Annotated in this window: 99 protein-coding genes, 3 tRNA genes and 1 pseudogene (2 of these 103 cut by a window edge); 33 read left to right on the forward strand and 70 right to left on the reverse strand. The window is 69.2% G+C overall.

Annotation, left to right across the window (positions count from 1 at the left end; translation table 11 throughout):
* From gyrA to murJ, 19 genes are all read right to left on the reverse strand, one after another.
* Positions 1 to 1,103, reverse strand: partial view of a DNA gyrase subunit A gene (gene gyrA / locus EV148_RS05260; RefSeq protein WP_131994603.1) — the start only. Its footprint begins 1,558 nt before the window's first position; only the first 1,103 of its 2,661 coding nucleotides appear in the window; its start codon is at positions 1,101 to 1,103; its stop codon lies off the left edge, out of view.
* Positions 1,104 to 1,288: 185 nt separating this feature from the next.
* A complete protein-coding gene (locus EV148_RS05265; protein ID WP_131994606.1) occupies positions 1,289 to 1,729 on the reverse strand; it encodes a GtrA family protein in 441 nt (146 codons plus the stop codon).
* Between the two features lie 22 nt (positions 1,730 to 1,751).
* On the reverse strand, positions 1,752 to 2,780 hold the full coding sequence (gene mtnA, locus EV148_RS05270; protein WP_131994609.1) for an S-methyl-5-thioribose-1-phosphate isomerase: 1,029 nt from the start codon (positions 2,778 to 2,780) through the stop codon (positions 1,752 to 1,754).
* A gap of 94 nt (positions 2,781 to 2,874) precedes the next feature.
* Entirely contained in the window at positions 2,875 to 4,617 is a 1,743-nt protein-coding gene (recD, locus tag EV148_RS05275) for an exodeoxyribonuclease V subunit alpha (RefSeq protein ID WP_131994612.1), read from the reverse strand.
* Positions 4,614 to 8,231 carry a UvrD-helicase domain-containing protein gene (locus tag EV148_RS05280; protein WP_241987987.1) on the reverse strand — a complete coding sequence of 1,206 codons (3,618 nt, stop codon included), beginning with the start codon at positions 8,229 to 8,231 and terminating at the stop codon, positions 4,614 to 4,616. Before EV148_RS05280 ends, recD begins: the two co-directional genes overlap by 4 nt.
* On the reverse strand, positions 8,228 to 11,671 hold the full coding sequence (gene recC / locus EV148_RS05285; RefSeq protein ID WP_131994615.1) for an exodeoxyribonuclease V subunit gamma: 3,444 nt from the start codon (positions 11,669 to 11,671) through the stop codon (positions 8,228 to 8,230). Before recC ends, EV148_RS05280 begins: the two co-directional genes overlap by 4 nt.
* A gap of 144 nt (positions 11,672 to 11,815) precedes the next feature.
* Positions 11,816 to 11,890, reverse strand: a tRNA-Val gene (locus EV148_RS05290).
* A 57-nt stretch (positions 11,891 to 11,947) separates the two neighbouring features.
* A tRNA-Thr gene (locus EV148_RS05295) sits at positions 11,948 to 12,023 on the reverse strand.
* A 75-nt stretch (positions 12,024 to 12,098) separates the two neighbouring features.
* The gene (locus EV148_RS05300) at positions 12,099 to 12,509 is read right to left on the reverse strand and encodes a type IV pilin protein (RefSeq protein WP_158287332.1); all 411 of its coding nucleotides are present in this window, start codon (positions 12,507 to 12,509) and stop codon (positions 12,099 to 12,101) included.
* 50 nt (positions 12,510 to 12,559) lie between these two features.
* A complete protein-coding gene (locus EV148_RS05305; RefSeq protein ID WP_131994621.1) occupies positions 12,560 to 16,804 on the reverse strand; it encodes a pilus assembly protein in 4,245 nt (1,414 codons plus the stop codon).
* Between the two features lie 23 nt (positions 16,805 to 16,827).
* Positions 16,828 to 17,508 (reverse strand): pilus assembly PilX family protein, encoded by a 681-nt coding sequence (locus EV148_RS05310; RefSeq protein ID WP_158287333.1) that lies wholly within the window; start codon positions 17,506 to 17,508, stop codon positions 16,828 to 16,830.
* 10 nt (positions 17,509 to 17,518) lie between these two features.
* Positions 17,519 to 18,853 carry a PilW family protein gene (locus EV148_RS05315; RefSeq protein ID WP_158287334.1) on the reverse strand — a complete coding sequence of 445 codons (1,335 nt, stop codon included), beginning with the start codon at positions 18,851 to 18,853 and terminating at the stop codon, positions 17,519 to 17,521.
* A gap of 23 nt (positions 18,854 to 18,876) precedes the next feature.
* Positions 18,877 to 19,389, reverse strand: coding sequence for a type IV pilus modification protein PilV (pilV, locus tag EV148_RS05320; RefSeq protein WP_158287335.1), 513 nt, complete (start codon positions 19,387 to 19,389; stop codon positions 18,877 to 18,879).
* A gap of 14 nt (positions 19,390 to 19,403) precedes the next feature.
* Positions 19,404 to 20,042: a GspH/FimT family pseudopilin gene (locus EV148_RS05325; RefSeq protein ID WP_158287356.1), complete on the reverse strand. Its 639-nt coding sequence runs from the start codon at positions 20,040 to 20,042 to the stop codon at positions 19,404 to 19,406.
* 128 nt (positions 20,043 to 20,170) lie between these two features.
* Positions 20,171 to 21,118, reverse strand: a complete 948-nt coding sequence (ispH, locus tag EV148_RS05330; RefSeq protein WP_131994635.1) for a 4-hydroxy-3-methylbut-2-enyl diphosphate reductase — start codon at positions 21,116 to 21,118, stop codon at positions 20,171 to 20,173.
* Positions 21,119 to 21,125: 7 nt separating this feature from the next.
* Positions 21,126 to 21,626 carry a signal peptidase II gene (gene lspA, locus EV148_RS05335; protein ID WP_131994638.1) on the reverse strand — a complete coding sequence of 167 codons (501 nt, stop codon included), beginning with the start codon at positions 21,624 to 21,626 and terminating at the stop codon, positions 21,126 to 21,128.
* On the reverse strand, positions 21,626 to 24,505 hold the full coding sequence (gene ileS / locus EV148_RS05340; protein ID WP_131994641.1) for an isoleucine--tRNA ligase: 2,880 nt from the start codon (positions 24,503 to 24,505) through the stop codon (positions 21,626 to 21,628). The genes lspA and ileS overlap by 1 nt, the downstream gene beginning before the upstream one ends.
* A 104-nt stretch (positions 24,506 to 24,609) precedes the next feature.
* Positions 24,610 to 25,554 (reverse strand): bifunctional riboflavin kinase/FAD synthetase, encoded by a 945-nt coding sequence (locus EV148_RS05345; RefSeq protein ID WP_131994644.1) that lies wholly within the window; start codon positions 25,552 to 25,554, stop codon positions 24,610 to 24,612.
* A 49-nt stretch (positions 25,555 to 25,603) separates the two neighbouring features.
* Entirely contained in the window at positions 25,604 to 27,211 is a 1,608-nt protein-coding gene (gene murJ / locus EV148_RS05350) for a murein biosynthesis integral membrane protein MurJ (RefSeq protein WP_131994647.1), read from the reverse strand.
* A gap of 224 nt (positions 27,212 to 27,435) precedes the next feature.
* Here murJ and rpsT point away from each other — a divergent pair, with 224 nt between their 5' ends.
* Positions 27,436 to 27,699, forward strand: coding sequence for a 30S ribosomal protein S20 (gene rpsT, locus EV148_RS05355; RefSeq protein ID WP_131995482.1), 264 nt, complete (start codon positions 27,436 to 27,438; stop codon positions 27,697 to 27,699).
* A 152-nt stretch (positions 27,700 to 27,851) separates the two neighbouring features.
* Here rpsT and cgtA read toward each other — a convergent pair whose 3' ends face one another.
* From cgtA to rplU, 3 genes are all read right to left on the reverse strand, one after another.
* Positions 27,852 to 28,895, reverse strand: coding sequence for an Obg family GTPase CgtA (gene cgtA / locus EV148_RS05360; protein WP_131994650.1), 1,044 nt, complete (start codon positions 28,893 to 28,895; stop codon positions 27,852 to 27,854).
* Between the two features lie 258 nt (positions 28,896 to 29,153).
* Positions 29,154 to 29,411 (reverse strand): 50S ribosomal protein L27, encoded by a 258-nt coding sequence (gene rpmA, locus EV148_RS05365; RefSeq protein WP_131994653.1) that lies wholly within the window; start codon positions 29,409 to 29,411, stop codon positions 29,154 to 29,156.
* A gap of 11 nt (positions 29,412 to 29,422) precedes the next feature.
* On the reverse strand, positions 29,423 to 29,746 hold the full coding sequence (gene rplU, locus EV148_RS05370; protein WP_131994656.1) for a 50S ribosomal protein L21: 324 nt from the start codon (positions 29,744 to 29,746) through the stop codon (positions 29,423 to 29,425).
* 365 nt (positions 29,747 to 30,111) lie between these two features.
* Here rplU and uvrA point away from each other — a divergent pair, with 365 nt between their 5' ends.
* Together uvrA and EV148_RS05380 are read left to right on the forward strand one after the other, a co-directional pair.
* The gene (uvrA, locus tag EV148_RS05375; protein WP_131994659.1) at positions 30,112 to 32,979 is read left to right on the forward strand and encodes an excinuclease ABC subunit UvrA; all 2,868 of its coding nucleotides are present in this window, start codon (positions 30,112 to 30,114) and stop codon (positions 32,977 to 32,979) included.
* Complete coding sequence (locus tag EV148_RS05380; RefSeq protein ID WP_131994662.1) at positions 32,976 to 33,443, forward strand: acyl-CoA thioesterase; 468 nt, start codon at positions 32,976 to 32,978, stop codon at positions 33,441 to 33,443. The genes uvrA and EV148_RS05380 overlap by 4 nt, the downstream gene beginning before the upstream one ends.
* On the opposite strand, the gene EV148_RS05385 is transcribed toward EV148_RS05380, so the two are convergent.
* Complete coding sequence (locus EV148_RS05385; RefSeq protein WP_158287336.1) at positions 33,404 to 33,850, reverse strand: copper chaperone PCu(A)C; 447 nt, start codon at positions 33,848 to 33,850, stop codon at positions 33,404 to 33,406. The genes EV148_RS05380 and EV148_RS05385 overlap by 40 nt on opposite strands.
* A 61-nt stretch (positions 33,851 to 33,911) precedes the next feature.
* On the opposite strand from EV148_RS05385, the gene EV148_RS05390 reads away from it, so the two are divergent.
* On the forward strand, positions 33,912 to 35,339 hold the full coding sequence (locus tag EV148_RS05390; protein ID WP_131994668.1) for a DUF4139 domain-containing protein: 1,428 nt from the start codon (positions 33,912 to 33,914) through the stop codon (positions 35,337 to 35,339).
* 38 nt (positions 35,340 to 35,377) lie between these two features.
* Positions 35,378 to 36,133: an enoyl-CoA hydratase/isomerase family protein gene (locus EV148_RS05395; RefSeq protein WP_131995485.1), complete on the forward strand. Its 756-nt coding sequence runs from the start codon at positions 35,378 to 35,380 to the stop codon at positions 36,131 to 36,133.
* Positions 36,134 to 36,223: 90 nt separating this feature from the next.
* Here EV148_RS05395 and EV148_RS05400 read toward each other — a convergent pair whose 3' ends face one another.
* The 8 genes and pseudogenes from EV148_RS05400 to EV148_RS05435 form a co-directional block, all read right to left on the reverse strand.
* Positions 36,224 to 37,075, reverse strand: a complete 852-nt coding sequence (locus EV148_RS05400; protein WP_131994671.1) for a sulfurtransferase — start codon at positions 37,073 to 37,075, stop codon at positions 36,224 to 36,226.
* Positions 37,072 to 37,865: pseudogene (locus tag EV148_RS05405) on the reverse strand (CoA pyrophosphatase). The gene EV148_RS05400 and the pseudogene EV148_RS05405 overlap by 4 nt, the downstream one beginning before the upstream one ends.
* Before the next feature lie 175 nt (positions 37,866 to 38,040).
* A complete protein-coding gene (locus tag EV148_RS05410) occupies positions 38,041 to 38,691 on the reverse strand; it encodes an FKBP-type peptidyl-prolyl cis-trans isomerase N-terminal domain-containing protein (protein ID WP_131994674.1) in 651 nt (216 codons plus the stop codon).
* A 202-nt stretch (positions 38,692 to 38,893) separates the two neighbouring features.
* Positions 38,894 to 39,802, reverse strand: a complete 909-nt coding sequence (locus EV148_RS05415) for a DUF1684 domain-containing protein (RefSeq protein WP_131995487.1) — start codon at positions 39,800 to 39,802, stop codon at positions 38,894 to 38,896.
* Positions 39,803 to 39,936: 134 nt separating this feature from the next.
* Positions 39,937 to 41,721, reverse strand: coding sequence for a DNA mismatch repair endonuclease MutL (gene mutL / locus EV148_RS05420; RefSeq protein ID WP_131994677.1), 1,785 nt, complete (start codon positions 41,719 to 41,721; stop codon positions 39,937 to 39,939).
* Between the two features lie 87 nt (positions 41,722 to 41,808).
* Positions 41,809 to 43,152 (reverse strand): N-acetylmuramoyl-L-alanine amidase, encoded by a 1,344-nt coding sequence (locus EV148_RS05425; protein ID WP_131994680.1) that lies wholly within the window; start codon positions 43,150 to 43,152, stop codon positions 41,809 to 41,811.
* 107 nt (positions 43,153 to 43,259) lie between these two features.
* The gene (gene tsaE / locus EV148_RS05430) at positions 43,260 to 43,730 is read right to left on the reverse strand and encodes a tRNA (adenosine(37)-N6)-threonylcarbamoyltransferase complex ATPase subunit type 1 TsaE (RefSeq protein ID WP_131994683.1); all 471 of its coding nucleotides are present in this window, start codon (positions 43,728 to 43,730) and stop codon (positions 43,260 to 43,262) included.
* The gene (locus tag EV148_RS05435) at positions 43,727 to 45,208 is read right to left on the reverse strand and encodes an NAD(P)H-hydrate dehydratase (protein WP_131994686.1); all 1,482 of its coding nucleotides are present in this window, start codon (positions 45,206 to 45,208) and stop codon (positions 43,727 to 43,729) included. Before EV148_RS05435 ends, tsaE begins: the two co-directional genes overlap by 4 nt.
* 111 nt (positions 45,209 to 45,319) lie before the next feature.
* On the opposite strand from EV148_RS05435, the gene queG reads away from it, so the two are divergent.
* Positions 45,320 to 46,378: a tRNA epoxyqueuosine(34) reductase QueG gene (gene queG, locus EV148_RS05440; RefSeq protein WP_131994689.1), complete on the forward strand. Its 1,059-nt coding sequence runs from the start codon at positions 45,320 to 45,322 to the stop codon at positions 46,376 to 46,378.
* A 126-nt stretch (positions 46,379 to 46,504) separates the two neighbouring features.
* Here queG and panD read toward each other — a convergent pair whose 3' ends face one another.
* The 5 genes from panD to pcnB form a co-directional block, all read right to left on the reverse strand.
* Positions 46,505 to 46,885: an aspartate 1-decarboxylase gene (gene panD, locus EV148_RS05445; protein ID WP_131994692.1), complete on the reverse strand. Its 381-nt coding sequence runs from the start codon at positions 46,883 to 46,885 to the stop codon at positions 46,505 to 46,507.
* A gap of 300 nt (positions 46,886 to 47,185) precedes the next feature.
* Positions 47,186 to 48,040 carry a pantoate--beta-alanine ligase gene (gene panC / locus EV148_RS05450; protein WP_131995491.1) on the reverse strand — a complete coding sequence of 285 codons (855 nt, stop codon included), beginning with the start codon at positions 48,038 to 48,040 and terminating at the stop codon, positions 47,186 to 47,188.
* Positions 48,041 to 48,042: 2 nt separating this feature from the next.
* Complete coding sequence (panB, locus tag EV148_RS05455) at positions 48,043 to 48,858, reverse strand: 3-methyl-2-oxobutanoate hydroxymethyltransferase (RefSeq protein ID WP_131994695.1); 816 nt, start codon at positions 48,856 to 48,858, stop codon at positions 48,043 to 48,045.
* Between the two features lie 106 nt (positions 48,859 to 48,964).
* Positions 48,965 to 49,462: a 2-amino-4-hydroxy-6-hydroxymethyldihydropteridine diphosphokinase gene (gene folK, locus EV148_RS05460; protein WP_241987988.1), complete on the reverse strand. Its 498-nt coding sequence runs from the start codon at positions 49,460 to 49,462 to the stop codon at positions 48,965 to 48,967.
* Positions 49,455 to 50,825, reverse strand: coding sequence for a polynucleotide adenylyltransferase PcnB (pcnB, locus tag EV148_RS05465; protein ID WP_131994701.1), 1,371 nt, complete (start codon positions 50,823 to 50,825; stop codon positions 49,455 to 49,457). The genes folK and pcnB overlap by 8 nt, the downstream gene beginning before the upstream one ends.
* A gap of 72 nt (positions 50,826 to 50,897) precedes the next feature.
* Here pcnB and EV148_RS05470 point away from each other — a divergent pair.
* Positions 50,898 to 50,973, forward strand: a tRNA-Glu gene (locus tag EV148_RS05470).
* Positions 50,974 to 51,351: 378 nt separating this feature from the next.
* On the forward strand, positions 51,352 to 51,675 hold the full coding sequence (gene fdxA, locus EV148_RS05475; protein ID WP_131994704.1) for a ferredoxin FdxA: 324 nt from the start codon (positions 51,352 to 51,354) through the stop codon (positions 51,673 to 51,675).
* Between the two features lie 60 nt (positions 51,676 to 51,735).
* On the opposite strand, the gene EV148_RS05480 is transcribed toward fdxA, so the two are convergent.
* Entirely contained in the window at positions 51,736 to 52,371 is a 636-nt protein-coding gene (locus tag EV148_RS05480) for a hypothetical protein (RefSeq protein ID WP_131994707.1), read from the reverse strand.
* A 62-nt stretch (positions 52,372 to 52,433) separates the two neighbouring features.
* Positions 52,434 to 53,336 (reverse strand): 4-hydroxy-tetrahydrodipicolinate synthase, encoded by a 903-nt coding sequence (dapA, locus tag EV148_RS05485; protein ID WP_131994710.1) that lies wholly within the window; start codon positions 53,334 to 53,336, stop codon positions 52,434 to 52,436.
* Positions 53,337 to 53,537: 201 nt separating this feature from the next.
* On the opposite strand from dapA, the gene EV148_RS05490 reads away from it, so the two are divergent.
* The 3 genes from EV148_RS05490 to EV148_RS05500 all read left to right on the forward strand — a co-directional run bounded on the left by EV148_RS05490 (position 53,538) and on the right by EV148_RS05500 (position 56,171).
* Positions 53,538 to 54,119 (forward strand): glycine cleavage system transcriptional repressor, encoded by a 582-nt coding sequence (locus EV148_RS05490; RefSeq protein ID WP_241987989.1) that lies wholly within the window; start codon positions 53,538 to 53,540, stop codon positions 54,117 to 54,119.
* Between the two features lie 2 nt (positions 54,120 to 54,121).
* Positions 54,122 to 54,583 (forward strand): peroxiredoxin, encoded by a 462-nt coding sequence (locus EV148_RS05495; protein WP_131994713.1) that lies wholly within the window; start codon positions 54,122 to 54,124, stop codon positions 54,581 to 54,583.
* 187 nt (positions 54,584 to 54,770) lie between these two features.
* A complete protein-coding gene (locus tag EV148_RS05500; RefSeq protein WP_131994716.1) occupies positions 54,771 to 56,171 on the forward strand; it encodes a PhoH family protein in 1,401 nt (466 codons plus the stop codon).
* Here EV148_RS05500 and EV148_RS18395 read toward each other — a convergent pair.
* Positions 56,150 to 56,317, reverse strand: coding sequence for a hypothetical protein (locus EV148_RS18395; protein WP_158287337.1), 168 nt, complete (start codon positions 56,315 to 56,317; stop codon positions 56,150 to 56,152). The two genes, EV148_RS05500 and EV148_RS18395, sit on opposite strands and share 22 nt — an antisense overlap.
* A gap of 80 nt (positions 56,318 to 56,397) precedes the next feature.
* A complete protein-coding gene (locus EV148_RS05505; protein WP_131994719.1) occupies positions 56,398 to 57,510 on the reverse strand; it encodes a hypothetical protein in 1,113 nt (370 codons plus the stop codon).
* 267 nt (positions 57,511 to 57,777) lie between these two features.
* On the opposite strand from EV148_RS05505, the gene thiD reads away from it, so the two are divergent.
* Entirely contained in the window at positions 57,778 to 58,578 is an 801-nt protein-coding gene (gene thiD, locus EV148_RS05510) for a bifunctional hydroxymethylpyrimidine kinase/phosphomethylpyrimidine kinase (protein WP_131994722.1), read from the forward strand.
* A gap of 21 nt (positions 58,579 to 58,599) precedes the next feature.
* Here the strand turns inward: thiD and EV148_RS05515 are convergent, their stop codons facing one another.
* Positions 58,600 to 59,610 (reverse strand): isocitrate dehydrogenase, encoded by a 1,011-nt coding sequence (locus EV148_RS05515; protein WP_131994725.1) that lies wholly within the window; start codon positions 59,608 to 59,610, stop codon positions 58,600 to 58,602.
* Between the two features lie 233 nt (positions 59,611 to 59,843).
* Here EV148_RS05515 and EV148_RS05520 point away from each other — a divergent pair, with 233 nt between their 5' ends.
* Positions 59,844 to 60,914, forward strand: a complete 1,071-nt coding sequence (locus tag EV148_RS05520) for a hypothetical protein (RefSeq protein WP_131994728.1) — start codon at positions 59,844 to 59,846, stop codon at positions 60,912 to 60,914.
* Here the strand turns inward: EV148_RS05520 and EV148_RS05525 are convergent.
* Together EV148_RS05525 and grxC are read right to left on the reverse strand one after the other, a co-directional pair.
* The gene (locus EV148_RS05525) at positions 60,903 to 61,301 is read right to left on the reverse strand and encodes a carboxymuconolactone decarboxylase family protein (RefSeq protein WP_131994731.1); all 399 of its coding nucleotides are present in this window, start codon (positions 61,299 to 61,301) and stop codon (positions 60,903 to 60,905) included. The genes EV148_RS05520 and EV148_RS05525 overlap by 12 nt on opposite strands.
* Positions 61,298 to 61,561: a glutaredoxin 3 gene (gene grxC / locus EV148_RS05530; RefSeq protein WP_131995497.1), complete on the reverse strand. Its 264-nt coding sequence runs from the start codon at positions 61,559 to 61,561 to the stop codon at positions 61,298 to 61,300. The genes EV148_RS05525 and grxC overlap by 4 nt, the downstream gene beginning before the upstream one ends.
* Before the next feature lie 193 nt (positions 61,562 to 61,754).
* Between grxC and EV148_RS05535 the strand changes: the two genes are divergently transcribed.
* The 7 genes from EV148_RS05535 to EV148_RS05565 all read left to right on the forward strand — a co-directional run bounded on the left by EV148_RS05535 (position 61,755) and on the right by EV148_RS05565 (position 71,208).
* On the forward strand, positions 61,755 to 63,500 hold the full coding sequence (locus tag EV148_RS05535) for a beta-barrel assembly-enhancing protease (protein ID WP_131994734.1): 1,746 nt from the start codon (positions 61,755 to 61,757) through the stop codon (positions 63,498 to 63,500).
* A 215-nt stretch (positions 63,501 to 63,715) separates the two neighbouring features.
* Complete coding sequence (gene phoB, locus EV148_RS05540) at positions 63,716 to 64,405, forward strand: phosphate regulon transcriptional regulator PhoB (RefSeq protein WP_131994737.1); 690 nt, start codon at positions 63,716 to 63,718, stop codon at positions 64,403 to 64,405.
* 60 nt (positions 64,406 to 64,465) lie between these two features.
* Complete coding sequence (gene phoR, locus EV148_RS05545) at positions 64,466 to 65,782, forward strand: phosphate regulon sensor histidine kinase PhoR (protein WP_425479841.1); 1,317 nt, start codon at positions 64,466 to 64,468, stop codon at positions 65,780 to 65,782.
* A 58-nt stretch (positions 65,783 to 65,840) separates the two neighbouring features.
* Positions 65,841 to 67,919 carry a polyphosphate kinase 1 gene (gene ppk1 / locus EV148_RS05550; RefSeq protein WP_131994740.1) on the forward strand — a complete coding sequence of 693 codons (2,079 nt, stop codon included), beginning with the start codon at positions 65,841 to 65,843 and terminating at the stop codon, positions 67,917 to 67,919.
* Between the two features lie 75 nt (positions 67,920 to 67,994).
* Positions 67,995 to 69,527, forward strand: coding sequence for an exopolyphosphatase (ppx, locus tag EV148_RS05555; protein ID WP_131994743.1), 1,533 nt, complete (start codon positions 67,995 to 67,997; stop codon positions 69,525 to 69,527).
* A gap of 85 nt (positions 69,528 to 69,612) precedes the next feature.
* The gene (locus EV148_RS05560; RefSeq protein WP_131994746.1) at positions 69,613 to 70,299 is read left to right on the forward strand and encodes a peptidylprolyl isomerase; all 687 of its coding nucleotides are present in this window, start codon (positions 69,613 to 69,615) and stop codon (positions 70,297 to 70,299) included.
* 168 nt (positions 70,300 to 70,467) lie between these two features.
* Positions 70,468 to 71,208, forward strand: a complete 741-nt coding sequence (locus EV148_RS05565; RefSeq protein WP_131994749.1) for a UDP-2,3-diacylglucosamine diphosphatase — start codon at positions 70,468 to 70,470, stop codon at positions 71,206 to 71,208.
* Positions 71,209 to 71,211: 3 nt separating this feature from the next.
* On the opposite strand, the gene EV148_RS18400 is transcribed toward EV148_RS05565, so the two are convergent.
* The 5 genes from EV148_RS18400 to EV148_RS05585 all read right to left on the reverse strand — a co-directional run bounded on the left by EV148_RS18400 (position 71,212) and on the right by EV148_RS05585 (position 75,098).
* Positions 71,212 to 71,355, reverse strand: coding sequence for a hypothetical protein (locus EV148_RS18400; RefSeq protein ID WP_158287338.1), 144 nt, complete (start codon positions 71,353 to 71,355; stop codon positions 71,212 to 71,214).
* Positions 71,356 to 71,754: 399 nt separating this feature from the next.
* Positions 71,755 to 72,153 carry a hypothetical protein gene (locus tag EV148_RS05570; RefSeq protein ID WP_131994752.1) on the reverse strand — a complete coding sequence of 133 codons (399 nt, stop codon included), beginning with the start codon at positions 72,151 to 72,153 and terminating at the stop codon, positions 71,755 to 71,757.
* Between the two features lie 162 nt (positions 72,154 to 72,315).
* The gene (locus EV148_RS05575; RefSeq protein ID WP_131994755.1) at positions 72,316 to 73,683 is read right to left on the reverse strand and encodes a hypothetical protein; all 1,368 of its coding nucleotides are present in this window, start codon (positions 73,681 to 73,683) and stop codon (positions 72,316 to 72,318) included.
* Between the two features lie 101 nt (positions 73,684 to 73,784).
* A complete protein-coding gene (locus EV148_RS05580) occupies positions 73,785 to 74,288 on the reverse strand; it encodes a hypothetical protein (RefSeq protein WP_131994758.1) in 504 nt (167 codons plus the stop codon).
* 51 nt (positions 74,289 to 74,339) lie between these two features.
* Positions 74,340 to 75,098: a hypothetical protein gene (locus EV148_RS05585; RefSeq protein ID WP_131994761.1), complete on the reverse strand. Its 759-nt coding sequence runs from the start codon at positions 75,096 to 75,098 to the stop codon at positions 74,340 to 74,342.
* A gap of 394 nt (positions 75,099 to 75,492) precedes the next feature.
* Here EV148_RS05585 and EV148_RS05590 point away from each other — a divergent pair, with 394 nt between their 5' ends.
* From EV148_RS05590 to EV148_RS18865, 3 genes are read left to right on the forward strand one after another with little or no spacing between them, the layout of a single operon-like run.
* Entirely contained in the window at positions 75,493 to 76,236 is a 744-nt protein-coding gene (locus EV148_RS05590; protein WP_241987990.1) for a glycosyltransferase family 2 protein, read from the forward strand.
* Entirely contained in the window at positions 76,230 to 76,610 is a 381-nt protein-coding gene (locus EV148_RS05595; RefSeq protein WP_241987991.1) for a DUF2304 domain-containing protein, read from the forward strand. Before EV148_RS05590 ends, EV148_RS05595 begins: the two co-directional genes overlap by 7 nt.
* A 14-nt stretch (positions 76,611 to 76,624) precedes the next feature.
* Positions 76,625 to 77,782, forward strand: coding sequence for a glycosyltransferase (locus EV148_RS18865; RefSeq protein WP_131994764.1), 1,158 nt, complete (start codon positions 76,625 to 76,627; stop codon positions 77,780 to 77,782).
* Here EV148_RS18865 and EV148_RS05605 read toward each other — a convergent pair.
* From EV148_RS05605 to EV148_RS05665, 13 genes are all read right to left on the reverse strand, one after another.
* Entirely contained in the window at positions 77,737 to 79,155 is a 1,419-nt protein-coding gene (locus tag EV148_RS05605) for a hypothetical protein (RefSeq protein WP_131994767.1), read from the reverse strand. The two genes, EV148_RS18865 and EV148_RS05605, sit on opposite strands and share 46 nt — an antisense overlap.
* Positions 79,152 to 80,354 carry a hypothetical protein gene (locus tag EV148_RS05610; RefSeq protein ID WP_131994770.1) on the reverse strand — a complete coding sequence of 401 codons (1,203 nt, stop codon included), beginning with the start codon at positions 80,352 to 80,354 and terminating at the stop codon, positions 79,152 to 79,154. Before EV148_RS05610 ends, EV148_RS05605 begins: the two co-directional genes overlap by 4 nt.
* Positions 80,351 to 81,169, reverse strand: a complete 819-nt coding sequence (locus EV148_RS05615) for a ferritin-like domain-containing protein (protein WP_131994773.1) — start codon at positions 81,167 to 81,169, stop codon at positions 80,351 to 80,353. Before EV148_RS05615 ends, EV148_RS05610 begins: the two co-directional genes overlap by 4 nt.
* 126 nt (positions 81,170 to 81,295) lie before the next feature.
* A complete protein-coding gene (gene purF, locus EV148_RS05620) occupies positions 81,296 to 82,774 on the reverse strand; it encodes an amidophosphoribosyltransferase (protein ID WP_131994776.1) in 1,479 nt (492 codons plus the stop codon).
* A 15-nt stretch (positions 82,775 to 82,789) separates the two neighbouring features.
* On the reverse strand, positions 82,790 to 83,407 hold the full coding sequence (locus EV148_RS05625) for a CvpA family protein (protein ID WP_131994782.1): 618 nt from the start codon (positions 83,405 to 83,407) through the stop codon (positions 82,790 to 82,792).
* Positions 83,408 to 83,516: 109 nt separating this feature from the next.
* Positions 83,517 to 84,446: an SPOR domain-containing protein gene (locus EV148_RS05630; protein ID WP_241987992.1), complete on the reverse strand. Its 930-nt coding sequence runs from the start codon at positions 84,444 to 84,446 to the stop codon at positions 83,517 to 83,519.
* A gap of 74 nt (positions 84,447 to 84,520) precedes the next feature.
* Positions 84,521 to 85,822 carry a bifunctional tetrahydrofolate synthase/dihydrofolate synthase gene (gene folC / locus EV148_RS05635; RefSeq protein WP_131994784.1) on the reverse strand — a complete coding sequence of 434 codons (1,302 nt, stop codon included), beginning with the start codon at positions 85,820 to 85,822 and terminating at the stop codon, positions 84,521 to 84,523.
* Between the two features lie 9 nt (positions 85,823 to 85,831).
* On the reverse strand, positions 85,832 to 86,461 hold the full coding sequence (locus EV148_RS05640; protein ID WP_131994786.1) for a rhomboid family intramembrane serine protease: 630 nt from the start codon (positions 86,459 to 86,461) through the stop codon (positions 85,832 to 85,834).
* A 111-nt stretch (positions 86,462 to 86,572) separates the two neighbouring features.
* Positions 86,573 to 87,643, reverse strand: a complete 1,071-nt coding sequence (locus tag EV148_RS05645; protein WP_241987993.1) for a M35 family metallo-endopeptidase — start codon at positions 87,641 to 87,643, stop codon at positions 86,573 to 86,575.
* Between the two features lie 135 nt (positions 87,644 to 87,778).
* Positions 87,779 to 88,162 (reverse strand): cupredoxin domain-containing protein, encoded by a 384-nt coding sequence (locus EV148_RS05650; protein WP_158287339.1) that lies wholly within the window; start codon positions 88,160 to 88,162, stop codon positions 87,779 to 87,781.
* A gap of 4 nt (positions 88,163 to 88,166) precedes the next feature.
* Positions 88,167 to 89,690 carry a DUF1501 domain-containing protein gene (locus tag EV148_RS05655; RefSeq protein WP_158287340.1) on the reverse strand — a complete coding sequence of 508 codons (1,524 nt, stop codon included), beginning with the start codon at positions 89,688 to 89,690 and terminating at the stop codon, positions 88,167 to 88,169.
* Positions 89,691 to 89,736: 46 nt separating this feature from the next.
* Positions 89,737 to 91,626 carry a DUF1800 domain-containing protein gene (locus tag EV148_RS05660; protein ID WP_158287341.1) on the reverse strand — a complete coding sequence of 630 codons (1,890 nt, stop codon included), beginning with the start codon at positions 91,624 to 91,626 and terminating at the stop codon, positions 89,737 to 89,739.
* Between the two features lie 95 nt (positions 91,627 to 91,721).
* Positions 91,722 to 92,117: an MGMT family protein gene (locus EV148_RS05665; RefSeq protein ID WP_131994795.1), complete on the reverse strand. Its 396-nt coding sequence runs from the start codon at positions 92,115 to 92,117 to the stop codon at positions 91,722 to 91,724.
* A 47-nt stretch (positions 92,118 to 92,164) separates the two neighbouring features.
* On the opposite strand from EV148_RS05665, the gene EV148_RS05670 reads away from it, so the two are divergent.
* A complete protein-coding gene (locus EV148_RS05670) occupies positions 92,165 to 92,569 on the forward strand; it encodes a hypothetical protein (protein ID WP_131994798.1) in 405 nt (134 codons plus the stop codon).
* Between the two features lie 62 nt (positions 92,570 to 92,631).
* Here the strand turns inward: EV148_RS05670 and EV148_RS05675 are convergent, their stop codons facing one another.
* Both EV148_RS05675 and EV148_RS05680 read right to left on the reverse strand, forming a co-directional pair.
* Complete coding sequence (locus tag EV148_RS05675; protein WP_182517919.1) at positions 92,632 to 93,765, reverse strand: inorganic phosphate transporter; 1,134 nt, start codon at positions 93,763 to 93,765, stop codon at positions 92,632 to 92,634.
* 31 nt (positions 93,766 to 93,796) lie between these two features.
* Entirely contained in the window at positions 93,797 to 94,426 is a 630-nt protein-coding gene (locus EV148_RS05680; protein ID WP_131994801.1) for a DUF47 domain-containing protein, read from the reverse strand.
* Positions 94,427 to 94,659: 233 nt separating this feature from the next.
* Here EV148_RS05680 and EV148_RS05685 point away from each other — a divergent pair, with 233 nt between their 5' ends.
* Positions 94,660 to 95,973: a hemolysin family protein gene (locus tag EV148_RS05685; RefSeq protein WP_131994804.1), complete on the forward strand. Its 1,314-nt coding sequence runs from the start codon at positions 94,660 to 94,662 to the stop codon at positions 95,971 to 95,973.
* A gap of 116 nt (positions 95,974 to 96,089) precedes the next feature.
* On the opposite strand, the gene EV148_RS05690 is transcribed toward EV148_RS05685, so the two are convergent.
* Complete coding sequence (locus EV148_RS05690) at positions 96,090 to 96,857, reverse strand: RNA methyltransferase (protein ID WP_131994807.1); 768 nt, start codon at positions 96,855 to 96,857, stop codon at positions 96,090 to 96,092.
* A gap of 145 nt (positions 96,858 to 97,002) precedes the next feature.
* Between EV148_RS05690 and EV148_RS05695 the strand changes: the two genes are divergently transcribed.
* A complete protein-coding gene (locus EV148_RS05695; protein ID WP_131994810.1) occupies positions 97,003 to 97,803 on the forward strand; it encodes an inositol monophosphatase family protein in 801 nt (266 codons plus the stop codon).
* Positions 97,804 to 97,867: 64 nt separating this feature from the next.
* On the opposite strand, the gene EV148_RS05700 is transcribed toward EV148_RS05695, so the two are convergent.
* From EV148_RS05700 to EV148_RS05720, 5 genes are all read right to left on the reverse strand, one after another.
* Positions 97,868 to 99,022, reverse strand: a complete 1,155-nt coding sequence (locus EV148_RS05700; protein ID WP_131994813.1) for an OmpA family protein — start codon at positions 99,020 to 99,022, stop codon at positions 97,868 to 97,870.
* Positions 99,023 to 99,278: 256 nt separating this feature from the next.
* Positions 99,279 to 100,496: a 2-methylaconitate cis-trans isomerase PrpF gene (prpF, locus tag EV148_RS05705; protein WP_131994816.1), complete on the reverse strand. Its 1,218-nt coding sequence runs from the start codon at positions 100,494 to 100,496 to the stop codon at positions 99,279 to 99,281.
* Between the two features lie 61 nt (positions 100,497 to 100,557).
* Positions 100,558 to 103,167, reverse strand: coding sequence for a Fe/S-dependent 2-methylisocitrate dehydratase AcnD (gene acnD / locus EV148_RS05710; protein WP_131994819.1), 2,610 nt, complete (start codon positions 103,165 to 103,167; stop codon positions 100,558 to 100,560).
* A gap of 191 nt (positions 103,168 to 103,358) precedes the next feature.
* Positions 103,359 to 104,897, reverse strand: coding sequence for a right-handed parallel beta-helix repeat-containing protein (locus EV148_RS05715; protein WP_131994822.1), 1,539 nt, complete (start codon positions 104,895 to 104,897; stop codon positions 103,359 to 103,361).
* Positions 104,898 to 105,002: 105 nt separating this feature from the next.
* Positions 105,003 to 105,944, reverse strand: coding sequence for a LysR family transcriptional regulator (locus tag EV148_RS05720; RefSeq protein WP_131994825.1), 942 nt, complete (start codon positions 105,942 to 105,944; stop codon positions 105,003 to 105,005).
* Between the two features lie 98 nt (positions 105,945 to 106,042).
* Between EV148_RS05720 and EV148_RS05725 the strand changes: the two genes are divergently transcribed.
* On the forward strand, positions 106,043 to 107,272 hold the full coding sequence (locus EV148_RS05725) for an MFS transporter (protein WP_131994828.1): 1,230 nt from the start codon (positions 106,043 to 106,045) through the stop codon (positions 107,270 to 107,272).
* Positions 107,273 to 107,298: 26 nt separating this feature from the next.
* Positions 107,299 to 108,333: an aldo/keto reductase gene (locus EV148_RS05730; RefSeq protein WP_131994831.1), complete on the forward strand. Its 1,035-nt coding sequence runs from the start codon at positions 107,299 to 107,301 to the stop codon at positions 108,331 to 108,333.
* A gap of 6 nt (positions 108,334 to 108,339) precedes the next feature.
* Here the strand turns inward: EV148_RS05730 and EV148_RS05735 are convergent, their stop codons facing one another.
* Positions 108,340 to 109,281 carry a LysR family transcriptional regulator gene (locus EV148_RS05735; protein WP_131994834.1) on the reverse strand — a complete coding sequence of 314 codons (942 nt, stop codon included), beginning with the start codon at positions 109,279 to 109,281 and terminating at the stop codon, positions 108,340 to 108,342.
* A 149-nt stretch (positions 109,282 to 109,430) separates the two neighbouring features.
* Between EV148_RS05735 and EV148_RS05740 the strand changes: the two genes are divergently transcribed.
* The 5 genes from EV148_RS05740 to EV148_RS05760 form a co-directional block, all read left to right on the forward strand.
* Entirely contained in the window at positions 109,431 to 109,832 is a 402-nt protein-coding gene (locus EV148_RS05740) for a DoxX family membrane protein (RefSeq protein ID WP_131994837.1), read from the forward strand.
* 41 nt (positions 109,833 to 109,873) lie between these two features.
* Complete coding sequence (gstA, locus tag EV148_RS05745) at positions 109,874 to 110,482, forward strand: glutathione transferase GstA (protein ID WP_131994840.1); 609 nt, start codon at positions 109,874 to 109,876, stop codon at positions 110,480 to 110,482.
* 135 nt (positions 110,483 to 110,617) lie between these two features.
* Positions 110,618 to 111,634: a zinc-binding alcohol dehydrogenase family protein gene (locus EV148_RS05750; protein WP_131994843.1), complete on the forward strand. Its 1,017-nt coding sequence runs from the start codon at positions 110,618 to 110,620 to the stop codon at positions 111,632 to 111,634.
* Between the two features lie 46 nt (positions 111,635 to 111,680).
* Entirely contained in the window at positions 111,681 to 112,967 is a 1,287-nt protein-coding gene (locus tag EV148_RS05755) for a PP2C family protein-serine/threonine phosphatase (protein WP_158287342.1), read from the forward strand.
* Positions 112,968 to 113,059: 92 nt separating this feature from the next.
* A protein-coding gene (locus EV148_RS05760; RefSeq protein ID WP_131994849.1) for an NADPH-dependent 2,4-dienoyl-CoA reductase crosses the window boundary here: on the forward strand, positions 113,060 to 114,331 show its 5' portion. Its footprint extends 741 nt past the window's final position; only the first 1,272 of its 2,013 coding nucleotides appear in the window; its start codon is at positions 113,060 to 113,062; the stop codon falls past the right edge of the window.

Consider the following 114,331-nt stretch of genomic DNA (forward strand, 5'->3'; position numbering starts at 1 on the left):
TCGAAGATCGTGCGCCGCGTGACGACCTCGCGCCGATGGCGGATGAACGCGTCGAGGATCTCGCGCAGGCCGAGCGTGCGCGGCTGGCCGTCGACGAGCGCGACCATGTTGATGCCGAACGTGACCTGCAGCTGGGTCTGCTGGAACAGGTTGTTGAGCAGCACGTCGGCCGAGGTATCGCGGCGCACTTCGATGACGACGCGCAGGCCGTCCTTGTCCGACTCGTCGCGCAGCTCGGAGATGCCCTCGATGCGCTTTTCCTTGACCAGTTCGGCGATCTTCTCGATCAGGCGCGCCTTGTTGACCTGGAACGGGATCTCGGTGACGACGATCGTCTCGCGGCCGTTGTCGTCGCTCTCGATCTCGCACTTCGCGCGCACGAGGATGCGGCCACGGCCGGTCTTGTACGCTTCGACGATGCCGGCCGAGCCGTTGATGATGCCGGCGGTCGGGAAGTCCGGGCCGGGCACGAGGCGCAGCAGCTCGTCGAAGCCCAGCTCCGGATCGTCGATGAGCGCGATGCAGGCCGACAGGACCTCGGACAGGTTGTGCGGCGGCACGTTGGTCGCCATGCCGACCGCGATGCCGGCGGAGCCGTTGATGAGCAGGTTCGGTATGCGCGTCGGCAATACCGTCGGCTCGAGTTCCTTCTCGTCGTAGTTCGGCTGGTAGTCGATCGTTTCCTTGTCGATGTCGGCAAGCAGCTCCGAGCTGAGCCGCTCGAGGCGGCACTCGGTGTAACGCATCGCCGCCGCTTCGTCGCCGTCGACCGAGCCGAAGTTGCCCTGGCCGTCGATGAGCGTGTAGCGCATCGAGAAATCCTGCGCCATGCGCACGAGCGCGTCGTAGATCGACGAGTCGCCGTGCGGGTGGTACTTGCCCATGACGTCGCCGACCACGCGCGCGCACTTCACGTACGGGCGGTTCCACGTGGTGTTCGATTCGTGCATCGCGTACAGCGTGCGGCGGTGCACGGGCTTGAGGCCATCGCGGACGTCGGGCAGCGCGCGGCCGACGATCACGCTCATCGCGTAGTCGAGATAGCTCTTCCTGACTTCGTCCTCGATGTTGACGCGAATGATTTCTTTGGCCAGCTCAGCCATCCGGGAACCTCAAAAGTCCAATTTCGGGAGGCGCGCACCGCGCCGGAACGCTGCCGTCCGGGGCGCCGGGAACGGCATTCGGCACGGCAGTGGAAGGACCCCGGGGCGAGGTCGTTCCGCGAGCGCGAAAGCAACGTGAAATGATACCACACGGGGGCCGACGAACGGGCGTTTTTTCCCTGATTTCAACGGGACTTAGCGTCGTCGTCGGCGTCCCCGGCAGGGGCCGGCCGGAGCGGCCGGAATATCCAGTATTTGGAGCTGAGGAAATTGACGAGGGCGCCAGCGACCGACCCCGCCGCGACGCCGATCGCCGGCCACTGCCGCACGAGCGGCCAGAGCAGCACGCAGGCCACGTAGGCTCCGTAGTTGAGCGCGAAACCGAACGCCATCGCGACCAGGTAGCGCACGAGCTGGCGCCGCCGGCTGCCGCCGCCGTGTCCGGCGAAGGTGTAGGTGCGATTGAAACCCCAGGTCGTCGTCGCCGCGGCGAGGAACGACACGACGCGCGCGCCGTACGGATTCGCGCCGAGTTCGCGCACGAGGAACTGCACGATGCCCGCATCGACGACGAAGCCGAGTACGCCGCTGACCGCGAACAGGAGGATCTGCCGGCGCAATGCCATCCCGGGCGCCTTCGCGGGCCGCTCAGGCGGCGCCGAACACGGCGGCCATGCGCGCGGTGTCCGGACGCTCGACCACGCCGCGTTCGGTCACGATCGCGTCGATGAGCGCGGCCGGCGTCACGTCGAACACGGGATTCCACGCGCTCGCGCCCTCGACCACGGTGCGCTGTCCCGCGTAGCCGAACAGTTCGTCGGGCGATCGCAGCTCGATCTCGATGTCGCGGCCGCTCGCCGTCGCCATGTCGACCGTCGAAGACGGCGCGACGACCATGAACTTCACGCCATGGTGGCGCGCGGCGATGGCGAGCTGGTAGGTGCCGATCTTGTTCGCGGTGTCGCCGTTCGCAGCGATGCGGTCCGCGCCGACGACGACCCATTGCACCTGCCCCGTGCTCATGAGGTGCGCCGCCGCGGCGTCGGCGACGAGGGTCGCCGGGATCGCATCGCGCAGCAGTTCCCACACGGTCAGTCGCGCGCCCTGCAGCCACGGCCGCGTCTCGCCGGCGAACACGCGCGCGATGCGCTCGGCCGAAACGCCGGCGCGGATCACGCCGAGCGCGGTGCCGAAGCCCGCGGTCGCGAGCGAACCGGTGTTGCAATGGGTGAGCACGCCGCTGCCGGGCGCGATCAGGGCCGCGCCGAGTTCACCCATGCGGCGGTTCGCGGCGAGATCCTCGTCCTGGATCGCCTGCGCCTCCGCGGCGAGTGCGTCCGCATCGGCACCCCGCGCGGCCACGCGCTGCATGCGGTCGAGTGCCCACATGAGGTTCACTGCGGTCGGCCGCGCGGCGCGCAGGCGGGCGAGCGCAGCCGCAAGCCCGGCGCGATCCTGCCGCGCCGCGAGTACGACGCCCCAGGCGGCGGCGATGCCGATCGCCGGCGCGCCACGCACGACGAGGTCACGGATCGCCTGTGCGACCTCGTCCGACGTGCGGCAGTCGACGTACGTCTCCTCGCGCGGCAACAGCCGCTGGTCGAGCAGGCGCAGGCGGTCGCCCCGCCAAAGCACGGCGCGGATCGTGTCGTGGGAACGTTCGGGGGATGGATTCATGCGGCTGCGGCGGCGCGGACTGCGCTGCCTGGTCATATCGGCGGGGGAAACGAGGTTAGCAGCGCAGCGCTCCGCGCTCCAGATGCCGCCGCGGCTAGAACAAGCTGCCCTGCAGCGGCCGCGCCGGCCCGCCAAGGCGCGTGCGCAGGCCGCCGTGGCGCTCGACGCGTCGTGCGAGGGCCGCCTGCAACGCCGCCGCCGTGGTCCACAGCTCGGCGCGGCGGCGCGCGCGCGAGATCGCGGTGTAGACGAGTTCGCGGCTGAGCAGCCGATGCGCGGGGTCGGGCGGCAACACCACGGCGACCTCGTCGTACTCCGACCCCTGGCTGCGGTGGATCGTGATCGCCCATGCCGTCTCGCACGCGGGCAGCACGCGCGGCGAGAAACCGCGCAACGCGCCTCCGTCGCGGCCCGCCGCCTCGAACCATACGCGCAAGCCATCCTCGCCCGCGATCGCGATGCCGATGTCACCGTTGAACAGTCCATGCGCGTAATCGTTGCGCGTGACGATGACCGGGCGACCGTGGTACCAGGCCTGCGTCGCGTCGAAGCCGTGGCGCAAGCCGAGTCGCTCGCCGATGCGCGCATTGACGCCAGCGGCGCCGAAGCGTCCATCGCGCAGCGCGCACAGCACCTGGCTCTCGCGCAACATGGCGAACGCCGAAGCCGGCTCGATCGACCTCGAGAACAGCCGGGCGTGCGCCGGCGCATGCCGGTCCAGCCAGGCGTCGATGCACGCATGCAGGGCGGCGGCGTCCGCACAGGTGCGCAGCGACGCGCCTGCGGCGGCGTCCGGGGACCGCGCGGCCCAGCCTGCCTCGCCGTCACGCAAGGCCTGGATCGCCTGCTGCAGGTCGCCGCCTGCGCGCCACACGTGACGCAAGGCCGCGACATGGCCGCGCAGCGGCGATGCGGGCGCGGCGGCCCCCGCGACGACGTCGGCGAGCACCGATCCGGCATCCACCGAGGCGAGCTGGTCCGGGTCGCCGAGCAGGATCAACAGCGACGACGTGGGCAACGCCTCGGCGAGCTGGCGCATCGTCGCGAGATCGACCATCGAGGCCTCGTCGACGACGACGATGTGCGCCGGCAGGCGATGGCCGGCGTCGTAGGAGAAGCGATTGCGCGTCGGCTGGTAACCCAGCAGGCGATGCAGTGTCTGTGCCTGTTCGTGCGGAATCGCCTCGAGCAGTCCGTCGAACGCGGTTCCGGCGAGGTGCGGCGCGAGGTCCTCCTTGCCGCGCGCGATCGCCTGCGCGAGGCGTTGCGCCGCCTTTCCGGTCGGCGCCGCGAGTGCGACAAGCGGATGCGCGGGCAGGCCGCAGGCGGTCGCGTGCCGCAGCAACATGAGCAGCATGCGCACGACCACCGTCGTCTTGCCCGTGCCGGGCCCACCGGTGAGCACGAACAGCCGCGTACCGGCGACGGCGGCCACCGCTGCGCGCTGGTCGGCCGTGGACGCCGCGTCGCTGCCGGCGAACAGGATGCCCGCGTCGCGTGCGAGCGCCGCGTCGTCGAGCGGACGTGACCGCGCGGCGCAGCGCGCGAGCAACGCGTCGGCGAGGCGCTGTTCGTGGCGCCAGTTGCGCCACAGCCAGAACCGCCGCTCGCGATCGAGCACGAAGGGTTTGAACGCGCTGCCGTCGCCGACCCAGGCGTGGGCACGCAGCGTGCCGATCTCGCCGTCGTCGAATTCGACGAGCCGCGCGCACGCGTGCCCGTCGCCTTCGGCGGCGCTCGCCGCCTGCGCGGCGCGTGCGAGCACCTCGCAACCGGTGCGGTCGCGCACCCACTGGGCGAGGCCGAGATCGAGCGCCCGTTCGGCCGGCGCATTCATGCGATCACCTCGTCCGCACCGGCGAACGCGTCGTCGAGTGCCTCGACGAGTTGCGCGGGCCAGTGTCGGCGCCAGACGCCGCTGCCGGGTTCGAAGCCGAGCGCGCGCACGAACAGGTACCAGCTGTGGCCGAGGTCGCGCGCGGCGTCATAGCCGCGCAGTCGCTGGCGCAGGTAGCGGTGCAGCGCGACCGTGTACAGCAGCGCCTGCAGCGGATAGTGATGCGCGCGCATCGCCTCGTCGAGCGCGACACCCGCGTAATCGGCGAGCGACGCACCGAGCCAGTTCGTCTTGTAATCGAGCACGTGGTAGCGGCCGTCCCGGGCGAACACGAGGTCGATGTAGCCGTTGAGCATGCCGTTCAGCACCGGTCGTTCTAGCAGCGCCGGCACGACGTCCGCGGCGCCGTGCTGCACGCACAGCTCGCGCAGGCGTGCGATCGACACGTCGTTCACCGGGAACTGGAACTCGAATTCGGCGACGCGCTGGCCGTCCTGCAGCGCGGCCAACGCGAACCCGCCACCGAGATCGGCGCCGCGGCAGCGGTCGACCATGCGCGCGATGCGCTCGACCGCGACGGCGTCGCCGGCGACGGTGCGCAGCCCCTGTGCGAGCAGTTCGTGTTCGACGAGGGCGCGCTGCGCCGGCCACAACGGGTGCGGCTCGGCGCGTTCGAACAGCTTGTGCACGGCATCGCCGAAGCGCGGGCCGCGCCATGCCTGCAGCGCGGACAGGCGCGGATCCTCGACCGGCGACGACTCGACCTCGTCCGCCGCGACCGGCTCGTCGGCTGCGCCGGCCTCGTCGAGCACGCGCGCGGCGACCCCGCGCACGATCGAGCTGAAGCTGTGCTGCCACTCGAAGCGCCGCAGCTGCGGCGCGGGACCCTGCACCGCGCGCGCGACGGGCTTGGCCTGTTCGGCGCGGAACACGGATGCGCCCCCCGCACGGGGGCCGGCAACCTCGATGACCCCGGTTCGCCGCGCGAACTCGTGCAGCCCCTGCACGCTGCGGACGATGCCCTCGCGGCGCAGCGCCGCGTCGATGAGCAGGTCGATTGCAGGCACCTCCCATGCCTGCGCATCGTCGACGCGGCCGTCGGCGGGAAGGCAATTGCGATCGACCCAGTACACGTGCAGCGCATGCACCGCGCGCGTCAATGCGACGTAGAGCAGGCGCAGGCGCTCGTCGAGCGCGTCGCGATGATGGCGCGCGCGATGGGCGATGAATCCGGCCGAGCCGAGGTCGATGCACAGCCGACCCGCGTCGTCGCGGAAGCGCAGCACGCGCGGCGCGCGCGGCCCGGAAAGGTCCTGCACGCGCCACGCGAGCGGCAGGTAGACGACCGGGTATTCGAGGCCCTTGCTCGCGTGGATCGTGGCGATCTGCACGCGCGCGGCGTCGCTTTCGATGCGCAGCTGGCGCGCGTCGGTCGCCGCCGTGTCGTCGTCGCCCTTGTCGCGGCGGATCGTCGCGAACCAGGCGAGCAGACCCTCGAGGCCATGCACGCGCGTTTCCTCGGCGGCGAGCAATTCACCGAGATGGCGCAGGTCGGTCAGCATGCGCTCGCCGTCGACGCCGGCGAGCAGCGCGCCCGCGCGTCGTTCGAGCACGGCTCGCAGCAGGGCGAGCACCCCACGGCGGCGCGCGAGCTCGCGCCACTCCGCGAAGCGTTCGATCTCGCGCTCGAATTCCGCCGGCTGCTCGTTCCATCGCTCCAGCATGGCGAGATCGGCGCCGAGCAGGCGCGTCGCGAGCGCCGCGCGCACCGCGCGCTCGTCCTCCGCGTCGATCACCGCGTGCAGCAGCAACTCGAGGTCGGACGCGGCCTCGCTGTCGAACACGCTGCCACGTCCGCCGCCCGCGCACGGCACGCCACGCTCGCGCAGGCGGCGGCGCATCGCGATCACGTCCTGGTTGGTGGGCACGAGCACGGCGATGTCGCCGGGGACGAGCGGCCGGCCGTCGATCGTTTGCGAACGATCGCCGAGGCGCGCGGCGATGTCGTCCGCACAGTCGTCGAGTGCCTGCTCGTGCAGGCGCGTGACCTTCGGCAACCCGCCTTTCGCGTCGGTGGTGGCGAACAGATGCAGGGTGAGCGGCCGTGCCAGCGGTTGGCCATCGATGCAATACGGCTTGCGGTCGGCGCGGCCGGCGGCGCTCACCGGCTGGTAGTCGATGCCGGCCGTGCCGAAACCGCCGCGGTCGCCGTACAGCGCGTTGAGCGCATCGACGAGCCGGCGCGCGGAGCGCTGGTTGGTCGCCAGCGAATAGCGCGCGCCTGCCTGCCGGCTTGCCGCGAGATAGGTACCGATGTCGCCGCCGCGGAACCCGTAGATCGCCTGCTTCGGGTCGCCGATCATGACGAGGCTTCCGCGCACGCTGCCGCTGGCGTCGCGGTAGATGCGATCGAAGATCGCGTACTGGCGCGCGTCGGTGTCCTGGAATTCGTCGATGAGCGCCGCCGGGAAGGCGTCGAACAGCCGGTCGGCGAATACGGCGCCGTGCACGGGGTCGGCGAGGCGCGCGTGGATGCGGTCGATCAGCATCGCGAACGTCGCCACGCCGCGGCGCTGCGCGCGCTCCGGCACACCGCTGCGGCAGGCCTCCGCTGCCGCCGCGAGCACGATGCCGCGGGCAAGCGTCGTGCGTGCGCGGAGCATTCCGCGCAGCGCCAGCAGTTCGCGCACCAACGGATGCTCGCGCAGGCGCAGCGGCGCCGTGGCCGATTGCTGCTGCTCGATCTTCGCCTCCGTGAAGTACTCGTCCAGGGTATCCGCCAGGGCGTCGGGGGAAACGGGCGCGGCCTCGAGCACCGCTGCCACCTTTTGCAATCGCTCGGCCAGCGCGCGCTTGCGGCCGTCATAAAGTCGTTCGTCGCCGGCGAGCCGGCGCAGTTCTTCCACGTTGCCCGCGGTCGCGATCCGTTCGACGCGCGGGCCGATCGCGGCAAGACCGTCCGGCTCGATCCACGCATCGCCCGAGGCCGCAATCGTGCCGAGGTCGCGCAGCAGCCCCTCCGGGCCATCGCGGAACAGCACGGCATCCTCGCCTGTGTCCAGGGCATCGTCGAGGTAACGGCGGCGCCAGAAGTCCTCCACGCATTCGCGCCGCAGGTCCTCGTCGACGACGAGGCGCTCCTCGCCGAATGCGGCGCCGCTCTCGAGCGGGAAATCACGCTGGATGCGCTGGCACAGCGCATGGATCGTCGAGATCGGCGCGCGGTCGATGTCGGCTCGCGCGACGCGCATGCGACGCAAGGCGCGCTCTGCCCAGCCCGCTTCGCTGCAGCATTCGCGCAGATAGGCGTCGAGCGGCGACTCGGCCATCGCTGCGTCGTGCGCGCCGTCGACGTGGCCTTGCAACCATTGTTCCGCCTGCACGATGCGCTGGCGCAGCCGCTCGCGCAGCTCCTGCGCAGCGGCCACCGTGAACGTCGCGACCAGGATGCGGTCGACGCCGACGTCGCGTTCGAGCAGCAGGCGCAGGTAGACGAGGCCGATGCTCCAGGTCTTGCCGGTGCCGGCGCTGGCCTCGATCAGCGCACGGCCATCGAGCGCCATCGTGCGCCAGTCGAGCGGTTGCAGCGGCGCATGCACGGGCGTCGGCATCATGCGGCGCGTCCACGTCGTGGCGGCGCGAACAGCACCGCGTGCGCGGGATCGAGCACGTCGGCGACCGCGGTGACGGTCGCCACGAAGACCGCATGCTCGCGTGTTTCCTCCTCGAACAGGTCGAGGTCGCGCGCGAGCAGGCGTGCATGGCCCGGTGCGTAGTCGCGTTCGCCCTGGCGCACGTTCTCGGTTCCGAGCCAGCACTCGCGTGCGACCTCGAGGCGCTTGTCCGGCAAGCTGGTCGCGTAAGCCCAGGCGGTGCGCGGGAAGAACAGCAGCGGCTGTCGTTCGCTGCTGCGCCACAGCCCGATGAGGCGGCGCAAGCCGGCGCGCAGGCGGGCCGGATCCTGGCCGAGCATCGACGCAAGCCAGTCCGGCGGCGTCGCGCGGCGATCATCCTTGTCGTAATCGAGGAACATGGCCGTGGCCTGCTCGTCGCAGGCGAGGCGGAACGCGGCCCAGTCGATATGGAACGCGAGCCACTCGCGCAGGCCGGATTCGCCGGACGGCTTCACGTCGAACAAGGCGAGGCGGCCATCCGGGCGGCGGAACAGGCGATCGATGCGACCGGCGAGGCGGATGCCGTCGCCGAGGTCGAGATCGACCGCGAGTGGATCGGTGCGCACAGCCCCCGCGAGCCAGTCACGCGCGGTGCCGAGCATCGCGTTCACCGCCTCGCGCACCGCGGCATACGTCGCGGCGCCGATCGCGCCGACCGGCAACTGGCCCGAGCCGGCGAGCCAACGCGGCGGCGCGTCGGGCAATGCGGCGTCGCCGGCGGCAAGTGCGTCGAACAAAAGGCGTCGGTCGAATCGCTCGAGCGGAGCGACGCGCGATTCGAGCGGCTCGCGATCGGGCCATGCTTCCTGGTCGAGCACGTCGAGGCCGATTCCCGCCGCGTCGAGTGCGCCACGCGCGGGATCGCGCCAGAAACGCCGCAATGCCTGCAGCGAGACCTCGGCGTTGCTGATCGCCGCGCCCGCCGGCGGCGCCGGCTCGATGAACGGCGAGCGCGCGAGCGTCGCTTCGTCGCGCGCGGGCACGAGCCACGTCCGGTCGTACGAAAAGAGGCGCTCGTCGTGCGCAGGCGCCCCGCGCGCATCGCGTTCGTAGTAGCGCGCATCGAACGGCTGCAACGGATGCGCAACGTGCCACGGGCGGGCGACCTCCGAGGAAACCGGGATGGCGTGCTGCTCGTCGAGGAACTGCAGCAGCTCCGCCAGCGGCGTGGCCGGGTTGCGCCGTTTGCCGTCGTGCACGCCGATGCCGACGTAGCTGACGTGCAGGCGCTCGCGCGCGGCCATGAGCGCCTCGAGGAAAAGATGGCGATCCTCGTTGCGCGTGTCGCGATCGCCGCGACGCGGCCGGGTCGCCATGGGGTTGAGGCCTGCATCGCTGCCACTGCGCGGGAATTCCCCCTCGTTCATGCCGAGCAGGCAGACGACCTTGAACGGGATGGATCGCTGCGGCACGAGGCCGCAGAACGTCACGCCACCTAGCAGGAAGGCCTGCCGCTCGGGCAGTTCGGCGAGCATGCCGAGCAAGGCTTCGCGCACGACCGGCCAAGGCTGCGGCGTGGCCACACCGGCGTCGCGCGCCTGTCGCGCGAGGTCGGCGATGCGTCGCCGCAGTGCCTCGCCCGCGGCGCGCTCCGCGTCGTCGCGCGGATCGACGAGGAACAATGCATCGACGCGCTCGGCGAGCCATGCCGACCAGTCCGCGAGCGGCCTCACCTGGGTGAAGCCCGTGCGCAGCCGGCGCAACTCCGCCAGCAAGCGGTCGAGCTGGCCGATGGAGCTGGTCGCGCCGCCGGAAACGCCGTCGAGCGGCAGCACGCCGTCGACGAGTACGTCATCGCCCTCGTTGCCGACGACGAGGCCGGCGTACAGGCGGTCGAAGCCGAACTGCCACGAGTTCATGGCAACCGCGGCACCGCCCACCTGCGCCTTCATGTCCGCATCCAGCCCCCAGGCGACGCGCGCGCGGCGCAGCCATTGCTCGAGCACCTCCCTGCCCGCCTCGTCGAAGCCGTGGCGGCGCGCGATCGCCGGCACGTCGAGCAGGCCGAGTACGTCACTGGCCGCGAACCGCCCCTCTGCAAGGTCGAGCAAGCGCGTGAATGCGCCGATCAATGGGTGGGAACCGGCGAGGCCGATGTCGGCGATGTGCCAGGGCACGTGCAGCGGATCGTGCACCTGGCGCGCCGGCTCGCCGAACACCGCAGGCAGGTACGGCGCATAGGCGGCCATGTCCGGGGCCATCACGACGATGTCGCGGTGACGCAGCCGCGGGTCGTCGGCGAGCGCGCGCAGCAGCGCGTCCTTGAGCACTTCGAGTTCGCGCAGGCGCGTATGGCACGCATGCACGCGCAGGCTCGCGTCCGCGCGGAGGGGCCGCAGCCTCGCCTCGAGCAGCGCGTCGCGGGCAGACGCATCGTCCTCTTCCGCCGCGGCGGGCAGCGATTCGCGGAACGCGGCTCCGACCTCGTCCGGCTGCATGCAGCGGATGCTCGCCTGCAGCCGATCGAGCAGTGCGGCGTCGGGTCGCACGACCTCTTCCTCGTCGAGGCGATCGCGCTCCTCGATCGCGTCGAGGTCGTCGAGCACGAGGCAGAAGTCCTGCGCGACGTGGCCGAGCGCGACGAGCAGCGGATGCCCCACTTCGAAATAGAGTTCCTGTGGATCCGTCTCGAGGCGCAGGAGTTCGCGTCGGTCGCGCAGGTAGCTCCAGTGCTCGCGGCAGGGGTCCGGAAAGTACAGGTGCACCGCGCTGCGTGCGGCGATCGCGCGCAGCGCGGCGAGCACGTCGGGCGCGAGGTGGCTCACGCCGAAGACGTGCAGTGGCGGCCGCCCGCGCGTGTCGCGCGCCAGGTCGGCCAGCAGGCGCTCCATGCGATCGACGCGATGCGGGCCCGGCGCGCGCCTGCGGACTTCGCGCCACAGCGCGGCCTGCCAGTCGGCCGCGGCGCGGGGATCGCGTTCCCATTCGCGGATCCAGTCGGCGCGGTAGATCAGGTACTGCGTGTACATGCCGGCAAGATGGTCGGCGAAACGGAAACGGCGCCGCGGGTCGGTATCCGCGCCGGCGATCGCAGCCGGCGGCTCCTTCTCCAAGGCATCCAGGATGAGCCAGCGCAGCGCATCCCCGCGCCAGACCTCGTCCCCCGGCGGGGCATCGCGCTCGAACTCGCGCGCGCAGGCGAGCAGCCACTGCCATGGCAGGACCATTTCGACGTTCGCCGCGATCGGATGCCCGCCGCGCGGGGGCGGCCGCCGCGCGAGGAACCCGAGCAGCCAGCGTTGCATGCCCGGATGGGCCACGACGATGCGTTGCGGCTGCAAGGGATTGGCCGGCAGCTCCGCCTCGAGATGCGCGGCGAGCGTCTGTGCCAGCCGCTCGACGCGGCTGCCGCGGTGGACGATCAGTCCGTGCTCGCTCAACGCCTTCCTCCGCCGGGCCGGTTCGGTCCGGAAGGATTCCTTGTAGCGGCGTCACGTCTCGCGACGCAAGACGCCAGCGCAGGAACGAAAAAACCGCCCGGGGGCGGCTTTCGTCGCGCAACGGCCCGGAGGCCGCCGCAGGATTGGTGGGCGGTGCAGGGATCGAACCTGCGACCCTTGCCGTGTGAAGGCAATGCTCTACCGCTGAGCTAACCGCCCCGGTGCCGCGGGTCGACGCGAACGCGGGGAATGGACCCTGCGTTCGAATGCGACGATTGGTGCCGGAGAAGGGATTCGAACCCCCGACCTACGCATTACGAATGCGCCGCTCTACCAACTGAGCTACTCCGGCGAGGGGCGCGGAGTATAGACATTCGGCGGCAAGGCGACAACCTCTCGCCCGGCGGCCGCAGGCCGGCCCGCGGCTTCACCAGCACTTGCCGTTCGATTCGTCGCCCGTCTTGTCCTTGAAGCCCGTATTGTTGATCGTGAGCTTCTTGCACTTGTCGGGCACTTGCATGCCTTGCGGATCCAGGGTCAGCACGAAGGTCTGGTCGCCGTTGCCGGTCTGCACGGACGCCTTGTAATAGCCCTTCTCGGACACGTCCTGCATGTTGAGGCCGGTGGCGCCCGTGATGTCGTTGGTATAGCGATTCCTGTTCGTGAAGAAACGCTCCTCCGCCGCTGCGATCCGCATCGCCAGTTCCTTGCCGTCGGCGCGATGCGCGCGCAGGACGTAATTGCGGTAACTCGGGTACGAAATCATCGCGAGGATCGCGACGATCGCGACCACGACGACGAGTTCGATCAATGTGAATCCCCTGACCTTCCGGTTCATGTGCGTCCCCACGCTTGAGGGCCGCCCGCGACAGCGGGCGGCCGGCCATGTCATTGCAGATCGAGCAGTTCCTTCCATGCGCCGCGGTGCCACGGCGCAGGCGTGTACGCCGCATTGATCGCATCGTTGATCGTCCCGCTGATCGACGGGGGCAGCCCGGGGATCATGATTTCCCCGCCACCTTCGCGCACCACCGGGTCCGGGATCGGCGTCGAGTTGCGCAGCACGGCACCGACGTTTCCGGTTCCGGTCGCGGAGAGCGCGCCGCCCGTCGCAGCATCGAGGAACATCACGCCGAATCGACGGCCCGGGTCGCACGGATCATCGCCAAGCGGGATCATGGAATACAGGGCCGTCACGTTCGGACTGTAATCGGGAATGGCACGGCGGTCCGCACGCTCGCCGGGCTCCGCCGCGACGTTCAAGCGGATGCGCCAGCCGTTCGCCGGAACCGCGACCCGGATCGGCTTGCCCGTCGCCGTGTCGAGCTTGCGCAGGATCATGTTCGGCGTCCCGCTCGGCAGCGTGCCCGTCGGGGCCGTGTAGCCCGTTACCGAGCGCAGGGCGATGCCATTGGCGTCCAGCGCAGCCTGGGTGATCGACTGGGTCACGAGCTGGTTCACGCGGATCGGATACGAGGAAGAGCCCTCGTAGTCGCGGATACCGTAGAACGCCTGCTGCGGAATCGCGCTCGTGCGGTCGTCGCGACCGAGATACTTGCCGGTACCGACCAGGATGATGGGCCGGCGCGTGACGGGATCGCGCATGGCCGTGGGATTGAACACGATCGGCTGGTCGCCCGCGGTGGTCGCGCCGCCGTCACCGTAGGTGGTGAACATGAGGTCGACTTTCCACTGGGCAGCATCCGGGCTGCTGATGTCGAAGCGCCAGAGGTTGCCGGCGAGGTCACCCGCGTACACGTAGTCGTCCACCTGATCGGATCCCACGTCGTACACGACGGGTGTGGACAGGCCGAATGTCTTGAAACCCGCCGGGCGCGTCTGCGGCGCGAGATCGGTGCGGATCTCGCGGATCAGCTTGCCGGTGACGAGATCGATGACCAGCAGCGACGTGTGCTTCGCCGCTGGCTCGCTCGCGTCATTGGGAATCGCCGCGTCGCCGACGAGCGACGGGAAATACCCGCTCGACACGAGCACGACCCACTTGTTGTCCTTGTGGATGCGCGCGACGTTGGTCGAGTCATAGGTGTAGCCGAGCGAGGGACAGGTGGTCGCTCCTTCCGCGCACACCGGGTCGACCGCCGGGACGCTCGCGGGCGTGCGCGTCGGGCCGCTGTTGAATTCCCACTTCACGATACTCGTCGCGAGCGACGCCTCGGTGGCGCTGCCCCCCGGGACGTCGGTGATGTCGAGCGCGAACACGCCGCGACCACCGAGGCGCAACGACCCGATCAGATAGGTACGCCACGTGCCGTTCACGAACACGTCCTGCTCGAGCGGCGGCGAGTCGACACCCGGCAGGAGCCCTGCCGTATCGGCGGTCGAGCGCGCCAGGCGGCGGTTCTCGATCAGCGTGCTCGGCACGTAGGCCCAGCTTTCCTCGCCCGTGGTGGCGTCGAAGGCGTGCAACATCCCGTCGTTGGAGCCGACGTACACCATCGGCGTGCGCGCGCGCTTGTTGAACTGGTAGGCCGCGTAGCCGTCATCCGGGTCGGCCGCGAACGCGATCTGCTCGGGCGAACCGACGGGGTAGATGTCGTAGAACCCGCCACGCGGCGAGGAGACGTACAACGGCTTGGAATTGATGACGGAACCGAACACCGAGCTGCGCGTGCGGAAATGCGGCGAGGCCGTCGCTTCGTTCATGCGCAGGCCGCGCACGTAGTCGACGCGCTGGCTGCCGAAGCCATCGCAAGCGATCAGGTTGGCGGAGCTGCACAGGGTGGCCTCGGCAGGTTTCTGGTTGAGGCCGTCGACGAGCGTGGTACCGAGCGTCGCCGTGTTCCAGCGGAACGGAATGCCGAGGCCGTTGCCGGAGCTGTCGCGGGTCGCGGTGAAGATGCGACGCGTATCCGGCGCGCGGGCCGTGCCCGGATAACCCGGAGGAGAAACCCACGGGCCACCGGCAGGCTGCGTGCAACGCCGCGCTGCGGTATCGAACGTGCCGCCGGTAAGCTTGCAGCCCGCGTCCCACACCGCATTCGCACCCGGCTGTGCGGTCGCAGGATCGATGAGCTCGCGGACCAGGGATCCCGACCAGTCGGTGCTGTCGTAACCTGCGTTGTAGCCTGTCGTGCCGACGGCGAGCAGCGGCAGCGAGACGGACAGCGGCGTGGACGACGCACCGCGCGCCAGCACGCTGTTGATGACCTGCTCGAGGTGGTTGACGAGTTCGCCGGGGTTGCTCGCGCTGAAGTACGAGCCACGCGAATTGATCGCCGCGTGCCAGGTATCGTCGATCGCGGGCGGCGCGTTGTTCGACGGTCGCGGCCATCCCGTGACGCCGGCGGAGTTGGCCTGTCCCTTGCGCAGCTTGCAAAGGTCATTCTGCGCGTCGGCGCAATCGACGTCGTCGGAGAAATTCAACTTGCCGGCGATGCCCAGCGTGACCATGAACTGCACGACATGCTGCCACGTCGCCGGGTCGTTGGCCGGGTTGTAGAACACTTCCTTGTTGGACAACGGATTGGCGCCCGGATCGACCAGCGGTCCGGTGACGCCGGTCGTCTTGTCGGGAACGAACGGCTTGACCTTGTTGTCCAGGTCGGTGCGCAAGTCCTGCGCCCAGTAGTTGAAGGCGATGTTCGCGAGCGACGACTTGTAGATGCTGCCGTCGACATCCCAGAACACGCGCGACTGCGCGGAACTCGCGTCGTAGGCGGAGCCATCCCCCAGGGTGCCACTGGTTTCGGAATCCAGGAACGGGGTCGGCAGCGTCGGATCATTTTCGTTCCAGTAGCCGTCGGTGACGAGCATGTGGAAATTCTGGCGGCATGCCAGTTCGCGCCCGGGCGTACCTGCGCTCGCATCGGCGAGCTGCCAGTACGGATCCTTCAAGTCCTGCGTGTTGCTCCGCTTGAAGAAATCTCCCGCACGTATCGTCGATGCGCGGTCGGGCGTGGTGCCGTTGGCGCCGGTCTGGAACACCCAGTTGAAGAACGCGCTGCGATAGCAGTCGGGTTGCCCACCCGCGCCGAACGACGTCGCAGGATCGATCGTCGAGCAGGCCACGCCGGCCTTGTCGAGCAGCTTGGTGATGATCGCAGCCGCCGGCAACTTGAACGTGCCGTCGTTGATGTTCTGCCAGGCGATGCGCACGTTGCTGTTGAACTTGGCGAACGTGCGCGACAGCGCCGTGCGCGTCATGAGGTTGCGCGTGCGGTAGTAGGCGTACCAGTTCGCGAAGTTCTGCCACTGGTTGATCGTGACACCCTCGATGGTCGCCGAGGTGTTGGGAATCGCGACGGCCTCCCAGTTGCCCGTGGTATAGAGTACGCCACGTCCCGCCGTGGTCGGATTGCCGAACGAATCGACCGCGATCGAAACGGAATCCTTCAAACGGTAGTAGTACGGACCGCCCGCATTGACGTCCTCGCCCCCGACGAACGAAGTCGGGTAGCTTCCGAAGCCGCAGGTCCACCGGTTGTCGGTCGTGGTCGTCTCTGTCCAGGTGCAGCGGCGGCTCGAACCCGAACCGCTGCAGCTGCAGTTGGAAATCACCGTGCCACCGCCACTCGACGGGCAACTCGCATTGCGCCCGCTCGACGAGCCCGTGGTGACGGAGGTTCCAAAGATGCCGCGCAGGTTCGTGACCCTCGTATCCGAGCCGTTCGAGGTGCTGTCGGGGTTGTTGTGGTAGCCGGGCGACGCGGGCGTCGAGTGATTACGGGGCCGGTTGACTGCGACACCGTCGACCCAGACGGCTTGCAATGTGGCATCCGCATCCGGGAACGAGGTGCCGTCAGCCCTGACCGGCGGCACGTACAGCACGTTGGGGTTGTAGTACACGCCGTTCATCGCATGGCTGCGGATGTCGCCGGGCGTGGTGACGCGCGGGTCGATCGTGCCGGCGCAGCCCCAGGGGGACGCCCACCCGCTGTTGTCGAACGGACGACCATCGCCCATGTAGTGGCTCGCCATCGAGCCCGAATCGTCGAACGTCACGACGATGTTCGGGTCGACGGTGGCGGTCAGCTCGGGCGGCGTGATCAACAGGTCGGTGGTGCCCGGGGCGATCACCGGTTGCGCCATCGCCGGCTGCGACGAGGCGGCGAGCACGCATGCGCCGCCGAACGCGGTGACGGCGAGGAGAAGGAATTTTCGAGCCGTGTACATGATCTCGGTCCTCTGTCTCTGGCTCACGGGGTAGCACCGGGATTGGCACCCGCGTTACCGATCGCGAGCGCCGAATACGTGCTTTCGGTGACGCGCACCACCGCTCCGCTGCCGCCCTGGCTGCGTCCGGTGATGCGGTAGAGCAACCTGCCACGCTGGTATTCCGAATCCCTCGATTCCGTCTGCTGCCCGAGGCCCGGCGCCGTATCCGTACCGAGATCCTCGATCATGAGGAGCGGTTGCGCGTGCAGTGAAGCCGTTTCCGCGTCGCCGCTGAAGCCGGTCAGCGTGTGCGGGTAGGTCGGCGTTCCCCCGGGTGCGGCCACCCACCCGGGCTTGGTGCGGAACGCCTGTACCACGGGCGACAACTGGGATCCTGTCTGCGATGCGCTCGACAACACCGACTGCGCGACCGGGTAGGCGCAGACACCGCTGGACGGCGTGGGCGCGCACTTGGGCAGCGGGTTGCTGCCCATGTAATCGGCGGTCGTGAACAGCGCCTCGCCGCCACGCAGCGCACTCTCCGATCCCATCAGCCCGAGCTGTCGGTTGCGCATGCCGCCGGTCATCTTTTCCTGCAGGATCGATGTACCCGTCGCCGTCAAAGCGAGCAAGGTGATCAGGATCAGGAACACGAGCGCCACGAACAGGACGGCGCCGCGCTGATGCCGGCAGGTCGTCGTAATCGGAATGCGGTGGGTCATGGCGGCGGACTCAGAAGTTGTAGTTGCGGTTCGACACGTAGGCGATGAACTCGCGGCGCAGCATGCTGCCGGCATTGAGGCCCGAGGGCAGTACCGTAGTGTCCGTGGTCGCATGCTCGATGCCCATGAAATCGTAGGTCTTGCTGATCGAATCGAGGTTCATGATCTCGTCGACCGTGTTCACCAGCAGGTGAGCCTCGATGAGGCGGACGGAACGCCAGAGGCAACCGGGTTCGTTCGTCACGCCATCCGGGGGCGGCGTGCACTGCAGGCCGCCTGCGCCCGCTTCGATCTCCGCGGCGCTCAAGAAACGCGTGCGGCCGGTCGCATCCTGCACGCCGTAGCGGAACGCGAGCTGGTCGACGCCCTGCACGAGTTCCTGCTCGACGCCGTTTTCACGACGCATGAGCACGGGGATCACGCGCTTGGCATTGGTCGGGCTGTTCGGTCGCGCGTCGGGGTTGTTGTCCTCGCGCAGTCGGACGTAATACGTCACGGTGACGAAGTCGTTCGAGAAATTGAACACGCGCATGTCGTGGCTGCCGGAGTTCAGGCACATGCCCGACCCCGTGATCATCGTGCCGAGCGTGAGCACGTTGCCGGCGACGGAGCCGACGGGAACGATCGTGGAATTGACGCAGTCGGTGACGAGGGCGAGCTGCCCTGCGCTGAAATTGAGGGGGTCGTCACCGGTTTGCGGATTGAGCTGCAACGTCGACCCTGCAGCGCACGACGCCGCGCCCGCGCCGGCCGCACTGAGGAAGGACCAGCCCGTGCCGCGCTGGTAGCGGACCGTCAGCACGTCACTGCCCTGCAGGCGGTCGTCGACGTTCGTCCCGGCATCGGGGAGGTCCGACGGCAGCCCATTCGGCGTGCACGAGCCGCTCGTGCACGAGTAACCCTGCACGGAGTAGCGTGGACTCAGGACGTAGCCGCCGCTCGCCGCCGCTGCGGACGGATACCCGCTGCCGTCGACGCTGTTCATCACGGCCAGGCTCGCGTCGCCTGCGCCGGGCCCCGGATCGGGCACGCCCAAGTTCGCTGCGAGCACCATCGGCGCGCGCAGCGGCATGACCGGCACGACCGTGCCCGGCGTGGAAGAGCTACCGAAGTTGCTGCAGTACTGCGCGGCCGTCATGCGCAGGTCGGTTTCCATCGTGGTCACGGCGAAACGGCCGTTTTCCTGCAAGCGGGCAAGGCCGTTCTGCAGCCGGTTCGTCCTGCTCGTGTTGCCGAACAGGCTGATGATGCCGATGCTGAGCAGCAGGCCGAGCGCGAGCGCGACCATGATTTCGATCAGCGTGAAGCCGGAATGCCGCGCTCTGGCGAGGGTCGTCGTGGGCATGGGGCGAGTCATCGTCGGAAGGTTCACGGCTGGAATACCCATGCAAAGGTCTGCGTGGGTGGCGCGCTGGCATTGCTCGTGCGATCGAGGTTCGCCTCGGCCCACTGGATGAGGAAGGTGCAGGTTCCATCGTACGTGGCGGCGCCGCTCGTCGCCGGCGTGCCGAGCACGGTTCCGTCGCAGTCGATGTTCGCCGTGACACCGGAAGGCATCAGCTGCGTGAGCTGACGGCTCCAGACGGCGCGGTCGCGCGCGACGAGCTGGACCGGGTCGCAGGCGGTGTCCGCGCACGACTCGTCGCCGGCCGTCGTCTCGTCGTAGTCGCCGTTGTAGGCGTTGATCTGCCCCGTATTGGCGCGCATGCGGTCGGCCATCGACTGTGCCAGGAACGACGCCTGCGTACGCAGGAAGGCGCTCTGGTTGGTCTTCACGGACACCACCATGAGGCCGGCGAGGCCGAGCAGGCCGAGACTGAACACCAGAAGCGCGATCAGCACTTCCAGCAGGGTGAAACCACGTCGTGTGACAGGCTGCATGCCAAGTCTCCGCGTCAGCTGCAGGGACCTGCGGGCGAATCGCTCGTCCCGCGGTAGGTCGTGATGATTCCGGAAGCGCGCACGTTGATGCGCCGCGACTGGCTCGGATCCGCATGCGCGCTCGGGCGGCATACGCTGAAGTCGAAACTCGTGGCCGAGCCGACCAGCGCCCCCGAGCTGCCGAAGACGACGCGATCGTCCAACGCACCGCTGCCGGTGGCCTTGCCGAGGACGAAGTACGTGTCCGGCAACGGATCGTTGAAGCGCGGGCACAGCGGTGTCGTGTTGTCGAAGTCGAGATAGGCCCGGCAGGTGGCCTCGGTCGCGCCCGGCGCGACCGGCGCGGCGATCGACCCCGTCGCATCCGCCTTGCCGGCGACGACCTGCCAGCCATTCGACCAGTTGCCGCCGACGGCGATCACGGCCACCTGGCGGCCGCGCTTGACCGCCTCGGAGCGTGCCAGGTTGAGCGCGCCGACGAGTTCGTTGGTGTTGTTGCTCGTGGTCATCCGCGTCGTGAACTCGCGGTAGCTCGGGAACGCCATGGCCGCCAGGACGGCGACGATCGTCACCGTGACCATCAACTCGAGCAAGGTGAAGCCGCGCACGGACCGGCGGTCCGCCGACAGGCCTTGGCATCGTGATTCGAGCATCGCTTTCCCCGGCAAGACCCCTGGATGACGCTACCCTACGCAGGTCCCCGAGGACGGACAAGCCAGCGCAGGCACAAGGTAGGAATTGCCGGACGAGCGGTGCCGGATCGACGCTTTTTTCCGCCGGATCAGGCGACTACGCGCAGGCGCAGTTCCTTGGGCAGGGCGAATGTGACGTTTTCGGGTTCGCCGTCGAGTTCGCGCACCCCACCCGCCCCTGCCTCGCGCAGCGCCGCGATGACCTCGCGCACGAGGCTTTCGGGCGCGGACGCACCCGCGGTCACGCCGACCCGCGTGCGGCCGTGCAGCCACTCCGGGCGGATGTCGCCGGCACCGTCGATGAGGTACGCCGGCACGCCCTGCTTTTCGGCGAGTTCACGCAAGCGGTTGGAGTTCGAGCTGTTCGGCGAGCCGACGACGAGCACGAGGTCGCATTGCTGGCCGAGCTTGCGCACCGCGTCCTGGCGGTTCTGCGTCGCATAGCAGATGTCGTCGTGCCGTGGCCCCTGGATCGCGGGGAAACGCCGCTGCAACGCCTCGATCACCGCACGCGTGTCGTCGATCGACAGCGTCGTCTGCGTCGCGAACGCGATGTGTTCCGGATTGCGCGGCTGCAGGCGGTCGACGCACCCGGGTGTTTCGACCAGATGGATCGCCCCGGCATTGGCCGGGTCCCACTGCCCCATCGTGCCTTCGACCTCGGGATGGCCCGCATGGCCGATCAGGACCACGTCGCGGCCCGCCTTGCCGTGGCGCGCGACTTCCATGTGCACCTTGGTCACCAGCGGACAGGTCGCGTCGAACACGCGCAGGCCACGCTCGACCGCTTCGCCGCGAACCGCCTGCGACACGCCGTGCGCACTGAAGATCACGGTCGACCCGTCAGGCACCTCGTGCAGTTCGTCGACGAACACCGCGCCTTTCGCACGCAGGCGGTCGACCACGAAGCGGTTGTGCACGACTTCGTGACGCACGTAGATCGGCGCACCGAACGTCTCGAGCGCACGCTCGACGATCTCGATCGCGCGATCGACGCCGGCGCAGAATCCGCGGGGGTTGGCGAGCAGGACTTCCATCGTTCGATTATCCGCCTTTGGCGGCGGCTTTCCCACCGAGGAGGAACCCGAACACGACGAGCAGCACGGCGCCGATCGAGATCGCCGAATCGGCGACGTTGAAGGCAGGGAACGACCAGTCACCCCAGTAGACCTGCACGAAATCGGTGACATGGCCGAAGCGCAGGCGGTCGATGAGGTTGCCGAGCGCGCCGCCGATGATCAGCGACAGCGGCAGCGCGTTGCGCCAGTCACCGCGCGGCAGGCGCGCGAGCCAGGTCGCGAGCAGCGCGCTCACGCCGATCGCGAGCGCGGTGAACAGCCAGCGCTGCCAGCCGCTCTCGCCGGCGAGGAAGCTGAACGCCGCGCCCGGGTTGAATGCGAGCGTCCAGTTGAGCAGGCCCGGGATCACCGCGTGCGGCTCGTACGGGCGCAGCTCGAGCAGGGCGACGTGCTTGGTCAGCTGGTCGAGTCCGACCACCAGCAGCGACAGCGCGAGCCAGGCCAGCGCATTCGGGCGTGGCGCCATCAGAACCACCGCCGCATTTCGCCGGCGCCGTCGACGTTCTCGATGCAGCGTCCGCAGATTTCCGGGTGCTCCGCGTGCGTGCCGACGTCCGGTCGGTAGTGCCAGCAGCGGATGCACTTCCGTGCGTCGCTCGGTTTCGCGCCGACCCAGACCTGCGCGCCTTCGAGTTCGACGCCCTGCACGTCGGTGCGGCCATCGGGATCGGGCAATGCCGCGAGGTCGGCGAGTTCGAGGCTCGAGGTGATGAAGAAGAAACGCAGTTCGTCGGCGACCTCGGCGTATCGCGCGCGCGTCGCCGCGTCGGCGTGCACGACGACCTCCGCCTGCAGCGATGCACCGATCGAACCCGCGGCACGCATGCCTTCGAGCAGGCGCGCCGCGCCGGAGCGGATCGCCAGCAGGTCGGCCCACCAGCGGCGCTGCTCCGGCGAGCCCTGCGTAGCGGCGAGGCCGTCGTACCAGGTTTCGAACATGACCGATTCGTCGCGCCTGCCCGGGATCAACGGCCAGATTTCCTCTGCCGTGAACGACAGGATCGGCGCGATCCAGCGCACGAGCGACTCGACGATGCGATGCATCGCCGACTGCGCGCTGCGCCGGCCGCGGCTGTCGGTGGGCATCGTGTAGAGGCGGTCCTTGGTGATGTCGAGGTAGAGCGCACCCATCTCGTTGGTGCAGAAGTTCTGCACGCGCGCGACGACCTCGGGGAAATCGTGGCGCGCATACGCGGCGACGACCGCCTGCTGCACGTCGTACGCCTGCTGCACGGCCCACTGGTCGAGCAGGAGGCAGTCGGCCACCGGCAACAGGTCGCGAGCGGGGTCGAAGCCGTCGAGGTTGCCGAGCAGGAAGCGCGCGGTGTTGCGGATGCGCCGGTACGAATCGGCGACGCGCTTGAGGATCTCGTCGGACACCGCGATCTCGTTGCGGTAATCGGTCGAGGCGACCCACAGGCGCAGCACGTCCGCGCCGAGCGTGTCGACGACCTTCTGCGGCGCGATCACGTTGCCGAGCGACTTCGACATCTTGCGACCCTGCGCATCTACCGTGAAGCCGTGCGTGAGCACCGCGTCGTACGGCGCGTGCCCGCTCATCGCGGCCGAGGTCAGCAGCGAGGAATGGAACCAGCCGCGATGCTGGTCGGAGCCTTCGAGGTACATGACCTCGTCGCCGGGTTTGCGCGCGAGTTCCGGCCGCTGGTCGAGCACGCACCAGTGCGACGTGCCCGAATCGAACCAGACGTCCAGGATGTCGGTGACCTTTTCATAGTTCGCCGCATCCGCGCCGAGCAGTTCGGCAGGGTCGAGCGCGTACCACGCGTCGACGCCGTCCTTCTCGACGCGCTGCGCGACCTGCTCCATGAGCTCGACGCTGCGCGGGTGCGGCTGCTGCGTCGCCTTGTCGACGAACAGCGCGATCGGCACGCCCCAGGTGCGCTGGCGCGAGATGCACCAGTCGGGGCGGCCGGCGATCATGCCGGCGATGCGTTCCTCGCCCCAGGCCGGGAACCAGTCGACGTCGTCGCGGATCGCCTTCAGGGCAGTCGCGCGCAGGCCTTCCTTTTCCATGCTGATGAACCACTGCGGCGTGGTGCGGAACGCGACCGGCGACTTGTGGCGCCAGCAGTGCGGGTAGCTGTGCGTGATCTTCGTCGCGGCGAGGAGCACGCCGCGCTCGCGCAGCAGGTCGACGACGGCGTCGTTCGCCTTCCAGATGAACTGGCCCTCGACGATCGGCGTGCCCGGCAGGTAGACACCGTTGCCGCCGATCGGGTTGAGCACCGAGGCGGGGTACCTGTCGACGAGGCCGTACTTCTGGCCGACCGCGAAGTCCTCGACGCCGTGCCCGGGCGCGGTATGCACGGCGCCGGTGCCGTCCTCGGCCGACACGTGATCACCGAGCAGCAGCGGGATGTCGCGCTCGTAGAACGGATGCGCGAGCACGAGGTTCTCGAGTGCAGAGCCCTTCGCGCGACCGAGCACCTGCACCTCGTCCACGCCGTAGCGCGCGAGCGCCGCGGGCGCGAGCGCATCGGCGACGACGAGCAGCACGCGTTTGCCGCCACGCGCCGGCCCTTCGACGAGTGCGTATTCGAGCTCGGGCCCGAGCGTGACCGCGACGCTCGCCGGCAGGGTCCACGGCGTCGTCGTCCAGATCGGCACGGTGACGATGTCGCCATCGGCGATCGACACGCCGAATTTCGCGGCGAGCGAGCGCGGATCGCGCGCGTCGTAGGCGACGTCGATCGCCGGCGACACCTTGTCCGCGTACTCGATCTCCGCTTCGGCGAGTGCCGATGCGCAATCGAAGCACCAGTGCACGGGCTTGAAGCCGCGCACGACGTGGCCGTTCGCATGGATCTTCGCCAGCGCGCGGATGATGTCCGCCTCGTAGCGATGGTCCATCGTGCGGTACGGATGGTCCCAGTCACCGAGCACGCCGAGCCGCTTGAAGTCGGCGCGCTGCAGGTCGATCTGCTTCTCGGCGTATTCGCGGCACTTGCGCCGGAACGTCGCCGCGTCGACCTTCTGGCCGACCTTGCCGATCTCCTTCTCGACGGCGACCTCGATCGGCAGGCCATGGCAGTCCCAACCCGGCACGTACGGCGAGCGCAGGCCGGCGAGCAGCTTGGATTTGACGACGACGTCCTTGAGGATCTTGTTGACCGCGTGGCCGATGTGGATCACGCCGTTCGCGTACGGCGGCCCGTCATGCAGGATGTAGGCGCGCTCGCGCGCGGCGGTGCGGCGCTGGATCTCGCCGTAGCGGTCCACGCGCTCCCACTCGGCGAGCATCGCCGGTTCGCGCCTGGCGAGGTCCGCCTTCATCGCGAAGTCGGTCTTCGGCAGGTTGATCGTGTCCTTGTAGTCCTTGCTCATGCGCGGCTCGGGAATGGAATCGGGAATCGGGAATCGGGAATCGGGAATCGGGAATCGGGAAGGCTACCGGGTCGCCACGCTGCCGCAAGCCCGCACCGGGAAACTCATGCAGGCGCGACCACGCCGAGGATCGCCCTCGCCTGCGCGGCGTCGCGGGCGATCTGTCGCACCATCGCGTCGAGGTCGTCGAACTTCGCCTCGTCGCGCAACTTCTGCACGAATTCGACCTCGATGCGGCGACCGTAGAGGTCGCCATCGAAATCGAACAGGTGCGCTTCCAGCAGCGGCTCGCCGCCGCCATCGATGGTCGGACGGATGCCGAGGCTGGCGACGCCCGCCCGCGGCTGTGCCTGGACGCCATGCACGCGTACCGCGAAGATGCCCGCGACCGGCGACGTGCGCCGACCGAGACGGATGTTCGCGGTCGGCCAACCGAGCTTGCGGCCGAGCTGCGCGCCGTGCACGACGTGCCCGCCGATCGCGAAGCGCCGGCCGAGCAGGCGCGCAGCCGCGTCGAAGTCGCCGGCGCCGAGGAAGGTGCGGATCGCGCTGCTGCTCACGCGCACGCCGTCGAGCGCCACGTCGGGCATCACCTCGACCGTATAGCCGAGGCGCCGGCCGCACTCGCGCAGCAAGGCGACGTCGCCGCGCCGCGCGTGACCGAAGCGGAAGTCCGCGCCGACCCAGATCTCACGCGCATCCGCGCGCGCCACCAGCACGTCCTCGATGAAGGTTTCCGCGGGCATGGCCGCGAGGTTCGCGTCGAAGCGCAGCGACAGCACTTTCGCCACGCCCGCGTCGCCGAGCAGCGCGATCTTCTCGCGCGCGCTCGCGAGGCGCGGCACCGGCGTGCCGCGCGCGAAGAATTCGCGCGGGACCGGCTCGAAGCTGATCGCGAGCGGCACGAGGTCCTGCGCGAGCGCGCGCTCGCGCACGCGCGCGAGCAGCGCGCGATGGCCGAGGTGCACGCCATCGAACGCGCCGACGCAGACGACGCTGCCGCCCGGGGCCAGGCTGGGCCCCGCGGCATCCCGGAAAAGCAGGCTCATCGACCGAGTATAGCCGCTGCGCCGCAGCATGCGATGCCCGTCCCGCGGCTCACACGCCACGCAGATCGCGCAGGCGGAATCCGCAGGCGAACAGCACGCCGAGGAAGGTCGCACCGCCACCGCCGATGAGCACGCCGAGGCGGACGACGCGCGTGCCGGTGTCCCAGGCGCCCCACTCCGGCCACTGCCAGAGGCCGATGCCGAGCACGGCGACCATCGCCGCGCACGCGGCCGCGAGGCGCACCAGGTGCGCGCCCCAGCCGGGCTGGCGCACGTAGATGCCATTGCGGCGCAGCGCGAGCCAGAGTTGCGCGAGGTTGAGATAACTCGCCAGCGCGCTCGCGAGCGCGAGCCCCATGTGCAGGCCAGGCACCTTCGCGATCGCCGCGAGCCAGCCATCGGCGAGGTCGCCGGGGCGATGCCAGAGCTGGAACAGCAACGCGACGAAGATCACGTTCAGCAGCATGTTGACGACCATCGCCACGATCCCCGCCCGCACCGGCGTCTTCGTGTCCTGCCGCGCGTAGAACGCGGGCGCGACGACCTTGACCAGCGCGAACGCGGGCAAGCCGAACGACAACGCCGACAGCGACAGCGCGGCCATCTCGACGTCGTGCGCGCCGAAGCGACCGTGCTGCAGCAAGGTTGCGAGTAGCGGCTTGGCGAGCAGCACGAGGGCGAGCATCGCCGGCACCGAGATCAGCAGCGCGGTGCGCAGCCCCCAGTCGAGCGCGCGCGCGAAACCGTCGCGATCCGTCGCGACATGATGGCGCGACAACGACGGCAGGATCACCGTGCCGAGCGCGACGCCGAAGATGCCGAGCGGGAATTCGAGCAGGCGGTCGGTCTGGGTCAGCCAGGTCTGCGAGCCGGTGACCAGGAACGAGGCGATCAACGTGTCGAGCAGCAGGTTGACCTGCGCGACCGATGAACCGAACAAGGTCGGCACCATCAGCGTGAGGATGCGGCGCACGTCCGGATGCCGCCAGCCCCAGCGCGGCCACGCGAGCAGGCGCAGTTTCGCCAGCGCGGGCAGTTGCACGAGCAGTTGCAATGCGCCGGCGACGAGGATCGCCCAGCCGAGCGCCATGATCGGGACGTCGAACCAGTGCGACCACCACAGCGCGGCCACGATGATGCACAGGTTCATGATGACCGGCGTGATCGCCGGCAGCATGAACCGGTGGAAGCTGTTCAGCACCGCGCCCGCGAGCGCGGTCAGCGAAACGAACAGCAGGAACGGAAACATCACGCGCAGCAGGTCGGTGGTCAGCGCGTACTTCGCCGGCTCGTCGATCGCACCCGGGGCGAAGCCGGCCGCAACCCAGTGCGCGCCGAGCATGCCGAGCGCGGTCACGACGAGCAGCACGCCGCCGAGCGTGCCGGCGGTCCGGGCAACGAGCTGGCGCAGGTCCTCGTGGCTGCGCGTCTCCTTGACCTCGGTGAACACCGGCACGAAGGCGACCGAGAATGAACCCTCGGCGAACAGTCGGCGCAGGAAGTTCGGGATGCGGAATGCGACCCAGAACGCGTCGGTCGCCGCGTTGGCGCCGAAGGCGTAGGCGATCGCCTGCTCGCGCACGAGCCCGAGCACGCGCGACACGAAGGTGCCGCCGCTGAAGCTCAGCATCGAGCGGAGCAGGCTCGGGCGGGTCATGGGGTGTACCGGGAATGGGGAATCGGGAATCGGGAATGGTCCAGACGATGCCGATTCCGGCAACCCTGTCGCGGCAGGCTCCGGGCGGGGCGGGACATCACCCCTGGGCATATCCCGCAATTCCCTATTCCCGATTCCCCATTCCCGGCCCCATGATTGACGCTCGAAAAGGCAGCCGGCATAATCCGCAGTCTTTTTCCAAACCCGATTACCGGAGCAATCCCTTGGCCAACATCAAGTCCGCGAAGAAGCGTGCGCGCCAGTCCGAGCAGCACCGCCAGCGCAACGCCAGCGCGCGTTCGATGGTTCGCACGGCGATCAAAAATGTCGTGAAGGCGATCGAAGCGAAGGACAAGGCGAAAGCCGAGGCCGCGATGAAGATCGCCGAGCCGGTGATGGACCGCTACGCCGCGCGTGGCCTGATCCACAAGAACAAGGCTGCCCGCCACAAGAGCCGCCTCACCGCGCACATCAAGGCGCTCGCCTGAGCGACCCGCGGTCATCGCATCGGAGAAGCCGGCGCAAGCCGGCTTCTTTTTTTCCGGACCGGGCGTTGCCGCGCGCCGGCGCGGCAGGGACGTCGAACCCCACGTTCGCGCGTACGACGCCGGGATGAGGCCCACCCCGCGCGCGGCGGCACTCACGCGCCCTGCCCGGCCGCCTCGGCGGCGTACTTCTGTTCGTCGAAGAAGCGCTGGATGTCCAGGCACAGCGGCCAGGTACCCTCGCGCGCGATCGCCGACACGAGGTACCACGGCTGCTTCCACTTGAGCTTCTTCACGATGGCCTTGGCGACCTTCTCGCGTTCGTCCGGGGCGATGAGGTCGGCTTTGTTGAACACGAGCCAGCGCGGACGATCGAGCAGCTCCGGGTCGAAGCCCGCGAGTTCGTTCTCGATCGCGCGGATCTCGGCAACGGGGTCGGTGACGCCGTCGAGCGGCGCGATGTCGACCACGTGCAGCAGCAGGCGCGTGCGTGCGACGTGCTTGAGGAACTGGATGCCGAGCCCCGCCCCTTCCGCGGCACCTTCGATGAGGCCCGGGATGTCGGCGATCACGAAACTGCGATCGGCCTCGATGCGCACGACGCCGAGGTGCGGCTGCAAGGTCGTGAACGGGTAGTCCGCGACCTTCGGCGTCGCCGCCGACACGGCGCGGATCAGCGTCGATTTCCCCGCATTGGGGAAGCCGAGCAGGCCGACGTCGGCAAGCACCTTGAGTTCGAGCTTGATTTCACGCTCGTCGCCGGGGCTGCCTTGGGTCGCCTTGCGTGGCGCGCGGTTGACCGAACTCTTGAAATGGATGTTGCCGAGGCCGCCGTGGCCTCCCTGCGCGACGAGCAGCCGCTGGCCGTGCGTGGTGAGGTCGCCGATTTCCTCGTCGGTCGCGGTGTTGATGACGACCGTGCCGACCGGCACGCGGATCAGCGTGTCCTCGCCGCCCTTCCCGGCCATCTGCCGCCCCATCCCGTTTTCGCCGCGTTGGGCGCGGAACACCCGCTGGTGGCGGAAGTCGACGAGCGTATTGATGCCTTCGTCCGCAACGAGCCAGACGCTGCCACCGCTGCCGCCGTCCCCGCCGTCCGGCCCGCCGAACGGGATGAACTTCTCGCGGCGGAAGCTGACGCAGCCGTTGCCGCCGTTGCCGGCGTGGACCTGGATGACTGCTTCGTCGACGAATTTCATGGGAGGGCCGGGATTGGGGATTCGGGATTGGGAATTCGGGATTGGTGAATGGCAAAGGTCGGGATTCGAAGGTGATGTCACGGCACTGCTGCTTGCAGTGCTCGAAGCTGGAGGATGCCGGTGTCGGCAAGAAAGCGAAATCCTGGCTTTTCCCAATCCCGAATTCCGAATCACCAATCCCGAATCACCAACCCCATGCCGCAAAACGAAAAACCCCGCTCGAAGCGGGGCCTTCCGCGGTACCGCTCGCGAATGCGATCAGCCCGGAATCACGTTGACCGTCTTGCGCGCCTCGGCGCCCTTGACCTTGAACTCGACCGTGCCGTCGACGAGCGCGAACAGGGTATGGTCGCGGCCGAGGCCGACGCCGGTGCCCGGGTGGAAGCGCGTGCCGCGCTGGCGCACGATGATGTTGCCGGCCTCGACGGCCTGGCCGCCGTAGACCTTCACGCCGAGGTACTTCGGATTCGAGTCGCGACCGTTGCGGGTTGAGCCGCCTGCCTTTTTATGTGCCATTGCCGTGCTCCTTACTTCTTGCCCGCGCCGGTGATGCCGACGATTTCGATTTCGGTGTAGTGCTGGCGGTGCCCCGTCTCCTTGCGGTGGTGCTTGCGGCGACGGAACTTGACGATGCGGATCTTCTCCGCGCGGCCGTGCGACTTCACCTTGGCGGTGACGAGCGCGCCGGCGACCAGCGGTGCGCCGACGGTGACACCTTCGCCTTCGCCGACCAACAGGACCTGGTCCAGCTTGACCTCGGCGCCGACGTCCGCGGCGATCTTTTCGACGCGCAGGACTTCGCCCTGCGCCACGCGGTACTGACGACCGCCGGTAACGATGACTGCGTACATGATGGCCATGCCTCTGTAGTTATTCTGGAATCAGCCTTGCACCGGAGCCATGGGCCCGGAGCGAGCCGCGCAGTCTAACGGAGTGCGGTTTCGCGCGCAAGTCGTTGTTCCGTCACGACGGACACTCGTGGGTCAGTACTCGAAACCGTCGGCGCACGCCGTGCCCCACCGCCGGTTGCGTCCGACCACGCGGGCCAAGCCAAGGCGCAAGGCGAGGTGAACGGGCAGGTGCGACATCGGAGCCGCTCTACCTGAACGGGGATTGCAAGGCGCCGCCGCGCCGCGCGACGTCTCGGCCCGCGCGACGCGCCCGCCCGATCCTGACGCCCTTGCTATAGTGGACGACGCCCCTCACCTCCCCCGCCATGGACTTCATTCGCATCCGCGGTGCGCGCACGCACAACCTCAAGAACATCGACCTCGATCTGCCGCGCGACAAGCTGATCGTGATCACCGGGCTCTCCGGTTCGGGCAAGTCGTCGCTCGCGTTCGATACGATCTACGCCGAAGGCCAGCGGCGTTACGTCGAATCGCTGTCCGCGTACGCGCGCCAGTTCCTGTCGATGATGGAGAAGCCCGACGTCGACCACATCGAGGGGCTGTCGCCGGCGATCTCGATCGAACAGAAATCGACCTCGCACAATCCGCGCTCGACCGTCGGCACGATCACCGAGGTGTACGACTACCTGCGCCTGCTCTTCGCCCGCGTCGGCACGCCGCGCTGCCCCGACCACGGCATCCCGCTCGAGGCGCAGACGGTGAGCCAGATGGTCGACGCGACGCTCGCGCTCGATCCGGCCAAGCGCTACATGCTGATCGCGCCGGTCGTGCGCGAGCGCAAGGGCGAGCACGTGCAGGTGTTCGACCAGTTGCGTGCGCAGGGCTTCGTGCGTGCGCGCGTCGACGGCACCGTGCACGAACTGGATGCGGTGCCCGCGCTCGCGCTGCGCCAGAAGCACACGATCGAAGTCGTCATCGACCGTTTCCGGCCGAAGGCCGACATCAAGCAACGCCTCGCCGAATCGTTCGAGACCGCGCTGCGCCTCGGCGAAGGCATCGCGATCCTGGTCGACCTCGACGACGCCAAGGCGGCCGAGGCCACGTATTCGTCGCGTTTTTCCTGCCCGGTCTGCGATTACTCGCTGCCCGAACTCGAGCCGCGCCTGTTCTCGTTCAATTCGCCGGTCGGCGCCTGCCCGGCTTGCGACGGCCTCGGCGTCACCCAGTTCTTCGATCCGGCGCGCGTCGTCGTCAACCCGCAGCTGAGCCTCGCTGCCGGCGCGGTACGCGGCTGGGACCGCCGCAACCAGTACTACTTCCAGCTCATCCTCTCGCTCGCCAGGCACTACAAGTTCGACGTCGACACGCCTTGGCACGACCTGCCGGAGGCGACGCGGCACCACGTGCTGTTCGGATCGGGCGGCGAACCTATCAGCTTCCGCTACGTCACCGGCGCGAGCGGCGCGGTCACGCGCAAGCACGCGTTCGAAGGCATCGTGCCGAACCTCGAACGCCGCTACAGGGAAACCGAATCCCCGGCGGTGCGCGAGGAACTCGCCAAGTTCATCAGCGAGCGCGCCTGCCCCGACTGCCAAGGCCAGCGCCTCAACCGCAGCGCGCGCAACGTGTTCGTCGGTGACTCGAACCTGCCCGCACTGACCGCGCTGCCGATCGAACAGTCGCTCGCGTTCTTCAAGGCGCTCAAGCTCGCCGGCTGGCGCGGCGAGATCGCCGCGAAGATCGTCAAGGAGATCCGCGAGCGCCTGCACTTCCTCGTCGACGTCGGCCTCGACTACCTCACGCTCGACCGCCAGGCCGACTCGCTGTCGGGCGGCGAGGCGCAGCGCATCCGCCTCGCCTCGCAGATCGGCGCCGGCCTCGTCGGCGTCATGTACGTGCTCGACGAGCCGTCCATCGGCCTGCACCAGCGCGACAACGAACGCCTGCTCGGCACGCTCAACCGCCTGCGCGACCTCGGCAACACGGTCATCGTCGTCGAGCACGACGAGGATGCGATCCGCCTCGCCGACCACATCGTCGACATCGGCCCCGGCGCCGGCGTGCACGGCGGCGAGATCGTCGCGCAGGGCGACATCGACGCGATCCTCAAGTCGAAGCGTTCGCTGACCGGCCAGTACCTCTCCGGCCAGCGCGGCATCGAGGTGCCGAAGCAGCGGCGCAAGGCCGATCCGGACAGGATGCTGCGCCTGCTCGGCGCGAGCGGCAACAACCTCAAGAACGTCGACCTCGAGATTCCCGCAGGCCTGTTCACCTGCATCACCGGCGTTTCGGGCTCGGGCAAGTCGACGCTCATCAACGACACCCTGCACAAGTACACCGCGGCCGAACTCAACGGCGCGAACGAGAAGCCGGCGCCGTTCCGCGAGATCCAGGGCCTCGAACTGTTCGACAAGGTCGTCGACATCGACCAGTCGCCGATCGGCCGCACGCCGCGTTCCAACCCGGCGACGTACACCGGCCTGTTCACGCCACTGCGCGAGCTGTTCGCGCAGGTGCCCGAGGCGCGCTCGCGCGGCTACGGGCCCGGCCGTTTCAGCTTCAACGTCAAGGGCGGTCGCTGCGAAGCGTGCGAAGGCGACGGCCTGATCAAGGTGGAGATGCACTTCCTGCCCGACGTCTACGTGCCGTGCGACGTCTGTCATGGCAAGCGCTACAACCGCGAGACGCTCGAGATCACCTACAAGGGCCACACGATCGCCGACGTGCTCGAGATGACGGTCGAGGACGCGCACAAGCTATTCGAGCCGGTGCCGGTACTCGCGCGCAAGCTCGAGACGCTCATGCACGTCGGCCTCACCTATATCAAGCTCGGCCAGAGCGCGACCACGCTGTCCGGCGGCGAAGCGCAACGGGTGAAGCTGTCGCGCGAACTCAGCAAGCGCGATACCGGGCGCACGCTGTACATCCTCGACGAACCGACGACGGGCCTGCACTTCCACGACATCGAGCAATTGCTGCGCGTGCTGCAGCGGCTCGCCGACGACGGCAACACGGTCGTCGTGATCGAGCACAACCTCGACGTGATCAAGACCGCGGACTGGGTCGTCGACCTCGGCCCGGAAGGCGGCGAGCGCGGCGGCACGATCATCGCGACCGGCACGCCGGAGCAGATCGCGCGCGTGCCGGGTTCGCACACGGGCCGTTTTCTCGCCCGCACGCTCGCGGGCGCGAACACCGCGCCGCGCAAGCGCGGCCGCAAGGAAGCCGCATGAACGCCCCTGCGGTGAACGACGACGACGGCGCCGCGGTGCCGATCCTCGCACGCGTGCCGATGGCGGTGCGCTGGGGCGACCTCGACGCATTCAATCACGTCAACAACGCGGCCTTCCTCGTCTATGCGCAGGAAGCGCGCCTGGACTGGCTCGCCGGCGTCGAAGGGGCGTGGTTCGACGAGACCATGATGCCCGTGGTCGCGGCGGCGCAGGTCAACTACCGGCGCCAGCTCGGCTGGCCCGCGCGCATCGTGGTCGAACTCGCCACCAGGCGCGTCGGCAACTCGTCCGTGACGATCGGCCACCGCATCGTCGACGAACGCGACGCATCGCTCGTCTATGCCGACGGCGAAGTCGTGATGGTGTGGATCGATCCGGCGAGCGGCCGTTCGGTGCCGCTGCCGCCGGCGATCCGCAGCGCCTGTCAGTCGTCGCTGGAGTCGGGCGCGAGCACGTCGAAATAGGTTTCGACGCGCGTGCCGTCGGCGAGCAGGAAGATCACCTGCACCTTGTCGCCGACGGCTATCGCATGGCGCGGCTGCATGAGCATGAGGTGCTTGCCACCCGGCGCAAGCCGCACTTCGGTGCCTGGTTCGACCACGAGCCGGTGGATCTCGCGCATCTTCGACACGTCGCGATCGACGATCGTCTCGTGCAGCGAGGTCAGGCGGAACGCATCGCTCTGCACCGTGAGCAGGGTCAGCGGCTCGTCGCCGCTGTTCTTCAGCGTGGCATAGCCCGCCATCATCGTCGCGCCCGGGGGCGCGGCGCGTATCCATGCGTCGAACACGCCGAGCCTGGCGTCCGCGTGCACGGCTCCGGACGCGAACAGCAGCATGAGCAGGAACGGAACGACGCGTGTTCGATGCATGGCAGCCTCCGGTGTGGCGGCTATGATAGCCGCAACCCCACCGCGCAACAGGAGTGCGACCATGCGCCTCGACCTGCTGGTGTTCGCCATGACCGCCGCCACTTCCACGCCCGTGTCCGCCGCCGATCCCGCCCTGACGATCTACCGCAGCGACAGCGATGTGCTGTTCGAGCCGGGCAACGAGCCGATCGCCGACGGCCATGCGGTCGTGCACGAACAGCGCACTCTGCCGCTCGCGGGCGGGCGCCAGACCGTCGTCATCGACGGCTTGCCGTCCATGCTCGATACCGAAGCGGTCGCGATCGATTTCGGCGGTGCCGCGCGCGTGCTCGGCCAGCGCGTGGTTTCCGCGGGCGAGGCCGGCCTGCTCGCCGCGCACCGCGGCGAACCGGTACAGGTGCTCGCCACCGACGGCCGGCCGCTCGCCGAGGGCACGCTGGTCGCAGTCGATGCCAACGGACTCGGCATCCGCGGCGCGAACGGGCGTGTCGCCTACGTGCGCGACTACGCGCGCGTCGAGTTCGCCGAAGGCTCGGGTTCGCCGGGCAGCACCCTGCAGGTCGCCGTCGACGGCAAGGCCGGCGCTGCGCCGGCGAGCCTCACCTACCCCACGTCCGGACTCGGCTGGCGCGCCGCATACTCCGCCCTGCTGCTCGGCGAAGACGGCTGCCGCCTGCGGCTGGAAGCGCTCGCGAGCATCGCCAACCGCAGCGGCCGCGACTACGCGGGCGCGCGACTCAAGCTCGTCGCCGGCTCGCCCAACTTCGCCAAGTACGACCATGGTCCACGCGTGATGATGATGAAGGCCGCGGCACCGGCGCCCGCGCCGGAGAGCGCGCCCGAGCAGTCGGCACTCGGCGACTACCGCGCCTATGCAATCGACGGGGCGCTCGACCTGCCCGATGCGAGCGTGACGCAGGTGCCGCTCTACGCGAGCAACGAGCTCGCCTGCGAACGGCGCTGGCTGTACGAGAACGGCGGCACGTGGTTCCCGCCCAGGCCGATGCTCGAGCGCGACGCATGGCAGGCCGGTGGCGGCCCGGTGCAGAGCCAGATTTCATTCGTCGCCGCCGAGAACATGCCTGCCGGCCACCTGCGCGTGCTCGTGCGCGATCGTGACGGGCGCACCGAACTGCTCGGGGAAAACCGCATTGCCGACGTCGGCAAGGGACGCGACGTGCAGGTCGATCTCGGCGTCGCGTTCGACCTCGGCGCGAAGCGCGAGCGCACCACGTTCAAGCTCGACAAGGCCGCGCGCGAACTCGACGAGGGCTTGCGCATCACGCTCGACAACCGCGGCGAACGGGCACGCACCGTGACGGTGCGCGAGCACCCGAACCGCTGGCGCGCGTGGTCGCTCGTCTCTTCGAGCATCAAGCCGGCGAAACAGAGTCCCGACCTGCTCGAATTCCTCGTCGCGGTGCCTGGCGGCGGCACGGCGACGCTCGACTACGTCGTGAAATACCGGTGGTCGCCGAACGAAGACTGATGCGCCCTTCCAGCCACGACGAACGCCACGGGACACCCATGCTCGACATCATCCAGCACGACACGATCCAGGAACTGCGCCTCGCCCGCGCCCCCGTCAACGCCCTCGACCCCGGCCTCGTGCATGCGCTGCGCGTCGCGATCGAGGCGGCGCCGAGCGAAGGCGTGCGTGCGCTGGTGCTGTCCGGTTCGCCGGGCCTGTTCTCCGCGGGCCTCGACGTGCCCGTGCTGCTGCAGCTCGAACGCGAGGCCTTCCGCGAATTCTGGAATGACTTCTTCGGCCTCTGCGGCGCGCTTGCGCGCTCGCCGATCCCGGTCGTCGCGGCGATCACCGGCCATGCGCCCGCCGGCGGCGCCGTGCTCTCGATCATGTGCGATTACCGCATCATGGCGCGCGGCGCCTACCGCATCGGTCTCAACGAGGTGCAGGTCGGCCTGTCGGTGCCCGAGTGCATCCAGGCGGCGTTGCGCCGTCTCGTCGGCACGTATCGCGCGGAGCGACTGATGGTGGTCGGTGCAATGCTCGAAGCGGAACAGGCCGATGCGATCGGCCTCGTCGACGAACTCGTCGACGGCGACGCGGTCGTTCCGCGTGCGATCGCCTGGCTCGAGGAACTCCTGAAGCTCCCGCCGCGCGCGATGGCCGAAACACGCCGCCTCGCACGCGCCGACCTCGCGGCGCTCTTCGCCGATCCGCACGCGCTCCCTGTCGACGACTTCCTCGACCGCTGGTTCGCGCCCGAAGCGCAGGCCGTGCTGCAGGCCTTGGTCGCGCGCCTGAAATCCAGAGGCTAGCCTGGCCCGACCGCGGCCGGACGTCCGCGACGAGCAGAACACTCTTGATGCCTTTCTTAGCGTCCTTCGTGTCGAAGGCCTTCGGTTTTCTTACGAACCCATCGCCACGGGGCGCGAGGCGTCGCTGATCCAGCCGCTCCACGAGGGTGCGAATACGCGCGAGCCGGCGAGGCCGGCGTGTTCCATCGCGAGGAGGTTGTGGCAGGCGGTCACGCCGGAGCCGCACATGTGCACGACGTCGCGCGCCGGGCGAGTGCCGAGCAGCTGTTCGAATTCGCGGCGCAAGTGTTCACGTGGCTTGAAGCGGCCGTCGCGCTCGAGGTTGTCCGCGAACGGCCGGTTGCGCGCGTCCGGCACGTGGCCGGCGACCGCGTCGATCGGCTCGACCTCGCCGCGATAGCGTGCTGCCGCCCGCGCGTCGATCAGCAGCACGTCGCCGCTCGCGCGGCGCCGCTCGAGCTCGTCGAACCAGACGACCTGGGCGCGATCGAGATTGAGCTGCACCGCGGTTTCCGCAGGCGTGGCGACGCCGGATTCGACCGGCAGGCCGGCATCGCGCCAGGCCGCCCATCCGCCATCGAGCACCGCCGCATTGCGCACGCCGGCGAGGCGCAGCAGCCACCACATGCGCGCCCCCGCGAGCGCACCCTGCGCGTCGTCGTAAACGACGACATCGACGCCGGGGCGCCAGCCGGCGCGCGCGAGCGCGGCGGAGAACACGAGGTCGTGCGGCAGCGGATGGCGGCCGAGGCCGCGCTTGCCGAGGTCGGACAGGTCGCGGTCGAGATGGAAGTACACGGCCCCGGGGATGTGCGCCTGCGCGTGTTCGCGCTCGCCCTTGCCCGCATCGGCGAGGTCGAAGCGGCAGTCGGCCACGAGCACGTTGCCGCGGGCTTGCCGTTGCGCGAGTTCCGCGCCCGTCACCAGCGTTGCGAGGTTCATGCGGAACGCTCCAGTCGGTCGATCAGGTTCTTGAGCATCGCCGCCGTCGCGCCCCAGATGCGCCGGCCTTCCCATTCGTAGGCATAGATCGTACGCGCCTTGCCGCGCCAGTCGATGCGTTCGCGCCGCAGGTTTTCCGGCGCGAGCAGGAAATCGAGTGGCACCTCGAACACTTCGTCGACTTCGGCTTCCTGCATGCGCAGGAGATAGCCGCTGCGCACGAACCCGGTGACCGGGAAAACGTGGTAGCCCGACACGGTGTCGAAGCCGTCGAGGAAGCCGAACGGCTCGACGTCCGCAGGGAGGATGCCGGTTTCCTCTTCGGTTTCCCTGAGCGCCGCGGCGATCGCATCGGCGTCACCGGGGTCGATCGCCCCACCCGGGAAGCTGACCTGCCCGGCGTGGTTGCGCAGGTGATCCGCGCGGCGCGTGAAAAGCACGGACAGGTCGTCACCGCGCCGCACGAACGGCACGAGCACCGCAGCCGGACGCAGCGGCCCGCCGTCGAGCGCGTCGGCGAGATCGGCCGTGTTCCAGCCTGCGCCATCGGGCGGATCGGCGAGATCGCGTACCGCGCGACGCAGCTGCTCCGCGTCGACGTCCCTCATCCCCGCGCCGCCTCGCGTTGCGGCAGCACGACGTCCATGAGCCGGCGGCGTTCGGCCTCGCCCATCGCGACCCAGCGCGCGATCTCGTCGCCACTGCGCAGGCAGCCCTCGCACAAGCCGTCGCGGTCGAGGCGACAGACGCCGATGCACGGGCTGAGGACAGGGGTGAACTGCGGGTTCATGGTTGGCCTTGCAAACGCAAACGCCGCGACGGAGCGCGGCGTTGCGGTTGGACGGGATTCCGGTCAGCACACATCACTCGTACCGCTGCTCGACACGTACGGCGGGCCTGGGCCCATCGTCTTGCTTTTCCTTCCGAGCGCCCGGTCTCGATCGACGTGGTGGGCCGAAGCCGCCTTATTTGACGTCGACGATCTTGACTTCCCAGATGAAGACCTGGTTGCCCGACGCCTGCTCCGGCGGCAGGTAGATCATCCAGTGGTCGCCGACCTTCATCTTCTGGATCACGTCCGGCAGCAGCTTGGTGCCAAAGATGCCCGGCATGTCCGAAACCTTCGCCTTGACCGGTTCACCGACGAAGGAGCTGCGGATCTCGCGGCCATTCGTCAGCGACACGCGCACGTGGAACGTGACTTCGCTCGCCGGCGTGACCATCTTGCCGGTGCCGTCCTCGATCGCCTTGTACTGCACGTTGTTCGGCAGCACGACGACGCCCTTCTTGCTGCGGTTGGCCGCCATGAAGGCATCGGCTTCGCGCTTGTTGTCGGCCAGTTCCTTGTCCATCGCCGACTTCATCTTCTGTTCGTACTTCTGCACCGCGTCGGCCATGGCGGCCTGCGGCACCGCCGGCTCCTTGCCGTTGAACGCATCCTGCAGCGCGCGCGTGAACGTGGCGATGTCGACGTCGGCCTTCTGGCCGGACAGCCGGCTACCCAGCTGGAAGCCCATCGCGTAGGAAAGCTTGCCCTTGTCGGACGTGGTGTCCTGCGCGGACGCGGACCCTGCAACGAACAGCGCCGCGAGGGCGAGTGACCAACCGAACTTCATGCCTGTATCTCCGGGATGGATGGCGAATCTGGGCGATGCCGCAGCGGGGCCGCGCCGGGAAAAGCGCGCTAGTGTACCCGACGCCCGGCGAGGTCCAAAGCGAGCCGATGCCGAACGCGGCCGGCGCGGGAAGGCCCGCGCCGCGCCATGATCCGGCCGGCGCCTGAACGGCGGCCGGCCGGCCGGCCCGGCGCCGCCCTGCTCAGTGGGTTGCGCCCGCGTACTTCTTCTCGCCGGCGGTCACGCGCAGATCGAGGCGGTTCTCCGGCGGCGCGAGCGGGCACGTCGCATAGGGCGTGAACGCGCAAGGCGGGTTGTACGCCTTGTTGAAGTCGACCGTCACCTTGCCGTCCTTCGGCAGGTCGGCATAGAGGAAGCGCGCCGCGCCGTACGTCTCCTTGCCGCTCGTGCGATCGGCGAAGATGAACCAGAGCTCCTTCGCATCAGCGGTCTCGAGCACGGGCAGCAGCGTGTAGTTCTTGCCGTCACGCGTGAACGTGACCTTGCCCGGCACCGTCATCTTGTCGACCGTGCCCAGCACGGTCGGGATTTCCAGCGAATGCGCCGGCTTGAATTCCTCGAACTTCGCCTCGACGCGCCACGACGGGTCGATCGGGAAGTAGTCGATCCCCTTGAAGCCCGTGCGCGTCTTCGCTTCGCTGTCCTTCACGCGCAGGGCCTTCTTGCCGTTGCGGTCGATCACGTGGAAGCTCGCGCTACCGAACGCGACCGTGGTCGGATGCTCGTGCGCGTCGTCGAGCAGCTCGGCGGCCTGCGCCGGCTTGCCGTCGATGGTGGCGCCGGCCTTGGCATCGAGCGCGATCGTCGCCTTGCCGTCCTTCAACGTGATCGTGCCCAGCCTGGCCGGCCCCTTGGCGAGCACGATATCGTTGCCCTTGGCGCTGCCGACGCTGTTCGCGCCGTCCTTGAGCCAGTGCAGGCCGATCAGGCTGAGCCAGCCACCCGGCGCCTTCAGGCGCTCGACGCGCTGCGCACGCCAGCCCTCGATCTGCCGCGTGTAGTCGGCAGCGGGCTTGCTCGTTTCGACGTGGGCGGACATCAGTTGCACTCCGGCGAAGCTGGCCGCGACGAGGGCGGCGCTCTTCAGCATCAACATGCGAGGGATACCTCAGGACGATCGGGAATGGGGGTTGAGCGAACGGCGAAGCGTCGAAGCTGGCGCCGCAAATGTCAAGAAACCGCCGGGCGCGCCAAGTTCCGCCGCGTCCGCGCGGGAGACCGCGCCTAGCGACCGCGCAGGAACAGTCGGTCGAGTTCCGGGATCGCCAGCTGCACCCAGGTCGGCCGGCCGTGGTTGCACTGGCCGGAACGCTCGGTCGCTTCCATCTCGCGCAGCAACGCGTTCATCTCCGGCAGGCTCAGGCGCCGGTTCGCGCGCACCGAGCCATGGCAAGCCATCGTCGCGAGCAGTTCATTCGTGCTCTCCTCGACGCGACGCGTTTGCCCGTGCACCGCGAGGTCGGCGATGACGTCGCGCACGAGCTGGCCGACGTCGGCGCCGTCGAGCACGACCGGGATGCGCCGCACCGAGACGCTCTGCGGGCCGCTGCGCACGAGTTCGAAACCGAGTTCGGCGAAACGCTGGGCCTGCTCCTCGACGACCGCGGCTTCGCGTTCGCTCAAGGCGAGCGACATCGGCACGAGCAGCAGTTGCGAGCGGATGCCGTCGCCGTCCTGCGCCTGCTTGAGTTTCTCGTAGGTGATGCGCTCGTGCGCCGCGTGCATGTCGACCAGCACGAGGCCATGCGCGTTCTCGGCCAGAACGTAGATACCGTGCAGTTGCGCGAGCGCGAAGCCGAGTGGCGGCACGTCCGGAGCCTCGCCGTCGATTCGGGCCGGCGGCAACGGCTGCGCCTGCGGCGCGCTCCCGAGCAGCGCGGCGTAGTCGGCGAGCGGCTCGCGCACGCCGAGGCCGAGGCCCGCCTGGCGCTGCGCCGGCCACGTCGTCGAGGCGAAGTTCGCCACCGCGCGCGCCGCCGGTGCGAACGCTTCCTGCGCCGTGCCACCGGCACGCGCGCCCGACAGCGCGTCGTCGAGCGAGCGATAGAGGAAATCGTGCACGAGCCGTCCTTCGCGGAAGCGCACCTCGTGCTTGGCCGGGTGAACGTTGACGTCGACGAGCGCCGGGTCGAGCTCGAGGAACAATACGAAGGCGGGATGGCGGCCGTGGAACAGCACGTCCGCATACGCCTGCCGCACCGCATGGGCGACGAGGCGGTCGCGCACGAGACGCCCGTTGACATGGAAGTATTGCTGGTCGGCCTGCGCGCGCGAGGCCGTCGGCAGGCCGACCCAACCGTACAGCCGCAGCCCGGCACCGGCGTGTTCCACCGCGAGGCTCTGGCCGAGGAATTCCTCGCCGAGCACGTCGGCGACACGGCGTGCACGATCGGCTTCGCTCTCCACCGCCTTGAGGATGCGCACGACCTTGCCGTTGTGGCCGAGGCGGAACTCGGTCGCCGTGCGCGCGAGCGCGATCGACTTGACGAGTTCCTCGATGTGGCCGAACTCGGTCCGCTCGGCGCGCAGGAACTTGCGCCGCGCGGGCAGGTTGTAGAACAGGTCGCGCACCTCGATGGCCGTACCCGGCGGGTGCTGCGCGGGCACGGCGGCGCGCGCACGACCGCCGTCGACCTCGATGCGCCACGCGGCGTCGGCGCCACGCGCGCGCGACGTCAGCGAGAAGCGCGACACCGAAGCGATCGACGGCAGCGCTTCGCCGCGGAAGCCGAGCGTGCCGACGCGCTCGAGGTCGTCGAAACTGGCGATCTTGCTCGTCGCGTGCGAGGCGATCGCAAGCGCAAGGTCGTCCGCTTCGATGCCGCCGCCGTCGTCGCGCACGCGGATCAGGCGCGCGCCGCCCTGCTCGACGTCGATCTCGACGCGCCGCGCTCCGGCATCGAGGCTGTTCTCGACCAGTTCCTTGACCACGGACGCCGGTCGCTCGATGACCTCGCCGGCAGCGATCTGGTTGACGAGTTCGGGAGGAAGCGAACGAATGCGGGCCATGGCGAACCCGCATCATATCCGACTGCGGGAAGCGGCCTGAACAGGAACGCGAGCCCAGGCGAAAAGACTCTCGGCGCGATGCGCGGGTCAGCCGGAGGGGATTTCGAGTACGGCGCCGACGCGTACGCGTTCGTCGGCGAGATTGTTCGCTGCGCGCAACTGCGCCGTGGTGAGGCCGTGGTTCGCCGCGATCGCGCTCAGCGTGTCGCCGCGGTTGACGACGTAGCGCGAGGCCTTCGCGCGTTCGCCGCGATCACGCCGGCTGTTCGCCGCGAACAGGCTGCCCGGCGGCGGCGAGGCGCGGAAATAGTCGCGCACGCCGTCGAGGATCGCGCCTGCGAGTTTCTCCCGGTGATCGGGGCTGGTCAGGCGCGCTTCCTCGGTCGGGTTCGTGATGAACGCGGTTTCGACCAGGATCGACGGCACATCGGGCGAGCGCAGCACGACGAAGTTCGCGCGCTCGACGTAGTTGCGGTGCGTCGGGCCGAGCTTCTTGAGCGAGGCGAGCACCTGCTCGGCGACCGCGTTGCTCGCGCCCATCGTCGCGCCCTGCGACAGGTCGAGCAGCACCTTGGCGAGCGTGTCGTCCTTGTCGTCGAGCGAGATGCCGCCGACGAGGTCGGCGCGGTTCTCGCGATCGGCGAGCCAGCGCGCGGCTTCGTTGGTCGCACCGCGAGGGGACAGCACCCACACCGACGAGCCACGTGCATCGCTGCTCGTGAACGCATCCGCATGGATCGACACGAACAGGTCCGCCTTCATCTCGCGCGCCTTGAGGTAGCGCTGCTCGAGCGGAATGAAATAGTCGGCGTCGCGGGTCAGCACCGCGGTCATGCCCGGCGTCTTGTCGATCGCCTTCTTGAGTTCGCGCGCGACCGCGAGCGTGATGGTCTTTTCATGCGTGCCGCTCGCGCCGGTCGCGCCGGGGTCGTCGCCGCCGTGGCCGGCGTCGATCGCGACGATCACGTCGCGGCCCTTGCCGGCCGACACCTCGGCGACGCTCTTCACCGGCGCGGCCTTGGCGGTGGCGGCGGCGGGATACAGGTCGAGCACGAGCCGATAGCCGAACTTGTCCGCCGGCGGCAGCAGGAAGCTCTTCGGCCGCACGTTTTCGGCGAGATCGAACACGACGCGCGCATCGCCCTTGCCCTGCTTGCCCGCGCGCAGCCCCTTGAGCAGGCCTTTCGCGGCAGGCGCGCTGAATTCGGCCGAGAGCGCGCTCTCGCGCAGGTCGAGCACGATGCGGTCGGGCTTGGTCAGCTCGAACAGCTTGTACTCGAGCGGCCCGGAAACGTCGAACACCGCGCGCGTGTACTCGGGCCCCGCCCAGACACGCAAATTCTTGATTTCAGCCGCATTCGCGTGCGCGACCAGGCCCGAACAGACGATCAGGCAAGCGGCCAGCCATCGGTGGTTGCGGATCCCCGACATGCGGCGTATTCAACCCGAAAGCCGCGGAGGATTGCAAGCTTTTTCCTTGAAAATCCGACGGGTGCAAGACGTTCTTCATGTAACCGTCCGGACCCGGCCGCAGCGCGTCAGGCAGCGGCCGCGGGATCCCAGCGGGCCAGCATGGCCTCGCCGCGTGAACTGGAGGCACGCGCGCACAGGTCCCGCGCGGCGCCGGCGTGCACGAGCGAAAGCTCGAGGTCGGCCGCGGGCAATGCACCTGCGCCGCGTTCCGGCCATTCGACGAGCACGAGCGACGTGCCGTCGGCGATCTCGCCGAGCCCGAGCCACTCGAGCTCGCCGGGATCGGCGATCCGGTAGAGATCGAGGTGATGGACGTCGTACCCGTCGACGCGATACGACTCGAGCAGGCTGTAGGTCGGGCTCTTGATGCGCGCGCCGACGCCGAGTGCCTGCAGCAGTGCGCGCGCGAACGTCGTCTTGCCGGCGCCGAGATCACCGTTCAGGTAGATCGTGCCGCCGGCGCGCACGGCGGGTGCGAGCCGTGCGGCGAGCACGACGAGCCGCGCTTCGTCGAGTCCACGCAGCTCGACCGTCATGCGCCTGCCCCGTTGACGAGGCGGCGCAGGGGCACGAACAGGTCGCTGGCGACGAGCCCGCGGGGTGCGTCACCGGCCGCCTCGTCGCCGGCCCGCGCATGCAGTGCCACGCCGAGTCGCGCCGCGTCCCAGGCGTTGCAACCCTGCGCGAGCAGTGCGGCGATCACGCCGGTCAGCACGTCCCCCATGCCCGCGCTGGCCATGCCCGGATTGCCCCACGGGCAGACCACGACGCGTCCGTCGGGTGCGCCGACGAGACTGCCTGCGCCCTTGAGCACGACGACGGCCGCATGCCTGCGCGCGAGTTCACGCACGGCGGCGAAGCGATCGCGCTGCACCGAAGCGACGTCGCTGCCGAGCAGGCGCGCGGCCTCGCCCGGATGGGGCGTGAGCACGGCGTCCGCACTCCATGCACGCGGCGCTTCGGCGAGCAGGGTCAACGCGTCGGCATCGACGACGACGGACCTGCCACTGGTGAGCGCGGCATCGAACAGGCGCCGGCCCCAGTCGCCGAGGCCGAGGCCGGGGCCGAGCGCGAGCACGCTCGCACGTTCGAGCAGGGGAGCGAGTGCGGCAGCGTCGTCGACGCCGCGTGCCATCAATTCCGGTCGCGCGGCATTGATCGCACCGACATGCGCCGCGCGCGTGGCGATGCTGACGAGGCCGGCGCCGCAACGCAGCGCCGCTTCGCCGGTGAGCCGGATCGCGCCGCCATAGCCGTGGTCGCCACCGAGCGCGAGCACGTGCCCGAAGCGCGACTTGTTGACGTTGGCGCGCCGCGGCGGCAGCGCGCGCCCGATGCACGCATCGGCGAGTTCGGCGTCGACCGCGATGCCCTCGTACGCGGCCTGCGGCAGGTCGAGCGTCGCGAGTTCGCGCGCGCCGCACTGGTCGATCGCATCGGCCGTGAACAGGCCGCGTTTCCAGGCGACGAAGCTCACCGTCGCATCCGCACGCACGCAGGCGCCCGTGCAGGTGCCGGTGTCGGCGTCGAGTCCGGACGGCACGTCGAGCGCAAGCACGGGCCGGCCGGCGCTGCGCCCGACGAGTTCGGCCGCGAGCCCGTCGAGCGGGCGCTTGAGGCCGGTGCCGAACAGCCCGTCGACGAGCACGTCGCCGACCGGCGCGACGCTGTTGCCGGCGAGTCGCGCGCGGCCACCCGCTTCGACGAACGAAGCGCGCGCCCGCGACGCGTCGCCGCTCGAGTCGCCGGTGAGCGCGACGAGGTCGACGTCCATGCCGGCGCGCAGGGCAAGTTCCGCGAGCAGGAACGCGTCACCGCCGTTGTTGCCGCTGCCGGCCAGGACGCCGATGCGTCGCGCATCGGGCCAGCGCCGCCGCAGGCACGCGAACGCCGCGTCCGCGGCACGCCGCATGAGTTCGAAACCGGGGATGCCGCAGCGATCGATCGCCGCGCGATCGATCGCGCGGACCTGTGCGGTCGTGTACAGCGAAGCAAGCGGATCGCGCGTCGGCATCGGCGCATTCTAACGACGTGCGCGCGCCGCGCTATGCTGGCATTCCCGCCCCGACCGTGCCGCACGAAACCCGTTCGCGCCGGCGCACGCGCCGCCCGCACCCTCCCGCCGATGACCGACTACGCCGCCCTCGCTTCCGACATCCGCCGCTGGGGCGAGGAACTCGGCTTCCAGAAGATCGGCATCACCGGCATCGACCTCACGCCGGACGAAGCGCACCTGCTCGACTGGCTCGACGCCGGCCACCATGGCGAGATGGACTACATGGCGCGGCACGGCGCGCGTCGCAGCCGACCGGCGGAGCTGCAACCGGGCACGGTGCGCGTGATTTCGGCGCGACTCGACTACGCTCCGCCCGGCCTGCGCGAGGCGTGGAACGTGATCGGCGACGGCGAGCGCGGCTACGTGTCGCGCTATGCGCTCGGCCGCGACTACCACAAGGTACTGCGCGGCCGCCTGCAGAAGCTCGCCGACCGCATCGCCGGCGTCACCGGCCCGTTCGGCCATCGCGTCTTCACCGACTCGGCGCCGGTGCTCGAGAAGGCGCTCGCGCGCAACGCGGGTCTCGGCTGGATCGGCAAGCACACGCTGCTGCTCGATCGCGACGCCGGCTCCTGGTTCTTCCTCGGCGAGATTTACACCGACCTGCCGCTGCCGACCGATGCACCTGCCAGCGCGTACTGCGGCACCTGCTCGCGCTGCATCGACGTCTGCCCTACGCAGGCCATCGTCGCGCCGTACCGGCTCGATGCGCGCCGCTGCATCTCCTACCTCACGATCGAACTGCGCGGCGCCATCCCGGAAGACCTGCGCCCGCTGATCGGCAACCGCATCTTCGGTTGCGACGACTGCCAGCTCGTCTGCCCGTGGAACAAATTCGCGCAGGTGACCACCGTGGCGGACTTCGCGCCGCGCAGCGGCCTCGATTCGGCTCGCCTGGTCGACCTGTTCGCCTGGAGCGAAGCGGAGTTCCTCGCCCGCACCGAAGGCATGGCGATCCGCCGCACCGGCTACGAAGGCTGGTCACGCAACATCGCGGTCGCGCTCGGCAACGCCCCGACCCGCGACGACGTCGTGCGCGCGTTGCGTTCCCGCGCCGACGACCCGTCCGCCCTCGTGCGCGAACACGTCGCCTGGGCCCTCGCCCGCCACGCGTCCGCGCACGGCTGAGAGCTCTTCAGCTCTCGCTTCACTCGAAAAGTGCGGCCATGGATGGTCGCTCTGGAAGCCGGCGAGCCTCCCCGCACAACCCCCCAAGAAGATCCCATCCTCGGCGGTCACGGACGACCGCAAAAGCTAAGCCGCCTGCTTGGGGATCGAGCGATTCGTGTGCGTGATCTTGTTCTGCCGATCGACGTAGACGAGCTGCGGCTTGTGCTGCTCCGCCTCGGCCTCGCTGTACCCGCCGTACGCGCAGATGATGATGATGTCGCCCGGCTGCGCGCGGTGCGCCGCCGCGCCGTTGATCGAAATCACGCCCGAGCCTTCGTCGGCGCGGATCGCATACGTGGAAAAGCGCTCGCCGTTGTTGACGTTGTAGATGTGGATCTGCTCGTACTCGCGGATGCCCGAGGTGTCGAGCAGGTCGCCGTCGATCGCGCAGGAACCTTCGTAGTGGAGCTCCGCGTGGGTCACGCTGGCGCGGTGGATCTTCGCCTTGAGCATGTTGAGATGCATGGGTCGTCGACCTGGATTGTTGCGTGCGCGCAACAGGCGCTGGGGCAACCAGTATATCAAACGCTTGTGCAGGGCAGCATGGTGTGGCTCCGAATGCCGACAGGCCGACGCAAGCCCATGATTTTCAATAGATATACTGGAATCCAGGGCAAAAAAAACCCTCGCGCGACAACCGCTGCGAGGGTCTTAATCGGAGTGACGATTACCTACAATGCGCCCTGCGTGTCCTCGGAATCCGGCAACATGTTGCGCAAATCCCTAACGACGGTGGGAAGAATACCACAGCCTGCAACGAAAAAGCTACGCCGCGTCGATCGCGAGATTGTCGATGAGCCGCGTCGTCCCGAGCCGCGCCGCGACGAGCGCGACGAGACCGGCCGGCGCTTCGGTGCCCGTGGGCTCCGCGAGGTCGTCGGCGCGCCGCACGACCGCGTAGTCGGGAACCAGCCCCGCGCGCTCCAGCCCGCTGCGCGCGTCCCGCTCGACCTCGCCCATCGCCTGCCCTGACCGCACGCCCGCGCCCATGCGCTGCAGGACGGCGTGGATCGCTCCGGCACGCTCGCGCTGGGCGGCGTCGAGATACTGGTTGCGCGAGCTCATCGCGAGCCCGTTCGCCTCGCGCACGATCGGCGCGCCGACGACGTCGATCGCGTAGCCGAGGTCGCGCACCATGCGGCGGACCACGAGCAGTTGCTGGTAGTCCTTGCGCCCGAACACCGCGACCTGTGGCTGCACGAGATTGAAAAGTTTTGCGACGACCGTCGCCACGCCGTCGAAATGACCCGGGCGGATCGCGCCCTCGAGCACGTCCGTGACCTGCGGCACGCTGACCTTGACGCTCTGCGCGGTACCGAACGGATAGAGCTCGTCGACGCCGGGCAGGAACAGCACGTCACAGCCGTGCGCGGCGAGCCCGGCCGCGTCCGCCTCGGGGGTGCGCGGGTAGCGCGCGAAGTCCTCATTCGGGCCGAACTGGGTCGGGTTGACGAACACGCTCGCGACGACGACGTCGGCTTGCTCGCGTGCGATCCCGAGCAGCGAATGGTGGCCTGCGTGCAGGTTGCCCATGGTCGGCACGAAGCCGATTCGCCGGCCTTCGCGCCGCATCGGCGCGAGCAGCGCGCGCAATTCGGCAGCGGAAACGCAGGTGTGCATCATCAGTACGAATGCTCGGCGGCCGGGAACTCGCCGCTGCGCACCGCGGCCGCATAGGCGCTGATCGCGCCGAGCACGGAATTCGTACCGGCGAGGAAGTCCTTGCTGAAGCGCGGACGCTTGCCCGGCGTGATGCCGAGCAGGTCGTGCACGACGAGCACCTGGCCGTCGCAACCGGCGCCTGCGCCGATGCCGATCGTGGGTATGGCGAGGTCGCGCGAGATCTCGGTGGCGAGCCCGGCCGGCACGCACTCGAGCACGAGCAGGTCGGCGCCGGCGTCCTGCACCGCGCGCGCGTCGGCGCGCAGTTTCGCCGCGGTCGGTTCGTCGCGCCCCTGCACCTTGTAGCCGCCGAGGCGATGCACCGACTGCGGCGTGAGACCGAGATGCGCGCAGACGGGAACCTCGTGCCGCTTCAGCGCGTGGATGATCGTGCAGACCCACTCCGCGCCTTCGAGCTTGACCATCGCGGCGCCGCCCTCGCCGAGCAGGCGCGCGGTGTTGGCGAGCGCGAGATCCTCGTTGCGATAGCTCATGAACGGCAGGTCGGCGACGAGCAGCGGCCGACGCAGGCCGCGCGCGACGCAGGCGGTGTGGTAGACCATCGCATCCATCGTCACCGGCAACGTGCTCGCATGCCCTTGCACGACCATGCCGAGCGAGTCGCCGACCAGCACGAGGTCGACCCCGGCTTCGTCCGCGCGCGCGGCGATGCCCGCTTCGTAGGCGGTGATAGCGACGATCTTCTCGCCACGCCGCTTGCGGGCCTGCAGGTCCGGCACGGTGATCGGAACGGCGGGCGCTGTGTTCGCGTACATCGTCGAAACCTGCGGTGAAGGCCGCGCATTATCCTCCGCGCAGCGTGGGAACCGGAAGATGCGCCCATGCCGCGCGCATGCAAGGCGGGCCATTGCCCGCCGTCTCTCAGTCGAGCCGCACGACCTCGTCGGTATCGACCGCGGCGAGCAGGTCGCGCACCATGCCGGCACCGGCGATGACGAAATCCGGCGCGATCTCGGCCAGCGGCACGAGCACGAAGGCGCGCCGTTCGAGCTGCGGGTGCGGCAGCACGAGACCGGGCTCGTCGAGCTGCAGGTCGGCGCAGGCGAGCAGGTCGAGATCGAGCATGCGTGGCCCCCAGCGCGTGCCGTCGCGCACGCGGCCGTGGCTCCGCTCGATCGCGAGCAGGGCATCGAGCAGTTCGCGTGGCGCCAGCGTACTGGCGAGTTCGGCCACCGCATTGACGAACGCCGGCTGGTCCGTCACGCCCCATGGCGCGGTGCGATAGAGCGACGAGCGCGCGACGAGCCGCGTCGAGGCGAGCACGGCGAGGTCGTCGAAGGCACGTTCGACCTGGCGGCGTGGTTCGCCGAGGTTGCTGCCGAGCCCGACGAAGACGCGGCACGTGCCGCGATCAGTCACCGGCATCGACAGCCGAGGCCACGCCTGATTTCTTGCGGCGGCGGCGGCGCGGCCGCTTGCGCTTCGTCGCCGGCGGCGCTTCGCTGCCGGGCGGCGGCGGGGCGGACGCCAGGCGCTCGGCGAGCTGGTCCTGGTCGAGCTGTTGCGCCTCGGTCCACCACGCGGCGAGTTCGGCGAGTTCGGGCGATTCGTCGGCGCGCAGCACGAGGAAGTCGTAGGCGGCGCGGAAACGCGGATGTTCGAGGAGGCGGAATGCGCGCTTCTTCGTGCGCTGCGCGAAGCGCGGCTGCATCGCCCAGATTTCCTCCACCGCGATCGTGAAGCGCCGCGGCACGGCGACACGCTGCGCCTGTTCGCGCAGCACGCGCTCGGTGGCGTGTGACCATGCCGCGCCGACGTCGGCACCGGCGTCGACGGCCGCCTGCGCGGCGCGCCGCACCGGCTCCCACAACAGCGCGGCGAACAGGAACGCGGGCGTGACCGGCTTGTCCTCGCGCACGCGCGCGTCGGTGTTGGCGAGCGTCTGCTCGACGAGGCGGCGGAAATGCGCCGCGTCGCCTTGCGCGAGCACGCGCGCCGTCGCGGGAAACACGTGTTGCAGCAGGCCGTGCTGTTCGAGCGAACGGAAGCTCGCGAGGCCATGGCCACTGAGGAACAGCTTGAGTGATTCGTCGAACAGCCGCGCCGGCGGTGCTTCGGCGAGCAGCGGACCGAGCGCCGCGAACGGCGCGGCGGTCGCCGGCTCGATCGTGAAACCGAGCTTGGCGGCGAGGCGCGCGGCGCGCAGCATGCGCACGGGATCCTCGCGATAACGCTGTTCCGGATCGCCGATCAGGCGCAGCACGCGGTGCTGCAGGTCCTCCATGCCGCCGACCGAGTCAAGCACGCTGAAATCGGAAATGTCGTAGTAGAGCGCGTTGACGGTGAAGTCGCGGCGCACGGCGTCTTCCTCGATCGTGCCGTAGACGTTGTCGCGCACGAGCCGGCCGTCGACGAGATGGCGATCGCCGCTGCCGTCGTCGCTGCTGCCGCGGAACGTCGCGACCTCGACGATCTCGCGTCCGAACACCACGTGGGCAAGGCGGAAGCGCCGGCCGATGAGGCGGCAATTGCGGAACAGCGCGCGGACCTGTTCGGGCGTCGCATCGGTGGCGACATCGAAATCCTTGGGATGGCCGCCGAGCAGCAGGTCGCGCACCGCGCCGCCGACGAGGCAGGCGCGATGGCCGGCTTCGTGCAGCCGGTAGAGCACGCGCAGCGCACCCGCCGAGATGCTCTTGCGCGAAATCGCGTGCTCAGGGCGCGGGATGATGCGGAACGAGCCGGGGATGGGCGCTTCCTGTACGATTCGTTCCGACGTCATCCGCTGCTTCTGCTCCTGGTTTGCCGCGCGTTACCGATTCGTTATACTACGCAGCTCGGCAATTCCCCAAACGCTCCCTTCGTCTAGTGGCCCAGGACACCGCCCTCTCAAGGCGGGAACACGAGTTCGAACCTCGTAGGGAGCGCCAGGGATTTGCCTTGCGATCCTGCTTGATCGCGGCCTGATGAACCCCCTCGGAGCCGCACTTCAGCAGAGCGGCCAAACCTTGGCCGCACTTTCCGCGATCAGCCACTTCCCTGGAATGCTTCCCCCGGGGCCGGCGTCGCGATGCCGGGGCGGCTTCAGCCGCCATGCTCCCCCTCATACGAAACGCTGGCGTGCCCTGCCGGAGCCCAACCTCTGGGCGACCGCGGCGTCGCGGCACGCCGAGGCGCGACGTCGCGCACAGGGTGCGCTCCTGCAGGTGATGTGCGTCGCGCTTGCGTGGGGCTTCAGCCGCGACGAGGCATGACCGCCGCGGCGCGCTCACTTACAATGCGCGCCTCGCCACCGCATTCGAGCATCCATGCCCTTCGTCGTCATCGAGAACTGCATCAAGTGCAAGTACACCGACTGTGTCGAGGTCTGTCCGGTCGACTGCTTCCACGAAGGGCCGAACTTCCTCGTGATCGATCCCGAGGAGTGCATCGACTGCACGCTGTGCGAGCCGGAATGCCCGGCCAAGGCGATCTATCCCGAGGATGACGTGCCGGCGGGCCAGGAAGGCTTCATCGCGCTCAATGCCGAGCTCGCCAAGGTGTGGCCGGTGTTGACCGAACGGAAGGACGCGCCGCCGGACGCCAAGGAATGGGACGGCAAACCCGGCAAGCTGCCCTTGCTGGAACGCTGATCCGGCGCCTTGGTCGTTCCTGCCGGGCGCGTGCCCGGCAGGCCGACAAGCCGAAGCAGATCAGGACAGGCGGTCGCGCAGCGCCTGCAGCAATGCGCGCGCGGCGTCACGCGATGCATCGTCGTCCGCGCCTTCGACGCTGACGCGGCTGCCCGCGCCCTCCGCGGCGACCCGCACGGTCAGCTGCACGCGCGCCGTGGTCTTGTTGCCGGCGCGGCCGAGGGTGATCGCCCGCTTGAACCAGCCCGGCTTGCTCGTCGTCGTGCCGGTCGTCTCGACCGTGTATGTGTAGCCCGCGTCGTCGCGATTGACGATCGTCGCGGCGCCGGAACGCTCGAGCGCGAGGCCGACGCGCGACCAGGTGCTCGCGACCGCATCGGCCACCGTCAGGCCATTGCCGCTCAGCAAAGCACCCGGCGTCGCCGCGACGACAGGCGGCGGCGCTGCCGTGCCCGTATCGGCGCCCGGCGCGTTCGCGTCGACCGGCGCCGCGCCGGGCGTCGGCGTGGCGGCAGCGCGCGCGCTCACCGCCGGCACCGTCAGCGCACCGGCACTGTTGGGTGTGTCGAGGTCGGGCGGCACTTCCAGCGGTCGCGACTCGACCGCGGTCTTGTATTCGTCGTTCTTGCGCTCGAAATGGCGATGCATGAAGCCGCAGCCGCCGAGCAGCGACGCCGACACCAGCGCCGCCAGCAACGCAGAGATGTTCCGTCTCACAGATACCGTCCCGTCGTCAGTGATCTGCCTAGTCTACCCGACTACCCGACGGCGGGCGCCGCCTCGACCAGACCCAGTTCAGCCAGCACGCGGTCCGCGGCCGCGCGCAACGGCGGCGAGAGCTCGGTCAGGGGCAGCCGTGGCGTCGCCGAACCGAGGCCGAGCCGCGACAGGCACCACTTCAGCGGGATCGGGTTCGGCTCCAGCGCGAGCGCGTCGTAGAGCGGTCGCAGGCGACGATCGAGCTCGTTCGCCTGCGCCTCGTCGCGCCGCGCGCAGGCCTCGCACATCGCCGCGAACAAGGCGGGCGCGACATTGGCGGCGACCGAAATCACGCCGTCCGCGCCGGCGAGCTGTGCACGCGCGCAGGTCGGATCGTCGCCCGAGAGGATGCTGAACGATGGCGTCCGCAGCGCGAGCAGGTCGCGCATGCGCGCCTCCTCGCCGACGGCTTCCTTGATACCGGCGATGTTGCCGTGCCCGGCCAGGCGCGCGACCGTGTCGGGATGCAGGTCGCAGGCGGTCCGGCCCGGCACGTTGTAGAGCACGACCGGCACGCGGGCGTGATCGGCGACCTCGCTGAAATGGCGCAGCATTCCTTCCTGCGTCGGCCGCACGTAGGCCGGCGCGACGACGAGTGCGTAGTCGGCGCCCGCGTCCACCGCGCGCTGCGTCTGCACGATGGTCCTGCGCGTCGACGGCAGGCCGCTGCCCGCGAGCACCGGCACGCGCCCGGCGACGCGCGCGACCGCGAACGCGATCAGCGCCGGGTATTCGTCGTCGTCCAGCGCGGCCGCTTCACCGGTCGAGCCGGCGACGACGAGCGCGCGCGTTCCATCGGCGAGCTGCTGGTCGATGAGACGGCCGTAGGCGTCGAGGTCGAGGGCGCCGTCGCGCGCGCGGAACGGCGTCGCGAGTGCGCAGATGCTGCCTGAAAGAGCCACGCCGGAACCTGCCCTGCGGATCGGGAGCCGTCGATGGTACGAGGGAAGCTTCGCGCAAGTCCATGCGCTGGCGCGGGCGATTCGGGGCAATGCCGGGGCGCGTGCGGCGCCTTGCCGGGTCCGCTTGCGACCCCGGGGGTGCGCAAGTATTCTGCGATCGAGCGCATCGCCGGCCGGTGCGGCGGGCAGGACATGGGAACCGTGAAGCAGGCAGGAAGGCAGGCCCCGGGCGACGCCACGCGACCCGCTTCGAACGAGAACTACCTCCTCATCAGCGCCTTCGGCACTCCCGCGCATTCGCCGCTCGTCGCCCTCAGCAAGCGCATTTCCGAATGCGGCTGCAACCTCGCCGAAGCGCGCGTGTCCACGCTCGGCAACGAACTCAGTGTGCTCGCCCTGGCCCAGGGCGCGTGGGATGCGATCGCCAAGCTCGAGAACGCGCTGGCGCGACTGGATCGCGACGGCGAGCTGCGACTCACGCATTTCCGCACGAGCGCACGGCAACCGCAGGCGAACCTGCTGCCGTACGTGGTCGAGGTCGTCGCCGCCGACAAGACCGGCGTGCTGTTCCAGCTCGCCGAATTCTTCGAGCGCCAGAACATCACGATCGAGCAGTTGCATTCGACGCGTTACCGCGCGATGCAGACAGGGGCGGACATGTTCTCGGCGCAGATCACCATCGGCATCCCGAACACGATGCACATCGCCGCGCTGCGCGACGACTTCCTCGAGTTCTGCGACGGCCTCAACCTCGATGCCATCATGGACCCGATGAAGTTCTGACCATGCCCGACATCGGCAAGAAGGTTCCCAGTCTCAAGGGCGTCCTGCACGACGGCAGCACGCTCGCCCTCGCGGACTTCCGCGGCCAGGCCGTGGTGGTATACTTCTACCCGAAGGACAACACGCCCGGCTGCACCAACGAGGCGCACGGCTTCCGCGACCTCTACAAGCAGTTCCGCAAGGCCGGCTGCGAGATCGTCGGCGTCTCGCGCGATTCGTCCGCCTCGCACGCGAAGTTCCGCGACAAGCACGCGCTGCCGTTCCCGCTCGTCGCCGACACCGACGAAACGTGGTGCAACGCGTTCGGCGTGCTCGGCGAAAAGACGCTGTACGGGCGCAAGTTCGTCGGCGTCATCCGCAGCACCTTCCTCGTCGACGCGGAAGGTACCCTCGTCGAGGAATGGCGCAACGTGCGCGTGCCCGGACACGCCGCCGCCGTGCTGGAGCGCGCCACCCGGCTGTGACCGACATCCCGCTCCGCCGCATCCCGAACGGGAACCTCGACCGACCGCCCTGCCGGCGGACGTTCGAGACGGCGAGCCGCTCCCTGCACCGGCGCCCGCGGCGACGCCTGCCGTTCCCGATGTTGCCGCACGACCCGCCCGCGCACCGGCGCGTGCGCGGCCCTTCCTTCCCGCACGAGGCTCCCGCATGACTCGAGGCAAGCGCATCTACGTACTCGACACCAACGTGCTCATGCATGACCCCACGGCGCTGTTCCGCTTCGAGGAGCACGACGTGTTCATCCCGATGACGGTGCTCGAGGAACTGGATGCCGCGAAGAAAGGCACCTCGGAGACATCGCGCAACGCACGCCAGGTCAGCCGCTTCCTCAACGAACTCATGGTCGCGGGCAACGGCCACCCGATCGAGGACGGCGTCGAGCTGCGCCTGCCGCAGGGCCTGCAGCTCGATCGCAAGCCGAAGGCGGGGCGCCTGTATTTCCAGACCAATGCGCATGTCGCCGTCGACAAGCGCTCGACGCGCACGATGCCGGACAACCTCATCCTCGCGGCGGTCGTCGGCCTGCGCGAGGCGCGCCCGCGCGAGCCCGTCGTGCTGGTGTCCAAGGACATCAACCTGCGCATCAAGGCGAAGATCTACGGCATCACCGCCGAGGACTACGAGAACGACCGCGCGCTCGACGACTTCAGCCTGCTCTACAACGGCCTCGCCGAACTCCCCGGGAACTTCTGGGACCGCCATGGCGAGCTGCGCTCGTGGTCGGAACGCGGCCGCACGTTCTACGAGGTGAGGCGGCGCAAGGACGAGGACTGGCATCCGAACCAGAACCTCTACCTCCCGGGCGAGGACGAGGTCGAGTTGCGCGTGCTGCGCCTGGAAGGCCACAAGGCGGTACTGCAGATCGTCGACGACTACCGCATCGGTGCCTCGCATTCGGTGTGGGGCATCCAGGCGCGCAATCGCGAGCAGAACTTCGCCCTCAATGCGCTGATGGACCCGGAAATCGACTTCGTCACCCTGCTCGGCACCGCCGGCACCGGCAAGACGCTGCTCGCACTGGCCGCCGGACTCGCCCAGGTCATGGACCAGCAGCGCTACCGCGAGATCATCATGACGCGCGCGACCGTCTCGGTCGGCGAAGACATCGGCTTCCTGCCGGGTACCGAAGAGGAGAAGATGACGCCGTGGATGGGCGCGCTCACCGACAACCTCGAGGTGCTGACCAATCCGCAGGAAGGCGGCGCCTGGGGTCGCGCGGCGACCAACGACCTGCTCGCCTCGCGCATCAAGATCCGTTCGATGAACTTCATGCGCGGGCGCACCTTCCTCAACCGCTACGTGATCATCGACGAGGCGCAGAACCTCACGCCGAAGCAGATGAAGACGCTGGTCACGCGCGCGGGCCCGGGCAGCAAGATCATCTGCCTCGGCAACGTCGAGCAGATCGATACGCCCTACCTTACCGAGACGACGTCGGGCCTCACCTACGCCGTCGACCGGTTCAAGGACTGGGAGCACAGCGCGCACATCACGCTGCGTCGCGGCGAGCGCTCGCGCCTGGCCGACTACGCGTCCGAGGTGCTCTGAGCGTCGCGCGGTCCGGTCTGCGCCGGTCCGGACGGCTGTGCGGGCACCGTGACGGAGTAATCACTGCCGTCGGGCAAAGGCAGCGAGAAGCTGCCGTCGTGGTCGAACGGCGGGGCGATGCCGTTGATCCGAAGCACCAGGCCCATGCCGACCACGCCGCTGACGGTCTCGAAAGCACGACGCCCGCGAATGCGGGCGTCGGCAAAGGCGATGGAACCCGATGTGCTCAGAAGCGCGTCGACCAGAGCGCCTCGAACTCGAATCGGCCTGCCGTCGCGTTCTCGCGCGAAACGTAGGTCGGCATCAGCAGGAAGTACGGCGAGGTCGCGTAGCTCGCCGAGAAGCTCACGCTCGTCGCCTCGCCGAACGGCCGTGCCCAGGCGAGCGAATACATGCCCTTCGCGGTCGCGGACGAGAGCGCATCCTCGAGCAGGCGGGAGGTCGGCACCGGCTGCTGGCGCGTGGTGTAGCGCATCTGCAGGCTGCCGACGTGCGGGTCACGCAGGGTCCATCCGAGGCTGTAGACGTCGAGGTCGCGCCAGGCGAACACGGGGCTCGAACTGTCGCCGAGCAGGGCGAGGAAGCGCGTGGGCAGGTTCGAACTCGTGAACGGACGGATCCTGCTGTACTGCACGCGCTGCATGCCCGCGTCGATGGACAGCTCCGGCGTGAGCGAATAACTCAGCGTCGCGAGCGCGCTCGCGGGGATGTCGAAGTCGGCCGCGTCGGCGAACACGCCGCGATAGTTCGAGAACGCATCCATGCCGACGCGCGACTGGTAGCCGAAGGTCCAATGCAGGCGCTCGCCGAGGTCGTTGCCGACGTCGAGGCGCGCACCCGCGCCGTAGGAGCTGTCGCGCTGCCAGGCCGGCAGCGGATACCAGCCATCGACGGTGGTGCCGAGGCCGAAGCTCGCGAAGCGCTGGTAGGCGAGCACGCCGGTGAGGCGCAGGCTGCCGGTTTCGCCCCACGTCGTCGCCAGCGAAGGCGCGACGACGGTCCGCTGCAGGCCGGGGGAAGGCACGGCGAGGTTCTGCGGTTGCACGGGCGGCATCACCGCGGGCGTGTCGGAAACGGTGCCGGTCGCGACCGAAATGGACAGCCGCGCCGGCGCTTTCGCGCGCGCCTCGAACAGCGGCGCGCGCGCGATCTCGCCGGAATAGTTGTCGAGCACGTCCGGCGCGACGAGCGCCTGCGGCTGCAAGGCCCACGAGAATTGCGGCGTGATGCTGGCGAGCGCGTAGTCGTGCCAGCGCGCAAGCGCGGAGCTGCTCGCCGACGGCGGTGCGAACGCATCCGCGGCCGAGCGCCCCTCGAGCGGGGCGGCCTGCGCCATCATCGAAAAAAACGGGAGCGCCAGCCCTGTGCCGAGCGCTCCCATCCATCTCCCTGCGGTAGCTGTTGCCCGCTGCATCGCCCTGCTGCGATCGTGAGAAAGGTTGTGGTGTAATCCCCGCGCTATCGTTTGCGAAAACGCAACAGTTGTCAAGCGAAAAACGCCGCAGGTTACGCCCTAACCCGTTAGGAAACCGGCGTTTTCGCCACCTCATTGTGACGCAGTCGAGTCTTCGGGCAGCGTCGCGAAAACACAACAACGAGCAAGGACATGCCGACCCGCCGCATCCCGACCGCCCTCACCATCGCCGGCTCCGACTCGGGCGGCGGCGCGGGCATCCACGCCGACCTGCACACATTCGCCGCGTTCGGCGTGCACGGCACCAGCGCGATCACCGCGTTGACCGCCCAGCACACCCGCGGCGTCGAGGCGATCCATACCGCGCCGACCGCCTTCCTGCACGCCCAGATCGAGGCGGTACTCGGCGATTTTCGCGTCGGCGCGGTCAAGCTGGGCATGCTCGCGACGCCCGCGATCGCGCAGGCGGTCGCTGGCGCGCTGGCGACGCGGCCGCGCCTGCCGGTCGTGCTCGACCCCGTGCTCGTCGCGACCACGGGCGCGCGGCTGGGCACGCAGTCGCTGGTCGCGAGCCTGCGTCGACGGCTGCTGCCGCTCGCGACGCTCGTGACGCCGAACATCCCGGAGGCGGAAGCGCTGCTCGGTCGGCGCATCGCCTCGCGCGACGCCATGCTCGAGGCGGCGCACGCGTTGCGCGAAGCGGGCGCTCGCGCCGTGCTGCTCAAGGGCGGGCACCTGCGCGGCGCCGAGGTTGCGGATCTGCTGCTCGGCGCGGGCGGCGAACACTGGTTCCAACAGCGCCGGCGGCGCGGTGAATTCCACGGTACCGGGTGTTCGCTGTCGGCCGCGATCGCCGCCGGCCTCGCGCTCGGGCGACCGCTCGACGACGCGGTCGAGGCGGCGATCGGCTTCGTGCAGCGCGCGATCGCCGCGGGCTATCGCCCCGGCCGCGGCGCGCTGCAGGTGCTCGATTTCACCGCCGCCGCACCCTGAACCGCCGCGGGCGGCCGCGCCTCAGGCGAGGCGTTGGATGATCGCGTCGGCGAACGTTGCAGTGCTGCCGCTGCCGCCGAGGTCCGGCGTGACGCGGTCGCGCGCCTCGAGCGTCGCGCGGATCGCGCCACGCAGGCGGTTCGCGTCGCCGGGGAGCTCGAGATGATCGAGCATCTGCGCCGCGCCGAGCAGCAGCGCGCACGGATTGGCAATGCCCTTGCCGGCGATGTCCGGCGCCGAACCGTGCACGGCCTCGAAGATCGCGGCGTCGGCGCCGATGTTTGCGCCCGGCGCGAGGCCGAGGCCGCCGACGAGGCCCGCGCAGAGGTCGGAAATGATGTCGCCGAACAGGTTGGTCGTGACGATCACGTCGAACTGCTCGGGCTTCATGACCAGCTGCATGCAGCAGTTGTCGACGATGAGCTCGTTGCAGGCGATGTCAGGGTATTGCGCTGCGACTTCGCGCGCGACCTTGAGGAACAGGCCGGACGTCGACTTGAGAATGTTCGCCTTGTGCACGACCGTGACCTTCTTGCGGCCATTCCGGCGCGCGAGGTCGAACGCATAGCGCACGATGCGTTCCGAACCCTTGCGCGTGATCTTCTGTACCAGCGTCGCGGTGGCGCCGTCCTCCGACACCTGCTGCCCTTCGCCGGCGTAGGCACCCTCGGTGTTCTCGCGCACGGTGATGAGGTCGACGTTCTCGGGGAAGCGCGAGCGCGTATTGGGGAAGGAAATCGCCGGGCGCACGTTCGCGTACAGGTCGAACTTGCGACGCAACAGCACGTTGATCGAGCTGAAGCCTTCGCCGACCGGCGTCGTCAGCGGGCTCTTCAGCGCGATGCGGTGCCTGGCGATCGCGTCGATCGTCGCCTGGGGCAGCAGGTCGCCGCATTGTTCATAGGCGGCGAGGCCCGCTTCGACGAAGTCGTACTCGAGGCCGAGCTTCATCGCGTCGAGCACGCGAAGCGTCGCTTCCATGATTTCCGGGCCGATGCCGTCGCCGCGGATCACAGCAATGGTGTTGTTCATGAATCCAGCTCCGTGCGGCGGGTCGATGCACGCCGTTCGTGACACGCCGCCGCGGTGCGGCCGTGCGGCCGTCGCGGTTCCGGCAAGGTGGGAATGGCGGCGGACGCCGCGCGAAAAACCCTTTTGCGACAAGACGATCGCCGCATCCGAGGCTTGCCTGGACCGGCGCAGTCGCGCATTATCCGCGAATGTCACCGCACCGCACAAGAAAGCGCCCCCGCGCGCGGTGGACGATGCTGCGCATCGCGCTCGCATCGGTCGCCCTCTGTGCCGCCAGCGGCGCGGGCGCGATCGGCGTGCGGGTGGAACCCGCCACGTCCGGCGGCACGCTGCATCCGCGGATCGGCATCATCGGCAAGGCACCCACCAACTGCAAGCCGTCGGTCGATCACGTCACGATCGACGGGCAGGACATCGGCATCGTCCTGCACAGCCCGAAGGTCGGCTGCTGGACCGGCAGCGGCAGCGGCTACGTACTCCACGTCGATCCGGCCGAGGTGGGCGCGACGATGACGCCGGGCACCGTCTACCGGGTCAGCGTGTTCTCGGATGCGGGTGACGCGCCCGGCCTTGTCACGTTCCGCCTGCTCGACGCGACCCTCGACCCGCCAGCCACGCCGGATGCTCCGCAGCCGGAGAACGGCTTCTGGTGGTCGCAGGACTCGGCGGAGACAGGACCCGCGTCGCGCAGCACGGGCATGAGCCTCGAGGCGCAGGGCGGCCAGCTCGCGGTCGGCCTGTTCGGCTTCGGCGACGCCGGCAACCCGACCTGGTACTTCGGCAGTGCGCGGCGGCAAGGCCGCACCGCGGTGGTGCCCCTGCTGGAGTTGCGCAACGGCGACCCGCTGTTCTCGCCGACCGGCAGCCGGCCGAGCGCGGTCGACGGACTGCGCCTCGAACTCGAGTTCCTCTCGCCGGCGCGCGCGCGCGCCTGGCTCGTGCGCAGCGACGATCGCCGCGACATCGCGGTGCGCGCATTCACCTTCGCCCGCTCGAACTTCTCGAACATCGACGCGCGCGTCGACTGGGACGGCCGCTGGGTGCTGGTCGGCGATGATGCGGGCGCGCTGCGCGAGTTCGAGTTCGCCACCCCGACGCGGCAGGACGCGGATACCCTGCGCTTCTTCGATGCGAGCGGAGCCACCCTCGAATGCCGCGCGAGCGGCTCGGGCGTGCCTCGCGCGTGCACGTTGTCCGGCGGCGCGTCGCCGATCGCGGAGTTCGACCAGGTCGGCCTGGATCGGCTCGACGGGCGCGGCACGAACGGCGAGCGCGTGCGCCTCATGCGTGTTTCACGCCCCTGAAGTCCCGCCCGCCGCGCCCGGCGCGGCCGTCCCCGTCGTCGCGTCGCGCGCCTGCATCTGGTCGAGGAAATCGACCGCGCGCCGCAGGTGCGGGATCACGATCGATCCGCCGACGACCAGACCCACGCTGAACACTTCGAAGAATTCGTCTTCGTCGACGCCAGCCTCGAGGCATTGCGCGACGTGGTAGCTGATGCAGTCGTCGCAGCGCAGCACCAGCGAGGCGACGAGGCCGAGCATTTCCTTCGTCTTCACGTCGAGCGCGCCGGCCTTGTACGTCTGCGTGTCGAGCGCGAAGAAGCGCCGGATGACCTGGTTGTCCTGGCCGAGGATGCGCTCGTTCATGCGCTGGCGGAACAGGGTGAAATCGCGGATGCGGTCGCTCATGCGCCGGTCTCCGTCAGTTCGCGAAGGCGGCCGGAACGTTCCGCCGCGACGAGGTCGTCGAAGCCGCCGACGTGTTCGCCGTTGACGAATATCTGCGGCACGGTGCGCCGCCCCGCGCTGCGCGCGAGCATCTCCTCGCGCCGTGCCGGCTCGGTGTCCACGCGCACCTCCTCGTAGGGCAGCCCGCGCTGCTTCAGGAACTGCTTGGCCGCCACGCAATAGGGGCAGATCGCCGTGGTGTAGATCTCGACTCGGTTCATGCCGCGCACGTCCATGGAAACGGCGCAAGAGTGGGGCGCGGCGCGGCCGCTTGCAAGAGCGCCCCCTGTCCACGCCATGAACGTCGCCTGAGCGCCGGCGGTACCGGCCGCGCGCCCGGCGCGGCGAAGGTGGCGACGGGAACACGCGCGCGCTAATGTGGTCGGAGCAGAACGATTTCCCGCGGCCTCCGCCATGCGTCTCGTCCCCGCCCTTTCCGCCCTCGCCGCCGCCAGCCTCAGCGTGCTCGCCGGTGCGCGCGAACCTGACGTGAAGCTGCCCGACATCGGCAGCTCCGCGGCGAGCCTCGCCACGCCGCAGGAACTGCGCGAGTACGGCGCCGGCATGCTGCAGGAGATGCGCGCGTACGACCTCGTCGTCGACGATCCGCTGCTGGCCGACTACATCAACGCGCTCGGCTACCGCCTCGTCGCATCGAGCGATCATCCCGACCCGAACTTCACGTTCTTCATCGTGCGCGACGACCAGATCAACGCATTCGCCGCGCCGGGTGGTTACGTCGCGACGAACGCGGGCCTGATCACCGCGATGGACACCGAGGACGAGCTCGCCGGCGTGCTCGCGCACGAGATCTCGCACGTCGAGCAGCAACACATCCTGCGCGCGTTCGAGGACCAGAAGAAGATGTCGATCCCGATCATGCTCGGCATGCTCGGAGTCATGATCGCCAGCGCGCATCGCACCGACGACGCCGCGGCGGCGGCGATGATGACGGGCACGTCGCTGATCCAGCAGAGGCAGATCAACTTCACGCGCGGCGACGAGGCGGAAGCCGACCGGGTCGGCATCCAGACGCTCGCGCGCGCGGGCTTCGATCCGATGGCGATGGCCGGCGCTTTCCAGGCCTTGCAGAAGGTCATGCGCGTCAACGGCATCGACATTCCCGAATTCCTGCTCGACCATCCGCTCGACACCCGCCGCATCGCCGACGCGAAGGCGCGCGCGGAGCAGCTCGGCTGCCCGAAGACCGCGCACCTGCGCAGCGCGCCGGCATCCGACGCGGGCGGCGGCCTCGACCTCACGCTCCCGCCGCGCCGCCCCGACGCGGACGGCGGCGCCGTGGACGAGGCGAGCGCGCTCGCCGCGAGCGCGGCGACGAGCGTCACGGTCGCCGGGCGCGGCGAAGGCAACGCGCTGCCGCGCGTGACCGTCTCGACCTGCGCGCCGCGCGGCAAGGGCGCGCAGGCCTATTTCGAACTCATGCGCGAACGCGTGCGCGTGCAGATCGCCAAGTCGCCGACCGCGATCCGCTCGTACTACGCGAACAACCTGCGCGACGATCCCGCGTTCGACAGCGTGGCCAACCGCTACGGCTATGCGCTCGCGTTGATCGCCAGCCGCGACGCGGCGGCGGCGATCGAGCAACTGCGACCGCTCATCGCGCGCCAGGGCGATTCGCCGGTGCTGCGGCTCGCGCTCGCCGACGCGCAGGACCAGGCCGGGCGCCGCGACGACGCCCTGGCGACGTTCGCTCAGCTGCATCGCGACTTCCCCGGCAACCGCGCGATCACGCTCGCCTACAGCGACGCCCTCGTCGCGCACGCGGACGCGAAGAGCGCGCGGCTCGCGCTCGACCTGCTACGCCCGCTCGTCGAGCGCAACGCGGGCGATCCGGGGCTGCAGCGCTCGTTCGCGCGCGCGAACGAACTCGCCGGCGACAAGGTGCGCGCGAGCGAGGCCTATGCGGAAGCCGCGTGGCTCAGCGGCCATGCCGAGGACGCATTGAACCAGCTCAAGGCGCTGTCGAAGCAGGCCGACCTCAGCTACTACCAGCGCAGCCGCATCGATGCGCGCATCGCCGAGCTGACGCCCGCCGTGCTCGCCCTGCGCAAGCGGTCGTCGCCGAGCGAGCCCGGCTCGCTGACCGCGACGAGCCTGTCGTGCTGCCGCGTGCGCGCAGGTTCCATCAACAATCCGTAATGTCCGCTGCCGCGCAGGGCGCCGCACCAGCCGACCCGTCGGCCTGCTCCATCCCACTGATGTAGAATGCTTTTCGGCACCCGCACGCGCGGCGGCGGCTGGTTCCGCAGGGTACTGCGGCCGTGCATCACGGCGCGATGTCATTCGCCTGTAACACGACGACGTTGCAATGCTCGCGTCATGAAGCGCCCCGGACTGCGCCACGCGGTGGAATCGTGCAGAAACACATCCTGATCGTCGAAGACGAAACCGCGATCCGCGAGATGGTCGCGTTCGCGCTGCGCAAGGCCGGCATGGAAGCGATGCATGCGCCGGATGCGCGTGCCGCGCAAGCCGCGATCGGCGAGCGCGTACCCGATCTCATCCTGCTCGACTGGATGCTGCCCGGCATGAGCGGCATCGAGCTCGCACGCCGCCTGCGCAAGGACGAACTCACGCGCGAAGTGCCGATCATCATGCTCACCGCGCGCGGCGAGGAATCGGACCGCGTCGGCGGCCTCGACGCCGGCGTCGACGACTACGTCGTCAAGCCGTTCTCGACGCGCGAGCTGCTCGCGCGCATCCGCGCGGTGATGCGCCGCACGCACGGCGAGGACGGCGAGGGCATGGTCGAACTCGGTGGCCTGCGCATCGACGGTGCAGCGCATCGCGTGTTCTGCGGCGACCAGCCCGTGCACATGGGCCCGACCGAGTACCGCCTGCTGCATTTCTTCATGACGCATGCCGAGCGCGTGTACACGCGCAGCCAACTGCTCGACCATGTCTGGGGCGGCGGCGTCTACGTCGAGGAGCGCACCGTCGACGTGCACATCCTGCGCCTGCGCAAGACGCTCGAGCCGTTCGGCAAGCACGAACTCGTGCAGACCGTGCGCGGCGCGGGCTACCGCTTCTCCACCAGCGTCTGAGCGCGGGTGTCCGTGCAACCGTCGACGCCCCGCCTGCCCTCGCCGCCCGCGGATCCGGCCGTGATGCGCCGCCTCCGGCGCGCCTGGCGCGCCGGCGCATGGCGACTCGCGGCATTGTTCGCGATCGCGCTGGCGATTGGCCTCGCGTCACATGCGCCGATCGCATGCCTGCTCGCCGCGAGCGCGCTTGCACTCGGCTACAACCTGCTGCGGCTCGCGCGCTTCGCCCGCGTGCTCGCCACGCAGCGCCTCGTGCCGGCGGCGAACGGCAGCGGTGTCTGGGGCGTGATCGCCGACACGATACGCGAGCGGCAGCGGCTCGCGCTCGCCGGCAAACGGCGCATGTTGCGACGGCTGCACGATTTCCGCGACGCGGCCGCGGCGCTGCCGGATGCCGTGGTCGCGCTCGACCGCGAGCAACGCATCGAATGGTTCAATGCCGCCGCGGCGAACCTGCTCGGCCTCGAATACCCGCGCGACCTCGGCGCGCACCTGCACGACCTCGTCCGCGCGCCACGCTTCGCCGAATGGCTGCATGGCGAGGCCGGCGACCCGTTGGCCGACCTGCCCTCGCCGGTCGACGCGGAGCGCCACCTGAGCCTGCGCCTGATCCGCCGCGCCGAGGATCGCTCGCTGCTCGTCGTACGCGACGTCAGCCAGCTGCTGCGCCTCGAGCAGGTGCGCCGCGACTTCGTCGCCAACGTTTCGCACGAGCTGCGCACGCCGCTCACCGTCGTGCATGGCTACCTCGACATGATCGAGCCGGAACAGGTGCCCGAGTACGAATCGATCCTGCACGAGCTGCGCAACCAGTCGCGCCGCATGACGCAGATCGTCGAGGACCTGCTCACGCTGTCGCGCCTCGAGGCGCGCGACGACCTGCCGCGCGAGCGCATCAACATGCGCCCGCTGTTGCTGGCACTGAGTCGCGAAGCGGCCGCGCTGAGCCAGGGCCAGCACACCGTCCTCGTGGAAATGGACGACGGCCGCGACCTGCTCGGCTCGACCAAGGAACTGCACAGCGCGTTCTCCAACCTCGTCACCAACGCGGTGCGGTACACGCCGGCAGGTGGCCAGGTCACGCTGCGCTGGCAGCGCGAGGCCGATGGTGGCGCGCGCCTCGCGGTGGCCGACACCGGCCACGGCATCCCGGCGCAGCACCTGCCGCGCCTGACCGAACGCTTCTACCGCGTATCCACGAGCCGCTCGCGCGAGACCGGAGGCACCGGCCTCGGACTGTCGATCGTCAAGCACGTGCTGCAATTGCACCAGGCGCGCCTCGAGATCCAAAGCGCCCCCGGCGCCGGCAGCACGTTTTCCTGCGTATTCGGCCACGAGCGCCTGCTCGAGCCCCTGGCGCTGGCGGGCGCGCCATGAACGCGCCGGGGAAGCGCGCCGACGGCGCGTCCTGATACGCTCGCGCCGCGAGGCCTCCATGAACCGCGAAGTCGCGATGAACCTGAAAGACCCGAGTCTCTACCTCAACCGCGAGCTCGCCCAGCTGGAATTCAACTTCCGCGTGCTCGCGCAGGCGGAGGACCCGCGCGTGCCGCTGCTCGAGCGCATGCGCTACCTGTGCATCTCCTGCACCAACCTTGACGAGTTCTTCGAGGTACGCGTCGCCGTGCTGCGCGAGCAGGTCAACATGAGCGACTCGCGCCCGGGGCCCGACGCGATGCCGCCCTCGGAAGTACTCGCCCGCATCCGCGAGCGCGCGCTGACCCTGGTGAAGGCGCAATACGATTTCTGGAACGCCACGCTGCAGCCCGCGCTCGAGGCCGAAGGCATCCGCTTCTCCAAGCGCGACCGCTGGACGGTCAAGCAGCGGCGCTGGCTGCAAGGCTATTTCCGCAACGAGATCCTGCCGGTGCTGTCGCCGCTCGGGCTCGATCCGGCGCATCCGTTCCCGCGCATCCTCAACAAGAGCCTCAACCTCGCCGTCGTGCTCAAGGGTCGGGACGCGTTCGGGCGCGAGGGTCACATGGCGCTGGTGCGCGCGCCGCGCTCGCTGCCGCGCCTGATCCGCATGCCGGCCGAAGTGGCGCAGGCGCCATACGACTTCGTGTTCCTCGCCGGCGTGCTGCACGAGTTCATGGACGAACTGTTCCCCGGCATGCAGGTGAAGGGGTCCTACCAGTTCCGCGTCACGCGCAACAGCGAACTCGTCGTCGACGAGGAGGAAGTGCAGAACATCGCGCTCGCACTGCGCGACGAACTCAAGGGGCGCGGCTTCGCGCGCCCGGTGCGCCTCGAGGTCGCCGACAACTGCCCGAAGGCGATCGCCGACATGCTCATGCAGAACTTCGAGCTCACGGAATCGGAAGTGTTCCGCTGCGAGGGCCCGGTCAACGTGAGCCGCGTCAATGCGGTATACGAGCAGATCGATCGCCCCGACCTCAAGTTCCCCGCGTTCGTGCCGCGCGTGCTGCCCGTGGTGGTCGAGGAAGGCAACCTGTTCGATGCGATCCGCGAGCGCGACATCCTGCTGCACCATCCGTTCGAGTCGTTCGGCGCGGTGATCGAGCTCGTGCGCCAGGCGAGCCTCGACCCCGACGTGCTCGCGATCAAGCAGACGCTGTACCGGGTCGGCAACAACTCGCCGCTGGTCGACCACCTGATCGAGGCGGCGAGGCAAGGCAAGGACGTCACCGTCGTCGTCGAGCTGCGCGCCCGCTTCGACGAGGAAGCGAACCTGCGCCTGGCCAACCGCCTGCAGGAGGCGGGCGTGCAGGTCGTTTACGGCGTGGTCGGCTACAAGACGCATGCGAAGATGCTGCTGATCGTGCGGCGCGAACATGGCACGCTGCGTCGCTATGCGCACCTGTCCACCGGCAACTACCACCAGATCACCTCGCGCCTCTACACCGATTTCGGCCTGATGACGGCGCATCCGGACATCGGCGAGGATGCGCACCTGCTGTTCCTGCAGCTCTCGGGCCTCGGCCCGGTGATCAAGCTCAAGTGCCTGCTGCACTCGCCGTTCACCCTGCACAAGGGGCTGATGGAGAAGATCGAGCGCGAGATTTCCCACGCGCAGGCGGGCAAACGCGCACGCATCATCGCCAAGATGAACGCGCTCAACGAAGAACACGTGGTGGAGGTGCTCTACCGCGCTTCGCAGGCGGGCGTGCAGATCGACCTCATCGTGCGCGGCTCCTGCGCGCTGCGCCCGGGCATCCCGGGCGTGTCGGAGAACATCCGCGTGCGGTCGATCGTCGGCCGCTTCCTCGAGCACAGCCGCGTCTACTGGTTCCAGAACGACGACTCGCCGGAGATCTACTGCTCAAGCGCCGACTGGATGGAGCGCAACCTGCTGCGACGGATCGAGACCTGTTTCCCGATCCGCGACCCGCAACTGGCGCGTCGGGTATACGACGAATCGCTCGCCAACTACCTTGCCGACAACACCCAGGCCTGGCAGCTCGAGCCCGACGGCAGCTACCGGCGCATCGTCGCGGGCGACGCGCCGGAGCACTCGGCGCAGCAGGCCCTGCTGCGACAGCTGGCGCAGTGAGGCGCGCGCGGGCCGCTGCCGCGGCTGCCGCGGCCATGCGACAATCCCGGCGTATCCCCCTGCGAGCGGAAACCCGTGAAGGACGCGCCTGCCACCCAGCTGCGTGACGGCGAACTGCTCGCGGCGGTCGACATCGGTTCCAACAGCTTCCACCTCGTCGTCGCGCGCTACGAGCACGGCAGCCTGCGCATCATCGACCGCCTGCGCGACAGCGTGCGCATGGCGATGGGCCTGCGCCCGAATGGCAGCCTCGAGCCCGCATATCGCGAGCGTGCGCTCGCCTGCCTCGCGCGCTTCGGCCAGCGCCTGCGCGCGCTGCCGCACGAGCGCGTGCGCGCGGTCGCCACCAACACGGTGCGCCAGCTCGCCAATCCGCAGGCGTTCCTGCTGCCCGCGGAGACCGCACTGGGCCATCCGATCGAGATCGTCAGTGGCCGCGAGGAAGCGCGCCTGATCTACCTCGGGGTCGCGCACGACCTAGCCCGTTCGAGCCAGCGCCGGCTCGTCGTCGACGTCGGCGGCGGCAGCACCGAATTCATCATCGGCCAGGGCTTCGAGGCGCTCGAGACCGAGAGCATCCAGGTCGGCTGCGTCGCCAGCACGCTGCGCTTCTTCGGCGACGGCAAGGTCACCGCCAAGCGCTGGCGCCAGGCGCAGACCGAGATTTCGGTCGAACTGCAGCAGTTCGCCGAAGGCTACCGCGCGCGCGGCTGGGGCGAAGCCATCGGCTCCTCGGGTACGGCGAAGGCGATCGGCAGCATCGTGCAGGCGAACGGCTGGAGCGACCAGGGCATCACCGCATCGTCGCTCGCGCTGCTGCGCGAGGCGATCCTCGACGCCGGCAGCGTCGACGATCTGCGCCTGGCCGGCCTCGCCGAGGATCGCGCGCCGATCATCGCGGGCGGCGTCGCCGTGCTCGAGGCGATCTTCACGACGTTCGCGCTCGAGCAGATGGGCGTGTGCGAGACGGCGATGCGCGAGGGCCTGCTCTACGACATGGTGGGCCGTGCAATGCACGGCGATCCGCGCGCGGGCAGCATCGCCGCGCTCGCGTCGCGCTATGCGGTCGACCGGGCGCAGGCCGCGCGCGTGCATCATGCCGCACTGGAACTGTTCGACCAGATCGCCGACGACTGGCAGCTCGGCAGCATCGAGCGCGACCTGCTCGGCTGGGCCGCGGACATCCACGAGATCGGCCTCGCGATCGCGCACAGCCTGCACCACGTCCACGGCGCCTACATCGTCGCGCATTCGGACCTTGCCGGCTTCAGCCGGCAGGGCCAGCAGGCGCTCGCGGCGATGATCCGCTCGCACCGGCGCAAGCCCGACCGCGCGACGATGGACGCCCTGCCCGAGCGCCTGCGCCAGCCGGTGCGGCGCCTGACCGCGCTGCTGCGCCTCGCCGCGCTGCTCGAGCGCGCCCGCACGACCGAGCCGCTGCCGTCGCTGCGCCTCGCCGCCGAGGACCGCCTGCTGCGCCTGGAGCTGCCGAGCCGCTGGCTCGAGCAGCATCCGCTCACGCGCGCGGACCTCGACCAGGAGCGCGACCACATCAAGCTGCTCGACCTCAAGCTGCAGGTACGCCCGCTCGAACCAGCCGCGGCCTGAGCGCCAGCCTCGCCGGCGGCTGACGTGCCGGGCACGAGCCCCTATCATTGCGGTTTCCCGCTTCCGTACCTCACCGGAGATCCCGATGATCCGTCGACTGCTGCTTGCCCTCATGCTCATGCTGCCCGCGATCGCACTCGCCCAGGCGAATCCGGACAAGCCCGCCGCGACACCGAAAGCCGCGACCAAGCCCGCCAGTGCCAAACCCGCGCCGAAGGCGCCGGCCAAGCCTGCCGCGAAGGTGCAGGCGGCGACCGCGACCGATGCGCAAGGCCCGGCCAAGGTGCAGATCAAGACGAGCCTCGGCGACATCACGGTCGAGCTCTACGCGGACAAGGCGCCGAAGTCGGTCGAGAATTTCCTCGGCTACGTGAAGAGCGGCTTCTACGACGGCACGATCTTCCATCGCGTGATCGCCGACTTCATGATCCAGGGCGGCGGCTTCACCGCGGACCTGCGCCAGAAGAAGACGCGCGCGCCGGTGGTGAACGAGTCGAAGAACGGCCTCAGCAACCTGCGTGGCACCATCGCGATGGCGCGCACGGCCGACCCGAATTCGGCGACGGCGCAGTTCTTCATCAATACCGTCGACAACCCGCGCCTCGACTATGCCGGCGACGCGAATCCCGGCTACTGCGTGTTCGGCAAGGTCGTCGCGGGCATGGACGTCGTCGACAAGATCCGCGCGGTCCCGACCGGCGCGCAGGGTCCGTTCCGCAGTGACGTACCGACCACGGCGGTCGTGATCGAGAAGGTCGCCGTCCTGCCTTGACCTCGGCGTTGCCTGTTCTGCAGCGTCGCGCGGCGTGTGCGATCCCCACCACGCGCCGCCCGCGCGCTCGAGACGACACCACGGCACGCTGCGCGAAGAAGGGCCGATGATGGAAAGTGACACGTGCCGGTGGCGCGTGGGGAATCGCGAAACTCTTACGGGGGAACCGTGACGACCCTGTTCATCTCGGACCTGCACCTCGATGCGAGCCGACCGCACATCACGCAGCTGTTCGTCACCTTCGTGCGCGAAGAGGCGTCGCAGGCGAGTGCGCTATACATCCTGGGCGACCTGTTCGAAGCTTGGATCGGCGACGACGCGCATGATGAAACGGCCGAGCAGGTCGCTACTGCACTAGCCGGCCTGCACGCATACGGCGTGCCGACCTTCTTTATCCACGGCAATCGCGACTTCCTGCTCGGCGACGCCTATGCGCGCCGGGCACGCATGACCTTGCTGCCTGACGGCAGCGTCATCGAGATCGGGGGCGAACGCGTGCTGCTCATGCACGGCGACACGCTGTGCACCGACGACGTGCCGTACCAGGCTTTTCGCGTGCAATCGCACACCCCCGAATGGCAGCGTGCGTTCCTCGCGCGACCGCTCGAGGAGCGCCGCGCCTTCGCGGCGCAGGCACGCGCGGAGAGCCAGCGCTACACGCGCTCGGTGGGCGACGCGATCACCGACGTCAACGCGGACGCGGTCGCAGCGACCTTGCGCGCGCACGGTGTGCGCCGCCTCGTCCACGGCCATACGCACCGACCGGCGCAGCATCGACTCGACCTTGACGGCACGCCCGCCGAGCGCATCGTGCTCGGCGACTGGTACGAACAGGGCAGCGTAGTGCGATTCGCGTCCGCGTGCGAAGCTGCACTCGAAACGTTGCCTCGTGCGCCGCGTGGCAGGTAAACGTCAGTCGATGTCGAACGACTGCAGCGTGACGGGCAGGAAGCCGTTGCTCTGCAGCGTGAACGTGCCGCACGCCCCCGGGATATCGAAATCGGCCCCGGTAACGATCAGGTAGTACGCACCCGGAGGCATGTCGGCGTGGAGCATCGGGGTCGTGCCGTCCCCAGTCGTGGTGCAAGGCGCATTGGCTTTGCAGCCGCTCGCCTCGGGCACGAGATACGCCGCGAGTGTATAGCCCGCGCCACCGACGAACACGATCTGGTTGAAGGTACCGGCATTGATGATGTTGACGTGTACGACTTAGGCCTGGCCGGGCGCAGTGAAGTTCTGGCAGGTCCCTACGATCCCGGTTTCATGGCCGCAGGTGGTGCCGGTTAGCGCTGGATTGCCGGATGAGTCCATTGCCCATATGGCGGGCGCAGCGCAAGTCTGCGCCGATGCGACCGAGGCCGACGCAGCGGCGATGATGGCTCCCATGCTGACGCTGACGGCAGCGGATACCCGCATGTCGATGGCTGCTTGCGGTGAGCGTACGCGAACGACGGTTCAATCGATGTTGAACGACTGCAATGTCACCGGCAGGAAGCCGTTGCTCGCCGCTGTGAACGTGCCACATGAACCGGGGGCATCGAAATCGGCACCGGTGATGATCAGGTAATACGCGCCCGGCGGGATGTCGACATGCAACATGTGCGTCGTGCCGTCGCCCGTCGTCGTGCACGCGGCATTCGCATTGCAGCCGCTCGCTTCGGGCACGAGGTAGGCCGCGAGGGTGTAGCCCGGGCCACCGGTGAACGCGATATCCGTGAACGTCGCGGGCGCAATGACGTTGATGCGAACGACGTACGCCGCACCCGGTGCCGTGAACGTCTGGCATGTACCGACGATGCCGGTTTCATGGCCACAGGTCGTGCCCGCGAGGGCGGGACTGCCGGTGGCGTCCATGGCCCATATCGCTGGCGAAGCGCACGTCTGCGCGAGCGCGAGGGACGAGAAGCCGAAACCGGCGACAATTGCACCAAGCGCGAGGACACGAGCGATGGACATGCAGCCTCCCAGTGGTGAAGCCCGCCGGCTGTCCACCGGCGGGATGCAAAATACATTATATCACTTCGCGACGACCTTCTGTGCTCCGCTCAACGGCGCCTTCTCGCCAGTGCCCTTGACCGTGCCGATCTGGTACCAGTAGGTTCGGCCAGGCACCGCGCTGTTGTCCCGGTACTGGTACGTGCCGAACGCGTTGCCTTCATCGTCCGCGGCGCGGATGAGTTCCTTGTTCACGCGCACGAACGGACCGGATTCGGAATCGGAGCGGTAGATGATGTACGCGTAGACAGTGCCTTCGTTCGCGACCGACCATTTCAGCAGCGGACCGTCACCAGCGGGCGGCGGGCTGTCATTCCTGTGGACTTGCTGCTTGATGGCCTGCTTGAGGTCGATGCCTGCGGGGGCTCCGGTCGAAGGTGATGCGGTAGTGATACTGGCAGCCTGCCCTGACTTCTCCAGGTCCTTCTCGAAATCGTGGACGACATAATCGGGTGGTAGGAGCATGCCTACGACCTCGATCGGCAGGGTTCGGTGGAACTCCGGCAGCTCGACGAGGAGCGTTCCTTGCAGGCGTCCCCGCTGCTGGTCGTTCGCGACCTGGATGCGGAGCATCCTGCACCCGGGACTGGCGACAACGCACGCCGTCACATCCACTCGGCCTTTGATCCCGTCGAGTTTCGCCGTTGCGACCTTGAAGTCCTTACCCGATTCGCTCGTGAGGCGCAGCAGGAATTCGTTGTTGGCGTTCGTGCGCATGAGGCCGAAGGAGAACGGATTCCCGCTCGGTGCGACATCGCCGATGACATTGACATCCACCGAGATCCAGGCCTGCGGCTGCTGCGGGACGTTGGTCCTTAGCTTGATCTTCTCGTGCTGGAGGCCCCACGGGGCGTCCTTGCGCAGCGTCGCGTAGACGGTACGCCCGTCATCTCCGACGCGCGCATCGACGTAGGCGGGCTTCTCGGTGATCGACAGTATGCGGAAATCGGCGACCTCGCGACTGCTTAGCGAAATCGACTTGGTCGGCATCGGTCCCGAGAGTTTCACTGCTTCGAAATCGATCTTCGGCGCAACCTGGTCGAGCACGGTCGAGACGAAAGCATGGACGCTCGCGCCTCGAACGGCGAGCTGTCCCGGTTCGCTCGTCGCGAAACGAAACGATCGCTTGACGAACCCGACACTGTCGCGCAGATCGACCGTGGCCTTGATGTAGCTCGTTCCATGGGCCGGCACTACGGCGCCTTTTTCCACCATGTCCCAAGGCAGGGCGGCCTCGCCCTTGCTGATCGTGATTGGCTTGTCGCCATCGTTCTTGAACTCGATATCACATGAAGCGACGTCGAATTGCTGGTGCTCGCCTATGCGGCACGGCGAAATGGTCAGATGCGTTTGTGGACCCGTGGCAGTCGCGGCGAGAAGCGACAACATCAATGCAGTTGCTGAAAACATCATCGTTGTGGACACCATCCAAATAAAAAACCCACCTGCGTCGCCGCAGGTGGGTCGAGTCGAATCACGAAGGCGCTAGCTTAGCCGACCGTGAAGCTCTGCAGCGTAACCGGCAACGTGCCGTTGGCCTGCATGGTGAACGTACCGCAAGCGCCGGACGCGTCGAAGTCTGCGCCCGTGACGATCAGGTAGTAGTTGCCCGGCGGGATGTCGCCATGCAGCATGTGCGTCGTGCCGTCACCGGTCGTCGTGCACGGAGCGTTCGCATTGCAGCCGCTCGCCGACGGGACAAGGTACGCGGCGATCGTGTAGCCGGCGCCACCCGTGAAGGTGATGTCGGTGAACGTGCCAGCGGCGGCAACGTCGATCTGCGCGACGTAGGCAGCGGCCGGGGCCGTGAACGTCTGGCAGGTACCGACGATACCGGTCTCGTGGCCGCAGGTCGTGTCATTGATGACCGGGTTGCCGCCCGCATCCGGAGTCCAGCTTGCCGGGGCCGCGCACGTCTGGGCGCCAGCGGAGACGCTGAACAGCGCGGCGAGGGCCGTCGCACCGATCGTTGCACAGAGCAAATTACGCTTCATTTATCGTCACTCCTATTCGATCATTTATCAAATTCGAACAACAAACCCTGATCAGCTGCCGATGTAGGTCTGGCGGCGCGAATCAAAGCGGTCGAAGCTCACCACCTGCGTTGCGTGGTTGTTCTTGAACGCTGCGCTCGGTGCTGCGAGGCCCAGCGAAGCCGCCGAGACGCCACCCCACGCCGCATTGTCGAGGTTCGCGATCGAACCCGACGGAGCCGGTTCAGTCGTGCCCGGGCCGGCATTGACCCAATACGTCAGCGAGCCAGCCGCGCCTGCACCCACCGTCAATTTGCCTTCGATGGTGTTCACGCCGGGCAGAAGATCGGTCGCAAACGTCGACGAGCAAATGAAGCCCGCCGCGCTGCACTGGGCGAAGAACTTGACGCGCTTTGCACCCGCCGGGCCCGCAACGAGCGAGACGCGCAGCAGGCGGTTGAAGCCGTTCGCCGTCGTCGTGGCCGGAGCCTGGAACAGGACGACGTTGTCCGTCGCGCTGAACGCGCTCAGGTTCGTGTTGTCGACGAGGAACTGGAAGCGGTACGACGGCTCGGAAGCCGCATGATCGTAACGAACGGTCGCGGCGGCCGAGATGCTCGGGCCAAGCGACGAATTCAGCTTGCACTCGGTCGCGTCCAGACCCGGCGTCGCGATCGCGAGAGCCGACGTCGACGGGGGCAGCACGGCCTTGCTCGTCCACGCGCCACCTTCGGCCGTGGTCGGACCGGCCGGGCAGGCCGCCATCGCGCTACCCGCGAAACCGCAGAGGCCAACGAGAGCGATCGACAGGACTTTCATCTTTGCATTCATGGAAAATCTCCCAGAGTGTCTCGGGCGGAGCGCCTGCTCCCGTCCCCATTGGTTTAGTGGTCAACCAAGCCCGATCCGCGCGGACGATAGTGAAGTCTTAACACCGTGTCAACACGAACCGAGCGTGGGCCTGGCCGACCATCCAGTTTCGAGACGGACGCCCCATTTCGAGGGTCCGGACCCGGCCGGCGGCGCATCGCCTCCAGCCCACGCAGCTCAATGACGCACGAGCGGAGGGAAACCGGACACGGCATTTCGGCCAGCCGCACCTGTATACGTGACGAGGGGCCAAAAGGGATCACATCCGCCTAGGGAACCGGCAGGCCGCCGCGCCGCGCGTTGACCTCGTCCGGCACGATGCGCAGAATCGCCGTCCCCTCCGCCGCACCGTCCCGTGACCGCTCGCCCTACCCCTCTCCGTGCCGCCGAGTGCCTGGCGGTAATTCCCGCACGCGACGAAGCCGCGACCGTCGGCGCCGTCGTGGCGGGCGTGCGCGCGGCGCTCGGCTGTGCCGTACTCGTGGTGGACGACGCGAGCACGGACGGCACCAGTGGCGCGGCGCGCGCGGCCGGGGCGGAATCCCTGCGCCTCTCGTTCGGATTGGGCGCCTGGGGAGCGACCCAGGCAGGGATCCGCTACGCGCGACGCAACGGCTACGCCGGGGTCGTCACGCTCGACGCGGACGGTCAGCACGAGCCGGATTCCCTGCCGGCGCTGTTCGAGGCGCAGGCGCGGACCGCGGCCAACGTGGTGATCGGCACCTGCGTCGGGCGCCTCAGCCGCGCCAAGCGCATCGCCTGGCTCTACCTGCGCGCATTGACGGGCCTACGCCTGACCGACTTCACCTCGGGCCTGCGCCTGTATGATGCGCGGGCGACGGCCATCCTCGCCGGCCCGGAAGCGAGCCTGCTCGACTACCAGGACGTCGGCGTGCTGATGCTGCTGGCGAAGAACGGCCTGCGCATCGACGAGACGCCGGTGCCGATGCTGCCGCGCCGCGAAGGGCATTCACGCGTGTTCGCATCGTGGCCGGTGGTCGCGCGCTACATGCTGCACACCACCGTGCTCTGCCTCGCCCAGATCGACGCCGGGCGACGCAAGGAGAAGGGCTTGCACGAAGACTGTTCCGCATGCTGACCGGCCAGATCACTTCGGCGATCCTCGGCGTGGCCCTCGCCGGCGCGATCCTCTTCCTCGTGCGCCGCGACCACCTGCATGGCCCGTATGCGGTCTGGTGGTTCGTGATCGCCGCGGCGACCTTCCTGCTCGGCGTGTTTCCCGGCATCGTCATCTGGCTCGGCCACCAGACCGGCATCTTCTATGCGCCCGTGCTGCCTATCATCATCGGCCTTTCGCTCGTGCTCATCCGCCTGCTCAAGCTCGACGTCGACCGCTCCAAGCAGGAACGCCGGGTCCGTCGCCTGACGCAGAAGCTCGCGATCCTCGAACAGGAACTGATCCGGCTCGGCGGCGCGCCGCCCGAACCGCCGGGCGACGACGACGACGCCTGAGTGCCGGCCGGCGCATGCGCATCCTGCACCTCGGCAAGTACTACGCTCCACAGCGCGGCGGCATCGAGCGCCATACGCAGGCGCTCGCCGAAGCCTGCGTGCAGGCCGGCGACGCGGTGGCCGTGCTCGTGCATCGCGCGCCCGGAAACTGGCGCCGCGCGCACGACGTGATCGCCGGCGTCGAGGTGCGCCGCGCCGGGTGCATTGCCGCGCCGGTCTATACGCCGCTGAGTCCCTCGTTCCCGTTCGAACTCGCACGTGCGCTGCGCGAATTCTCGCCCGACCTGCTGCACCTGCACCTGCCGAACCCGTCCTGCTTCGCGGTGCTCGCAAGTCCTGCGGCGCGGCGACTGCCGTGGCTCGTGCACTGGCACGCGGACGTGCCACCGGACGCGCCGGACTGGCGCCTGCGCCTGGGTTACCGGTTCTATCGGCCGTTCGAACGCGCCCTGCTCGCGCGCGCGGCGGCGGTGATCGCGACCTCGCAGCCGTACTTCGAGGCGAGCCGCGCGTTGCAGCCGTGGCACGCGAAGGTGCACGTGGTCCCGCTCGGCATCGACGAAGCGGGCCCCGCTGCGCCGCGGCCGGAGCTGTGGCCCGCCACGAGCGGCCTGCGTCTGCTCGCCGTCGGCCGCCTGGGTCGCTACAAGGGCTTCGACGTGCTCGTCGAAGCGCTGGCGTCGACGCCGGACGCGAGCCTGCTGCTCGTCGGCGACGGTGAATGCGCGCTCGAACTTCGCGCCCTCGCCCGCGCGCGCGGCGTGGACGCACGCATCGCATTCGCCGGCGACGTCGACGACGCGACGCTGGAAACAGCCTATGCGGGCGCGGACGCGTTCGTGCTGCCGTCGCTCGATCGTGGCGAAGCGTTCGGCCTCGTCCTGCTCGAAGCCATGCGCGCCGGCCTGCCGGTCGTGGCGAGCGCGATCCCGGGCTCGGGCGTCGGCTTCGTCGTCGCCGATGGCGAGTCGGGGCTGCTGGTCGCCCCGGGAGATCGCGTGGCGCTGGCCGCCGCCCTCGCGCGATTGCACGATCCGGGGCTGCGCATGCGACTCGGCGACGCAGGTCGCGAACGCTGGCTCGCACGATTCACGCTCGCGCGCAGCGTGCACGCGGTGCGCGAACTCTACGCCGCCGCAGGTTCGTCGGGCGCGTTGCGCTCGTCCGGCTGATCCGCCGGCAGCCAGAGCACGAGCACCAGCAGGCTTACCGAGGTCGGTACCAGCTGTAACAGCAGTCGATTCACGGCCGAATAACTCTGCGCATAGCGCGCCGCGCTGGTCAGCACGAACAATCCGACGATGAGCAGCAACGGCACCACGACCAGGGCGAACAGGCGCTGTACTGTCGTCGAGCGCGTCCACTTCGCCCGCTTCCACAGCAATGCCGCGGGCAATGCGAACCAGAGCAGGTTCCAGTTCCACTGCCCCCACAGCGCATTCGCCAGTGCGAACAGGGACTGGACGATGCGCCCGCCGTCGACGTCGATGCTGCCGCGGACGTAGTGGCGGGCGACTGCGACCCAGGGCACCTTAAGTGACACGCACAGTGCGATGATGATTGCCGCGGCCACTGCACCGACGAGGAATCGCTTGCTGCGCAGGCGGCGCGGCAAGGCACCGAACACCGTCGCGACGCCAAGCACGATGCTCCATACGGCGCCCTCGAGCTTGAGCATCGGCAGCAACACGGCGATGCCGGCGAGCACGAGGAGCTGGCGTTGCTCGCCCATCGTGCGCCAGCGCAGCCATGCATGACTGCCGAGTGACATCAGTGCGGCGACCCAGAGGTCCGAATAGCCGCCGAGTGCGACGTGCGCGTCGAGCAGCGGCAGCGATCCGAGCAGGTAAACCCCCGCAAGCGCGTGGGTCGGCGATACGCCGAGCACCCTCCAGTGACCATACTGCGCGACGAGGAGGCCGAGCCACAAGCCCAGCCAGGCCATGTTGATCCAAGGCTCCAGCCACCCCGTATCGGCGGCGAACCATGTGAGTGACCAGGGCAGCAGTTCGGGGTAGTTCCACGCCGCGGCGGTGCGCGCGTCGAACTGCGGGTGCAACAGCCAGCGCCCGAAGGAAACATATGGCGACGCATGACCGGCCAAGACCCACGTCTTCGCCTTGGCCTCCCACACGGCCCACGCGTCCCACGGCAGGGTCGGATGCAATGCGATGTCGGTCGCGAACGCCCAAGCCCGCCATGCGATCGCGAGCAAAACAAGAAGCGCGACAACCTGGTCGTGGCGCCTCGGCAGCAGGCGCACGCGCGGCGTCGACGTGCGCTCCCTCGACCATGCCGCGACGGCCCAGCCCGCGACGCCGATCAAGGCGGCGGTCACGCCGACACGGGCGAGGCCGGCGGACAAGTCGGACGCGGCGAGCGCGCGCATGAGCAGGCCGCACGAGAGCACGCCGACTATCCATCCGCCACCGAGCACCGTCGCCAGCGCGCCGCCACGACGGGGCCAGCCAGCGGCTGCCGCCCACAGGCCGCTGCCGAGCAGTAACGGTGCGAGCCAGACGACGAGGGCGGGCAGTACGTTCATCGCAGTACCGCTTCCACGCGATAGACGACCAAGTCCTCGTTGCGGTCGATCACTTTGACCCGCACCTTGCGCAGGCCGATGCGCATCACGCCGTTCAGCGGACGCGGCCGCTCGACATGGTAGTTGACCAGCACGGTGCCGCTGGGGATGCGCGTATACGGCGCACCGAGGTAACCGCCCAGACTCGAAGCATTCACCGGCGCGACGAGATAGATGAGGCGGAGGATGTCGTGCGCTGTCTGCGCATTGACGAGCACACGCGTGCTCGGCGGCTCGTTCGCGAGCAGCGCCTTCACGCGTTCGGCCGCAGCGAGCGTCTGCGCGTCGGCCACGTGGTCCTGCCGCTCCGCGAACGGGATCGCGCCCCAGATGTCGCGATCGACCGCGCGACGGTAGGCGAGTTCGCGCAACCACGCCGCATCGACCACGACCCAGGCGATGACGGCTGCGGCGAACAACGGCCGGGCGAGGCGATCGCGTCGCCAGCCGAGCACGAAGCGCGCGAGCAGGGCGAGTGCCGCGAGCGCGAGCGCGAGCACGAGTGGGGGTCGCGGCGCATGCGGCGACGCGTCGCCCGTTTCGGCCGGTCCGATCGCGCTGACCGAGATGAGCTGCCACGGCGAATGCGCGAACCACGACGACCAGGTCGCGGCGAAGCGGCCGCGCCAGGAGTCGGACTCGAGCTTCGCCCCGGCGAACGTGAACGGCCGGAATCCTTCGTCGGGTGGCACCAGCTGCGCGACCGGGAACTGCGAGAAGCCGATTTCGATGATCGTTCCGCGCCAGCTCGCGACGCGCGAGAGGTCGAACGTCGTGGTGCCGCCGCCCGGCGCGGGCAGCGACACCGTTTCGACGTCGTCGGGCGCCTCGCGCGTGCGGAACACGAGTGACAACTCGAGCGTGCGCGGGAAATTCTCGAATGAATAACGCAGGATCGGCAGCTCGGCCGCGGCGAGTTCCATGACGTCGGTCATCTGCAGCGCCGAGTAGTCTTCGGCCGCGGCAGTGACCTCGAGGCGCCCGCCATCGGGCGTGGCCTGCCCGAAAACCGCGTGGTAGCGGCTACCCGGCAATGCCTGCGTGCGGGCGGGCGTCAACGGCACGCGCGGATCGATGCCGGCCGCCCAGAGCAGCAACACCAGCCACGTCGCGGCGAGCGCGAGGGCGAATGCGACGAGGCGCCCGCGCGCGACCGTCATGCGGCGAGGTCGTCGAGGCCGGCGAGTTCGGCCGGCGTGAAACCCGCGCGCAACCGCGCTTCGACGTTGAACGGACCGCGCAGGCTGCCGCGCATGTGTTCGTCGAGCAGCCGGCGGAACATCGCCTGCGGATCGAGTCCTTCCCGCTCGCAGCACCAGGCGTACCAGCGCGACCCCGCGGCGACGTGGGCGACTTCCTCGCGCAGGATCACCTCGAGGATCGCGGCCGTCGCTTCGTCGCCGACGGCGCGCAGGCGCGCGATCATGCCCGGCGTCACGTCGAGGCCGCGTGCTTCGAGCACGCGCGGAACGAGAGCCATGCGCGCGAGGCAGGAGTCTGCGGTGCGCACCGCCATGTCCCACAGGCCATCGTGCGCATCGAAATCACCGTACCGGTGGCCGAGTTCGGCGAGTCGCGCGGCGAGCAACGCATGATGGCGCGCCTCGTCGTCGGCGACGCGCGCCCAGTCGCGGTAGTAGTCGTCGGGCATGCCGCGGAAGCGGTACACCGCGTCCCAGGCGAGATTGATCGCATTGAACTCGATGTGCGCGACCGCGTGGACGAGTGCGGCGCGTCCGCCCGCCGAGCCGAGGCCGCGTTGCGCGAGGTCGCGCGGCGACACGAGCCGCGGGCGTTCGGGCCGGCCGGGCTCGCCGATCGGGGACGGCGGCCTCGCGCCGGCGTCGGTGCGCAATTCACCGGCGAGGATCGCCTGTGCGGTGGCGTGCGTCAGCTCGAGCTTGCGCGCGACGTCGGCGCAGCCGAGGCAGCGCGCGGCGGCGTCAAACAGGTTTTCCTTCGCGCTGCCGCCCATGTCTCGACTCCGTCGTGGCGCCGCGCACCTGCGCGGCTCGCGGCGCGCAGGTGCGCCGCCGCCCATTATCCACGACCAACGTGGTCCGGCACGCGGACCGGACACGCAGTTTCGCGCACGCGTCGTTCAGCCGGCCTGGCGCCGCTGCGATTTCGCGTCGTCGGAGCGCGCGAACTCGAGGTCGCGCAGGTAGGTCGGCTCGACGCCCGTGACGTATTCGCCGGAAAAGCATGATGTATCGAAATCGGCGAGCTTCTCGTTGCCGTCGCGCACGGCCCAGATGAGATCGTCGAGATCCTGGTAGATGAGCTTGTCCGCGCCGAGGATGCGCTCGACCTCTTCCACCGTGCGCCCGTGCGCGACGAGCTCGGCGGTGACCGGCATGTCGATGCCGTAGATGTTCGGATAGCGCACCGGCGGCGCCGCCGAGGCGAGGTAGACCTTCTTCGCACCGGCTTCGCGCGCCATCTGGATGATCTGCTTCGAAGTCGTGCCGCGCACGATCGAGTCGTCGACGAGCAACACGTTCTTGTTGCGGAACTCGAGGCCGACCGGATTGAGCTTGCGACGCACCGATTTCACGCGTTCGCTCTGCCCAGGCATGATGAACGTGCGGCCGATGTAGCGGTTCTTCACGAAACCCTCGCGCACGGGCACGCCGAGGATCTGCGCGAGCGGACCGGCGACGGTGCGCGAGGTGTCCGGGATCGGGATCACCGAGTCGATGTCGTGGTTCGGCATCTCGCGCAGGATCTTCTCGCCGAGCTTCTCGCCCATGCGCAGGCGTGCCTTGTACACCGACACGTCCTCGATCATCGAATCGGGCCGGGCGAGGTAGACGTATTCGAAGATGCACGGCGCGTGCTTCGCCGGCTCCGCGCACTGGCGCGTGTGCAGGCGACCGTCGAGCGTCATCAGCACCGCTTCGCCGGGCGCGACGTCGCGCAGCAGGCGGAAGCCGAGGATGTCGAGCGCGACCGACTCGGACGCGACCGCGTACTCCTTGCCGGCCGCGGTGTCGCGCTCGCCGAGCACGAGCGGCCGGATGCCGTGCGGGTCGCGGAACGCGAGCACGCCGTAATCGAGCAGCATCGTCACGACCGCGTAGCCGCCGACGCAGCGCGCATGCGTGCCAGCGACGGCCTTGAAGATGTGGTCGGGCGTGAGCTGGCGCCGGTCCTGGATCTGCAGTTCGTGCGCGAGCACGTTGAGCAGCACCTCGGAATCGGAATCGGTGTTGATGTGGCGCCGGTCGTCCTCGAACACTTCACGACGCAGCGCCCCGGTGTTGATGAGGTTGCCGTTGTGCGCGAGCGCGATGCCGTACGGCGAATTAACGTAGAGCGGTTGCGCCTCGGCCGAACCTTCCGAACCCGCGGTCGGGTAGCGGCAGTGGCCGATGCCGACGCTGCCGCGCAACGCGAGCATGCTGGCCTGGTCGAACACGTCGCGCACGAGCCCGGGGCCCTTGTGCAGGCGCAGGCGGTTGCCGTCGAGGGTCGCGATGCCCGCCGCGTCCTGGCCGCGGTGCTGCAGGACGGTGAGCGCGTCGTAGAGCGCCGAGGCGACTTCCGACTTGCCGACGATGCCGATGATTCCGCACATGGTATTGGACTGCTTCTACGTGGATGGGGTCTGGGTCCCGGCGGCTGCACCGCCGTCGCCCGGTTTGCCGCGTGGCGCCCCGGCGGGCTTGGCCGGTTCGGGGCCCGGCACGACGGGCTGCGCGAGCGGCCCGAGCACGCCCTGCACCGGTTCGAGGTGGCGGGCGACCTGCTGCGGCAGGCGCGCGGCGAGCCATTGCGCGCCACGCTCGAAGCCGGGCAGCAATTGTGACTGATGCCACCACGGATCGCGCGTGAACGGCGTGAACCCGAGCAGCAACACGACCAGCACGACCAGGGCGAGCCCGCGCGCGAGCCCGAACACCATGCCGAGCATGCGGTCGCTGCCGGACAGGCCACTGCCCTCGACGAGCTTGCGCATGAGGAACGTGACGATCGCACCGGCGATCAGCACGGCCATGAAACAGAGTGCGTAGGCGAGCACGACGCGCACCGACGGCGTGGATATGCTGGCGGAAAACCGTTCCGCAAGGGCCGGACCGAGCATCCAGGCGACCCAGAACGCACACACCCACACCGCGAGCGCGAGCACTTCGCCGACGAAGCCGCGCCACAGCCCCATGAGCACCGAAAGGCCGAGCACCGCGATGATCGTGTAGTCGGCCCAGTTCATGCCGCAACCGGGAACCGGGAACCGGCGACCGACAACGGCGGCAAGCCGGATGCGGCCGACGTGGCCGCTTCGACGAGGCCGGGTTCCCGGTTCCCGATGCCCGCTTTCATCACTGCGTCACGACGATGCCGTCGAGCTTGAGCTTGTCCCTGATGCCGGCGCGCAGCTTCTCGGCCGCGGCGCGATCGACTTCGGGGCCGGCGCGCACGCGCCACAGTGTCGTGCCGTTCGCGTCGACCTTGTCGACGAAGGCGGCGAAGCCGGCGTTCCTGACGCGGTCGCGCAGCTTGTTCGCATCGTCGGCGGTCTTGAGTGCGCCCAGTTGCACGGCCCAACCACCCGCGCGGCCCGCGGGCACCGCGTTCGCCGGCGCGTCCTCGTTCGCGTCTTCGGCGGTCGCGACGACGCTCCCCGGCACGGCCGGCTGCGCCTGCTTGATGCGCAGGCGCGCGGCTTCCGCCGCGGCGCGATCGGCGAACGGGCCGACGCGCACGCGCTCGGCCGGCTTGCCCTGGTACTCGCTCGCTTCGGTCGAGGCGGGGAAACCGCCCTTCTTGAGGCTGGCGACGAGATCGCGCGCATTCTTCGTGTTGGCGTAGGTGCCGAGCTGGACGTAGTAGCGCCCGTTGGCGGCCTGCCCCGGGGACGGTTTCGTCGTTTCCGGGGCCGGTTTGGCCGGTTCGGGCTTCGGCGACGCCGGCTTCGGCGGCGTTGCCGTGGCGAGCTGTGCCGGCGCTGCAGCGGGAGCCCCAGGCGGCGGCTCCGGCGCCGTCGCGGTCGCAATGGTCTCCGGCGCGGGCGTTGCTGCCGGCGGGGCGCTCGGCGCGGGCGGACTGGTCGGATTGGTTGCAGCGGGATCGACCGGCAGCACGCGCGTCTGGAACTCGCGATCGGGCTCGGGCGGGATCGCCAGGGTCGATGTTTCCATCTCAGCCGACTTCTGCGGCGCGGAACCGGAGATGAGCATCGGCACGAAGATCACGGCGAGCGCGATCAGCACCGCGGCGCCGAGCAGGCGCTGTTTCAACGACAGATCCATGATCGATCCGCTTCGGGCGACGGCGTGATTATACCCGCCCCGCGCGCCGATCCCGCCGCGTGATGCACGCGCATTCAGCGTCGCGTCGCGAACGGCAGCGCGGCCGCGGCGACGAAGAACGAACCGAAGGCGAGCACGCGGTCGCCCGGCCGCGCATCCGCGCAGGCGGCCGCGAGCGCGGCCGCCACGTCGTCGCAGGCCTCGGCGACGATCGCGTCGCCGAGGCCTGCGAGCAGCGCGGCGAGCGCATGCGCCTCCAGCCCGCGCGGCGAATCGCGGTCGAGCCCGGCCGGGTACCAGCGGTCGACGTGTGGCGCGAGCACCTCGACGATGCCGCGTACGTCCTTGTCGGCGAGCGCGCCGAACACCGCGAGCGTGCGACCGCGCGGAGGCTCGCGGCGCAGCCACTCGGCGAGCACGCGGGCCGCCTGCGGGTTGTGCGCGACGTCGATGACCAGCTCGGGATCACCGCCGGAACGCTGCAGGCGCGCGCCGACGCGCGCCTCGGCGACGCCGCGCGCGATCGCCGCGGGATTCCAGCCGAGTCGTCCACGCAATGCGTGCAACACTCCGATCGCGCCGGCCGCATTGGCATGCTGGCACGGTGCGGACAACCCGGGCGGTGGCAGTGAAAGGCGCGTTTCGCCGCCGTGCCAGGTCCAGTGGCCGTCGGCGGCGATCTCGAACGCGTAGTCGCGACCGGCGCGCCGCAGGTACGCGCCGACACGCCGCGCTTCGTCGAGCAGGGACGCCGGCGGCACGGATTCGGCGACGATCGCGGGACGTCCGGCCCGGAAGATGCCGGCCTTCTCGCGACCGATGCTCTCGCGATCGTCGCCGAGCCAATCCTGGTGGTCGAGATCGACCGTGGTGACGATCGATGCGTCGGCATCGACGATGTTGACCGCATCGAGGCGCCCGCCGAGCCCGACCTCGAGCACGGCGACGTCGAGCGCCGCGTGGGCGAAGATCCACAACGCGGCGAGCGTGCCGTACTCGAAATAGGTGAGTGCGATGTCTGCGCCGGTGCCGGCCGCCGCGACGCGCGCCGCCTCGATGCGCGCGAACGCGTCGGTCAACCGTTCATCATCGACCTCCACGCCGTCGATGCGCACGCGTTCGTTGTAACGCAACAGGTGCGGCGACGTGTACGCACCGACGCGCCGCCCGCCCGCGGCAAGCATGGCTTCGAGGAACGCGACCGTCGAGCCCTTGCCGTTGGTGCCGCCGACGGTGACGACGACCGGCGCGGGAACCGGCGCGCCGAGCCGTCGCCAGACCTCGCGCACGCGTTCGAGGCCGAGCTCGATCGCCTGCGGATGCACGCGCTGCTGGTAGTCGAGCCAGTCGGCCAGACGCTCCGGTCGGGTCGGCATTGGGGTTCCTCAGCGGCGCAGGATGCGTCGCGGTTTCCACGGCAGGCGGCCGCGCCAGTACTGGATCAGCACGAACCCGAAGGCGAGGCCTCCGAGATGGGCGAAGTGGGCGACGCCGACCTGCGAGCCTGTCACGCCGAGGTAGAGCTCGAGCCCGCCGTACAGCGTGACGAACAGCCATGCGGGCATCGGGATCGCGAAATAGACGAGGATGCGCGCATGGGGAAACATCATGCCGTAGGCGAGCAGCAGGCCGAACACGCCGCCGGACGCGCCGAGCGTGGGCTGGTAGCCGTCTCCGAAGAAGTGCAGCACGGCGAGCTGCGTCAGCGCGGCACCGACGACGCAGACGAAGTAGTAGAGCGCGAACGGCCGCGAGCCGAACAATTGCTCGATCGGCCCGCCGAACATCCACAGCGCGAGCATGTTGAACGCCAGATGCGTGAAGCCGCCGTGCAGGAACGCATAACTGACGAGCTGCCACGGTTCGAAACCCGGAACGTCGCCGTACGGTGACGGGCCGAGCGGCCACAGCGCGAAATGGATCAGCAGCGTATCGCCGATCACATGTTGCAGCAGGTAGGCGGCAATGTTGGCGATCAGCAAGGCGCGGGTGATCGGAGGCGTATCGAGGGGCATGCGCGGGGCGGCGGTGGCGACGACGCATTGTGACCGCTCACGCCGGGCAGCGCGAGTGCGGTCGGTCCGCCCGCCCGGGAAAGGGGGCCGCCGCGGCGGCCCCCTCGGGCGTCAGTTGCGCGCCGGATTGTTCTCGGCGAAATACTCGTGGCTGTCCGCGTTGTCGATCGCGCGGCTCGGATTGCTGTTGGCGAGGTTGTGCGCGGCCGTCTGGCCGTAGGCCCAGTCGTCGGTGCCGGCGACCACGTTGAAATGGCTCGTCTCGTGCACGAGCGTGCCCGCGCGCGAATCGGTGCCGGTATTCGGTGCCGACCAGAACGCGCCGCACAGGTACACGCGATACGGCTGCGTCGGATAGACGTACGCGTAGGTGTTGCGATCGGTGCAAGTGCAGTCGAACGTGTACGGCTGCGACGACAGCGCGCTCTTCAGGTTGGTGAAGTGCGTGCGCACGGTCGAGTAGCGGCTGCTCGTGTAGGTGCCGAACCACCAGGTGTAGCGACTGCCGTGCGTGCCCGCGTCGAGATAGCTCTTCGCATTGGTCGCATAGGTCACCGCGGAATTGCGCGCGGTGGCGAGCTGCGACTGGCGCGTGTTGCTGCAGCTGACGAAGCTGTTGGTCGCGGCGAGCACGCCGGGCACGCCCTGCGTCGACATGTCGTCGTCGAACGCGCCCGGAGCGCCGTCGACCCAAAGCGTCACCGCTTCGCCATCGATCGCCACGGTCGCGGCGACGCCGGCCTTGGCGGCCTGTTGCGCCTCGAGCAGCACGCTCTGCGCATCGCGTGCGTAGCGGATCGCGTACTGGCCGCCCGCCTTCATGTCGTAGTACGCGCTGAGGTCGACCTCGACCGTGCGCGATTCGCCCGGGGCGAGTTCGACGTAGTCGGCCGCGCGCGGCGCCGCTCGCTTGTACATCGGGCCGACGTAGGCGACGGCGACGCCGTCGCGCTCGACGCTGAACAGGTCCGACGTGACGCCGTCGAACGGTGTCTGCCAGCGCAGCACGTGCAGCGGCGCGCCGGCATCGTTCGACATCGTGAACACGAGCTTGCCGCTGCCGATGTCGGCCGCCTTGCCCGATGCGTCGAGATGCACGGAAATGCCGCCCGGTGCCGCAGCGGCGCTGCCTGCGAAGGCGCAGGCGAGCAACAACGTTCCCAACATTGCCTTGCCCATCATGGCTCTCCCTCATGTGGTCAGGAGCAGGCATCGTCCGATGCCCGCGCGGCCCCCAAAGCCGCGCGCGGAGCGTATGGGCATGGCGCGGGCGCGTAACGCGGCGGCGCAGCAACGTAATCCACAATGTGGACTGCGTCACCATTCCGCGGGCGCGGCGGCGTCGAATCCGTCGACGAGGATGCGATCGACGACGACGACCACGCCGCGCATGCCGCTGGTCTGGTCACCGTGCTGTTCGCAGTAGTAGCCGATGCTGCCGACGCGGTTGAAGCGCACCGACACCTGCCATGGCTGGCTGCTCGGCGCGTTGTGCAGGTTGCAGTCGAGCGCGCAGGTGAAGCTGCCGTCGTCGGCGCGCACGTTGTGCAGGCCGCCGGCGTTGACGAAGCGGACCGAATCACCCTGGTAGATCTCGAGCTGGGCGGGCGTGAACGTCATGTCCTCGTTCGCGGTCACGACGAACGAACGCGCGTGCGCGTGCGCCGCGCCGAACACGCAGGCGAATGCAAGCCATCGCATCCGGTCAGGCCATGAAGCCGAGATCGCCGCCACCGGGGAAACGGCCGAGGTTCGGGAACAGGTCCGCGATGCCGCCGGCATCGACGCCGAACCAACGCGCGAGCGTGGCCGAATACTGGTCGACGGCGAGCGTCGGGATGATCTGGCCATAACCGGTGTCATCGGGATTGCCGTTGCCGGGATGGCCTTCATCGTACTGCGCCAGCGACGGCATGAGGCCGTAGAAGCGCTGGCCGCGAACGGCGCCGCCGACGACGAAATGATGGCCACCCCAGCCGTGGTCGGTGCCGTCGCTGTTGACCGCGAGCGAACGGCCGAAGTCCGACGCGGTGAATGCGGTGACGCCTTCGGCGACGTCCATTTCGACGGTCGCCGCGTGGAAGGCGGCAAGCGCCTGCGACAACTGCTCGAGGTTGCCGGCCTGGTCCGCGAGCTGCGAACCGTGCGTGTCGTAGTTGCCGACCGAAACGAAGAACACCTGGCGGCTCATGCCGAGCGCCGCGCGCACCTTGATCATGAGCGCGACGGCGGCGAGCTGGTTGCCGAGATCGGTGTCGGGGAACCGCGTCTGCAGGCGCGTGCCCGTCATCGCGGCATTGAGCAGCGCCGCATTGGCGATCGCGCGGTTGGCCGTGTCGGCGAACGCGCGTTCGAGCACGTGCGCCTGAGTGCCGCTCGCGCGCAGCGCGTCGTACGCGGCGCGACGCCCGGGATCATTGCCGACGACCCAGGATTCCGGGCCGTCGCCGCGGAAGCTCATGCCCTGTACCTGGAAGAAATCGACCGGGTCGCCGCCCTCGTCGACGCCGGCCGCGGCGAACGCCGCACCGTAGGAGTCGACCGCGAACTGGTTGACGGTTGTCGCGCGCTGGAAGCGGTTCTCGCCCGACAGCGTGATGCTCATCGGCAGGTCGCCCAAGTTGGCGCTGTACAGCATGTCGGCGATGCGCCCGCCCCAGCCGTTCGCGTTCGCATCGTCGGGGCGCGAGGTCTGCCACTGATTGGTCTGGTCGTCATGCGAGTACAGCTGTGCCGGCGTCGGCACGCTGCCGCTCTGGTACTGCTGCTGCGTGATCGGGTACAGCAGCGAGCCGACGTTGGCGACGATCGCGGCCTTGCCGCTGTTGAACAGCCCGCGCAGGCCCGCATTGCCGTTCGTGAGCTGCCCCATCGACGGGTGCATGCCGTACGTCGCGCCGTCGCTCGGCGGGCCGCCGGGCAGGCCGCCCTGTGCCGGCAGCGGATTGAGCACGTTCTGCTGCAGGCCGGCCTGGGGTATCGCCAGGCCCTGGCGCGTGCCCTGGTAGATCCCGTAGTGCGTCGAATCGCAGGGGACGATCGTGTTGAAGCTGTCGTTGCCGCCGTACAGGTAGACGCAGACGAGCGCCTTGTAGTCGGTGAACGCATGGCGATGCGCCGCGGCCGCCGCGGAAATCAGGCGCAGGTTGCCGAGGGCGCCGTGCAGGCTGGCGCCGCCGAGCGCGGCGCAGATGCTCCGCCGCAGGAATTCACGTCGATTCACGTGCATGGGAGGATCCTCTCGGCCTAAGCGGTCGGGCCGCCGGCAGCGCGGCTCATTTCTGGATCGAGTATTCGGGCGAATTGAAGACGAGGTAGAGCGCTTCCTGCACGCGCGCACGGCCGATGTCGTCGTAGTCGTCCGCATCCATCGCAAGCAGCCGCGTGACGATCACGTTGCGCATGAACGGCGACATCTGCCCGCCCATCATGAGCACGTCGTAGCGATCGACGAGCGCGGCGGGATTGCTCGCCGCGAGGGGCGCGTCGCGCGCCTCGTTCACCTGCAGCGTCTGCGGATCGTCGGCGTCCCAGCAGGCGTCGCTCGCGGTGTAGTTGCAGAAGACCTGGTGGAACAGGTAGTTCGGCATCGCCGTCGACGTCGTGTCGCCGAGAATCTGGAACTCGGGACTGACCAGCCCGCGCGTGCGCACTTCGCCCGGTTGCGCGAAGTCGGGCTTGAAGAAGTTGAATACCGTCGGCGAATACAGCGGCGCCTCGCCGATCTGTTCGACGATCGGCGGCCAGGTGTCGAGGTTGGCCGGACGGCCGCTGTACACGGGGTTTCCGGTCGGCGTGCGCGAAGCCATCGCGCGCCAGAGCTGGGTGATCCTCAGCAGCGGTTCGCGCAGCTTGCCGAACGTGTCCGGCTTCTGCCATTGGCCGTAGCGCGCTTCGGGATCGAGCAGGATCGCCTTGACCACGGCCTTGAGGTTGCCGCGCACGTGCGCCGCGCTGCCGTCGTCGTTGAACACGCGCGCGACGCGCTGCACGTAGGCGGGCGTCGGGTTGCTGGTCACGAGGCGCTGGATCAGGCGGATCGCGATGAACGGGCCGACGTTGGGATGGTTGAACACGTTGTCGAGCGCGGCGGTCAATTCCGCCTGTGCAGTGCCGCCGTGCAGGAGTACGCCACCCGGCAGCGCCACGCCCGGATAGTCGAGCAACTGCTTGTCCGTCGTGTCGTCGTGCCAGTATTCGACCGGTTCCATCGGTCGCTGCCACGCCGGGTCGTCGGCGTTGGCGGGGCCGCAGTAGAAGTACTGCCACGGGTTGTCCGGATTGTCGCAACAGAGCGGCATTCCGTCCTGGTAGTCGATGCTGCAGCCGATGCTGTTGAAGTCCCAGCCGGTGAACACCGCGGCGAAACCCCTCACGGTCTCCTGGCCGTAGGTCGGCACCGGCTGGCCGCCGACGAGCTTGGGCGTGCCGTCGAGGTTGAGCTGCACGAGGCCGATCGAGAACAGCTGGTTGATCTCGCGCGCGTAGTTCTCGTCCGGATGGATGTTCTCATCCGGGTCGGCCTTCTGGTTCTGGATCGAACTGAGGAACACCCCCATCGCGGGATGCTTGGTCACGTCCTCGAGCAGGGTACGGTAGTTGCCGAACGCGTCCGCCGCGAGCATGTCGTAGAAACTCGCGAGCGCCCACGGTTGCTGCGCGAGCGTGCCGTTGCTGTTGGAGACGACGAAGATTTCGCTCAGCGCGAACGCGACGCGCTGGCGCAACTGGTCGGTGGGCACCTGCTGCGAACGACTCGGGTCGGGCGTGCCGACCGAATTGATCGTCCACGCCTGCAGGCGCGTGCCGCTCCACTCCGCGACCTCGTTGCAGTACTCGTCGTCGCCGGGGCAGGACAAGCCCTGCACCCAGTCGAGGTAGGGCACCTGCTTCGACGGCGCCCTGGCGAACTGTTCGGCGAGCCACGCCTCGTAGCCGACCGCGCGCAGGTGCGCGATCTCTTCGAGGGTGGCGCCGAACGTCGCCTGGGCGAGGAAGCGCGATGCATCGGCGTCGGTCGCCGGTCCCCCGCCGATGCCTTCGAAGCCGTCATGGAAGTTCTGGTCGGGCCAGTGGCTCTGCGCATGCGTGCGCACGACCGGCAACGCACACAGGCACGCCAGCGCGACGACCCGGAAGTCCTGCAGGGATCTTGCGAAGCGCATCACGGTCTCCCCTCCCGACGATCCGGAGTGCGCGGACTCTAAGCCGAGAGCGTGACGGCATTTCATGACGCGCGCCGCAATTGCGCGACGACGGCTCAGGTTTTCGCGCGCTCGCGCCTGCGCCTCGCCGGAGGCGCGGGCGGCCCCCACAGCAGGTGGTCGACGTCGCGCTCCCAGCCATGCACGGCGAGATCGACGCGACCACCACGAACGAGCACGCCTTCGCCGGCGAGGTGGCGCACCTGCTCGCGGAACGCCTTGCTGCCGGGCGGGAACGCGATGCGTCCGTCGGCGCGCAGCACGCGGAACCACGGCAGGCCGAGCGTGGCCGGTGCTTCACGCAGCACGGTGCCGACCAGGCGCGCGCGTCCTGGCAATCCGGCGCGGCGAGCGATCTCGCCGTAGTTGGCGACGCGACCCCGGGGGATCGCGGCGATCATGGCGCGGATCGCGCGATGGGCGGGAGGAAGGTCGGGTCGGACTGACTTCATGCCGCACGCACGCTAGCATAGGGGTCGCATCCGCCGGAGACTTCCTCGTGCAGAGTTTCGAACAGATCCGTTCCCATGTCGGCAGCCGCCACGCGCTGCGCACGAACGATCCGTACCTGATCAGCTTCGACCTGGCGCTCGCGGACGGCCGCCACCAGGGCGTCTATCTGACGGAACTGGAAGACGAGGAAGGCGCGAAGTACCTGCGCATCTCGACACCGATCGGCCCGTACGCCGGCATGGACGGCACGCGCTGCCTGCGCTTCAATTGGGAACAGCGCACCGGCTATCTCGCCCTCAGCGACCTCGAAGGCTCGCCCTACCTGCACCTGTGCGAGAACCGCCCGTACACCTTGCTCTCGCCGAGTGAGATCGACCGCGTGATCGCCGAGCTCGGCGCACTCGGTGATCGCATGGAGCAGGCGATTTCCGAAGGTGGCGATACGTTTTGAGGGCCTGGGGCTGAAGGCCGACGGCCGAGGGCTGGAGCATCGGGGCAACCGATGCCCCGGCCTCAACCGACGAAGCCGAGTGCGCGCGCGGCGCGTACGAGCAGCCAGGCGATGCCGCCGGTCACGGGCAGGGTGAGGATCCAGGCCCAGACCATGCGCTCGACGATCGTCCAGCGGATCGCGTTGGCGCGCTTGGCCACGCCGACGCCGAGGATGGCCGCGGAGATGTTGTGCGTCGTCGATACCGGGATGCCGAAGTGCGATGCGGTGAGGATCACGCTCGCCGATGCGGTCTCGGCGGCGAAGCCGTTGATCGGATGCAGCTTCACCATCTTGTGGCCGAGCGTCTTGATGATGCGCCAGCCGCCGACCGCGGTGCCCGCCGCCATCACGAGCGCGCAGAGCACCTTGATCCACAACGCGATCTCGAACTGCTTGCCCGAGTCTTCCTCGATGCGCAGGAACCTGAGCCAATCGGGCAACCCGTCGAGCGTGCCCGACGCGGTCGCCGCGGCCAGCGCGAGCGCGATGATGCCCATCGTCTTCTGCGCGTCGTTCATGCCGTGCGAGAGCCCCATCGCGCTCGCCGAAACGAGCTGCGCCTTGCCGAAAAACGCATTGGCGAAGCGCGTGCGGCCGAGCCGCTGCAGTGGCCCCTTGAGCGAGCCGAGGTATTCGATCAGCGAAAACAGCAGGCCCATGAACAGCAGTCCGAGCACGAAGCCCGCGATCGGCGACGTCACCATCGGCATGACCACCTTCGGCAACACGCCCTTCTCGCCCCACCAGTGCGCGCCGCCCTGCGCCCAGATGATCGCGCCCCAGTCGTCGTGCGCGGCGGCGAGCGCGGCGCCGCAGAGCCCGCCGACGAGCGCATGCGACGAGCTCGACGGCAGTCCCCACCACCAGGTGATGAGGTTCCAGATCACCGCGCCGAGCAGCGCGCAGATCAGCACCACCGGCGTGACCGCGACGAGGTTCGTGTCGATGAGTCCCGATGCGATCGTCTTCGCCACCGCGGTGCCGAGCAGCGCGCCGACGAGGTTGGTCGCCGCGGCGAGCAACACGGCCTGGCCGGGACTCAGCACCTTGGTCGCGACCACCGTGGCGATCGAATTGGCGGTGTCGTGGAAGCCGTTGATGTATTCGAAGGCCAGCGCGATCAGCACGACCAGCAGGACGAGGGTCAGTTCCATCGACGACGATCCTTGCTCGCCCGCGTTACGGTCAGGAGTTCTTGAGGACGATCTGGTAGACGACGTTGCCGGCGTCGCGGCAGCGGTCGATCGCCTTCTCCAGCAATTCGAACAGGTCCTTCAGCAGCAGGATGCGGATCGGCTCGTGGCGGCCGCCGTAAAGGTCGCGGTACAGCTCCAGCAGCAGGCGGTCGGCCTCGTTCTCGATCGCCTGCAGGCGGTCGTTGAGCGCGCTCATCGCCTCGAGATTCATGCCCTTGCGCAACTGCGCGACCATCTGGCGGATGACGTCGGCACCCTTCTCCAGCAGCGCGGCGCGCGTTCCGAAGTCGATGTCGCCGAGACGGTCGGCGGCGAGCGAATAGCGTTCGGCGAACTTGGAGATCGACTTGGTGATCTTGTTGAGCGCGGCCGACAGCGCCTCGATGTCTTCGCGGTCGAGCGCGGTCACGAAGGTGTTGACGAGTTCCCTGCTGATCTGCGCGGTGAGGTCCTTCTCGCGCTTGCGCGCGAGCGTGAACTCGTCGAGCGAGATCGCCGGCTGGCGCGTGGCGAGCATCTTGACGAGCGCGGCGGCGGAATCACGCGCCGCGTCCGCGCTGGCCTCGAGCAGGCCGTAGAACTTGTCGCCCTTGCCGAAAATCGTCTGCAGCGAAAACATGGGGGATGGTGGTCCTGTGGTCGTCGCGCGGGTGCCACGCGAGCGGCGCGTATGTTACAGCACGGCTTCCGGATCGTGTCAGCGAGCCCACGCGAGCGCCCGCCGGCGCGTCGTTGCTACACTCGGCGGGTGAGCATGCCGGCCGGCGCGGCCGGCGGCTCGCGGGGCGCCACGCGACGCCGTTCCGGGGCGTCGGCGACGACGCCCCGCCACCCTGGGGGCAACCGGCCCGGATGCTGATCGAATTCCTGCTCGTCGTCGTGCTCGCGCTCTGCAACGGCTTCTTCGCGCTCAGCGAAATGGCCCTCATGACCGCGCGCCACAGCCGCCTCAAGCAGCTCGCGCGCGACAGCCGCCGCGCGCAGGCGGCGCTCGACCTCGTGCAGCAGCCGGAAGGCTTCCTGGCGACCGTGCAGGTGTTCATCACCCTGCTGCAGATCAGCGCCGGTGCCGCGCTCGGCGCCGACATCGGCGACCGCATCGGCCTCGCGCTGGACGCGTTCGACCTGCCGTTGCTCGATCCGTATGCGGTCGCGATCGGCGTGTCGCTGAGCGTCGCCGGCATCACGTTCCTCAACATGCTGCTCGGTGAACTCGCGCCCAAGCGCATCGCGCTCGTCGATCCCGAGAAGTTCGCGATCTCGGTCGCGCTGCCGATGCGCGCGATGGCCTGGCTCGCCGCGCCGTTCACCTTCGTGCTGATCGGGCTGACGCGCTGGCTGCTGCGGCTGCTGCGCATGGACCGCGTCAACCGCGGCAACGTCAGCGAGGAAGAGATCCGCCTGCTCGTCGCCGAAGGCGCCGACCAGGGCGTGATCGACAGCGACGAGCGCAACATGGTCAACCGCGTGCTGCGCCTCGGCGATCGCAGCGCCGACAGCGTCATGACGCCGCGTACGCGCATCGCCTGGCTCGATGCCGACGCGCCGCTCGAGGAGAACCTCGCGACGATGCGCGAAACGCCCTATTCGCGCTATCCGGTCTGCCGCGGCGGCCTGCAGGACGTGCTCGGCGTCCTCGAAACCAAGCGCGTGATCGGCCGCCTCGCGAGCCCGCTTTCCGGCGAACTGTTCGCGGAGCTGCGCGAACCGCTGTACGTGCCGGCGACCGCGCGCGCGCTCGACCTGCTGGAGGAGTTCCGCGACGCGGAGTTGCCGATGGCGCTGGTCGTCGACGAGTACGGCGAGATCGACGGCCTCGTCACCCTCAACGACGTGCTGTCGGCCGTGCTCGGCAGGACCGCGGCCGCACCGTCGACCGGCCCGGTCGAGCATCCGATCGTACGGCGCGATGACGGCAGCTGGCTCGTCGATGGCAGCGTCGGCATCGACGACGTGCGCGAACTGCTCGGCCTGTCCGAACTGCCGGACGAGGAGGAGCACGAATACCGCACCGCGGCCGGCATGGTCATGGCCCGTTTCGGCCGCATCCCGCAGGCGGGCGAGCACTTCAGCTGGAGCGGCTTCCGCTTCGAAGTCGTCGACCTCGACGGCGCGCGCATCGACAAGCTGCTCATCTCGCGCGTCGAGGAAGCGCCGCAACCGTAGGGCCGTACGCGCGCTGCGCGAGCCGTCGGCGCGTGGGCGCGGCGGGCTCGCGCCACGCACCCGACCCGCCTACCGCTTCGCGCTCGCCCCGCACTGCCGACTACGCGGCCTGCCCGCTACGCGCCGGGCCCGCCGCCCTTCGCGCTTCGCGCGAGCCCGGCCATGCGCGTCGCGTCGGCGAGGACGCCGTGCAGCATGCGCAGCTCGCGCGCGTCCGGCGCCGCGCGCAGGAACACGCGGCGCAGGCGTTGCAGGATGCGTTCGGGCGAGCGGCCCTTGTGGAAATCGATCGCGTCGAGCGTGCGCGCGAGGTGGGCGAAGAACTGCTCCATCTCGGCCGCCGTCGCGCGCGCATCGCCGCGGGCGGGCGTCGCGTCCGCCTGCCGCTCGAGCCAGGCCATGCGCAGTTCCCACGCGACGACCTGCACGGCCTGCGCGAGGTTCAACGACGAATAGGTCGGATCGGCGGGGATCGTGATGCCCGCGTGGCAATGCTTGATTTCGTCGTTGTCGAGCCCGGAGCGCTCGTTGCCGAAGAGCAGTGCGACCCGGTGCCCGCCCAGCGCCGCATCCAGGACGCGCTGCGCCGCGGCGCGAGGATCGAGTTCTTCCAGCACGACGCCGCGTCGGCGCGCGGTCGCGCCGAGCACGAGGCGGCAATCGCCGATCGCCGCGGGCAACGCGGCATGTTGCGTGGCTGCTTCGATGACGTCCCCGGCGCCTGCCGCGAGCGCGGTCGCCTCCGCGTGCGGGAACGCTTCGGGCGCGACCAGTTCGAGCCGGTGCAGGCCCATCGTGCGGATCGCGCGTGCGGCGGAGCCGATGTTGCCCGGATGCGAGGTGCGCACGAGCACGAAACGGACGAGGTCGAGCGGTGATGTCACGAGGTCCTCGGAGTGCAGCCGGAAGGCCGCTTCCGCCCTGGCGGACCGCGGACGATCGCATAAGTGGCACCCGATCTGCTACCCTCGCGCGCCTGCGCGGCCCGACCGCGTCCGTTCTTTCCAACGCCGCACAGCGGAACCACCCATGCCCAGACCCGCCGTCAACGTGGCGGTGCGCGCCGCGCGCGCCGCCGGCCAGATCATCCTGCGCTACATGAACCGCCTGGACAGTCTCGAAGTGATCGAGAAGCAGCGGCATGACTACGTGTCGGAGGTCGACAGGCTCGCCGAAGCGGAGATCATCCGCGAACTGCGCCGCGCCTATCCGCGCGACGCGATCCTCGGCGAGGAGTCGGGACAGATCGGCAACTCGCGCAATGTGTGGGCCATCGATCCACTCGACGGCACGCACAACTACCTGCGTGGTTTTCCGCACTTCTGCGTGTCCATCGCGCTGCTCGAAGGCGGCGAACCCGTCGTCGGCGTCGTCTACGATCCGCTGCGCGACGAGTTGTTCACCGCGAGCAAGGGCGACGGCGCCTACCTCAATGACCGCCGCATCCGCGTCGGCAAGCGCGACGGCCTCGCCGGCGCCCTGCTCGTGACCGGTTTCCCTTATCGCCAGCGCCGCCATCTCGATGCGCAACTGGGCATGACGCGCGTGCTGCTCGCCGAGGCCGAAGACATCCGCCGCACCGGCTCGGCCGCGCTCGATCTCGCCTACGTCGCCGCCGGGCGCATGGACGGCTATTTCGAGATCGGCCTCTACACCTGGGACATGGCCGCGGGCTGCCTGCTCGTGCGCGAGGCCGGCGGCCGCTACTGCGACTTCACCGGTCGCGACGGCATCCCGGAGACCGGCAACCTCGTCGCCGGCAACGTCCACGTCGCGAACGCGATGGTCAAGGCGATCGCCCCCGAAGTCACGCCCGTGCTCGCCCGCTGAAACCGCACAAGAAAAAGCCCGGCTCGCGCCGGGCTTCTTCTTGTTGCGTGTGGCAGAACCGATCTTACGGGTTCTCGACCTTCAGCTCGGTGCGGCGGTTGCGCGCACGGCCTTCCTTCGTCGAGTTGGTGTCGATCGGCTGGCTCTCGCCGAAGCCCTTGACCGCAGTGATGCGGCTGGCATCGATGCCATGCGAAGTCAGGTAGTCCGCGACGATCTGCGCGCGGCGCTCCGACAGGCCCTGGTTGTACTCGTCGGTACCGATCGAGTCGGTGTGGCCGTCGAGTTCGACCTTGATCTCCGGATAGCGGTTCAGCGCGTCGATCGCCTGGTCGAGGATCGCGATGGAATCGGCCGTCGGGACCGCGAGGGTCGGCTCGATGTTGTGCTCACCCTTCTTCGGACGGTCGAACTTGAAGTTCACGCCGCGCAGGTCGATGACGACCTTCTGCGGGCAGCCGTCCGGACCGACGATCGTGCCGGCCGGCGTGTCCGCGCAACGGTCGTCACAATTGTTGACGCCGTCATGGTCATCGTCGAGCGAATGGCAGTCCGGCGGCGGCGGGGTCGTGACCGCCGGCTCGGCGGCCGGCGGAGCGGCGTGGCCGAAGCTGTAGACGAGGCCGACGCTGGCGATGCCGTCGACGTAGCCGGTCTTGTGCGAGATGTTGTAGCCGAGCGAGTCGGACAGGTTGCCGCGCGTGTTGTTGTCGCGGTCCCAACGCGCCGCGAGTTCGCCGCGGATCGCGACGTTCTCCGACAGGTTGTACTGGATGCCGCCGCCGACCGTGGCCATCGGATCCCAGCCGTGCGCGTCATAGCCCTTGCCCTCGAGCAGGTAGCCCGAGTACGCAGCGTGGCGCAGCGCGCCGATGCCGGCCATCACGTACGGACGCCACTGCGCGCCCTCGTCACCGAAGAACCAGCGGCCGCTGACGCCGAGGCCCACGCTTTCCCACTCGTGGTGGGCGCGCCAGGCGTCGTTCTCGAATTCGGCGTTGTTCATCGTGTATTCGAAGTCGAGCGCGAAGTGCGGGTTGACCCACACGCCGACGCCGATGCCGCCCCACACGGAAGTGTCGGTCATGCGATCGCTGTCGGAGAAGTTCGCGCCGATGCGCGGGGCGATGTACCAGTTGCCGAAATCCTGCGCGTGCACGGCAGCACTGCCGCCGACGAGCGCCAGGGCGATGAGCGCACTAAGGGCATTACGTTTCATTCTGGAGGACTCCTCTCTCGTTTTGGTATCAACGCGTGCCCGCCCAATGTCCGCAGGACGCTCACACTCCTTCCCCTAGTCTACGCCAAATCCATGACGGGGAAACGAGCGCTTAACACTTTAGCATGGGCGCCGGGCTGCGGCCGCAGTGTAGCCACATCATTGGATGGCGCCAACGCTATTGTGAAGATGCCGTTAAGGCTTCGCTCAGTTGACGCAAAATGCACTGCGTACGGGAGCTTCCGCGCACGCGCATTCAGGAATCCCGCAGGCCCGCTGCGGCGATCATGAATGGCTCGGCGGGGACGCGCACGGCACCTTCCATGAGCACGCGCGCACTGCGGCTCATGATGGCCCTCGTCACCGTCCACTTGCCCTCGACCTCGCGCGCCTGCGCTCCGACGCGCAGCGTGCCGGAGGGGTGGCCGAAGCGCACCGCCTCGCGCTCGCCGCCCCCCGCGGCGCGGTTGACGAGCGTACCGCGCACCGCCGCCGCGGTGGCGAGCGCGACCGCCGCCGTGCCCATCATCGCGTGATGCAGCTTGCCCATCGAGATCGCCCGCGCGAGCAGGTCGATGTCGGCCGCGCGCACGGGCTTGCCGCTCGAGGCGACGTAGTCGGCCGGAGGAGCGACGAAGGCGACCTTGGGCGTGAGCGGCCGGCCCGCGGCCTTGACCACGTCGTCGATCAGGCCCATGCGCACGGCGCCGGCCGCCCGGATCGCCTCGAGCCTGGCGAGCAGCGCGGGGTTCTCGTTGATCGCCGGCTGCAGCTCCGTCCCGTCGCAGCCGAGCGCGGCCGCCTCGACGAACACCATCGGCACGCCTGCGTTGATGAGGGTCGCCTCGACCGTGCCGAAGCCGGGCACTTCGAGCGTTTCGGCGACGTGGCCGGTCGGGAACATCGCGCCGCCGTCCTCGCCCTCGTCGGCCGGATCGAGGAACTCCAGCTGGATCTCGGCGGCGGGGAACGCGACGCCGTCGAGCTCGAAGTCGCCGGTTTCCTGCACCTGCCCGTCGCGCATCGGCACGTGGGCGATGATGGTCTTGCCGATGTTCGCCTGCCAGATGCGCACCGTGCAGGTGCCCTCGCGCGGCACGCGCGACGGGTCGACGAGGCCGTTGGCGATCGCGAACGGCCCTACCGCCGAGGACAGGTTGCCGCAGTTGCCGCTCCAGTCGATGAAGTCGCCCTCGATCGGCACCTGTCCGTAGAGGTAGTCGACGTCGTGGTCCGGCACGGATGCCTTGGAGATGATGACGACCTTGCTCGTGCTCGAGGTCGCGCCGCCCATGCCGTCGGTGTGCTTGCCGTAGGGATCGGGCGAGCCGATCACGCGCACCAGCAGCGCGTCGCGCGCCGGCCCGCGCGCCTGCGCGAAGTCGGGAAGGTCCTGCAGGCGGAAGAACACGCCCTTGGACGTGCCACCGCGCATGTAGGTCGCGGGGATGCGGAGTTGCGGAAGGCTGGACATCGATCGGGGATCCCGTGTCGCTGGCCGGCGCGAGGCGCCGGCATGGATGGCAGGCGCCGGCTCAGGCGGCGCGTGTCGATTCGAGGAAATCCTGCGCGAAGCGCTGCAGTACGCCGCCCGCTTCGTAGATCGCGACCTCTTCGCCCGTGTCGAGGCGACAGGTCACCGGCACCTCGACGCGCTCGCCGTTGCGGCGATGGACCACCAGCGTCATCGTCGCGCGCGGCGTGCGCGCGCCGACGACGTCGTAGGTCTCGGTGCCGTCGAGGGCGAGCGTCTTGCGGTTGGTGCCGGGCTCGAACTCGAGCGGCAGCACGCCCATGCCGATCAGGTTGGTGCGGTGGATGCGCTCGAAGCCCTCGGCGACGATCGCCTCGACACCGGCGAGGCGCACGCCCTTGGCGGCCCAGTCGCGCGAGCTGCCCTGGCCGTAGTCGGCGCCAGCGATGATGATGAGCGGCTGGCCGCGGTCCATGTAGGTCTCGATCGCTTCCCACATGCGCATGACCTTGCCATCCGGTTCGACGCGCGCAAGCGAACCCTGCTTCACCTGGCCGTCGACGACCGCCATTTCGTTGACGAGCTTGGGATTGGCGAACGTCGCGCGCTGCGCGGTCAGGTGGTCGCCGCGGTGGGTCGCGTAGGAATTGAAGTCCTCCTCCGGCAAGCCCATCCTCGCGAGGTATTCACCCGCCGCGCTGTCGGGAAGGATCGCGTTGGACGGCGACAGGTGGTCGGTCGTGATGTTGTCGCCGAGCAGCGCGAGCGGGCGCAGGCCGCGCAGCGTGCGCTCGCCGGCGAGCGCGCCTTCCCAGTACGGCGGACGGCGGATGTAGGTGCTCTGCGGGCGCCAGTCGTACAGCGGGCTCACCGCGCCGCCGTGTTCGACCGCGATCCTGAACATCGGCTCGTAGACGCGGCGGAACTGCTCCGGTTTCACATGCTCGCGAACGATCGCGTCGATCTCGGCGTCGTCGGGCCAGATGTCGGCGAGGCGCACGGGCTTGCCGTCCGCGTCGTGGCCGAGCACGTCCTTCTCGATGTCGAAGCGGATCGTGCCGGCGATCGCATACGCGATCACCAGCGGCGGCGAGGCGAGGAACGCCTGCTTCGCGTAGGGATGGATGCGGCCGTCGAAGTTGCGGTTGCCCGACAGCACCGCGGTCGCGTAGAGGTCGCGCTCGACGATCTCCTGCTGTATCTTCGGGTCGAGCGCGCCGCTCATGCCGTTGCAGGTCGTGCAGGCGAACGCGACGATGCCGAAGCCGAGTTTCTCGAGCTCGGGCAGCAGCCCCGCTTCCTCGAGGTACGACTGCACCGCCTTCGAGCCCGGCGCGAGCGAGGTCTTCACCCACGGCTTGCGCACCAGGCCCTTCGCGTTCGCATTGCGCGCGAGCAGCGCCGCTGCGATCACGTTGCGCGGATTGGACGTGTTCGTGCAGCTCGTGATCGCGGCGATGATGACCGCGCCGTCCGGCAGCAGTCCTTGCGCCTCCTGCGCGCGCGCGCCCTCGAGCCCGGCGGCGATGCCGCGCTCGGCCAGCGCCGACGTCGGCAGGCGCCGGTGCGGGTTGGATGGGCCGGCCATGTTGCGCACGACGCCGGAGAGATCGAAGTGGAGCGTGCGCTCGTAGCGCGCGGTCGCGAGCGCATCGGCCCACAGGCCCGCGGTCTTCGCATAGGTTTCGACGAGGCGCACCTGCTCGTCGCTGCGACCGGTCAGGCGCAGGTAATCGAGCGTCTGTTCGTCGATGAAGAACATCGCCGCCGTCGCGCCGTATTCGGGCGCCATGTTGGAGATCGTCGCGCGATCGCCGACGGTGAGCGCCGCGGCGCCTTCGCCACGGAATTCGAGGTAGGCGCCGACGACCTTTTCCTTGCGCAGGAATTCGGTCAGCGCGAGCACGACGTCGGTCGCGGTGATGCCTGGCTGCGGTTTCCCGGCCAGCTCGACGCCGACGATGTCGGGCAGGCGCATCCACGAGGCGCGACCGAGCATGACGTTTTCGGCCTCGAGCCCGCCGACGCCGACCGCGATCACGCCGAGCGCGTCCACGTGCGGCGTGTGGCTGTCGGTGCCGACGCAGGTGTCGGGATAGGCGACGCCGTCCTCGACGCCGATCACCGGCGACATCTTCTCCAGGTTGATCTGGTGCATGATGCCGTTGCCGGGCGGGATCACGTCGACGTTGCGGAACGCCTTCTTCGTCCAGTCGATGAAGTGGAAGCGGTCCTCGTTGCGACGATCCTCTATCGCACGGTTCTTGGCGAACGCGCCGGGGTCGTAGCCGCCGCATTCGACGGCGAGCGAGTGGTCGACGATGAGTTGCACCGGCACGACCGGATTCACCTTGGCCGGGTCGCCACCCTGCCCGGCGATCGCGTCGCGCAGGCCGGCGAGGTCGACGAGCGCGGTCTGGCCAAGGATGTCGTGGCAGACGACGCGCGCGGGGAACCACGGGAAATCGAGGTCGCGGCGGCGGCCGATGAGCTGGCCGAGGTAAGCGTCGAGCTTGTCCGGCTCGGCGCGGCGGACGAGGTTCTCGGCGTGCACGCGTGAGGTGTACGGCAAGGTGGCCCAGGCGCCGGGTTCGATCGCGTCGACGGCGGCGCGCGCATCGAAGTAGTCGAGCGAAGTGCCCGGCAGCGGCTTGCGGAATCGGCTGTTCATGGCGACGGATCTGCAGGTGACGGTCGGCGGGAAGCACGGGGCGGACATGGATGGTCGCGGCGGGCCGGTGAGCGACGACGACGCGATCCGGCGATGCGATCCACGAGCGTTCCGAGCCCGCTATTGTGCCAGATGGCCGCGCGGAACCGCTGCGCCCCGCGATGCATACATGCGGGCGGCGTAGCGACGCATCAACGCTCGTGGGCACCGATGTCGATTGCGTTGCCGGCGACGCGCGGACCGCCCGCGTAGTCGAGCAGGCCGGCCAGACCATCACCCGGATCGATGCCGGCGTCGATTGCAGGCGACCCCGCGTCGACGCGCAGGTCCGGCGCGAGGAGGTCGAGGAACAACGGATCGGCGAACGGCGAATGCGCATCCTGCGACGAACCGGTGCGCCACGCCGCGAGGCTGTCGTAGTCGGTGCCGCGCCAGGTCCAGCTCGCACCCGCCGCGCCCGCATCGGACCAGTAGAGGTTGTGGTCGAACACGGCGGGCAAGGCGGTGTCGCCGGTGTAGGCGTAGACGAGCACGCCGGCAGGCCCCGCGTACAACACGTTGTCGACGACGAGGTTGTCGCTAGCGTGGTACTGGATCTGCAGCTCGCCCGAGCCCGTGCCCCGCACGTCGTTGCGCACCAGGGTATTGCCGATCACCGAGCAGTGTTCGGTACCGCCGACCCCGGCGGCGTAGCCGCCGAGCGAGATGCCGCTCGAGTTGCCCGAATGGATGATGTTCGACCGCGCCACGACATGGCTCGTCGTGCGCCCGGCGTGCTCGCTCGCGAGCTCGATGCCGAGGTCGACGCGGTATACGAGGTTGCGCTCGATCGTGACGCGCGTGCCGCCGTCGACGTAGATGCCGTCGGCGGCGTACTCGTTGCCGTAGGCCGGGTTGCCGTACGAGCTGATGTCGTGGACGACGTTGCCGGCGATCGTGCCGTCGCGCGCCTGGTCGAAGGCGGGATCCGGCGCGACGCCCTCGAAGCCGATCGCGCCGATGCCGATGTTGTTGGCGTGGTGCACGTGGTTGCCGCTGATCGTCCATTGCTCGACGTTGCCGTCGAGCGAGAACGATTCGCTGCAGCCGAGCACGAGATGGTCGATCTCGTTGCCGGCGATCACGAGATGGTTGATCGACGCGGGCGCGCGCGTGCCGTCGACCTTCAGGCCGAACGCATTCGCTGCGCAACCGCTCGCCGTCGTACGGATGTCGTGGATGTGGTTGCCGAGCACGCGGATGTCGCTGCCCGCGCCGGTCACGTACAGGCCGATCGGCACCTTCGAGGACGACGCGGTCGCATAGTTGCGCAGCTCGAGGCCGGCCACGACGACATGGCTCGCGTCGACGAGCGTGACGAGGCCGTACTGGCCGCCGGGGATCGGCAATCCCGCGCCGTCGACGACCGCGGCCTCGCCGGGCACCGCCTGCAGCACGATCGGCCCGGCCACTTCCGAACCCGAACGCGCGATCGTCACGAGCTCGTTGTAGATGCCTGCATGCACGCATATCGCGTCGCCCGCCGCGACCATGTCCACGGCGTGCTGGATCGTCGCCCATGGCGACGAGGCGCTGCCGTCGGCGCCGTCATCGCCCACTGGTGCGACGTGGTAGGCGTGCAACGGCGGGCGCTCGAAACCGGAGCCGAACACGGTGTCGCCCGTGCGCGGGCACTGTGCGGATACGAGCGATGCCACGCAGTACAGCGCGAGCCCGGGGATCATGCGCATCGCGCACTGCCTCGATCGGAAAACCCCGCGCACTATGCCAGCGCATCGCGGCCGCAGGCGCGCGCTCGATCACATCGCGCGCGAGCCGGCTGGCAGCACGCCTCGTCAGTCGCGCCGCCGCGGCGATCGCGGCGGCGCGACGCCTCGTTCCCACGGTGGCTCGGCCAATTGCTCGCAGAGGAAATCGATGAACGCGCGCACGCGCAGGGGCACGAGCCGACGTTGCGGCATCACGGCATGGATGCCCGATTCGGCGAGCGTGCAGGCCGGCAACACCTGGCGCAGGCGACCGCTGCGCAGGTCCTCGCAAACGTGCCAGGTCGAATGCAGGGCGATGCCGAGGCCGCCGACCGCGGCGTCGCGCAGCGCCTCGCCGAAATTGCATTCGAAGCGCCCGCCGACGCGCACCGCGACGTCGCGACCGTCCGGATCGCGCATGCGCCATACGTCCTGGCGGCCCTGGCTGCCGACGAGCACGAGGCATTCGTGCCGTTCGAGGTCCTCGGGCACCTGCGGCGCCCCATGCCTGTCCAGGTAGGCGGGCGAGGCGCACAGCACGCGGCGGTTCGTCGCGATCCTGCGCGCGACGAGGTTGGAATCCTCGAGTGCACCGATGCGCACGGCGAGATCGTAGCCCGAGCTCACGAGGTCCTTCATGAGGTCGCTGAGGTCGAGGTTGATGCGCACGTTCGGATAGCGCGCGAGGAACGTGGGCAGCAGCGGCGACAGGTACTGGCGGCCGAACGAGGCCGACGCGGTCAGGCGCAGCGTGCCGGAAGCCTCGCCGCCGCCGCGACGCAGTTCGCCGGTGAGCGCCTCGAGGTCGTCGACGAGCGCACGCCCACGCTCGGCGAGCGCGGTGCCTTCGGCGGTCGGATGCAGGCGCCGCGTGGTCCGGTGCAGCAGGCGCACGCCCAATTGCTGTTCGAGCCGCTTGAGGCGCTGGCTTGCCAGCGCGACCGACAGGTCCAGGCTGCGCGCGGCCGCGCTGATCGAGCCGAGGTCGAGCACGCGCAGGAACAGGGCGATGTCGTCGAGGCGATCCATTCTCAATACTTTGGAGAAAGTCCTTGTCCATATCAAAGGTTTTTCACCGGCCTGCGTGGACCTAAGCTGCCGGCCTCCGCATTCCAACGAGCCAGCCGATGTCCCTGCCTGCACCATCCCCTGCCCGCCCACGCCTGCCGCTCGCGCTGTATGCGCTCGCCGCGGGCGCATTCGGCATCGGCACGACCGAGTTCGTGATCATGGGCCTGCTGCAGCAGGTCGCGGCCGACCTGCGCGTGACGATCGCGAGCGCCGGCCTGCTCATCTCCGGCTACGCGCTCGGCGTGTTCCTCGGTGCGCCGCTGCTCACCGTCGCGACCGCGCGCATGCCGCGCAAGCAGGTCCTGCTCGCGCTCATGCTCGTGTTCACGCTCGGCAACCTCGCCTGCGCGCTCGCGCCGAATTACGCGTTGTTGATGGCCGCGCGCATCCTCACCTCGCTCGCCCATGGCACGTTCTTCGGCGTCGGCGCGGTCGTCGCGACCGGCCTCGTCGCCGCGGAGCGCCGTGCTTCGGCGATCTCGGTGATGTTCACGGGGCTCACCGTCGCGACCCTGCTCGGCGTGCCCGCGGGTGCGTGGCTCGGCGTGCAATTCGGCTGGCGTGCGACGTTCTGGGCGGTGACCGCGATCGGCGTCGCCGCGACTGCGATCGTGTTCGCGCTGGTGCCGCGCGAGCCGTCGGCGCAGGCGCTCGACGTGCGGCGCGAATTCGCTGCCGTGCGCAGTGCGCCGGTGCTGCTCGCGCTGCTCACGACCACGCTCGGTTTCGCCGGCGTGTTCACCGTCTACACCTACGTGCAGCCGGCGCTGATCGATGTCGCGGGTTTTTCCGCAGCCGCCGTCTCGCCGATCCTGCTGCTGTTCGGCGTCGGCATGATCGCCGGCAACATGCTCGGCGGGCGTTTCGCCGACCGCTCGTTGCGCGGCGCGCTCATCGGCACGCTCGGCGTGCTCGCCCTGGTCGAGCTCGGCTTCGGCCTGGCGATCCACTCGCCGGCCTCCGCGGCGTTCGGCGTCGGCCTGCTCGGCGTCGCCGCGTTCGCGATCGTCGCGCCGCTGCAGGCGTCGGTGCTGCATGCCGCGCGCGGCGGCGAATCGCTCGCCTCGAGCCTCAACATCGGCGCATTCAACCTCGGCAACGCGTTCGGCGCCTGGCTCGGCGGCGTCGTCATCGACCAGGGTGCGGGCTTCGCGGCGCTCGGCCCGAGCGCCGCGCTCGTCACGCTCGCCGGCCTCGGCGTCGCTGCGCTCGCCGTTGCGCGCGGACGGCGCGCGACCCTGGCCACGCCGCCGCACGCACACGCGGCGCCGTGCAGCGCACACTGATTCCGCACCCCTTTCGGAGATTCGCAATGGAATACCGTCATCTCGGCCGCTCCGGCTTCAAGGTCCCCGTGCTCAGCTTCGGCACTGGCACGTTCGGCGGCGAAGGCAAGCTGTTCGGCGCCTGGGGCAATACCGATGTCACCGGCGCGAAGCGCCTCGTCGACATCTGCCTCGACGCCGGCCTCACGCTGTTCGACAGCGCCGACGTCTACTCCAGCGGCGCATCGGAATCGATCCTCGGCGCCGCGATCAAGGGCCGGCGCGACAAGGTGCTGATCTCGACCAAGGCGACGTTCCGCAGCGGCGACGGCCCGAACGACGTCGGCTCCTCGCGTTTCCACCTCATCCGCGCGATCGACGCCGCGCTGCAGCGCCTTGGCAGCGACTACATCGACCTGTTCCAGCTGCACGGCTTCGACGCGAAGACGCCGATCGAGGAAACCGTATCGACACTCGACGACCTCGTGCGCGCGGGCAAGATCCGCTACCTCGGCGTGTCCAACTTCTCCGGCTGGCACCTCATGAAGTCGCTCGCCATCGCCGATCGCCACGGCTGGTCGCGCTACGTCGCCAACCAGACCTACTACTCGCTGATCGGCCGCGACTACGAGTGGGAACTCATGCCGCTCGGCCTCGACCAGGGCGTCGGCGCGATCGTGTGGAGCCCGCTCGGCTGGGGCCGTCTCACCGGCAGGATCCGCCGCGGGCAGCCGTTGCCGGCGAACAGCCGCCTCCATGGCAGCGCGGAGTTCGGACCGCCGGTCGACGACGAGCAGCTCTACCGCGTCGTCGACGCGCTCGACGGCATCGCCGCGGAAACGGGCAAGACGATCCCGCAGATCGCGATCAACTGGCTGCTGCAGCGGCCGACCGTGTCGAGCGTGATCATCGGCGCACGCGACGAGGAGCAGCTGAAGCAGAACCTCGGCGCGGTCGGCTGGAACCTCACGCCGGAGCAGGTCGCGCGGCTCGACGAAGCGAGCCACAGAACCACTGCGTATCCGTACTACCCGTACTGGCACCAGGCCGGCTTCGCCGAACGCAACCCGCCGCCGGTCTGAGCTGCCTCAGCGCGCGCGCCGCGCGCCGCGCACCCTCGGCGCCGGCTTGCCTGCGGTGACGATCGCGTGAGCGCGCAGGCGCGGATCCTCGCGCAGGCGCTCGTGGAGGAAATCGGCGAGCGCCTTGATGCGCGCGACGTGGCGCAGGTCCGGATGGGTCAGCAGCCACAGCGGTGACGCGAACGGCGGCTCGACCGCGAACAGCTGCACGAGCGACGCGTCGGCCTGATCGGCGGGTAGCAAGGCGATGCCGAGGCCGGCGCCGGCGAGTGCAGCCATCGTGTTGAGGTCGCCCGCGCGCGTGACGAAGCGTTCGTACGGATGCCGCGCATGCAGCCACGCGAACACCGGCAGGCGCGCGAAGCGCGCATCGGCGCCGATCAGCGCATGCGCGGCGAGCTCATCGGTCGTGCGTGGGCGCCCGTGTCTGGCGAGGTAGTCGCGGCTGGCGCAGGCCAGCCACGGCAGGTCGACCACCTTGCGCCCGACGAGATAGTCGGGCGGCTGCGTCGTCGCGCGCAGCGCGAGGTCGGCCTCGCGGCGCGCGAGATCGAAGTCGCTGTCGGCCGCGGCGATCTCGACGCGGATGTCCGGATGCAGCGCGCGGAACGCAGGCAGGTAGCGCGCGATGTAGTTGCTCGCGAGATTGGGCGCGGTCGTGATGCGCACGTCGCCGGACAGGCGGAAGTCGCTGCCGGCGACTGCGCGCTCGAGCGCGTGGATCGACCGCTCGACCGCTTCCGCATGCGCGCGGATCGTCTCGCCTTCGGCGGTGAGCACGTAACCCTCGGGCAGGCGCTCGAACAGGCGCACGCCGAGCGCGTCCTCGAACGCAGCGAGGCGACGGAACACCGTCGAGTGGTTCACCGACAGGCTGCGCGCGGCCGCGGCGAGGTTGCCGCCGCGCGCGATCGCGAGCAGGTGGCGCAGATCATTCCAGTCGAACATGGCAGCGTGATCCCGGCTACCCGGAGCATCGCATCAATGTTTGCATGATTGCAAATCAGGATTGCCTTATTCACTGATTTACGTGCAACACGGCAATCACTAGCTTGTGCGCACCGCCGGCAGCGCCGGCATTCACAGGAAGCTTCACGATGCATTCCCCCGCTCTCGGCGCCGCCCTGCTGCGCCTCGCCCTCGGCGTGCTGTTCCTGGCCCACGCCCTGCTCAAGCTCGCCGTGTTCACGCTGCCCGGCACCGTCATCTGGTTCGAGCAGCACGGCCTGCCCGGCCCGCTCGTCTACCCGGTCTTCGCAGCCGAACTGCTCGGCGGCCTCGCGCTGCTGGCCGGCACATGCGTGCGGCCGGTCGCCGTCGTGCTCGGCCTCATCGCGCTCGGCGCGATCCTGCCTCACGCGGCCAATGGCTGGGAGTTCGCCAACGAAGGCGGCGGCTGGGAATACCCGCTGTTCATCGCGATCGTCTCGTTCGCGCAGGCGCTGCTCGGCCCGGGCGCGTTCGCCGCGTCGCGCCGCCCCGCAATGGCCGCGACCTGATCCGCAGCCGCCTTCATTCCACGTCCAACGAGGAGTCATCCATGCGTCTCTACTACGGTCCCGGCCTGTGCTCGCAGGCCCCGCACATCGCGCTGCGCGAAGCCGGACTCGCGTTCGAGCTCGTGAAGGTCGATCTCGCAGCCCAGCGCACCGAGGACGATCGCGACTTCCACGCGATCAGCCCGGCCGGCTACGTGCCTGCGCTCGAGATCGAACCCGGCGTCGTTCTCACCGAAGGGCCGGCGATCCTGCAGTACATCGCCGACCATGCGCCCGCGAGCGGCCTCGCGCCCGCGCACGGCAGCTTCGAACGCTACCGGCTGCAGTCGTGGCTCAACTTCGTCACGAGCGAGCTGCACAAGGGCTATTCGCCGCTGTTCAAGCCGGACACGCCGGCCGAGTACAAGCAGCAGGCGCTCGCCCTGCTCGCGCAACGCCTCGCGATCGTCGAGCGGGCACTCGCCGCGACGCCGTTCCTCACCGGCAAGGAGTTCACGATCGCCGACGCGTACCTGTTCGTCGTGAGCGGCTGGTCGGGTTTCGTCGGCCTCGACCTCGCGCCGTTCCCCAACCTCGTCGCATTCCGCGCGCGCGTCGCGGCGCGGCCGATGGTCAAGGCCGCGCTCGCCGCGGAGGGCCTCGCGCGCTGACGTCCCCGGCGCGCCGCAACCTCCTGCGGCGCGCATTCTTCACGAATCCTTGAGAATGATTCGGCGCGTGCCGCCTTTTTCACGGCGGCGCGCGCGCCTATCGTGGGTTCACCTCGAAGCCCTGGAGACACGCGCATGAAAGCCGTTGCCCTCACCCGCTACCTGCCGATCGACGACCCCCAGTCACTCGTCGATGTCGAGCTGCCACGCCCCGAGCCGCATGGACGCGACATCCTCGTGCGCGTCGAAGCGGTATCGGTCAACCCGGTCGACACCAAGCTGCGCGCGCCCAGGCCACAGGTCGAAGCGGAGCCGAAGGTGCTCGGCTACGACGCCGCGGGCGTGGTCGAAGCGATCGGCGATGCGGTGACGCAGGTGCGCGTCGGCGATGCGGTGTACTACGCGGGCGACGTCACGCGCGCGGGCAGCAATGCACAGTTCCAGCTCGTCGACGAGCGCATCGTCGCGCGCAAGCCGGCGACGCTCGACTTCGCCGCGGCCGCGGCCCTGCCGCTCACCGCGATCACCGCATGGGAACTGCTGTTCCAGCGCATGCCGTTCGATGCCGACGACGGCGGTGCCGGCAAGTCGCTGCTCGTCATCGGTGGCGCGGGTGGCGTCGGTTCGATCGCGATCCAGCTCGCGCGGCGCGCGGGTTTCATCGTCATCGCGACCGCATCGCGACCGGAAACGATCGCCTGGTGCCAGCGCCTTGGCGCGCACCATGTCATCGACCACCGCCAGCCGCTCACGCCGCAGCTCGCCGCGCTCGGCTTCGAAGCGATCGACGCCGCGGTCAACCTCGCCGACACCGACCGCTATTGGGACGAACTCGGCGCGCTGCTCGCGCCGCAAGGCCACGTCGGCCTCATCGTCGAACCCCGCGGCGCACTGAAGATCGGCGATCCCTACAAGGCCAAGTGCATCGGCATCCACTGGGAAATGATGTTCGCGAGGCCACGCTTCCATACCGCCGACATGGCCGAGCAGGGACGCATCCTGGAACGCGTCGCCGCGCTCGTCGACGCGGGTGAACTGGTCGGCACGCTCGGCGACACGCTCTCGCCGATCAATGCAGCGAACCTGCGCGAAGCGCACCGCCGCCTCGAATCCGGCACGACGATCGGCAAGCTGGTCCTTTCCGGCTGGTGACGCGATGCGGCTCGCGCGCGGGCGTGTCGTCGCCGACAATCGAGCGATGCCGATCACGCTCGACCAGATGCTCGCGCTCGGCGCGTTCGACGGTGATTCCGTCGCCGCGCTGCGCACCCTGCACGCGCATTTCGCCACCGCGCTGCCGCGCTGTTCGCTGGCGCTGCTGCAGGTGGCGGGCTACCCGGCGGGCCGGTGCCGCATCGCCGGTCTCGTCGATGACGCCGGGGTCGAGCGGATCGCGAATGTCGATCCGCTCGGCCAGCACGACCGCACGCCCCCATTCGACGATGCGCTCGCGGCGACGCTGCTCGCGCGACGCGAGCCGCGCATCGTCCGTGTCGATGCTGCGCTCGCCGGCACGCCGCTCGCCCGGGCGCTCGGCGCACCGGCGGCCGTGCTCGGCGTGCCCGTCGCGAACGCAGGCGTGGTGCGCCATTGGCTCGCGTTCGGCAGCACCGACGCAACCCGTTTCGATGCCCTCGATCTCGCCGCCTGGCTCGCCGATGTCAACCTCGCCGCGAACCTCATCGTGCGTCCGCTCGCGACGCGCGCGCTGCGCGACGAGACGGTGCGCCAGCGCAGGGCGATCGAGGGCATCGCCGACGTGCAGCGCCTGCTGCTGCCGGACGATCCGGTGATCCGCGGCCTCGAATACGCGGCGCACTGGCAACCGGCCGAGACCGCCGCCGGCGACTACTACGACCTCATGCCGCTCACGCAGTACGCGCCGGCCGATTTCGTCGATCCGGGCGCCGACATCTGGGCGCTCATGCTCGCCGACGTCTCCGGCCACGGCGCCGCCGCGGCGATGGAAGCGGTGCAGTTCGACGCGATCCTGCGCACCTACGACGGCGACGAGGACGCCGGGCCCGCCGGCGCGCTCACCTACGCCAACCGCCATTTCTTTTCGCGGCGCAGCCGTGGCCATTTCCTCACCGCGTTCGCGCTGCTCTACCGCCCGGACCTGCGCCGCGCGACCTTCGTCGATGCCGGCCACCCGCCACTGCTGCAACGACGCGGCGACCGCATCCTGCGCCACGGCGCCGGCACGCAGATCCCGCTCGGCGTACTGCGCGAGCATGCCTGGCAGAACGAGAGCTTCGAGGTCGAGTCCGGCGACATCCTCGTGCTCTACACCGACGGCGTGGTCGAGGCGCGCGACGCGAGCGGCGAGCCGTTCGGCGAGCAACGCCTCGCCGAACTCGTCCGCACCGGGCCGCGGCAAGCCGATGCCCTGCTCGCGCTTCTGCGCGAGCGGCTCGTCGCCCATCAGGGCAGCGACGCGGGCAGCGACGACCAGACCCTGGTCGTGCTGCGCATCGCGCACTGAGCGCGGCCGCCCGGGCCGCGGGCGCCCGGCGCTTGTCGGCGGCGCGTATTCCGGGCATCTTCATACGATCGTTTGAATCCGCCAGGCCGCCCGTGCGCTACCCGTCGCTGTTCGCCCCGCTCGATCTCGGTTTCACGACCCTGCCGAACCGCGTGCTCATGGGTTCGATGCACACCGGCCTCGAGGATCGCGCGCGCGACTTCGACAAGCTCGCCGCGTACTTCGCCGAACGCGCGCGCGGTGGCGTGGGCCTCATGGTCACCGGCGGTTTCGCGCCGAGCATGGCCGGCTGGCTCACGCCGTTCGCGAGCCGCCTGTCGATGCCCTGGCAGGTCGCGCCGCACCGGCGCATCACGCGCGCGGTGCACGCCGAAGGCGGGCGCATCTGCCTGCAGATCCTCCACGCGGGCCGCTACGCCTACCACCCGCTGTCGGTCGCGCCATCGAAGGTGAAGTCGCCGATCACGCCGTTCACGCCGCGCGCGCTGTCGGCACGCGGGGTCGAGCGCACGATCGACGACTTCGTCGCTTGCGCGCGCAAGGCGCAGGATGCCGGCTACGACGGCGTCGAAGTCATGGGTTCGGAGGGTTATCTCATCAACCAGTTCCTCGCCGAGCGCACGAACCGGCGCGAGGACGAATGGGGCGGCAGCGTCGAGAATCGCCAGCGTTTCCCGGTCGAAATCATACGGCGCATGCGCGCGGCGGTCGGGCGCGACTTCATCATCATCTATCGCCTGTCGATGCTGGACCTCGTGGAGCGCGGCCAGGCCTGGGACGAAATCGTCGCGCTCGCGAAGAAGATCGAAGCGGCCGGTGCGACGCTCATCAACACCGGCATCGGCTGGCACGAGGCGCGCGTGCCGACGATCGTGACGAGCGTGCCGCGCGCGGGCTTCGCCTGGGTTACGCGGCGCATGAAGGCGGAAGTGAGGATCCCGCTGGTCACCACCAACCGCATCAACATGCCCGAGGTCGCCGAGCGCATCCTCGCCGCGGGCGATGCCGACATGGTGTCGATGGCGCGCCCGCTGCTCGCCGATCCCGAGTGGGTGCGCAAGGCGCGCGAGGATCGCGTCGCCGACATCAATACCTGCATCGCCTGCAACCAGGCCTGCCTCGACCATGTGTTCGAGAACCGGCGCGCGAGCTGCCTGGTCAATCCGCGCGCGTGCCATGAGACCGAACTCGTGATCGCGCCTGCGACCGTGAAGAAGCGCATCGCCGTCGTCGGCGCCGGACCGGCCGGCCTCGCCTGCGCGACCACGCTCGCCGAGCGCGGCCATGCGGTCACGCTGTTCGAGCAGGCCGGCGAAATCGGCGGCCAGTTCAACATGGCCAAGCGGATCCCGGGCAAGGAGGAA

Source organism: Dokdonella fugitiva, assembly GCF_004342425.1.
In the GTDB taxonomy this organism is placed as follows: domain Bacteria; phylum Pseudomonadota; class Gammaproteobacteria; order Xanthomonadales; family Rhodanobacteraceae; genus Dokdonella_A; species Dokdonella_A fugitiva.

Excerpts from the sequence above, each read along its gene's own strand:
- EV148_RS05515 (WP_131994725.1), bottom strand. The coding sequence starts at position 59,610 with ATGAACAACACCATTGCTGTGATCCGCGGCGACGGCATCGGCCCGGAA.
- EV148_RS05615 (WP_131994773.1), bottom strand. The coding sequence starts at position 81,169 with ATGGGCGGCAGCGCGAAGGAAAACCTGTTTGACGCCGCCGCGCGCTGC.
- purF (WP_131994776.1), bottom strand. The coding sequence starts at position 82,774 with ATGTGCGGAATCATCGGCATCGTCGGCAAGTCGGAAGTCGCCTCGGCG.
- cgtA (WP_131994650.1), bottom strand. The coding sequence starts at position 28,895 with ATGAAATTCGTCGACGAAGCAGTCATCCAGGTCCACGCCGGCAACGGC.
- EV148_RS05695 (WP_131994810.1), top strand. The coding sequence starts at position 97,003 with ATGCCCAGACCCGCCGTCAACGTGGCGGTGCGCGCCGCGCGCGCCGCC.
- ppk1 (WP_131994740.1), top strand. The coding sequence starts at position 65,841 with ATGAACCGCGAAGTCGCGATGAACCTGAAAGACCCGAGTCTCTACCTC.
- EV148_RS05310 (WP_158287333.1), bottom strand. The coding sequence starts at position 17,508 with ATGACCCACCGCATTCCGATTACGACGACCTGCCGGCATCAGCGCGGC.
- EV148_RS05495 (WP_131994713.1), top strand. The coding sequence starts at position 54,122 with ATGCCCGACATCGGCAAGAAGGTTCCCAGTCTCAAGGGCGTCCTGCAC.
- EV148_RS05570 (WP_131994752.1), bottom strand. The coding sequence starts at position 72,153 with ATGGACGCCACCGGCAGTCCCGCCCTCGCGGGCACGACCTGTGGCCAT.
- EV148_RS05665 (WP_131994795.1), bottom strand. The coding sequence starts at position 92,117 with ATGAAGTCAGTCCGACCCGACCTTCCTCCCGCCCATCGCGCGATCCGC.
- EV148_RS18395 (WP_158287337.1), bottom strand. The coding sequence starts at position 56,317 with ATGGGCCTGGTGCTTCGGATCAACGGCATCGCCCCGCCGTTCGACCAC.
- prpF (WP_131994816.1), bottom strand. The coding sequence starts at position 100,496 with ATGTCCAGCCTTCCGCAACTCCGCATCCCCGCGACCTACATGCGCGGT.
- EV148_RS05385 (WP_158287336.1), bottom strand. The coding sequence starts at position 33,850 with ATGCATCGAACACGCGTCGTTCCGTTCCTGCTCATGCTGCTGTTCGCG.
- EV148_RS05500 (WP_131994716.1), top strand. The coding sequence starts at position 54,771 with ATGACTCGAGGCAAGCGCATCTACGTACTCGACACCAACGTGCTCATG.
- EV148_RS18865 (WP_131994764.1), top strand. The coding sequence starts at position 76,625 with ATGCGCATCCTGCACCTCGGCAAGTACTACGCTCCACAGCGCGGCGGC.
- EV148_RS05425 (WP_131994680.1), bottom strand. The coding sequence starts at position 43,152 with ATGTCGGGGATCCGCAACCACCGATGGCTGGCCGCTTGCCTGATCGTC.
- EV148_RS18400 (WP_158287338.1), bottom strand. The coding sequence starts at position 71,355 with ATGCTCCACGCCGACATGCCTCCGGGTGCGTACTACCTGATCGTTACC.
- EV148_RS05610 (WP_131994770.1), bottom strand. The coding sequence starts at position 80,354 with ATGACGGTCGCGCGCGGGCGCCTCGTCGCATTCGCCCTCGCGCTCGCC.
- EV148_RS05685 (WP_131994804.1), top strand. The coding sequence starts at position 94,660 with ATGCTGATCGAATTCCTGCTCGTCGTCGTGCTCGCGCTCTGCAACGGC.
- thiD (WP_131994722.1), top strand. The coding sequence starts at position 57,778 with ATGCCGACCCGCCGCATCCCGACCGCCCTCACCATCGCCGGCTCCGAC.
- EV148_RS05345 (WP_131994644.1), bottom strand. The coding sequence starts at position 25,554 with ATGAGCCTGCTTTTCCGGGATGCCGCGGGGCCCAGCCTGGCCCCGGGC.
- murJ (WP_131994647.1), bottom strand. The coding sequence starts at position 27,211 with ATGACCCGCCCGAGCCTGCTCCGCTCGATGCTGAGCTTCAGCGGCGGC.
- EV148_RS05645 (WP_241987993.1), bottom strand. The coding sequence starts at position 87,643 with ATGATGGGCAAGGCAATGTTGGGAACGTTGTTGCTCGCCTGCGCCTTC.
- EV148_RS05535 (WP_131994734.1), top strand. The coding sequence starts at position 61,755 with ATGCGTCTCGTCCCCGCCCTTTCCGCCCTCGCCGCCGCCAGCCTCAGC.
- ileS (WP_131994641.1), bottom strand. The coding sequence starts at position 24,505 with ATGAGCAAGGACTACAAGGACACGATCAACCTGCCGAAGACCGACTTC.
- EV148_RS05410 (WP_131994674.1), bottom strand. The coding sequence starts at position 38,691 with ATGAAGTTCGGTTGGTCACTCGCCCTCGCGGCGCTGTTCGTTGCAGGG.
- EV148_RS05735 (WP_131994834.1), bottom strand. The coding sequence starts at position 109,281 with ATGTTCGACTGGAATGATCTGCGCCACCTGCTCGCGATCGCGCGCGGC.
- EV148_RS05505 (WP_131994719.1), bottom strand. The coding sequence starts at position 57,510 with ATGATGGCGCAGGCCGCCCCGCTCGAGGGGCGCTCGGCCGCGGATGCG.
- EV148_RS05700 (WP_131994813.1), bottom strand. The coding sequence starts at position 99,022 with ATGAAACGTAATGCCCTTAGTGCGCTCATCGCCCTGGCGCTCGTCGGC.
- EV148_RS05520 (WP_131994728.1), top strand. The coding sequence starts at position 59,844 with ATGCTGCGCATCGCGCTCGCATCGGTCGCCCTCTGTGCCGCCAGCGGC.
- panB (WP_131994695.1), bottom strand. The coding sequence starts at position 48,858 with ATGTACGCGAACACAGCGCCCGCCGTTCCGATCACCGTGCCGGACCTG.
- EV148_RS05580 (WP_131994758.1), bottom strand. The coding sequence starts at position 74,288 with ATGAAGCGTAATTTGCTCTGTGCAACGATCGGTGCGACGGCCCTCGCC.
- EV148_RS05625 (WP_131994782.1), bottom strand. The coding sequence starts at position 83,407 with ATGAACTGGGCCGACTACACGATCATCGCGGTGCTCGGCCTTTCGGTG.
- EV148_RS05415 (WP_131995487.1), bottom strand. The coding sequence starts at position 39,802 with ATGCTGAAGAGCGCCGCCCTCGTCGCGGCCAGCTTCGCCGGAGTGCAA.
- EV148_RS05525 (WP_131994731.1), bottom strand. The coding sequence starts at position 61,301 with ATGAGCGACCGCATCCGCGATTTCACCCTGTTCCGCCAGCGCATGAAC.
- uvrA (WP_131994659.1), top strand. The coding sequence starts at position 30,112 with ATGGACTTCATTCGCATCCGCGGTGCGCGCACGCACAACCTCAAGAAC.
- mutL (WP_131994677.1), bottom strand. The coding sequence starts at position 41,721 with ATGGCCCGCATTCGTTCGCTTCCTCCCGAACTCGTCAACCAGATCGCT.
- EV148_RS05265 (WP_131994606.1), bottom strand. The coding sequence starts at position 1,729 with ATGGCATTGCGCCGGCAGATCCTCCTGTTCGCGGTCAGCGGCGTACTC.
- recD (WP_131994612.1), bottom strand. The coding sequence starts at position 4,617 with ATGAATGCGCCGGCCGAACGGGCGCTCGATCTCGGCCTCGCCCAGTGG.
- rplU (WP_131994656.1), bottom strand. The coding sequence starts at position 29,746 with ATGTACGCAGTCATCGTTACCGGCGGTCGTCAGTACCGCGTGGCGCAG.
- rpmA (WP_131994653.1), bottom strand. The coding sequence starts at position 29,411 with ATGGCACATAAAAAGGCAGGCGGCTCAACCCGCAACGGTCGCGACTCG.
- EV148_RS05300 (WP_158287332.1), bottom strand. The coding sequence starts at position 12,509 with ATGAACCGGAAGGTCAGGGGATTCACATTGATCGAACTCGTCGTCGTG.
- queG (WP_131994689.1), top strand. The coding sequence starts at position 45,320 with ATGACCGACTACGCCGCCCTCGCTTCCGACATCCGCCGCTGGGGCGAG.
- EV148_RS05630 (WP_241987992.1), bottom strand. The coding sequence starts at position 84,446 with ATGGATCTGTCGTTGAAACAGCGCCTGCTCGGCGCCGCGGTGCTGATC.
- pilV (WP_158287335.1), bottom strand. The coding sequence starts at position 19,389 with ATGCAGCCTGTCACACGACGTGGTTTCACCCTGCTGGAAGTGCTGATC.
- EV148_RS05575 (WP_131994755.1), bottom strand. The coding sequence starts at position 73,683 with ATGTTGTCGCTTCTCGCCGCGACTGCCACGGGTCCACAAACGCATCTG.
- EV148_RS05315 (WP_158287334.1), bottom strand. The coding sequence starts at position 18,853 with ATGCCCACGACGACCCTCGCCAGAGCGCGGCATTCCGGCTTCACGCTG.
- EV148_RS05585 (WP_131994761.1), bottom strand. The coding sequence starts at position 75,098 with ATGAATGCAAAGATGAAAGTCCTGTCGATCGCTCTCGTTGGCCTCTGC.
- EV148_RS05605 (WP_131994767.1), bottom strand. The coding sequence starts at position 79,155 with ATGAACGTACTGCCCGCCCTCGTCGTCTGGCTCGCACCGTTACTGCTC.
- EV148_RS05725 (WP_131994828.1), top strand. The coding sequence starts at position 106,043 with ATGTCCCTGCCTGCACCATCCCCTGCCCGCCCACGCCTGCCGCTCGCG.
- panC (WP_131995491.1), bottom strand. The coding sequence starts at position 48,040 with ATGCACACCTGCGTTTCCGCTGCCGAATTGCGCGCGCTGCTCGCGCCG.
- fdxA (WP_131994704.1), top strand. The coding sequence starts at position 51,352 with ATGCCCTTCGTCGTCATCGAGAACTGCATCAAGTGCAAGTACACCGAC.
- mtnA (WP_131994609.1), bottom strand. The coding sequence starts at position 2,780 with ATGAATCCATCCCCCGAACGTTCCCACGACACGATCCGCGCCGTGCTT.
- EV148_RS05325 (WP_158287356.1), bottom strand. The coding sequence starts at position 20,042 with ATGCTCGAATCACGATGCCAAGGCCTGTCGGCGGACCGCCGGTCCGTG.
- EV148_RS05680 (WP_131994801.1), bottom strand. The coding sequence starts at position 94,426 with ATGTTTTCGCTGCAGACGATTTTCGGCAAGGGCGACAAGTTCTACGGC.
- EV148_RS05650 (WP_158287339.1), bottom strand. The coding sequence starts at position 88,162 with ATGCGATGGCTTGCATTCGCCTGCGTGTTCGGCGCGGCGCACGCGCAC.
- EV148_RS05280 (WP_241987987.1), bottom strand. The coding sequence starts at position 8,231 with ATGATGCCGACGCCCGTGCATGCGCCGCTGCAACCGCTCGACTGGCGC.
- EV148_RS05675 (WP_182517919.1), bottom strand. The coding sequence starts at position 93,765 with ATGGAACTGACCCTCGTCCTGCTGGTCGTGCTGATCGCGCTGGCCTTC.
- EV148_RS05660 (WP_158287341.1), bottom strand. The coding sequence starts at position 91,626 with ATGCGCTTCGCAAGATCCCTGCAGGACTTCCGGGTCGTCGCGCTGGCG.
- EV148_RS05595 (WP_241987991.1), top strand. The coding sequence starts at position 76,230 with ATGCTGACCGGCCAGATCACTTCGGCGATCCTCGGCGTGGCCCTCGCC.
- EV148_RS05720 (WP_131994825.1), bottom strand. The coding sequence starts at position 105,944 with ATGGATCGCCTCGACGACATCGCCCTGTTCCTGCGCGTGCTCGACCTC.
- EV148_RS05715 (WP_131994822.1), bottom strand. The coding sequence starts at position 104,897 with ATGCGCATGATCCCCGGGCTCGCGCTGTACTGCGTGGCATCGCTCGTA.
- panD (WP_131994692.1), bottom strand. The coding sequence starts at position 46,885 with ATGCATCTCAACATGCTCAAGGCGAAGATCCACCGCGCCAGCGTGACC.
- EV148_RS05435 (WP_131994686.1), bottom strand. The coding sequence starts at position 45,208 with ATGCCGACGCGCGATCCGCTTGCTTCGCTGTACACGACCGCACAGGTC.
- EV148_RS05380 (WP_131994662.1), top strand. The coding sequence starts at position 32,976 with ATGAACGCCCCTGCGGTGAACGACGACGACGGCGCCGCGGTGCCGATC.
- EV148_RS05655 (WP_158287340.1), bottom strand. The coding sequence starts at position 89,690 with ATGCACGTGAATCGACGTGAATTCCTGCGGCGGAGCATCTGCGCCGCG.
- tsaE (WP_131994683.1), bottom strand. The coding sequence starts at position 43,730 with ATGACGGTCGAGCTGCGTGGACTCGACGAAGCGCGGCTCGTCGTGCTC.
- pcnB (WP_131994701.1), bottom strand. The coding sequence starts at position 50,825 with ATGACGTCGGAACGAATCGTACAGGAAGCGCCCATCCCCGGCTCGTTC.
- EV148_RS05305 (WP_131994621.1), bottom strand. The coding sequence starts at position 16,804 with ATGTACACGGCTCGAAAATTCCTTCTCCTCGCCGTCACCGCGTTCGGC.
- EV148_RS05400 (WP_131994671.1), bottom strand. The coding sequence starts at position 37,075 with ATGAACCTCGCAACGCTGGTGACGGGCGCGGAACTCGCGCAACGGCAA.
- EV148_RS05640 (WP_131994786.1), bottom strand. The coding sequence starts at position 86,461 with ATGCCCCTCGATACGCCTCCGATCACCCGCGCCTTGCTGATCGCCAAC.
- EV148_RS05740 (WP_131994837.1), top strand. The coding sequence starts at position 109,431 with ATGCATTCCCCCGCTCTCGGCGCCGCCCTGCTGCGCCTCGCCCTCGGC.
- folC (WP_131994784.1), bottom strand. The coding sequence starts at position 85,822 with ATGCCGACCCGACCGGAGCGTCTGGCCGACTGGCTCGACTACCAGCAG.
- EV148_RS05395 (WP_131995485.1), top strand. The coding sequence starts at position 35,378 with ATGCTCGACATCATCCAGCACGACACGATCCAGGAACTGCGCCTCGCC.
- EV148_RS05755 (WP_158287342.1), top strand. The coding sequence starts at position 111,681 with ATGCCGATCACGCTCGACCAGATGCTCGCGCTCGGCGCGTTCGACGGT.
- lspA (WP_131994638.1), bottom strand. The coding sequence starts at position 21,626 with ATGGCGCCACGCCCGAATGCGCTGGCCTGGCTCGCGCTGTCGCTGCTG.
- acnD (WP_131994819.1), bottom strand. The coding sequence starts at position 103,167 with ATGAACAGCCGATTCCGCAAGCCGCTGCCGGGCACTTCGCTCGACTAC.
- EV148_RS05390 (WP_131994668.1), top strand. The coding sequence starts at position 33,912 with ATGCGCCTCGACCTGCTGGTGTTCGCCATGACCGCCGCCACTTCCACG.
- ispH (WP_131994635.1), bottom strand. The coding sequence starts at position 21,118 with ATGGAAGTCCTGCTCGCCAACCCCCGCGGATTCTGCGCCGGCGTCGAT.
- EV148_RS05730 (WP_131994831.1), top strand. The coding sequence starts at position 107,299 with ATGGAATACCGTCATCTCGGCCGCTCCGGCTTCAAGGTCCCCGTGCTC.
- gstA (WP_131994840.1), top strand. The coding sequence starts at position 109,874 with ATGCGTCTCTACTACGGTCCCGGCCTGTGCTCGCAGGCCCCGCACATC.
- EV148_RS05750 (WP_131994843.1), top strand. The coding sequence starts at position 110,618 with ATGAAAGCCGTTGCCCTCACCCGCTACCTGCCGATCGACGACCCCCAG.
- EV148_RS05560 (WP_131994746.1), top strand. The coding sequence starts at position 69,613 with ATGATCCGTCGACTGCTGCTTGCCCTCATGCTCATGCTGCCCGCGATC.
- grxC (WP_131995497.1), bottom strand. The coding sequence starts at position 61,561 with ATGAACCGAGTCGAGATCTACACCACGGCGATCTGCCCCTATTGCGTG.